Origin of the sequence: Novosphingobium piscinae, from assembly GCF_014230355.1 — a bacterium.
Taxonomy (GTDB): domain Bacteria; phylum Pseudomonadota; class Alphaproteobacteria; order Sphingomonadales; family Sphingomonadaceae; genus Novosphingobium; species Novosphingobium piscinae.
Window position 1 is genome coordinate 109,833 of the sequence record NZ_JACLAX010000003.1, and the last position, 112,423, is coordinate 222,255.

Sequence of the window (112,423 nt, forward strand, 5' to 3'; positions counted from 1 at the left end):
GCACCGTGACCCCGCCGGTCAGCGCGACATGCTGAAACAGCTCCTTCATGGCGCCCATAGGTAACCTCTCCGCTGCCTGCGGCAAACCCCTTTCGCACGCCAGCGGTTCCCACGGCCGAAGGGACAGGTGCGCCAGGGTGGCACGAGGGCCGAGGCCCGGCCGGGGCCGCTCAGAGCCCGGCGGCGCGCAGCGCCTGGTCGAGGTCCTCGATCAGGTCGGCCGGATCCTCGAGCCCGACGTTGAGCCGCAGCATGCCATCGACCACGCCCATGTCGGCGCGGCCCTCGGGTCCCATGTTGTGGTGCGTGCTGGTGGCCGGGTGGCACATCAGCGAGCGGGCGTCGCCGATGTTGTTCGAGATGTCGATCAGCTTGAGCGCATCGAGCAACGCCCAGGCCTGCTCGCGCCCGCCATCGAGGACGAAGGCGAAGATCGCGCCCGAATCCGCCATCTGCGCCTTGGCGAGCGCGTATTGCGGATGGCTGGGGAGGCCGGGATGGAGGATCACCGGCACCCGGCTTTCCAGGAAGCGGCCCACCTCGAGCGCATTCTGGCTCTGGCGGCGGACGCGCAGGTCCAGCGTCTCCAGCCCCTTGAGCACCACCCAGGCGTTGAACGGCGACAGGTTGGGCCCGGTGTTGCGCTGGAACGGCAACAGCTTGTCGTTGATGAACTCGGCCGATCCGCAGACCGCACCGGCCAGCACCCGGCCTTGCCCGTCCATCAGCTTGGTGGCCGAATAGGCCACCACGTCGGCGCCGAAGTCGAGCGGGCGCTGCAGCGCGGCGGTGCAGAAGGCGTTGTCGACCACGGTGGTGATGCCGTGGGCGCGGGCCAGCCCGTTGACGAAGGTCATGTCGACGATGTCCATCGTCGGGTTGGCCGGGGTCTCGTAGAAGAACACCTTGGTATTGGGGCGGATCGCCGCCTCCCAGGCGGAATTGTCGCGCGAATCGATGACCGTGCCTTCGATCCCGAAGCGCGGCAGCAGGCTGTCGACGAGCCAGCGGCACGAGCCGAATGCGGCCTTGGCGGCGACAATGTGGTCGCCCGCTGAAAGCTGGCACAGCAACGCGGCGGTCATCGCCGCCATGCCGGTGGCCTGGGTGCGGCAGGCCTCTGCCCCCTCGAGCAGGGCGATGCGCTCTTCCAGCATGGCCACGGTCGGGTTCTGCAGGCGGGAATAGGTCATCCCCTCCTGTTCGCCGGCGAACCGCGCCGCAACCGTCGCCGCGTCGTCGTAGGTATAGCCCGAGGAGAGGAACAGCGCCTCGCTCGTCTCGCCATGCTCGGACCGCCAGGTGCCCCCGCGCACGGCCTGGGTGGCCGGGCGCCAGGCGCGGGTGATCGAGCGGTCCTGTCCGGTGGTCTTCTTCATGGCCCCCGCCTTAGGATTTGGCGGGATCGAGGGCAAGTGCGGCGGCTGACGCTTGCGCCGCCCCGCCCCGCCCCGCTATCGCCCGCCGCGCATGTTCAAGCTGTCGCTTCCTCCCCCGTCGCAGCGCGAGCGCGATCCGCTGCCGATCTGCGCGGTGATCGCGATCGCCTTCCTCGTGCTGCTGTGGCAGCGTCTGCACCTGCCGACGCGGATCTACTTCGACGAGGTCCACTACGTGCGCGCCGCGCGCGAGATGCTGCTGATGGCCCGCCCGCGCAATCCCGAGCATCCGCTGGTCGCCAAGGAGTTCCTCGCCGCAGCGATCTGGCTGTTCGGCGATACCCCGCAGTCGTGGCGGATCTTCCCGGCGCTGTTCGGCGCAGTCGGGCTGTTTGCCTTCAGCCGCGCGCTCTGGCTGACCAGCGGGCGGGCCTTCGCCACGGTGGCCGGAACCCTGCTGCTGGCCACCGATTTCCTGTGGTTCGTGATGAGCCGCATCGCCATGCTCGACATGGTGATGGCCGGGTTCGCCATGCTGGCGATGTGGATGCTGGCCGGCGCGGTCCGCCTGCCTGGCCAGGCGCGGTTGCGGCTCGCCCTGGCCGGGGTGTTCCTCGGCCTGTCGCTGGGCGCCAAGTGGAGCGTGGTGGCCACCGCCGCGCTGCCCGGGCTGGCCTTCCTCGTGCTGCGCCTGCGCCGCCACGGCCGCCGCTTCCTGCTCGCCACGGCGGGTGCGCCCGTCCCCGGGGTCAGCCTGGCCGAGGCCGCGTTCTGGCTCGGCACCCTGCCGCTGCTGGTCTACTTCGCCACCTTCATGCCGGCGTTCTTCTATGCCGAGCGCCCGGTCGATCCGCTCCATCTGGTCGAATACCAGCGCTACATGCTCAAGCTGCAGCAGTCGGTGATCAAGCCGCACCCCTACCAGTCGGTGTGGTGGCAGTGGGTGCTCGACATCCGCGCGATCTGGTTCCTCTACGAGAACATCGATGGCGCCCAGCGCGGGGTGGTGCTGCTCGGCAATCCGCTGACCATGCTCGCCGGGCTGCCGGCAGTGGGCTGGTGCTTGTGGGCCTGGCGGCGCGAGCAGCGCGCCGACGCCCTGGCCGCGGCGTTGTTCTACCTCACCGCGATCGGACTGTGGGTGGCCAACGGCAAGCCGATCCAGTTCTTCTATCACTACCTGTTGCCCAGCACCTTCCTGATGGCCTGCCTGGCGCTGGCGCTCGACGCGCTGTGGCGGCGGCCTGATCGCTGGCGCTGGGTCGCGCCGGGCGTGCTGATCCTGTCGGTCGCGCTGTTCGCCTGGTTCTTCCCGATCCTTTCGGCGGCCAAGCTGTGCTGCGGCAAGCGTAGCTTCGAATGGTGGATGTGGCTGCCAACCTGGCGATGAGGCCGTCGGCTCAGTAGCGGCCCCAGACGAACTTCGAGCTCAGCGCGAAATTCCATACCGAGCCCAGCACGATGCCGATCAGCACCGCGGCGACGTCGTGGAAGCCCATGGCCTTCAGCGCTGCCGCCGAGCCGACGTTGGTCAGCAGCCCGAGCGAGCAGGTCAGCGCGAACTTGGCCCAGCCGCGCAGCAGCGGGGCGAAGCCGCGCAGGCGCTTGTCGGAATAGGTCAGCTCGTTGTTGAGCACGAAGTTGAAGGTCATCGCGACCACCGCGGCGACGGTGTTGGCGATGTTGAAGGTCGTCTCGTTCGACCAGTGGCCGTAGACGAAGCGCTCGCCGAAGACGAGGTGCAGCAACACCCACAGCGCCCCCAGCTGGACCCCGACACCCAGCCCGCCGACCGTGCCGAACAGGGCGAAGCGGGTGGGAATGATCCGCCCCAGCCACTTGTCGTAGAGCCCCACCAGGAACTCGAACACCACGGTCCGGTCGAGCTTGCTCTCGCCCTCGGCGCGCGCCGCGAAATTCATCGGAAACTCCTTGATCCGCAGCGGCTCGTCGACCGTGGCGAGAATGTCGAGCAGGATCTTGAAGCCCACCCCGGACAGCCGGCTGGCGTCCTTGCGCAACACTTCGGTGGGCAGCATGAAATAGCCGCTCATCGGGTCGGACAGGGTCACGCCCGTCACCTTGCGGGCCAGCCGGTTGGCCAGGCCCGAAGCCTTGACCCGGTCGGGCCGACCCCATTCCTCGGTGCTCGCCCCCTCGGCGAAGCGGCTGGCATAGGCGAGGTCATAGTGGCCGCTGCGCAGCGCCGCGAGCATGCCCGGCAACAGCGCCGGATCGTGCTGGTGATCGGCATCCATCACCGCGACCATGGGGGCGGAGGTGGCGCACATGCCCTCGATCGCGGCCGAGGACAGGCCGCGCCGGCCGATCCGCTGCAGCACCCGCACCCGCCGGTCCTCGCGCGCAACGGCGCGGGCCTCGTCGGCGGTGCCGTCCGGGCTGTTGTCGTCGACCACGATCACTTCCCAGGCGATCCCGGCCAGCGCGGCATCGAGCCGCTCGATCATCGAGCGCAGGTTGCCGCGCTCGTTGTAGGTGGGCAGGACGATGCCCAGCTCGATCGGCGCGGGCAGGATCGCGGCCGGCGCGTTCATCTCACAGCTTCCCCAGCACCGCATCGCCGATCGCGGTGGTGCCATAGCTGCCGCCGAGGTCACCGCCGAACACCCCGTCGGCCAGGGCCGCCGCTACGGCCGACTCGATCCGCGCGGCCTCGGCCTCGCGCCCGAAGGAGTGGCGCAGCAGCATGGCGGCCGAGAGGATCGTCGCCATCGGGTTGGCCTTGTCCTGCCCGGCGATATCGGGCGCGGAGCCGTGGATCGGCTCGTAGAGGCCCTTGGTGCCCTCGGCCATCGAGGCCGAGGCGAGCAGCCCGATCGAGCCGACGCACATCGAGGCCTGGTCCGACAGGATGTCGCCGAACAGGTTGCCGGTGACGACCACGTCGAACTGCCCGGGGCTCTTGACCAGCTGCATCGCGGCATTGTCGACGTACATGTGGCTCAGCTCGACGTCGGGGTATTCGGCCGCCACCGCGGTCACCACGTCGCGCCACACTTGCGAGGTCTCCAGCACGTTGGCCTTGTCGACCGAGCACAGCCGGCCCTTGCGCCCGCGCGCGGCCTTGAACCCGGCATGGGCGATGCGCCGCACCTCGCTCTCGCTGTAGGCCATCAGGTCCCAGCCCTGGCGTTCGCCATTGGCGAGCGTGCGGATGCCCTTGTCGCCAAAATAGACGTCGCCGTTGAGCTCGCGCACGATCAGCAGGTCGATCGCCCCGGCCACTTCCGGCCGCAACGCCGAATGGCCCTCCAGCCCGGGGAACACCCGCGCCGGACGCAGGTTGGCGAACAGGCCCAGTTCCTTGCGCAGGCCGAGGATCGCCTGTTCGGGGCGCAGATGCCGCTCGAGATGGTCGCAGGCGAAGTCGCCGACCGCGCCGAACAGGATCGCGTCGGCCGCGCGGGCGATCTCGAGCGTGACCTCTGGCAGCGGGTGGCCGTGCTTGCGCCAGGCCGCACCGCCGACATCGCCCTCGACCAGTTCGAGCCCCGGGAGATCGAGCGCCTGGAGCACGCGCACGGCCTGCTGCGTGACTTCCGGACCGATGCCGTCGCCGGCGAACACCGCAATCTTCATGTCTTTCCTGACCTGGCCTGACCTGGTTTGTCCCTGCCGCCGGATCAGCCGATCCGGTCCAGCCGCTCCCGCAGCACGGCGCGCGCCGCCATAACATCGCCGCCGCTTTCGGCAAGCGCATAGCGCGCGATCAGCGGACCGAGCCGGTCGAACGCGCGCAACCGCTCGGCGGTCTCGGCGGGAAGCGGCGGAGCACTCCCCCCGCCGTAGCCCAGCTCACGCAGCAGCAGGGTCTCGTAGGCGATCAGTCCGGGCAGCCAGCCGCGCGCCGAGGGGGCGAGGCAGACCGCGTCGAGCAGCGCCGCCAGCGCTCGGTAGAGCGCGGGATAAGGCTGGCGCTCGGGCAGGGCCGCGGCGGTCAGCGCGGTGCTCCAGTTGAGCGCGGCCGCCGGCAGCGGCTCGGTCAGGAACGGCGCGCGGCTGGCGGTCAGCTCGATCCGCGCGAAGGGCAGCTGGCTGTCCGAGCGGGCGCGCAGCGCGGCGGCCACGGCATTGCCCGGGATCAGCACCGGCCGCAGTTGGCGCCCCCGTCCGCCCGCGACATAGGCCGCCAGCAGCCCGTGCCGTTCGGTCAGCAGCCGCGCGATCACCGCTGTCTCGCCGTGGGCGCGGACCGCACAGACGATCGCAGGGGCGGACAGTTCCATGGATCGAGGCTGTGGCGCGGAGCGACGAGGCTGGCAAGGGGCGGTCAGCTCCCGTCCCGTCGGGCCAGCGCAGGCCGGAACCCGCCGCAACAGTGCGCTGCCCCAATCACGCGCCGCCGCCGGCGGCGGCGTGACGGACGGCTTGGCTCAGCCCAGCTTGGCCTCCAGCGCGGCGATCCGGGCCTTGAGCTCCTCAACCTCGTCGCGTGCCTTGGCGGCCATGTCCTTGACCGCGTCGAATTCCTCGCGGCTGACGAAGTCGAGCCCGCCCATCGCCTCGCGGAAGCGCTCGCGCGCGGCGTCGCGGGCCTCGCGTCCCATGCCGGCAAAGGTGCCTGCGGCGCTGTTCAGCACCTTGGCGAAATCGGAAAAGAGGGGGTTGTCGCTTTGCATGACCGATACATGGGGATCGTGCCGATCCAGTGCAAGCCTCTAGAGCTGGACCCGCGTCACCGCCGGAGCAGCAGCCGCGCCATCGGCGCCCGGGTTGAGCTGGATGAACTGCCAGTTGAGCACGCTGGCGAACAGGACCCAGGCCAGATAGGGCGCCAGCATCAGCGCCGCGGTGGGCCGCACCCGCCAGAAGGCCACGATCGTCGCGGCCAGCACCACCGCCAGCGCGACGATGATCCAGAACGCCGCGGTCATCTGGTGGAGCGCGAAGAAGGTCGGGCTCCAGGCCAGGTTGACCGCCAGCTGCAGCGCAAACAGGCCGAGCGCGAGGCTGCGCCCCGCTGCCCCGCGCGCCGTCCCGACCGAGGCCGCCGCCAGCCCCATCAGCACATAGAGCACGCTCCAGACGATGCCGAAGGTGGCCGGCGGCGGATAGATCGCCGGCTTCACCAGCGCGTCGAACCACGGGCTGCCCGGGCCGCTCTGCGCGGCCCGGCCCGACACGAAGCCGAGCAGCACGACCAGCGGGACCAGCACCAGCGCCCAGCGCAGGAACGACGCCCTGAGCTGTCCGGTCGACGCAAGCTGGTTCATGTCACCTCGCACACACACACACGATTCGGGAGAATTGCGGGCGATATTGGCGCCCGCCGCGGCGGCTGGCAACTTCAACTCGGAATGAACCGGACTTAATCCGTTTCGGTGTGGTCGCGGCTGGCCCAGACGAGAAACTCGACATTGCCCTCCGGCCCGGTGATCGGGCTCTCGACCAGCCCGCGCACGGCCCAGCCGCTGGCCGTCAGCCAGTCCGAGACCTCATCGCAGACCCGCTTGTGCAGGGCCGGATCGCGCACCACCCCGCCCTTGCCGACCTCGCCCCGGCCGACCTCGAACTGAGGTTTGATCAATGCCACCAGCGTGCAGCGCCGCGCGGCCAGACGCAGCGGCACCTCCAGCACCTTGGCCAGCCCGATGAAGCTGGCATCGCACACCACCCAGTCGCACGGCGCATCGATCAGCGCGGGGGTCAGGACCCGCGCGCTGGTCTGCTCGAGCACGGTCACGCGCGGGTCCTGGCGCAGCTTCCAGGCCAGCTGGTTGGTGCCGGAATCGACCGCGAAGACCCGCGCCGCGCCCTTGGTCAACAGCACGTCGGTGAAGCCCCCGGTCGAACTGCCGATGTCCATCGCCACCGCGCCGGCCGGGTCGAGCGCGAACTGCGCCAGCGCATGGGCCAGCTTGATCCCCCCGCGCGACACCCACGGATGATCGCGCCCACGGACCTCCAGCGGCGCATCGCCCGGCAGCGTCTGGCCCGGCTTGGCCAGCTTGGTCTGGCCCGAAAAGACCACCCCGGCCAGCACCAGTGCCTGGGCGCGTGTACGGCTCTCCGCCAGGCCGCGCTCGACCAGCAGCTGATCGACCCGCTGGCGGCCGGCCGGCCGGGCGGGCGGCGCGGGACGGGCTGGGGGGGCTGGGGGGGCTGGGGGGGCTGGCGGCTGGACCATCGCGGCGGGCTGGGAGTCCGGGGGTTGTCTCGGGAGGCCGCCTCATTCCATACCGTCCCGATGAAGGCAAACCGCGTTTCCCTCCGCCCGCTCGGCCCGCTGCTCGGGCTGGTCCTGCTGGGCGGCTGTGTCGCGCCCGCCGCGCCCCCGCCCCCGGCGCCCCCGCCAGCCGCGCCGCGCCCGGCACCGCCCCCGTCCCCTCCGCAGCCGCCGGCCCCGGCCGACTGGCGCGATGCCGCGGCAACGCCGGGCACCTGGCGCTGGAGCGCGGACGAAGGCCGCTCGGTCGCGCGCTACGGCGTCCCGGGCGCCGAGCCGGTCGCCAGCCTGTCGTGCGATGCCGCCAGCCACGCGATGATTCTGTGGACAAATCGCCCAGCCAGCGAGCCGCTACCGCTCACCGTGACCACCACGGCGACGCGGCGGCTGCTCACCGCGACCCCGCTCCCCGCCGGCGGCACCGCCGTCAGCCTGGCGGCAGGTGATCGGCTGGCTGACGCGATCGCCTTCTCGCGCGGCCGTTTCATGGTGGAAGTGGCAGGTTTTCCAGCACTTTACCTGCCTGCCTGGCCGGAGCTGGGGCGGGTTGCGGAAGACTGTCGCTGAGCGGGGACGGCGCTGCCGACGCAGGCCGGAAGCGGCGAGTGTGACAGGGAAAAACTTGAACACAAGACTTGTTGTTGCGCGCCTTGGCCATATGTTGGGTGGCAAGGACGGGGTGCGATGAAATCGCGCTCCGTCCCAGCCCCGAGAGGGGCGACTTTGGCTCAACAGCGCGAAAGGAGGTGATCCGATGTCTCATGGTTCAGCAGAGAGGTCGGTACAGTCCCGCGCGAGGCATTATCGCTGAGTTTCGATTAAGCGATAAAGGCTTCGTGGGCGGCACTTCCGGCCGCTGACCATGCGAAGGGCAGCACGCTTCGGCGTCGCTGCCCTTCTCATTTGGGGCGTTCGAGCCGTCTCGCGGCCCGCCTGGCGAGCCGCACGTAGTCACCTGCACGGTCCGTTCCGTGCTTGCTGCCGCCCTGCCACAGGCTCAGGCTGAGTACGCGGAGGGTCTGGGGAGCCGCCCGGTCCCCTTCATCCCAGCGCAGGCTGGGATCTCTCACCCCGCCGCGGACGATGCCAGCCTGGGCTGGCATGACGATGGGTTCGGGGTTGATCGGAGCATGAGCGGCAGCCCCGTCCACCCTCTGACCGTCACCCCTGACGGGATCCGGGGCCCAGCTTCCTGCCGCGGCGCTGCACGGGACAGGGCAGCCCGGGACACCGATGCTGGAGCAGGTGGACCATGGCGTTGATGGCGCTGCGCTCACCCTGTGCCACGGATCCCCACTCCCCCCGACCGGGTCGCCGCGTTCCCCGCCTGTCCTACTCGCCGTCCTTGTGGCTCAATTCCCTTGTGCTCCCACGACCCGTCCCAATCTCATCTCGCGCCGTGACACAGGCCGCCGCGGAAGGTCACACCGCAGACCGGCAACCGCTGCAATTTGGCCCTGCGATTCAGCAGCTTGCCCCATGCTGCCACACGCACCAAAAGCGCCCGCGAGTGTCACCCGCGCGTAGTACCCTTGGCCCCCCGGGCTTTTCCCCCTAGAGAGGACCGCAGAGCCTAAGCTATTCTAAAATTTCTTTTGGCTTGCCTTGTGCGTAATTTTCGTACAATGGCTCGCGAAAGACCCAGCAACGAGGACCCGTCCAATGGCCAGCGCCGCACCTGCCCTGTCATTCACGCGCATCACGCATCCGGCGCCGCTGCCGGTCGAGGCGCGGGGCAAGGTGCTGGCGGACCCGGGATTCGGCAAGCACTTTTCCGATCACATGGTCACGATCCAGTGGTCCGAGGAACGCGGCTGGCATGACGCCGTGGTCGGCCCGTTGCAGCCGCTCAGCCTCCACCCGGCCGCGTCGGTGCTGCACTATGCCCAGGAGATCTTCGAGGGGCTCAAGGCCTATCGCCTCACCGATGGGGCGATGGCCCTGTTCCGCCCGCAGGCCAATGCCGCCCGGTTCAACGCCTCGGCGCGGCGGCTCGCCATGCCCGAACTGCCCGAGGACCTGTTCGTCGCCGCCTGCCGCGAGCTGGTCGCGGTCGACCGCGACTGGTTCCCCAGCATCGAAGGCGGCTCGCTTTACCTGCGGCCGTTCATGATCGCGACCGAGGCCTTCCTCGGGGTGCGCCCGGCCAAGAGCTACAGCTTCATCGTGATCGCCAGCCCGGCCGGCAACTACTTCAAGTCGGGCGCCCCGGCGGTGTCGATCTGGGTCAGCCAGTACACCCGCGCCGCACCCGGCGGCACCGGGGCGGCCAAGTGCGGCGGCAACTATGCCGCCAGCCTGGTCCCCCAGGCCGAGGCCATGGCCCAGGGGCATGACCAGACCGTGTTCCTCGACGCCGCCGAGCACCGCTGGATCGAGGAGCTGGGGGGCATGAACCTCTACTTCGTCTTCGCCGACGGCACGCTGATCACGCCGCCGCTGGCCGGGACGATCCTGCCCGGGATCACCCGCGAGAGCCTGCTCACCCTGGCCCGCGAGGAAGGGTTGACCGTGCGCGAGGAGAAGTACGCGATCGACCAGTGGCGGGCCGATGCGGCCAGCGGCAAGCTGGTCGAGACCTTCGCCTGCGGCACCGCCGCGGTGGTAACCCCGGTCGGCCGGGTGACCGATCCAGTCGAGGGCGAATTCGTGATCGGCTCGGGCGGCCCCGGGCAGCTCACCCAGAAGCTGCGCCAGCGGCTGGTCGCGATCCAGCGCGGCGAGGCCGCCGACACCCATGGCTGGGTGATGCGGCTGGACTGAGCCGGCGGGCTTGCGGTTCCGCCAGCGACCAACCACCTTGGGGCTGTTCCCGGTGGACGGACACAGGGACGCCACCGGCCCTCTCCACGCCGGTAAAAACCACCAGATCGGCGCCAGACGCCAGGAGCCCGACCAACGATGACCGACGCCTATACCCCACCTGCCGTGTGGACCTGGAACAAGCCGAGCGGCGGGACCTTCGCCGCGATCAACCGTCCGGTCTCCGGCGCGACCCACGAGGCCGAGCTGCCGGTCGGCACCCATCCGCTGCAGCTCTACTCGCTCGCCACGCCGAACGGGCAGAAGGTCGGCATTCTGCTCGAGGAGCTGCTCGCCGCCGGCCACGCCGGGGCGGAGTACGACGCCTGGAGGATCGACATCGGCCAGGGCGCGCAATTCTCCAGCGGCTTCGTCGCGGCCAACCCGAACAGCAAGATCCCCGCGCTGGTCGACCGCAGTGCCGTTGGCGGGGACGAAGGGCCGGTGCGGGTGTTCGAATCGGGCGCGATCCTGGTCTACCTGGCCGAGAAGTTCGGAGCCTTTCTCCCCACCGACCCGGCCGCGCGGGCCGAGACCTTCTCTTGGCTGATGTGGCAGATGGGCTCCGCGCCGTTCCTCGGGGGCGGCTTCGGGCATTTCTACCACTATGCTCCGGTCAAGATCGAATATGCGATCGACCGCTATGCGATGGAGGCCAAGCGCCTGTTCCACGTCGCCGACACCCGGCTGGCGCAGAGCCGCTACCTCGCGGGCGAGGACTATACCATCGCCGATATCGCGGCCTTCCCCTGGCTGGCCGGGTTCGTCCAGGGCACGGCCTACAACGATGCCGGAACGTTCCTGTCGCTGCACGAATACCCCCACCTGGCCCGCTGGGTCGAGGAGCTGGCGGCGCGCCCGGCGGTGGCGCGCGGACGCAAGGTCAACAGCGCCGACCTGCCCGAACGTCACGCCGCGAGCGATTTCGCCGCGCTGGCCTGAGCCGCCCGCGCAACCCTCTTCCCATGACCGCACGGCGCCGCTATGCGCGCCGGACTGCTGGGGCGTCGCCAAGTGGTAAGGCACCGGTTTTTGGTACCGGCATTCGCAGGTTCGAATCCTGCCGCCCCAGCCAGCCACCCTCGATCCTCCGGCCCGCCGCGGGCCTGCGCCAGGGAGCAGGCATGTCCCCGACCGGTTCCCAGGCGCCCGCGCCCGTCACTGTCGCCGCGCTCTACCGCTTCACCCGGATCGACGATCCGGCCGGGCTGCGCGGGCCGCTCGAGCGGGCCTGCCGTGCCGCCGAAGTCCAGGGCACCCTGCTGCTGGCGCCGGAAGGGATCAACGGAACCATCGCCGGCCCGACCGCCGGGATCGAGGCCGTGCTCGCCCGGCTGCGCGCCCTGCCCGACTGCGCCGCGCTCGACGTGAAGTTGGCCCCGGCCGCGGTTTCGCCGTTCCGCCGCCTCAAGGTGCGGGTCAAGCGCGAGATCGTGACCATGGGCGAGCCGGGGATCGATCCGCGGCGCAGCGTCGGCACCTATGTCGAGCCGCGCGACTGGAACGCGCTGATCGCCGATCCCGAAACGATCGTGATCGACACCCGCAATACCTACGAGGTGGCGGTGGGCAGCTTTGCCGGGGCGATCGATCCGCAGACCGCCAGCTTCCGCGACTTTCCGGCCTGGTTCCGGGCGCGCCGCGCCGAGCTGCTCGGCCGCGGCCGCACGCCGCGCGTGGCGATGTTCTGCACCGGCGGGATCCGCTGCGAGAAATCCACCGCCTTCCTGCGCCAGGAGGGGGTCGACGAGGTCTACCACCTGCGCGGCGGGATCCTGCGGTACCTCGAGGAGATCGCCCCGGACGAGAGCCGGTGGCAGGGCGAGTGCTTCGTGTTCGACGAGCGGGTCGCGGTCGGCCACGGGCTCGCCCCCGGCACCCACGCGCTGTGCCGCGCCTGCCGCCGCCCGGTCAGTCCCGCCGACCGCGCCTCCCCGCTCTACGAGCCCGGCGCAAGCTGCCCGGCCTGCCATGCCGAGCGGACCGAGGCGCAGCGCGAGGCCTGCCGCGAGCGGCATCGCCAGGAGCAGCTCGCCGCGGCCCGCGGCGAGCGCCATGTCGGCGCGGTTCTGGCCAGCGACGATGGCTGACCGCGCGCCCGTCCCGACCCCGGCCCCGGCGCCTGTCCCGGCCATCGTCATCGCCACCGGCGGCGCGGGGCGCCGGATCGGGGGCGACAAGCCGGCGGTCCGCCTGGCCAGGCTGCGGCTGGTCGATCATGTGATCGCCTGGGCCCGCCGCCACGGCGATGCGGTGGCGCTGGCAGGGGCGGCGGACGGCCCGCCCGATCCGTCCGGCCTGCCCACCATCGTTGACCGCCACTCCGGCTGCGGCCCGATCGCCGCGCTGCACGGGGCCATGGTCCATGCGGCCGCGCTGGGCCGTCAGCACGTGCTGCTCCTCGGCTGCGACATGCCGTTCCTGCCGGACGACCTGCTGGACCGGCTGGTAGCGGCGCTGGACGGCGGCGGGGCCGGCGCCGCCCTGCCGCGCCGGGCCGGCTGGCTCCATCCGCTGGCCGGGCTGTGGCGCTGCGACCCGGCCGGGCTTGATGCGTGGATCGAGACGGGCGGGCGGGCGCTGCGCGGCTATGCCGAAACGGTCGGGCTGGCCCTGGTCGACTGGCCTGCGAACGGACCCGATCCCTTCGCCAACCTCAACACGCCCGCCGACCTTGCCGCCGCCGAGGCCAGGCTCAGAGCGCCAGAGCCGTGACCCATTCCCCCGCCCCCCGGGCCGGTGTGCCGGCGGGGCAACGGATCAGCCAGCCGGCCTGGCCCAGCGCCGCTTGCGCGCCGCTGTCCTGGTTGCCGATCGGAACGAGCCCTTCCGCCGCCCAGACCGCCCGCGTGAAGGTCTCGCGCTCGTCGGCCCCGGCCAGCGGCGCGGCCAGCGGCAAGCGCCGCCAGGGCAGGGCTGCCTCAGGGCTCTCACCCTGCAAAGCGGCCAGCAGCGGGCGCAGGAACAGGGTTGCGGTCACCAGGGCCGAGGTCGGGTTGCCGGGCAGGCCCAGCACCAGGCGGTCGCCCACCCGGCCGAACCACACCGGCTTGCCCGGCTTGATCGCCAGGCGCGAGAAGACCAGCTCGAGCCCGTGCGGCTCGAGCATGGCCTTGGCGAAATCGTAGGCCCCGACCGAGGCGCCGCCGGTCACCACCAGCAGATCAAGCCCGGGCAGCAGGGCTCCGGCCAGCCGCGTCAGGCCGGGCAGATCGTCGCCGTGGCTGCCGCGCCAGGTGATGGTCGCCCCGGCCTCGGCTGCCAGTGCCGCCACGCCCAGGGTGACGCTTTCGGGAATCGCCCAGTCCTGCGCGGCGGCCGTCCCCGGTGCGGCCAGCTCGTCGCCGGTGCCCAGCACCGCAACGCGCGGCCGGCGATGGACCGCCACAGCGGCAAGGTCGGCTCCCGCCGCGGTGACGAGCGCGCGTGCGGTCAGCCGGGTGCCGGCGGGCAACAACGTGGTCCCGGCGGCAAAGTCGCTGCCCGCGGTGCGAACATGCCAGCCCGGACCATAGCCGGGGAGAAAGCGGACCGTATCGCCGCTGCGCTGGGCCTGCTCCTGCACGATCACCCGGTCGGCCCCGACCGGGAGCGGGCCGCCGGTGAAGATGCGCACCGCCTGCCCCGGCGCAAGCGGACCGGGATGGGGCTGCCCCGGCCGCGCCTCGCCCACCACCGGCAGCGGCACGCCCGGCGCGGTCGCGGCATCGACCACGGCATAGCCATCCATGGCCGACACCGCGTGGCGCGGGGCGGCCAGCCGCGCGATGACGGGCGCGGCCAGGACCCGCCCGTGCGCCGCATCGAGCGGTACGGTCTCGGCGCCCAGCGGCCTCGCCGTTTCGGCCAGCCGCGCCAGCGCCTCGGTGAACCCGGTCAGCCCGCCCACGCGCCCGATCGCCCGCCGCTCTTGGCCGTCACCCGGATCGCGCCGATCTCCATGCCCTTGTCGACCGCCTTGAGCATGTCGAACAGGGTCAGGCAGGCGACCGAGACCGCGGTGAGCGCCTCCATCTCCACCCCGGTCTGGCCGGTGGTGCGGACCCGGGCCTGGACCGCGAAGCCGGGCAGGTTCTGATCGGGCGTGATCTCAACCACCACCTGCGACAGCGGCAGCGGATGGCACAGCGGGATCAGTGCAGCGGTCTGCTTGGCCGCCATCACCCCGGCCAGCTCGGCCGTGGCGATGACATTGCCCTTGGGCGCTGCGCCGGCCTGGACCAGCGCAAGGGTCTCGGCCGCGCAGCGCAGCACACCGGCCGCTTCGGCCTCGCGGCGGGTCACGGCCTTGTCGCCGACATCGACCATGCGTGCCCGGCCCGATTCGTCGAGGTGCGACAGCCCGGTCATGCCGCCTGCCCCCGCAGCCGCGGGATCTGGCCGGCGATCGAGCACGGCCGGTAGCGGCTGTCGAACTCATGGGCCAGCACCAGGTCCCAGCCGTCCCGGCAGGCGCCGGTGGACCCGGGCAGGCAGAAGATGAAGGTGTCCTCGGCCTGCCCGGCAAAGGCGCGCGATTGCAGGGTCGAGACGCCGATCGTGCCCATGCTGGCCTGGTGGAACACCACGCTGAACCCGTCCATCGTCCGGCGCAGCAGCGGCACGATCGCCTCGGGGGTGACGTCGCGCGGCATGAACCCGGTGCCGCCCGTGGTCAGGACGATGTCGACTGCCGGATCGGCGATCCACTGGCGCACCTGCGCCTGAATCTGCGCGACATCATCTGGGAGAATCGCGCGGGCGGCGAGCCGGTGACCGGCTGCCTGCAACCGCTCGACCAGCAGCGCGCCGGAGGTGTCAGTCTCAAGGGTGCGCGTGTCCGAGACGGTCAGGACCGCGATGTGCAGCGGGTGGAAGGTCAGGCTGGGGTCAATTCCGGGCATGTCAGTCCTGTTCGCGCGCGTGCCAGCGGGCCAGGTCGGCGGTGTCAGCGGCGGTCGGTTCGATCCACCGGGCGCCGGCCACGCTCTCCTCCCGCTTCCAGAACACAGCCTCGGACTTGAGGCGGTCCATCAGGTAGTCCGCCGCCTCGAAGGCGGCACGCCGATGGGCCGCCGCCGTGGCGACGAAGACGATCGCCTCGCCCGGCAGTATCCGCCCGGCACGGTGCAGCACGCGGCTGTGCGCGATCGCGAAGCGCGCATGGGCGGCGGCGGCGATCCCTTCCATCGAGCGCAGCGTGACCGAGCGATAGCTTTCCAGCACGAGCGCCGTGAGCGCCATGCCGTCCCGATCTTCGCTGCGGGCCAGCCCGGTGAAGCTGACGATCGCCCCGGCGCCGGCCGCGAGCGCGGTGAAGTCCGCCAGTTCGGCCGCCGGGTCGAACGGGCCGTCGAGCAGCCGGACCACGGCACTCATCCCCCCGACACCGGCGGGAACAGCGCGGCCAGGTCACCCGGACGGACCACCGTCTCATCGCGCGCCATGGTTTCGTTGAGACAGACCCGGACCTTGCCCGACGCGAGCAAGGGGGCCAAAGCGGGAAAACTGTCGCGCAGACGGACCAGCAGCTCGGCCACGGTGCACCCGGCGGCCGGCAGCGGCACGGTCACCTCGCGGCCGTGCGGTTCGGCCAGCTTGCCGCACAGTTCGACCACAAGGGCAAGTTGCTCGGCCATAGCGGCTCAGCCGCCGATCGAAGCGAGATGCGGCGTGGCCCCGCTATTGCCCTGATGCAGGCGGTGCGTCGGCGCCTTGGTCGCGGTCAGGGCGACGATCCGGGCCACCAGCTCGTCCTGCTGGTCATCGTGCTGGAGCAGCGGCCGAAGGTCGATCCCGCCATCGCCGAACAGGCACAGGTGGAAGCGCCCGTCGGCCGAGAGACGCAGGCGGTTGCAGGTGGCGCAGAAGTCCTGGGCGTAGGGCGCGATGATGCCGATCCGGCCGCGCGCGCCGGGATGGCCGTACTCAACCGCGGGGCCGGCTCCGGGAGCCCGGGCCAGCCGGCTCCAGCCCGCCGCCTCAAGCGCGGCGATCACGCTCTGCCCGGCCAGGTGCCGGTCCGCGAAGAAGGCCGGATTGTCGTTGGTGCGCATCACCTCGATGAAACGCAGCGAGAGGTCGTGCGCCTGAACGAAAGCGATCATCCCGGCGAGCTCGTCGTCGTTGATCCCGCGCATCAGCACCGCGTTGAGCTTGACCGGATCGAACCCTGCCGCCCGGGCCGCATCGACCCCGGCCAGCACCTCAGCCAGCCGGTCATGCCCGGTGATCGCGGCAAACCGGGCCGGATCGAGCGAGTCGACGCTGACATTGATCGCGCTGACGCCGGCTGCGCGCCATTCGGCGGCATGGGCCGCAAGGCGGTAGCCGTTGGTGGTCATCGCCACGCGGCGGATGCCCGGGACCGCGGCGACCCGCCGGGCGATCTCGGTGAACTCGGCGCGCAGGGTCGGCTCGCCACCGGTGAGGCGCACCTTCCACAGGCCGAGCCGGGCAAAGGCGCTGACCGCGCGGACGATCTCGTCCGGGCTGAGCTCGCTCGGCCGGTTGGCCGGCTTGCGGTAGCCGTTGGGCAGGCAATAGGTGCAGCGGAAGTTGCAGACGTCGGTCAGTGACAGCCGCAGGTACTCGAACCGGCGGCCGTGCCCATCGTGCAGCGTCGAGCCCGGCGTCATGCCCGGGCGTCCGCGCAATTGCGGGGCCGCGCGGCAGCTGTGGACGCTCTGTCGGACACGTTCGCTCTCTCTGCTCTCCGGCAGCCGGGGCCGCCTGCGACCATTGGCGCCTTAACTCCGGACAGGCAAGTGCCAGTTGGGTGCGCCGGGGCGGGCCGTCAAGTCCCACCGGCAGGGGATGCGGAGCGATCCGGCACGGCCGGAGCGCCGCCGCCCAGCGCGGCAAACAGGCCAACCGTGTCAGTCAGCCGCATGGTCCGAGCCGCAAGCAGCTGGGCGCGAGCCTGCTGCGCCGTGGCGCGGGCATTCAGAACCGTCAGCGTACCCACGCTGCCCAGCTCGAGCTGGCGGCGGACATAGCCGAGCGAGGTCTGCGCCGCTGTGTCGGCCCGGGTCGCGGCATCGAGCGCACGGGCATCGGTGGTGAGCGCGGTCAGGGCGTTGGCGACATCGGCGAAGGCTTGCAGCGCGGCCCCACGGTACTGCGCCTTGGCCGCGTCAAGCGCGGCCTCGGCCGCTTTCTGCTGATGGCGCAGAGTTCCGCCGTGGAACAGCGGCGCGGTCAGCCCGCCCAGCAGCGACCAGAAAGGATTGCCGTCGGCGAACAGCGCGCCGAAATCGCGCGCGGCGCCGCCGGCGGCGGCACTCAGCGTGATCGTCGGCAAGCGGGCGGCGATCGCAGCCCTGACGTCGGCTCCGGCGCCCTCCAGCGCCGCGGCGGCAGCCGCCACGTCGGGCCGCTGGGCGACGAGGTCGGACGGCAGGCTGAGCGGCAGATCCGCCGGCAGGGTGAGCGTGTCGAGCGCAGGCAACGGCGGCAGCGGCGCACCGGGCGCCGCGCCAAGCAGCACGCCGAGCCCGGCCAGATTGGCACGGCGGGCCCGCTCCAGCGGGGGCAGCAGGCCCTCCGACGCGGCCAGCGCGGCCTCCTGCGCGGCGACATCAGCCTGGCCGATCGCCCCCAGTGCCTGGCGTGCGCGGAGCAGGCGCAGGATCTCGCGGTTGCTGTCGACCGCCGCCTGGGCCGCCTCGAGTTGCGCCTCGAGCGCGGCGTTCTGGATCGCGGCCAGCACGACATTGCCAGCCACCATCGTCCGCACCCCGCGCAGATGCTCGGCGGTGGCCCACGCGGCCGCCCGGGCCGAGGCGACGCGGGCGCGGTTGCCGCCGAACAGGTCGAGCGAGTAGCCAACACTGAGCTGGGCGGTGTGAAGCGAGAACAGGCTGGGCACCGGATCGGCCAAGGGCGTGGCGATCGTGCCCGACAGACGCTCCCGCTCCACCGCATAGCCCGCGTCGACCTGGGGGAACAGCACCCCGCGCGCCGCCGCCGTCAGCTCCTGCGCCTGGCGCAGGTTGGCCCCGGCCACGGCCAGATCGGTATTGGCGTCCAGCGCCCGGGCGACCAGCGCGTCCAGCGCCGGGCTGGCAAAAGCGCGCCACCAGTCGGCGGCAAGGGCCATGCCGGGCCGGACCGTCTGGGGCGGACCGTGATCGGGTGCGATCGGCCCGGTCAGCACCTCGGCCGGGGCATTACCGGCGGCACTCGCGGGCAGCGACAGGCCGATCGCCGGGGTCCCGGCCGATGCCGGGGTGGCCGCGGCCAGCGGGGCCAGGGCGCAGGCCAGCATCAGCGTCAGGCGGCGGCTCATGCCGGTTCTCCCGCAGCGGCCGGAAAGGCCTCGTCCTCGGAGGGGTGCGCCTTGGCCGCGACGAGCCGGCTCGAGAAGCGCGCGATCAGCAGCGGCAGGACCAGCAGGATCAGCAGCGGCGCCATGGTCATGCCGCCGACCACGACGAGCGCGAGCGGCTTCTGCACCTGGCTGCCGATCCCGGTCGAAAGCGCCGCAGGGAGCAGCCCGATCGCCGCGACCAGACAGGTCATCACCACCGGCCGCAGCGAATTGGTGGTGGCGATCCGCAGCGCCGTTTCGGGCCCGTTGCCCTCGTCCATCGCCTGGTTGAAGTTGGTCACCACCAGGATGCCGTCCATCACCGCGATCCCGAACAGGGCGACAAAACCGATCGCCGCCGAGATCGAGAAGGCCGTTCCGGTCAGCAACAGCCCCAGCACGCCGCCGACGACGGCCATCGGGATCACGCTGAAGGACAGCAGCGTATCGCGCATGTTGCCGAAGTTGGCGTAGAGTAGACCCAGCATAAGGAGCAGGCTGATCGGCACGACGATTTCGAGCCGGGCCACGGCGTTCTGCAGGTTGGCCAGTTCTCCAGCCCATTCCAGGGTGTAGCCGGGGGGGAGCGCAACGTGCTGGGCGATGTTGCGCTGGGCCTCGGCGACCGCGCTGCCGAGATCGCGGTCGCGCACCGAGAACTTGATCGGAATGTAACGCGACTGGTGCTCACGGTAGATGAAGGCGGCGCCGCTGGTCAGCCGCACGTCGGCCAGCTCGGACAGGGGCACCTGGATGGTCGATCCGTCCGGCGCGGTGGCCCCCACCGTGATCCGCTTGACCGCCTCGAGACTGTCGCGCTGGTCGGACTTGAGGCGCACGACGATCGGGAAGTGCCGATCGGTGTGCGGCTCGTAGAGATCGCCCGGCGAGGCACCGCCGATCGCGGCCTGGACCGTCTGATTGACGTCATCCACGTTGAGCCCGAAGCGGGCGGCCTTGACCCGGTCGACATCGATCCGCACGGTCGGCTGGCCAAGCGACTGGAAGATGCCGAGATCGGCGATCCCCCGGACCCTGGCCATCTGGTCGCGGATCTTGCCCGCCAGGTCCTCCAGCGTCGCCAGATCGGGGCCGAACAGCTTGACCGAGTTGGCGCCCTTCACGCCCGAGGCCGCCTCCTCGACGTTGTCCTCGATGATCTGCGAGAACGAGAAGTCGACCCCGGGATACTTGTTCTTCAGCCGGGCCGAAAGCTGGGCCACCAGCTTCTCCTTGTCCATGCCCGCGGGCCACTGGTCGAACGGCTTCAGCGGCACGAAGTATTCCACGTTGAAGAAGCCCGTGGCATCGGTGCCGTCGTCGGGCCGGCCGTGGGCGGAGAGAACTGCCGTCACCTCCGGGTAGGTCATGATGTCGCGGCGAATGGCCTCGGCGGTGGGCTCACCCGCGTCGAGCGAGATCGAGGCCGGGAGCGAGGCGCGGATGTACATGTTGCCCTCCTCGAGGTGCGGCAGGAACTCGATCCCGAGCGAACGCACGCCAACGAAGGCGCCCAGCACCAGCAGCACACCGCCGCCGATGGCCAGGAGCTGGTTGCGGTAGGCGAAGGCGGCGGCCGGCTCGTAGACGCGGCGCAGCCGGGCGACGATCCAGGTCTCCACCTCGCTGAGCTTGTCAGGCAGCAGCATGGTCGAGAGCACCGGCGCCACAGTAAAGGTCGCGATCAGGCCGCCGACGATGGCATAGGCGTAGGTCTTGGCCATCGGCCCGAAGATGTGGCCCTCCACCCCGGTCAGGGTGAACAGCGGGAGGAAGCTGGCGATGATGATGGCCGCCGCGAAGAAGATCCCGCGGCTGACCTCGCTCGAGGCCTGCAGCACCGCGCCGATGCGGCTGGCGAAGGTGTAGTGCGCCCCGTCCTCGGGGTGGCTCTCCACGTGGTGGGACCGTTCCGACATGTGGCGGAAGATGTTTTCGACCATGATCACCGTGGCATCGACCACCAGCCCGAAATCAAGCGCGCCGACCGAGAGCAGGTTGGCGCTCTCACCCTGGAGGGTCAGGATCAGCACCGCGAAGGACAGCGCGAAGGGAATCGTCGCGGCCACGATCAGCGCCGAACGCAGGTTGCCGAGGAAGGCCCACTGCAGGATGAAGATCAGCAGCACGCCGGCGATCAGGTTCTCCATCACGGTGTGGGTGGTCACCCCGATCAGGTCCGACCGGTCGTAGATCCGTTCCAGCGAGACGCCGGGAGGCAGGACACCGGTGCTGTTGATCTTGTCGATCTCGGCCTTGACCGCCTGGATCGTCGGCATCGACTGGGCACCGCGGCGCATCAGCACGATGCCTTCCACGATGTCGTCATCAGTGTTGAGCCCGGCGATGCCGTTGCGCGGCATGTTGCCGATCTTGACTGCGGCGACGTCCTTGAGCAGCACCGGCACGGCGCCGTCGCGGGCTACGAGGGTATCCTGGATCTGATCGACCGACTGGATCAGCCCGACCCCGCGGACGATCGCGCTCTGCGCCCCGAAGTTGATCGTCTGCCCGCCGACATTGGCATTGGCATGGGCCAGCGCCGAGATCACCTGCCCGACCGTGGCGTGATGCGCGGCCAGCCTGTCGCGATCGACCACCACGTCGTAGGAACGCAGCTTGCCGCCCCAGCCGGTCACGTCGATCACCCCGGGGATCGCGCGGAAGCGGCGCTGCAGCACCCAGTCCTGCAGGGTCTTGAGATCCTCCACCGAATAGCCGGCGGGGGCCTTGATGCGGTAGCGGTAGATTTCGCCGACCGGGCTGGTGGGCGAGATCGTCGGGATCGCGCCGCCGGGCAGCTGGGGCAGCTGCGCCAGCCGGTTGATCACCTGCTGCTGGGCCTGGTCGTAACTGAAGTCGTAGGTGAACTGGATCTTCACGTCCGACAGGCCGAACAGCGAAATCGCGCGGATCGCGGTCATGTGCGGCAGGCCCGACATCTGGACCTCGATCGGCACGGTGACCCCGCGCTCCATCTCCTCGGCCGACAGGCCGCTGGACTGGGTGACGATCTCGACCATCGGAGGGACCGGATCGGGGTAGGCCTCGATGTTGAGGTTGTAGAAGGCCACGCCCCCGGCCACGATCATGGCGAGGAAGAAGCCGACGATGGTGAGGCGCTGCCGCAGCGCCAAGCGGACAAGGCCGATCATCAGTTCAGCCCCGCTTCGTTGACGAAGAGCGCACCGGCGCTGACCACCCGCTCGCCCGGCCGCAGCCCGGCCAGGATCGTGATCCGGCCATCGTGACTCTCCCCGGTCCGCACCGGACGGGCGATCACGCGGCCGCGGCCGAGGTAGACCCAGACCCGCGCGCTGTCGCCCTCGTGGATCACCGCCTCGGCCGGGACCGAGAGGACCCGCGTGGTCGCCGGAGCGGCGGGATCGGCAGCAAGCGGGCTGCGGATGGTGAAATCGGCGAACATCTGCGGCTTGAGCGCGCCATCCGGGTTGGGAATCGTCGCACGAACCGTCAGCCGGTGGGTTTCCGGGTCGATCTGCGCGGCGACGTTGTCGATCACCGCGTCGAAGGTGCGGCCGGGGTAGGCGGTGGTGGTCACCGTGAGGTGATCGCCGAGGTGGACCCGCGCGGCATCGCTTTCGGCGACCTGCGCGACCAGCCAGACCCTGGAGAGATCGGCGATGACGAACACCGGCGTGGTCCCGCCGCCTGTGACATACTGGCCCTCGGCCACGGCGCGGGTCACCACCACGCCGCCGATCGGGGCATGGAGGTTGGTGTCGGCATGGATCCCGCCGATCCCGCCGGCGCCGTCGAGACGGGCGATCTCGCCCGGGGTCTTGCCGAACACGACCAGCCGGTCCTTCGCCGCACCCACCGCCGAATCGGCAATGCGCAGCGCCGACTGGGCATTGACCAGATCGCCGCGCGCCTGCTGGACATCCTTGAGCGCGCCGCCGGCGGTGCGGTAGATCTCCTCCGCCCGCGCCGCGTTCTCCTGCGCCACCCGCAGCTGCGAGGCCGCGCTGGCGCGCTGCGCCTCGGCCGCGAACAGGGCATTGCGGGCATCGACCACGTCGCTGGTGCGGATGCGCAGCAGCACGTCGCCCTGGCGGACCCGGTCGCCGTTCTGGACGTTCACCGTCAGGACCTGGCCGGAATAGGGCAGGAACACCGGCGTGCTGCGCGTCTCGTCGACCGCGATCTGGCCGCTCGCGCCGGTCCGCTCGTAGCCGTCATCGCCCCCCGCAACCGCGATCTTCAGGCTGCTGAGCTGCTGCGGGGTAAGCTGCAACTCGCCCGCGGGCAGCACGGGGGGCGGCACCTCGGGGCGGCTCAGCGCCCAGTGCAGACCGCTCACCGCGGCGCTGACGAGGACGACCGCCAGAATGGCACAGACAAGGATCCGGACCTGCTGGTCACGGCTCAGGGCAGGAACGCGGTGTTCGAAGGTCATCGGCTCAACTTTGCTGGCGAGGCGCCCGGCGCGCCCGTTCAACCGGGTCGCGCGACGGCAAAGTTGATCCGCCACGAGCCCCGTGGCTTTCGCATCTGCGCTTTCGAACCTGTCGGGAGCCTCGCGCGCCGATTAACTTTACGTCATGGTCAGCGGCGCCCTCAGGCCGTGCCGATCGCCTGCCCCGCCGCCCAGCCGCTCGCCCAGGCCCACTGGAAGTTGTAGCCGCCCAGCCACCCGGTCACGTCGACGCACTCGCCGATTGCGTAGAGGCCCGGCACGCGCCGGGCCATCATCGTCCGCGACGAGAGATCGGCGGTAGAGATCCCGCCGGCTGTCACCTCGGCCTTGGCAAAGCCCTCGGTGCCGGTGGGCTGAAACGGCCACCGGGCGAGCCGGGCCTCTGCCGCGCGCAGCGCCTTGTCGTTCAGCGCGCCCAGCTCCCGATCCAGCTCGAGCCGCTCGGCGAGCACCTCGGCCAGCCGCGCCGGCAGGGTCGCTCCCAGCACCCGGCGCAGCCCAGCGCGCGGCTGCTGCCGCTTGTGCTCGACCAGCCAGCCCGGATCGGCCTGCGGGAGGAAATCGACCGCGATCGGGGTGCGGTGCTCCCAGTAGGACGAAATCTGGAGCATGGCGGGGCCGGACAGGCCCTTGTGGGTGAACAGCGCAGCTTCGCGGAAGCAGGTCTTGCCCCAGTGCACCGCGACCTCGGCGGCGACCCCGGACAGCGACTGGAACAGGGCATCGGCCGGCCCCAGCGTGAAAGGCACCAGCGCGGGGCGCGGCTGGACCACAGCCAGCCCGAACTGGCGCGCCACCTCGTAGGCGAAGCCGGTGGCCCCAAGCTTGGGGATCGCCGGCCCGCCGGTGGCCAGCACCAGCGCCCGCCCGGTCAGGTCCACACCGTTGCGGGTCACGTGGAACAGGCCATCGCGATGGGCGATCTGATTGACCGGTTGACCGCATAGCAGCTCCACCCCCGCCGCGGCGCATTCGCCAGCCAGGAGATCGACGATCTGCCGCGCCGACCCGTCGCAGAACAGCTGGCCCAGGGTCTTCTCGTGCCAGGCGATGCCGTGCCGCTCGACCAGGGCGAGGAAATCCTGCGCGGTGTAGCGGCCCAGCGCCGACTTGGCGAAGTGGGGGTTGGCCGAAAGGTAGCGGTCCGGGGCAGTATGGAGATTGGTGAAGTTGCAGCGTCCCCCGCCCGAGATCAGGATCTTGCGTCCCGGCGCCGGTCCATGATCGATCAGCAGCACCCGCAATCCGCGCTGTCCGGCGGTGGCGGCACACATCATGCCGGCCGCGCCGGCGCCCAGCACGATCGCGTCATAGGGTTCGGGGGCAGCGCTCATCCCGGCGCCCTAGCGCGCCGGGCGTGGTGTGACGAGAGGGCAAGAGGCTCGACGTGCCGGTCCGGCTTGGGTAACCCAGGGACATGGACCTCAGAGCTGATTTCGCCGCCGGCCTCACCGTGCTCGTCACGGGTGCCACCTCGGGCTTCGGAGCCGCCATGGTGCGGCGCGTGATCGCCGGGGGCGGGCGCGCAATCGCCACCGGCCGCCGCGCCGAGCGGCTGGCCGCGCTGGCCGCGGAGCTCCCCGGCGACCGCCTGCTGACCGTGCCGCTCGACGTCACCGAGCGGGACTGCGGTGACCGCCTGCTGGCCGCGCTCCCAGCCGGGTTCGCCGCGATCGACGTCCTGTTCAACAATGCCGGACTGGCGCTTGGCCTCGAGCCCGCGCACCGCACCGATCCCGACGACTGGGAGACGATGATCGCCACCAATGTCGCGGGGCTGACCCGGATGACCCGCGCGGTCCTGCCTGGCATGGTCGAACGCGGCCGCGGCCATGTGATCAACGTCAGCTCGGTGGCAGCCAGCTACCCCTACCCTGGCGGCAACGTTTACGGCGCGACCAAGGCCTTCGTCCGCCAGTTCTCACTCAATCTGCGGTCCGACCTGCTGGGCACACCGGTGCGGGTCACCTCGCTCGAGCCCGGCATGTGCGAGACCGAGTTCAGCGAGGTGCGTTTCGCCGGTGACAAGGACAAGGCTGCGGCGGTCTATGCCGGGGTCCACGCCCTGTCGGCGGACGACGTTATCGACGCGGTCGAGGCGGTGCTGCGCATGCCTGCACATCTCAACGTCAACACGATCGAGATCATGCCGGTCCAACAGGCCTTTGCCCCCTTTGCCGTGGCGCGCCGCGGCTGAAGGCAGCCTTCACGTCCTCAGCACTTACGAAAGCCCCGCCGATGCGCCTGACCCGCCATACCGACTATGCGCTGCGGATCCTGCTGCAGGCCGCCACCCAGCCGGGCGAACGGCTCTCGATCGCCGCTGTGGCCGAGGCGCAGGGCATAGCGCGCAACCACGCGATGAAGCTGGTCAACGAGCTGGCCAATGCGGGACTGCTGGCGACCACCCGCGGGCGCGGCGGCGGGTTCACGCTTGGCCGCGCGGCGGACAGCATCCTGATCGGCGAGGTCGTGCGGCTGACCGAGCCCGACCTGCAGCCCGCCGATTGCCCGAACTGCGCGCTGCAACCGGCCTGCGGGCTGATCCCGGTGCTGGACGGTGCAGCCGAGGCATTTCTGGCCGAGCTTGACCGCCACACCTTGGCCGACGCGGCGCGGCACACTCGCCTGTCTCCCGCGCTGCGCAACCGCACCGCAACCGAGGCCCAGGTCGCGGCCGAGACCTGAGCCGACCGCCGGACCACAGGTCCTGCTGGTCTGCGCGATCGCGTTCGGGCTGGTTCGGCTCCTTCGCGACCGGCGGGTTCGAGCCGGCCGGTCTCCGGCCGGACCCCGCACCCGAAACCGGCGCTCAGGCCGCCTGGCGCGTCCGCTCGCTGGCTTCGCGGTTGAGCTCCTCGGCCAGAAGGAAGGCCAGCTCAAGCGATTGCGCCGCATTCAGCCGGGGATCGCAGTGCGTGTGGTAGCGATCGGCCAGGCCCTCCTGGGTCAGCGCGATGGCCCCGCCGGTGCACTCGGTCACGTCGCGGCCGGTCATCTCGATATGGATCCCGCCGGCATGGGTGCCCTCGGCCCGGTGCACGGCAAAGAACCCCTTCACCTCGGTCAGGATGCGATCGAACGGGCGCGTCTTGTAGCCGTTGTCGGCCTTGATCACGTTGCCGTGCATCGGATCGCACGACCACACCACCGGATGACCTTCGCGGGCGACCGCGCGGACCAGCGGGGCAAGGCCGGCCTCGACCTTGTCGTGCCCGAAGCGGCTGATCAGCGTGATCCGGCCCGGCTTGCGCGCCGGATTGAGCGTGTCGAGCAGCTTGAGCAAAGCATCCGGGGCAAGCGACGGGCCGCACTTCATGCCCAGCGGATTGCCGACCCCGCGCAGGAACTCGACGTGCGCCGAACCCTCGAACCGGGTCCGGTCGCCGATCCACAACATGTGGGCCGAGCAGTCATACCAGTCACCGGTCAGCGAATCCTGCCGGGTCAGTGCCTCCTCATAAGGCAGCAGCAGCGCCTCGTGGCTGGTGTAGAAGCTGGTGCCCTGCAGTTGCGGCACGGTTTGCGGATCGATTCCGCAGGCCTGCATGAAATCCAGCGCTTCGCCGATCCGCGCCGAAACCTCGGCAAACTTCTGCGCCCAGGGGCTGCGGTCCATGAACTCGAGCGTCCATTGGTGGACCTGGCGCAGGTTGGCGTAGCCACCATGCGCGAAGGCGCGCAGCAGGTTCAGCGTCGCAGCCGACTGGCTGTAGGCCTTGAGCATCCGGTCAGGATCAGGGATGCGCGATTCGGGGGTGAAATCGATGCCGTTGATGTTGTCGCCAAGGTAGCTCGGCAGCTCGACCCCGCCGACCGTTTCGGTCGGCGACGAGCGTGGCTTGGCGAACTGGCCGGCCATGCGCCCGACCTTCACCACCGGCTGCTTGCTGGCGAAGGTCAGCACCACGGCCATCTGCAGCAGCACGCGGAAGGTGTCGCGGATGTTGTTGGGATGGAACTCGGCGAAGCTCTCGGCGCAGTCCCCGCCCTGCAGCAGGAAGCCGCGACCGGCGGCCACCTCGGCCAGATCGGCGGTCAGCGCCCGCGCCTCACCGGCAAAGACCAGCGGCGGGAAGCTCGTCAGGGTCTGCTCGACCGCAGCCAGCTTCGCCCCGTCCGGATAGACCGGCATGTGCTTCGCTTCCTGGGTCTGCCAACTCTTCGGGTTCCAGTTCTTCGCCACGTGTCTGCTCCTTCGGGTGGCGCGGCATAGCCCGCGTTCCGCCCCATTGCAAAAGCGGGATCGCCGATCAGCGCGATCGCCCGCCGCGTTGGACCCCGCATCCTTGTCGGAGGCCCATGCGCAAGGGGCCGGAAGGTTTCCCTCCCGGCCCCCTGGTTCGTCTGTCGCTGGATCCGGGCTTAGCCGCCGTGGACCTGCGCGACGTCGACCTTGAGGCCGGGGCCCATCGACGAGGAGAGACCGATCTTGCGCAGGTACTTGCCCTTGGCGCCCGACGGCTTCGCCTTGACGATGGCGTCCACGAAGGCGTCAAAGTTGGCGCGCAGCGCCTCGTTCGAGAACGACAGCTTGCCGATCCCGCCGTGGATGATGCCGGCCTTTTCGACGCGGAACTCGATCTGCCCGCCCTTGGCGGCCTTGACCGCTTCGGCGACGTTCGGGGTGACGGTGCCCAGCTTCGGGTTCGGCATCAGGCCCTTGGGACCCAGCACCTTGCCGAGGCGGCCGACCAGACCCATCATGTCCGGCGTGGCGATCACGCGGCCATAGTCGAGGTTGCCGGCCTGCATGTCTTCCAGCAGGTCTTCGGCACCAACCTTGTCGGCGCCGGCGGCCAGCGCGGCCTCGGCCTTGTCACCGCGCGCGAACACGGCAACCTTGACGTCCTTGCCCGTGCCCGACGGCAGGGTGACCATGCCGCGCACCATCTGGTCGGCATGGCGCGGATCGACGCCCAGGTTCAGCGAAACCTCGAGGCTCTCGTCGAACTTGGCGCTCTTCAGATCCTTGAGGAGCTGGATCGCCTCGTCCACCGCGTAGAGCTTCTGGTTGTCGCCCAGCTTCTCGGTCAGGGCCTTCTGCTTCTTGGTCTGCTTTGCCATCGGATCAGCCCTCCACAACCTGCAGGCCCATCGAACGGGCCGAGCCCTCGATGATCTTGGTGGCCTGTTCGATATCGTTCGCGTTCAGATCGGCCATCTTGGTCTGGGCGATCGCGGCGAGCTGCGAGCGCTTGATCGTGCCGGCCGACACCTTGCCCGGCTCCTTCGAGCCCGACTTGAGGTTGGCAGCCTGCTTGATCAGGAAGCTGGCAGGGGGGGTCTTGGTGATGAAGCTGAACGAGCGGTCCGAATAGACGGTGATGACCGTCGGGATCGGCATGCCCTTTTCCAGCTCCTGCGTGGCGGCATTGAACGCCTTGCAGAATTCCATGATGTTGACACCGCGCTGACCCAGCGCGGGGCCGATCGGCGGCGACGGCGTGGCGGAGCCCGCCTTCACCTGCAGCTTAATGTAACCTTCGATCTTCTTGGCCACGATGGCCTCCTTTCATCCTGTTGCCGGGCTGGCGGCCCGGCTCAGATCAAGCGGTCAGACGGCACCCGCAGGCGCCTCCCGCACGGATTCCCGAATCCGGTTGCCCGGACAGGGAGGCGCGCCTTTAGGGGAAGAGGGCGCAAAAGGGAAGAGGTAGCGTGGGCGGGAGGGCTTAACGCCAGCCCGCGCCGTAAACACCGGGCCGACGCCGCAGCGTCAGGCCCCTGCCCTCACTTCGCCAGTTCGACTTCCTCGAAGCCGAGCTCGACCGGCGTGGCGCGACCGAAGATCGAGACCGAGACCTTGACCCGCTGCTTGTCGAAGTCGAGCTCTTCCACCGTGCCGTTGAAGCTGGCGAAGGGCCCGGCGTTGACCTTGACCGAATCGCCGATCTCGTAATCGACCGAAACCTCGCGGCGCGGTTCGGCGGCAGCCTGGTCGCGGGCGCCGAAGTAGCGCGCGGCCTCGCGGTCGCTGATCGCCTGCGGCTTGCCGTTGGGGCCAAGGAAGCCGGTGACTTTCGCGGTGTTCTTGATCAGGTGGTACACGTCGTCGTTCATCGCCAGCTTGGCGAGCACGTAGCCGGGCATGGTCTTGCGCTCGGACTGCACCTTCTTGCCGCGCTTGACCTCGGTCACGGTCTCGGTCGGCACCTCGACGGCCTCGACGAGTTGTTCCAGGCCAAGCCGCTCGGCCTCGGCAATGATCGAATCCCGCACCTTGTTCTCGAAGCCGGAATAGGCGTGGATGATGTACCAGCGAGCCATGGGTTCTCTCTTCGTTGTCTCAGGCCAGCGACAGCAGGAAGCGCACGATCTCGCCGAACAGCGAATCGATCCCGAGGAAAAACACCGCGAGCATCACCATCATCAGGCCGACAAAGATCGACGTGACGTAGGTTTCCTTGGCGGTCGGCCAGACCACCTTGCGGGCCTCGGCCTTCACCTCGTTGAAAAACTGGCCGGGGTTGAACTTGGCCATGTCGCGGGCTCTTCCGTGCAAATTGCTGCCGTTTCTTCCGCCAAGGGGACAGCGCCGCCCCGGCGCCCTGGGAGGCAAACCGGGAGGGGCAGCAGGTCTCCGATGTCGGGAGTGCGGCTCAGTTAGCGATGCGCGCGCGAATTGGCAAGTCGCGCCAGCAGCGAGTGCTTACTGCGGAAGATCACCCGGGCTCCGGCGGGGAGATCGGCCGGGGCGTACTTGCCGAAGTACCACAGGTAATCCGCATCGGCGGCGGGCTTGAACTTGGCCAGCCGCACCGAGCGGCGCGCACGCGCATAGATCCGGTGCGAGGGATCGACCCATTTCCACGCCGCCGGGGTCAGCGTCAGCATATGCACCCCGGGGATCGCGAAGTGGTTGTTGACCAGCGCGTTGCGGCGCAGCGTCGCGTAGCAGCCAAGGTGGCCATAGAGCGGCTGGGCCCACAGCCCCACCTCCTCGCGCACTGCCACCGCCACCCGCGCACCGCGCGGGATCTGGTCTAGCGCCTTCATCATGTAGGCGACGTTGGCCGAATGGACCGTCCACACCGCGGAGGTGATGACGAGCCGCACCGCGAAGGGGCCGAGCGCCAACCACATCAGCGGCCAGCCCGGCCGCCAGTCGATCGCGAGCGCCAGCAGCATCAGCCCGACCGCGATGAGCCGCAGGTCGGCCAGATCGCCGCCGCCAAGGTGCCTCGGGACGATCAGCGAGAGCAGCAGGATCAGTAGCGCGCCCACTGCGAGGCGCCGGTCCAGCCGTCGGAACCACAGCGCCACCAGCGGGGCGATCAGCAGCAGCAGCGTAGTTGCATAGTCGAGATAGCGCACCCGGTCGCGCAGCGACTGCTTCCAGAACGACCACTTCACCAGCAGTGGCCGCCGGCCGTAGTTGAACGACCCCTCGGCCTGCTGGCTAGCGAGCACGGTCGGCAGGAACGGCAGCCACAGCGGCCAGGTCGCCAGCGCGGCACGCCACAGCGCGGTCCAGCGCGGAACCCCCGCCGTGGCCAGACGCGCCCATTCATAGGCAAACACCATCACCCCCAGCACGCCCCAGCCCGACTGGTGCGCCAGCCAGACCAGCGCGCCGATCGGCACGAACAGCGGGGCCCGCCAGCGGTGGCCCTCCAGCCGCACCCACAGCGCAAAGGCATAGAGTGCGCCGGCCAGGGCCAACTCGAAATTGAGGAAACCCATCAACAGGGCGGGCGACCAGACCGTCGCCAGCGCCAGCAGCGGGCCGATGCCAATTCGCCGCCGCAGCGTCCATTCGACCGCGAACAGCCCGCCGGCGACCAGCATCGGGATGGTAATGACCAGCAGGCGCCCGCCCGCCTCGAGCCCGAACACGGCGGCCAGCGGCCGGATCAACAGGTCGGCACCGAGGTTGCCAGACCAGACCCAGCGGAACGCATAATAGCGGGCCAGCTCGGGCGACCGGCCATCGTCCATCATGATGTACCACCGGGCGAGATGGGCCGGGTAATCGGTCATCTGCGGGTAGTGCGCGAGCATGCCAGGCAACCCCGCCGCACAGCAGACGAGCAGGATCAGTCCCAGTTGCAGCGGACTGAGCCGGGACTCGACAGCGGAGGCGGACGTGGGTCGGAGCATTACCGGGCTGTCAGCGATTGCGGCAGGATTGTGGCGCCCCGTCTAGGCACAGCCGGCGGCCCTTGGCAACCGCAGATCGACCGGCCGCGCGACGCGGGGCCAGCCGAAGTCGCTGATGATCAAGGGGGATGCTGGCAGGAGTGGAGGGACTCGAACCCCCGGCCCTCGGTTTTGGAGACCGATGCTCTACCAACTGAGCTACACTCCTGCGGGCGGGGTCGGCCTCTAGAGGGCGGGAAGGCGGATGGCAAGGCCGAGTTGCCCCGCCCCGCCAAGACCCGGTTTTGCAGCGCCGCCAAATCGGCTAGGCAGGCGCGGTGGAGCGTCCCGGCAAGATCATCGACCCCGACATGCTGATGCTGGCCTATCGCAGCGGGATCTTTCCCATGGCCGATAGCCGCGACGATCCCGAAGTGTTCTGGGTCGAGCCCCGACTGCGTGCGATCCTGCCGCTCGATGGCTTCCGCTGCTCGCGCTCGCTGGCCCGCACGCTGCGCCGAGGGCGGTTCAGGGTCACCTGCAACAGCGCCTTTCCCGCGGTGATGGAGGCCTGCGCCGCGCCGCGGCGCGATACGGCGGAAACGTGGATCAGCGCGCGCATCGCCGCCAGCTACCGCGCGCTGCACCGCGAGGGGCTGGCCCATTCGATCGAGTGCTGGAGCGACGATCCGGACGGCGGCGCGCCGCTCCTTGTCGGCGGGCTGTATGGCGTGGGCTTCGACCGGGTGTTCTGCGGCGAATCGATGTTCAGTGTGGTGCCCGACGCCTCGAAGGTCGCGCTGGCCTGGCTGGTGGCAGCGCTGCGCCGTTGTGGCACCGAATTGCTGGACTGCCAGTTCATGACCGACCACCTCGCCTCATTGGGGGCGGTCGAGCTGGCTCAGTCACGCTATCTCACACTGCTGCGCCACGCACAGCGGCCAGCAGCCCGGCGGCCTTACTCGGCGGCGGCCGACCCGGCGGGCGACGGCGTTATGGTGGGCGCCGAAGAGGCTGTACTGGCGCTGCCGGACGGCTTCGCAGCGCTGCTGGCGGCGGCGTATGCAGCTGGATCCTCTTCCTCGCCCGGGAACTTCATCGCGCAGTCCTTGACCCAGACGTCGTAGACCGGGTGCTCGACCACGTTGAGCGAAGGCGAATTCTTGAACAGCCAACCGGAAAAGATCTTGCGCCAGCGCAGGGGGTCGGCGGTGCTACGGCGCTCTTCCACCCAGACCTGGACGAAGGCTCCGATCTCGGGCGGGCTTTCCCACGGCAGGGTACGCTCGCAATTGGCCAGCTTGACGATCACGTTGCCGACCCGGCGCACCTCACCGGTGCGCAGGACCAGATCCTGTGCCAGATTGTTGCGCTTGTTGAGCAGACCGATCGTCGCGACCCGATCCTTGACCGGCGTGCCATAGTCGCTTTCGACCGCCCGGGCCGCCGGCTTGCCACCAGCAACGCCGGTGGGGATGGCGGTGGCAGCCTCGTCAGGACCGGCATTGTCTGACCCGCAGGCGGTCAGCCACAAGCAGGCAGCCAGCCCTGTCAGCATCCGGCGACCGGGGCGCGGCGACGGGCGCGTCGTGAGGGCCCCGGCCCGGGTCACGCGAATCAGGCGTCCGGCGACCAGGCTTCGTAATCGCCGGTGGCGCGGGCCCGCACGCCGCCCTTCTCGAGCGCACCCTGCGGCAAGTAGGCCTGGGCCGTGCCAGTGGCATTGGGCGTGTAGTCCACCTCCCAGATCCGCGGCGGCGGCAGGAAACTCTCGGGCACGCCGTCAAAGGTGCCATGCAGCCAGCCATGCCATTCGGCGGGGACCCGGCTGGCATCGTTGGCACCGTTGTAGATCACCCAGCGGCGCTCCTGGCCAGCGCGGGGGTGGCCCTTGGGATAAGGCTTACGGCCACGGTAGTAGCGATTGCCTTGCGCATCGGTGCCGACCTGCTCGCCGTGGCGGGCGCTGTCGATGAGGGTGCCGATGGTGGCGCCGTTCCACCAGGTGAAGATCTTCGCGAGGATACCCATGGCCGTCGCGCCTAGCGGATCGAAGGGGGGTGCGGCAAGAGGCGAGAGACCGGGATCGCCGCAAGGCGGCGCGGTGATCACCAGCTGACGAGATCGCCCGGCTTGATCCCCAGCGCCGCGGCCCGTCCCTCGTTGAGCTCGAGCACGGCCAGTGTCACCCCGGCCGAGGGCAGCGGGGTTTCATCATAGGGCACGCCATGGGCGATGTTGAGGATCCGGCGATCCTTGCCGATGAAGATGATGTCCAGCGGAATCACCGTGTTGCGCATCCAGAACGCGGCATGGTCGGGCGGCTGGCGGAGGAAGATCATGCCCTCGTCCGCGCCCATCTTGGTGCGGAACATCAAGCCACGCTGCTGCTCGGGTTCGGTGCTGGCTACCTCGACGCGGAAGGCATGCCGACCCACCCGCAACGGGATCACCGGCAGCCCGGATTCGGGATGGCGCGTTTCGGCCGACTGGGCCGCGGCGGCCGGCTGGCCACCCGCCTGACCGGACGAACAGGCCGCCAGCGCGGCGAAGGCGATGGCCTGAGCGGCCCGGGACCAAATCGTCATGCGTCGTTCTCCAGCTCCCCGCCCTCGGCCACCCAAGCCTCTGCCGCCTGCGGGTCGGCCGCGTCAAGCACGTCGCGGGCGTGATCCGCGCGATGGCCCGCCCGCAGCAGCGCGGCAAGCTGCTTTTCCCGCGCGGCGCGCTGGACCGCGCGGTCCATGCCGCCTGCGGCCGCGACGGCGAAGGGGCCAAGCCGCCGGCGCCGGGCGAAGGCCAGCGCTGCGGCGCGCTGGCTTGCCTCGCTCCCCGTCACGGACTGCCGCTCCTCGGCGGCGATCCCCGCAGCGTCGAGTGCCTGGCCGATCCGCCGCTCGCCATAGCCCCGGCGACGCAGCGAGCCGGCCTTCATCCGGGCATAGGCGGCATCGTCCACATAGCCCGCCTGGACAAAGCGCGCGACCAGATCGCCCACCGGCGGTTCCCCCGCGCCAGCCCAGCCGCGCTCGGCGAGCTTGCGTTTCAGATATGTTTCGAGTTTAGCCGCGCTCACCGCGAATCGGGCGACATAGGCCAGGGCCAAGTCATCAAGGCGCGCGGGGTCGAGCGGCCGGGGTGTGCGTTTCTGTCGGGAATGCGTAGTCATCCGGCCTTATTCGTGCCACAGTCGTTAAGGATTGGGGAGGCCCGGTCTGCGAACCGGGGCACAGGCCGGGGGGTCCGTGCCAATGCTGGGTTCACAAATGGGCGCCTACCGGCGCCGGATGACAGACGACCGGGCGACAACAACAAGAGACGGGTTTCTCGCATGACCGACACCGCCACCCTGCTGGTGCCGACTCCGAACCAAGATACGCTGCCACGCCGTTTTTCGGACTTCGCCACCTTCGGCGAGGCGCTGGACTATGCGGCGCGGGGGCAGCGCGGGCTCAATTTCCACGATGCCCGCGGCAACCTGGTCCGGCCATACCCTTACGCCGAGCTGCGGGACGACGCGCTGGCGGTCGCGCGGCGGCTGATCGCGCGCGGGGTCAAGCCCGAGGACCGCATCGCCCTGATCGCCGAGACCGGGCCCGAATTCGCCGCGCTGTTCTGCGGCGTGATCTATGCCGGCGCCTGGCCAGTGCCGCTCCCGCTGCCAACCAGCTTCGGCGGCAAGGACAACTATATCGAGCAGCTGGTCGTGCAGCTGCGCAGTTCCGACCCTTCGATCCTGTTCTTCCCGGCCGAGCTGGCCGAGATGTGCGGCGCTGCGGCCGCGCGGCAGGGCTGCGAGGGGCTGGGCTGGGACGCTTTTCTGGCCATGCCCGCGCCACATGGCGGGGTACTGCCCGAAGCCAGGCCGGATCAGATCTGCTATTTGCAGTACTCGTCCGGGTCGACCCGCTTTCCGCATGGCGTGGCTGTCACCCACGAGGCCCTGCTTAACAACCTTGCCGGGCATGGCCACGGCATGGCGCTGGTCCCCACCGACCGCTGCATCTCGTGGCTGCCTTGGTACCACGACATGGGGCTGGTCGGCTGCTTCCTCTCCGTCATCGCCAACCAGGTCTCGGTCGACTATCTCAAGACCGAGGACTTCGCCCGCCGTCCGCTCGCCTGGCTCGACATGATCAGCCGCAACGCGGGCACCTCGATCTCCTATTCGCCCACCTTCGGCTACGACATCTGCGCCCGCCGCATCTCCAGCCAGAGCCATGTCGCCGAGCGGTTCGACCTGTCGCGCTGGCGCATTGCCGGCAACGGGGCCGACATGATCCGGCCCGATGTGATGCAGGGCTTCGTCAACGCCTTTGCCGAAGCCGGCTTCAAGGCCGCCGCCTTCCTGCCCAGCTACGGCCTTGCCGAAGCGACCCTGGCGGTTACCATCATGCCCCCGGGCGAAGGCATCCGGGTCGAGCTGGTCGAGGAAGAGCGCCTGTCGGGCACCCCGCGCGACCTGTCGCGCCCGGCCCGTTACCGGGCGATCGTCAACTGCGGCAAGCCGGTGCGGGACATGGTCGTCGAGATCAGAGGCGAACGCGGCCAGGTCCTCGCCGACCACCACATCGGCAAGGTGTGGTGCAAGGGCACCTCGGTCATGCACTCTTATTTCCGCGATCCCGAATCGACCGAGGCCTGCCTCGTCGACGGCTGGCTCGATACGGGCGACATGGGCTACATGGCGCAGGGCTACCTGTTCATCGTCGGCCGGGCGAAGGACATGATCATCATCAACGGCAAGAACCACTGGCCGCAGGACATCGAATGGGCCGTGGAGCAGCTACCCGGCTTCCACCAGGGCGATATCGCCGCCTTCTCGGTCCAGGCGGAGAATGGCGAGGAGGTCCCCGCCGTGCTGGTCCACTGCCGCGTCTCTGATCCGGTCGAGCGCAAGAAGCTGCATGACCAGATCAAGGACAAGGTCCGCTCGATCACGGGCATGAACTGCGTGGTCGAACTGGTCCCGCCGCGGACCCTGCCGCGCACCAGCTCGGGCAAGCTGTCGCGCGCCAAGGCGCGCAACCTGTACCTCGCCGGGGAAATCCAGCCCTATCCGCTGGCTGCCTGAGCCAGGACGGCAAGGGCTCAGCCCAGCAGCGGACGGAACACCATCGCCAGCCCGACCAGGCTGGCGAGATAGACGACAGTGCGCACCAGTGGAATGCCGGCCCAGTAGAGCGGCAGGTAGACCGTCCGGGCCCCCAGCCAGATCCACCCACCCAATGCGGTCATCGGGCTGTGCCGGCCGGTGAGATGAACCAGCAGCAGACCAATGATCGCCACCGGCAGGGTCTCAAGGAAATTGGCCTGGGCACGGATCAGCCGGCCTACCACGGGATCGGGCGGCGGCAGCGCCTCGTCGCGCGCGCCAACGTTCCAGGCCGAACCGTACTGCGCGGTCTTGGCCTGTCCAGCCACCATGATGTGGACCAGCAGAAGCCCGGCCGCCCAGACCAGGATCCTCAGTTCGTCGGCCATGTCCTTGCACCCTCGTCCTGGCTGCCCTGTCACCGGGCCGGCGCTTGTGTCTTATCGCCCTAACACAGCTTGACCGGGGGCGGAAGAGCGCCCATCTCTAGCCCGGAACAACCGGAAAAGTCTGCACGCATGGCCACGATCCCAACCGACACCACGACCGCAGCCCCGCTGACCTTGACCCCGCCCGATCCGGTTCCGGTCGTCGCGCCGAGCCAGGCCGTGGGGCTCGTGCCGATCAGCGAGGAGGCCAAGTCCAAGCTGCAGCAGAAGGTCGATGCCTTTGTCGCCGATCTGGTCGCGCAGGACCCGAACAGCCCCGAATTCGGCAAGCGGATCGACCAGCTCACCAACATGGGCCGCAAGGAGATCGCCGTGGCGGCCGGCATGTCGAACCGTTTCCTCGATCGCCCGGTGCGGGCGATGGACAAGGACAGCGGCGTCGGCGCCAACCTGGCCGAACTGCGGCGCACGGTGGAGGAGCTCGATCCCGGCAAGGCCGGCGCGCTCAGCAAGCCGAAGAAGCTGCTGGGGATCATCCCCTTCGGCAACAGCCTGAAGCGCTACTTCAACTCGTACCAGTCGGCTCAGACGCACATCCAGTCGGTGCTCACCCACCTGGCCTCGGGCAAGGACGAGCTGCTGATGGACAATGCGGCGATCGACGTGGAGCGGCAGAAGCTGTGGGAGGCGATGGGCAATCTCGAACAGATGATCGAGATCAGCCGGACCATGGACGCCAAGCTGGAGGAGACCGCCGCCGACCTGGACGCGACCGAGCCGGCCAAGGCCAAGGCGATCCGCGAGAGCGCGCTGTTCTACACCCGCCAGCGCACCCAGGACCTGATGACCCAGATGGCGGTCACCGTGCAGGGCTACCTGGCGCTGGATCTGGTCAAGAAGAACAACGTCGAACTGGTCAAGGGCGTCGATCGCGCCAGCACCACCACGGTCGCCGCGCTGCGCACCGCGGTCACGGTGGCCCAGGCCATGGCGAACCAACGGCTGGTGCTCGATCAGGTCACCGCGCTCAACACCACCACGGCCAACATGATCGACAGCACCGGCCAGCTGCTCAAGACCCAGACCGCGCGCATCCACGAACAGGCCGCGAGCAGCACGATCCCGCTGGAAACGCTGCAGCGGGCGTTCCAGAACATCTATGACACCATGGATTCGATCGACACCTTCAAGCTCAAGGCGCTCGATGCGATGAAGCAGACGGTCAACACCCTCTCGACCGAGCTTGACAAGTCCAAGGGTTACATCGCCCGGGCCGAGGGCGCCGCCCAGGCGCAGCTCACCGCCGACGCGCCCTCGCCGCTCTCGCTGGAGGGCTGAACGCTTGCCCGGTGACGCGCGAGACAGCGACCGGATCCTGGCCGAGGCGCGGCGCAGCCTGGTAACCCAGCGCGCCGGCGGCCGGCGGGTGGCGACCCGTGCGTCGATCGGCCGGCGCTCGGCCCAGCTCAAGCGGGAGCATCTGCTGGCACGGCTCAAACGCGCGCTCTTCGCGATCGCCGCCGTGGTCGTGGCCACCATGGGTGCGGGACTGGTGCTCAACGGGATCGGACTGGGCGGACTGTTCCTTGCCGTACTGGCTGCGGTGGTGATCGGCGGGGTCCTGCTCAGCTATCCCCGGATGGCCGTGCCGGACCGCGAGCAGTTGGCCCAGGGATCACTCCGGGCGATCGTCGGCAACACCGAGCTGTGGCTGGAAACGCAGCGGCCGGCCCTGCCCGCTCCGGCGGTTCGGTTGGTCGACCAGATCGGCGTGCAGCTGGACGCGCTCGGTCTGCAGCTTGACCGGATCGGCCAGGATCAGCCGGGCACGGCCGAAATCCGCAAGCTCGTCGGTGAGGACCTGCCCGGGCTGGTCAGCACCTATACGTCGATCCCCGCCCACCTGCGCGCCGAACCGCGGGCCGGCGGCAGCACGCCGGACCAGGCGCTGACCGAAAGCCTCGGCCGGATCAGCGGCGAGATCGACAGCGTCACCCGCCAGCTCGCCAGCGGCCCGATCGATGCCCTGGCGATCAAGGCGCGCTATCTGGACTACAAGTACGGCGGCGCGCTGGAGGACCAGAGCGGGGATCCTGCCTCGGGCTGAGGCATGGAGGCTCACGACGACAATCGCGGTGGCCGGAACAGCCAGGCCTGCCGTCCGAACGCCAGCCCGACATCATCGTCACCCCGGGCTAGACACGGGGCCGGGCTTCCTCTTGCGGCGGCAGAACCGGCATGAAGCCTCGTCCCGGGTCTAGCCCGGGACGACGATCGACTGTCGGCGCGTCTCTCCCCCCTGCTGCACCCAGCGGATCCAACCGGGGAGAGAACGCCCACCATTACTCCACGTCGACGCTCTTGCTCACCAACACGTTGATGGAGACGCGGCGGTTCTGCGCCTTGCCTTCCTCGGTGTCGTTGCTGGCCAGCGGATCAGCCTTGGCCATGCCGGTCGGCGTCAGCATGCGGTAAGGCTTCCACTTGCAGGCCTGCTGCAGGTAGTTGATGACGGCCCCTGCCCGCTTCTCGCTGAGCACCTGGTTGTAATCGTCGCTGCCAACCGAGTCGGTATAGCCGACCACCAGCATCAGCGCATTCTCCTGGGCCTCGGCGGCCTGGGCCACACGGCAGAGATCCGCCCTGGCGGCGGGCGAGAGCGCCCACTTGCCGGTATCGAAGTAGACGTTCGACGTGCTCTTGATGTTGTATTTGTCGATATCGCCAAGCCGCCCGCGCAGCGCCTCGGTGGCTGCGGCCTGCTCCTCGAACTGCTGGGCCGTGCCGGTGCGGATCATGGCGGCGGTCTTGTAGTCGTTGTTGCGGTAGGTAACCTGGCTCGCGACCAGGGCATTGCCCGCCTGCAGCGTCTTGACCGTTACCGGCAGGCCGTTGAGCAAGGCGGACAGGTCCTGCTTGCCACGGCTGCCGAACAGGCCGCTGCTGGCCTTCACCTTGGTCGCGTCGGTCAGGGTGATGACCGAACTGGTCCCGTCTGGGGCCGTCACCTTGATGCGCTGTCCGCTCCGCGCCGAGATGATGCCCTTGACCTCGGGCCCCGGGGCCAGTGCGGCGGGGTCGTATTCGGCAGTGCCATAAACGGTGATGCTGCTGCGCCCAGCGTCCTGCTGCGTCGCTCCGGCCGTGGCGGGATCCTGCGGCTGTGCGACCACGGCGCCTGCCATGGGCAGCGCGAACGTCGCGAGCGTCAGGGAAAGCCGGCGCCTCATGGGCATGGCGTGCATGGGTTAAACTCCTTCAATCTGCCCCGTCCGGTCGCTGACTGTTGAGGGGATCCTTGCCCCTGGATGAATGGCACAACATCGGCCAGGCCAGGCCCGCCGCATAGCGCCTGACTTGCGATGAACCGAGTGTCCCGTTGCATTGGCCGCATCACTCAAATGTCCTCGCGATGAAGCTCGAGATAGTCTCGCGGGATCTTCAGCGCCGCGGCCGCAACCCGGGTCTCGTGCAGGAACAGCATCAGACCCCACATCAGCAGCGCGAGGGCAATCAGAAAAAACACCGCCGCAACCCATTCGAGCGGATAGCCCGCCATTTCTTCCACGAACAGGGTCGCCACCGTGGTGCCGATTGCCAGACCGGAGATCACCAGGTTGCGGATAGCCTTGGTAATGACGGTGATCCGCTCGTCGCAGGCGCGGATCTCGCTGACGATCATGTCATGCTCGGTGCCGAAGGTCTCGCTGTGGCGCTGCTGGAGATGGCGGGAGCGGTCAACGATCCGTCCCAGACGGGTCGACAGGATGTTCAGGATATTGCCGATCGCCACCAGCACGAAGACCGGAGCGAGCGCGAGCTGGATCGTGTGGGCTATCATGGTCTTGCCCTTCTAGCGCTGCGGCCCACCCCGCGCCAGCATCGCGGGTGGCAAACTAGAGCGGCCGCGCCAGCAAGGCCAGCGCGCCGCCACTGATGGCGATGTCGGCGATGTCGCGCGCCAATGCGCATTGGCCCACAGCGAGGGCGAGACCGTGCACCGAGATGCCCTCGCTGCGAGGGATGACCAGCAAGGGCGCACCGACATAGTGCGGCCGGAGAGTCTCGCTCACCGGTCCATCGATCCGGTCGAGCCGGAACAGCGGCCCCTCGACAAGGGTCAGCTCCCCGCGGTCAGGCAGGCGACGGCGACCAGCGGCATAGGGCTCGCCCCGCGCCACGGCCATGCCTTCGTCGAGATGAAGCGCACGCGGACGCCCGTAGTCGTAGAGCCGATAGGTGATGTCGCTGTTCTGCTGCACCTCGATCAGGCTGACCCCGGCGCCGATGGCGTGGACCGTTCCCGCCGGAATGTAGAAGAAATCCCCTGCCTGGACCGGATGCCAGGTCATCAGCTGTTCTATCGAACCATCCACCGCTGCGGCCCGCAGCGCCGCGCCATCGAGCCGGGTGTCGAAGCCGATCCCCAGCACGGCGCCGGGTTCGGCATCGATCACCAGCCAGCATTCCTCCTTGCCCTGCCGCCCCAGTCCCGCCGCCAGGGTCTGGGCATCGGAAGGGTGGACCTGGACCGATAGCGCTTCGCTCGTGAAGATGTACTTCACCAACAACGCGTCGAGGCTGGGCGGAGGCTCGAACCAGATCTCGCCGATGGTCTCGCCCGGGGGCGCGACAAAGGGAGCGGGGAGCGCGGGTTTGCCCCAGGGCTTGGCCACGGTCCGGATCGGAAGCAGGGGAGACTGGGTCATGACCGTTTACTGGTTCGCGGCGCCGTGGAGCTTGCCGACCTGCTGGGCGCCGGCGGCGGTGGTGACGAGGATTTCGCCCTTGTCGACCACGATCATCACGTGCTCGAGGCCGATCACGTTGACCCGCGGTCCGTCGCTGTCGACCAGGACGTTGCGGCAGTCGATCAGTTCGGCCGGGCCGCTGACGTGGTTGCCGTCGGCATCGCGCGGACGGGCGGCGTGGAGCGCCTCCCAATTGCCGATGTCCGACCAGCCCATGTCGGCCGGGACCATCGCCGCGCGGTCGGTGTGCTCCATCACCGCATAATCGACGCTTTCCGACCGGATCGCGGCGAAGGCGGCGGCGTCCGGGTGGAACTGCGCTCCGGCGCCCTGTCCAGCGGCTTTCTGTCCGCCGGCTTTCTGTCCGCCGGCCGCCGCCGCGCGGGCCGCGGCGGCGATGTCGGGCCGGTGCCGGGCCAGCTCGCTGAGGAAGAACCCGGCGCGGAAGGCGAAGATCCCGCCGTTCCAGGCATAGTCGCCGCTGGCAAGGAACTGCCGCGCCCGCGCAAGGTCGGGCTTCTCGACGAACTGCGCGACCCGGCTCCCCGGCCCGGCACCGATCGGCTCACCGCGCTTGAGATAGCCAAACCCCGTCTCGGGCGCGCGCGCCTCGATCCCGAAGGAGACCAGCCAGTCTTGCGCCGCCAGCTCGGCCGCCGCCGCCGCCGCCGCCACGAAGGCCGCCGGATCGGCGATGTGGTGATCGCTCGGACAGACCAGCATCACCGCCTCCTCGGGCAGGCGCAGCGCCGCCAGCGCGATTGCCGCGGCCGTGTTGCGCGGGCACGGCTCGACGATGATCTCGCCCCCGTCCGGCCCGAGCTGCGCCTCGACATGGGCCAGGTGCGCCTTACCCGTCACCACCATCGGCGCCGCAAACCGCGCCGGATCGGCGCAGCGCGCCACGGTCGCCTCGAACAGGGTATTGCTCCCCACCAGCGGCAGGAACGGCTTGGGTTTCGCCGCCCGGCTGCGCGGCCAGAGCCGCGTGCCGCTCCCGCCGCAAAGAATGACCGGGGTGACCTTCTGCATTTCGACGTGATCCGCTGTCCCGTGGTCTTTAGCGGCTAGCGGCCTCGCGCCCGGCTGGCAAGCGCGGGCACCCTCACATCGCGTGGCTCGCCAAGAACCCACCCCCCACTCCCGCACAGCCGCAGTCCGGCCATGCGGAAGCCCAGTGCGCGGCGGACATGCCGCGCCGCGCCAAGCCGATCGCCGCCCATCGTCCCGGCGTCGTGGGTGCGCACCAACTTTGTTCGCAGCCCAAGGGACTCTTCAAGGGGTGCCAGGATAGAACCAGCGCTGCCGCCAGCCATAGGTAGAGGCCACGGGCTGCCCCGCGGCGTCGGTGGCTGGACGAAAGCGAAAACGCGACTGGGCCAACCTGCAGGTGATGGCATCCGCCTCGCGGTCCCGGCTGGGCCGCACCACCCGGCAGGCGCTCACGCGGCCGTCCGTGCCGACAGTGAGCGCGACAATCACGTGATCGCCGATGCGCAGGTCACGCGAGGCGATTGGATAGTCGCGCGCCGAGTTGATCTCGCCCGCAATCTTCACTGCCGCCTGGCCGCCGCCCTGCCCCATGCCACTGCCGCCTTGGCCGGTGCCACCCCCGGCGGCTCCAGCCCCGGTGCCACTGCCCGTATCGCGGGCGCCGCTGATCTCGGCGGATCCGCTGGCGGCAACCGGGGGAGCGCTGGCTGGCCGCGGGACACGAATTCGCGGCGGAGGAGCCGCCACCGCGCGGGGGACAGCGCGGCGACCGGCTGCTCCGGCCGACCCGGCGGCCGCGACCGACCGAGGCGGCGGCCGAGGACTGGGCGACGGGGTGGCGGGTGTGGGTGCGGCCACGGCAAAGGTCGAGACAACCGCATCGACTGCACGGCCGGCCAGATCCGGCGCAAAGGCACGGATCAGGGCGACGACGGCCAGCCCATGTAGCGCGGCCACCACTAGGGCCACACCGAGGCGCACCCGGCGCGGCGCGGAGAGATCGGTCTCGCCCGTCATCGCTACCCTTGTGGCACGGACCGGCGGCTTCGCGCAAAACCCGATGCCGCCTGTTCCGCCAGACCCAGCCGGGACGCACGGTTAAGCCGCGAGTCACCACTAGACTGCATCGTTGGGTAGGCACGCTGCGCCCATAATGGCGCCATGCCCGGCCCCCGCTCCCGCCTTGCCGATTCGCCCTTTGCGGGGCTGACCGGTTTCGTGCGCCTCTGGCCGTTGCACCTGTTGCTGATCTGTGCCGTCTACGCCCTTGGCGGCCCCCTGTGGAACGCCACGCGCATGGCCTTTTCCGGAGCAGCCGAGGGCGGCGTCCAGATCGATACCTCGGGGGCCAGCGGGCGCGAGGTCGGCGGACGCTATGTGCTCGACCTGCCAGTCGACGTGATCAACCGCGGCGCAGGCATGGTCCTGGGCGTCTCACTCTGGGTCGAGACCTATGGCTGCCCGAGCGACCGGACGCCTATCGCGCAGTGCCGCCGCCTGACCGCCTTCGAGCAATACCTGCCGCTGCGGATGCACCCCGGTTCGGCTGAAAGCCATAGCCAGCGAATGGACGCCGTCGCCCCAGCTCCGGGTGAAGTCTTGCGGGTCACCCGCAAGCTCCAGGCCATCGAGGACGGGGCCCCCCGCCACGACTGACTGCGCCAGTCAGTCCTGCGCCAGCCACCAGACCAGCAACTGGTGGGCAATGGCGCGACGCGGCGGAACGAGCAGCGGTGCGGCCGGATCGCCGGCCAGAGCCAGTTCAACCTCGCGCCGCGTGAACCAGCGGGCATCTTCGAGTTCGGTGGCGTCGATCGTCAGCTGCCGCGACAGCGCCCGCGCGTGGCACCCGATCATCAGCGAAGAGGGAAAGGGCCAGGGCTGGCTGGCCACATAGCGCACCTCGGTAACGGCGATCCCGGCCTCCTCCTGCACCTCGCGCGCCACAGCCTCCTCGACCGTTTCTCCCGGCTCGACGAAACCGGCCAGCGCGGAATAGCTGCGCGGCGGGAACCGGGGCTGGCGTCCGAGCAGCAGATCGCCCTCATGCTCGACCAGCATGATGGTGACCGGATCGACCCGCGGGAAGTGGTCCGCCCGACACTCGGACGCGGCACAGGAACGCTGCCAGCCGCCCTTGGCCAGCACCGTCGGAGCGCCGCAGCGGGCACAGAAGCGGTGACGGGCATGCCAGTCCACCAGCATCCGCGCCCCGCCATAGAGCGCCAGCTCCTCGTCCGGCAGCGCCCCGATCATGCGCCACACCTCGGGCATCGGCACGGCTGCACGCCCTGCCAGCCCTGGCGCCACCGCCGCGAAGCACGCCTCGCCGTCGCGCAGACCGAGGAACACCAGCTCGGCCGCCGGATCGGCCTCTGCCAGGGTACCCCACGACAGGCCGCCACCGGCTGGCAGGACTGGCTCCAGGCCATCGAGCCGCAGCAGCCGGGCGTGGGGCTGCATCAGTTCGGCCAGCCGGGCGGGGTCCGAGCGCACGGGATCGGCACGGTCGATGCGCGCGCCGGCGAAAACGATGGGCAAGCGATGGGTCACGATCTCTCCTGAGGCCTCGGGACGGGTCATGGGCAATCACCCAGCACGCGCTCGGCGGCGCGGGCGAACAGGGTCGGCAGGCCGGCCTCGCCAAGCTGCGCCACCGGCCACCACATGCCCTCGCCCGGAGGATTGCCGGACGGCAGGTCGGCGGACCACAGCGACAGGGTCAGATCACAGTGGGTGAAGGCGTGGGTCACTGCGCCGCGTGGTTGCCAGTCGGCAGCGAAGGGGGGCACCGCCGCACCATCCGCTCGGGCCGTCCAGCCATCATCGGGCAGCGCCCGCATGCCCCCCAACATGCCCCTGGCGGCTCGGGTGACCAGCCACACCGCGCCGGCGCGTTCAATCCAGAAGGCCTGACCGCGCCGCGCCGGGCGAGCCTTGCGCGGCGGCTTGACCGGGAAGCGCTCGGGCGCTCCGTGCGCCCGGGCTGCACACCAGGCAGCCAGCGGACACAGCAGGCAGCGCGGGTTGCGCGACGTGCAAACCGTCGCGCCGAGGTCCATCATGGCCTGCGCAAAATCGCCCGCGCGCAGGGCGGGCGTGATCCGGTCGGCCGCGGCGCGGATCGCGGGCCGCGCCGCGGGCAGCGGCTCGGCGATGGCGTTCAGTCGCGCGACCACCCGCTCGACATTGGCGTCCACCACCACCGCGCGTTCCCCGAAGGCGATCGCGGCCACGGCGGCGGCGGTATAGGCGCCTAGCCCGGGCAGTGCGCGCAGTTCCGCCTCGGTCCCCGGGAAACGGCCGCCCTGCGCGGCGACCGCCTGGGCGCAGGCATGCAGATTGCGTGCCCGGGCATAGTAGCCCAGCCCGGCCCAGGCGGCCATGACCTCGTCAGGGCTGGCGGCGGCCAGATCTTCGACCCGCGGCCAGCGTGTGATGAAGGCAGCGAAATAGCCCTTTACCGCAGCCACGGTGGTCTGTTGCAGCATCACCTCGGACAGCCACACCCGGTAGGGATCGGGCGGCGGAGCGCCCGGCCCGGCGCGCCACGGGAGATCGCGCGCATGGCGGTCGTACCAGGCGAGCAGCGCCGCGGCGAGGTCATCGGTGTCAGCCTCGTCGGGCAGGCGACTGGCCCCGGCTACATCTTGGTCACTGGCGGTCACCGCGCGGCTATGGCATGGCCCGCAGCGCAATGGAACGGGAACCCCCAGCCTCATCCCCGCGTCGCATGGCGGCGCGCAAGCCGGATCGCCGGTTCGAGCGCCAGCGCGGCGGGCAGGCGCGCGCCATTGCCGACCTGATGCCCGAAATCGGCCGCACCGCTTTCCGCCGGTTCGGCTTCGTCCAGTCCAGCGTGGTGACCCGCTGGCCAGAGATCGTTGGCCCCCAGCATGCCCGGGTCTGCGCGCCCGAATCGATCCGTTTCCCTCCGGGCGAGCGCAGCGAGGGGATCCTGCAGCTGGTGGTCACCCCGGCCCATGCCCCGCTGATCCAGCACGTGATTCCCGAGATCATCGAGCGGGTGAACCGCTTCTTTGGCTATTCGGCGGTGGCCAAGGTCAAGCTGCGGCAGGGAACGGTCAGCGCCCCAGCCGCGCCGGCCCGCCCGGCCCCGCCCCCCTCGTTGCGGCCGATCCCGATGGAACTGGGCGACAGTCTGCGCGATATCGGTGATCCCGAGCTGCGCCAGGTCCTTGAATCGCTTGCCCGCAGTCTTGATGCCAGCAACCGGAAAGATTGAGCAATGCCGTTGCGTCCCCTGTTCCCCAGCCTGATCGCAGCCCTGGCCCTGACATTGACCCCCGCTCCGGGTCTCGCCGCCCCCAAGGGCCGCGCCGCGCCGAAGGGCCCCACCGCGCCGGCGGCGGGCCCGGTGCTAGTGGTGGCGACGCCGCAGGGCGGCCACGTGCTGGGCCGCGCCACCGCCCCCGTAAAGGTGGTCGAGTACGTCAGCTACACCTGCCCGCACTGCGCCGCCTTCGAGAAGGAAGGAAGCGACACGATCCTGATGATGATGGTGCGCCCGGGGCGGGTCTCGTTCGAATATCGGCCGCTCCTGCGCAACATCGTTGACGTCGCCGCCACCCTGCTGGTCAATTGCGGGACGCCCTCGCGGTTCCAGGGCAACCATGCTGCGGTGATGCTCAACCAGGCCAAGTGGATGGTCCAGCCAAGCGAGGCGCAAATGGCCCGCTGGCGCACCGGCGACCTGCCGAGCCGGCTGCGCATCGTGGCCGCGGACATGCACCTCTATCCGTTGCTCGAGGCGCGCGGCTATGCCCGGGCCGATCTCGACCGCTGCCTGGCCAACGAGGCGCTGATCAAGACGATCTCGGCAGAGAACGAGGCAGCGACCAAAGCCGGCGTCAATGGCACGCCCAGCTTCCTGATCAATGGGCAGTTGCAGGACGCGCACGACTGGGCCACGCTGCGCCCACTGCTCGAGGCTGCGATCCGCTGAGCTCGGCCGGCCTGCCCAACGGTCGCCGCGCGGCGTCGCGGTCCTGACCACCCCCGTTCCGCCCCAAGAGGATAAGACCCGATGCCCCTTTCCGCCTCCACCCCCCGTCCTGCCACCCGCGCCGCATCACGCCCGTCGGTGAGCCGCCTGGTCGGGACGGCCCTGCTCGTGCCGCTCGCGCTGGGCCTGGTGGCGTGCCAGAAGGAGGCCGGCAGTGGCGCGGGCAGCCCGGCGACCGCGGCGGCCACGCCGCTGCCCACCGTCGCGGCACCGGCCGGCAAGAGCTGGGCTGAAACAATCGTGATCACGCCCGAAGGCGGCTATCGCATGGGCAACCCCGATGCCGCGATCAAGGTGATCGAATACGGCTCGCTGACCTGCTCGCATTGCGGCGAGTTCTCGGAGAAGGGTGCCGCCACGATCCGCGACCAGTGGGTGGCAAGCGGGCGGCTCAGCTATGAGTTCCGCCATTTCGTCCGCGACGGGCTGGACCTGACCATGGGCTTGCTCACCCGCTGCGGCGGGCCAGAGACCACCCTTGCTCTGACCGACCAGGTCTTTGCCAACCAGAAGGCGATCTTCGACGGACTCAAGGGCCGCGAAACCGCGCTCAATGCGGCCATGGCCGCCGCGCCGGACCAGCGGTTCCAGGCGATTGCCCAGGCTGCCGGACTGAGCGAGTTCTTCGCCGCGCGCGGCATTTCGGCCGACCAGGCGAAGGCCTGCCTCACCAAGACCGACCTGGCCCAGCAGATGGCCCAGCAAACCACCGAGCAAGGGGACAAGCTGCAGATCGAGGGCACCCCGACCTTCCTGATCAACGGCGAGAAGATCGGCACGGCGACCTGGGAGGAGTTCAAGACCCGGATCGAAGGCTTGGGCGTCCGCTAGGCCGGGGCCCCGGAGGACCGCTCCGCCATGCAGATCCGGCGGCTGAAGCTCAGCGGTTTCAAGAGCTTCGTCGAACCCGCCGAGCTGCGCATCGAACCTGGGCTGACCGGGGTGGTCGGGCCCAACGGCTGCGGCAAGTCCAACCTGCTCGAGGCGATCCGCTGGGTCATGGGCGAAAGCTCGGCCAAATCGATGCGCGGCGGCGGGATGGAGGACGTGATCTTCGCCGGGACCACCGGCCGCCCACCCCGTGACTTCGCCGAGGTCGTGCTGCAGGGCGCCGCGGCCGACGGCGAGGAGCTGGAGGTGGTGCGCCGGATCGAGCGCGGGGCGGGCAGCGCCTACCGCGTCAACGGGCGCGACGTGCGCGCCAAGGATGTGGCGCTGGTTTTCGCCGATGCCGCAACCGGTGCCCACAGCCCGGCGCTGGTCAGCCAGGGCCGGATTGCCGCGGTCATCGCTGCACGGCCGGCGGAGCGGCGCCAGATGCTGGAGGAAGCGGCGGGGATCGCCGGGCTTCACGTCCGACGCAAGGACGCGGAGCAGAAGCTGCGCGCCACCGAGGCCAACCTCGCCCGGCTCGATGACATGCTCGCCGGGCTCGACCAGCAGATCGGCACGCTGCGGCGCCAGGCCCGCGCGGCCGAGCGCTATACCGCGCTGTCGGAACGGATCCGGGTGAGCGAGGCCCGGCAGGTCTTCGCCCGCTGGCGCGACGCCGCGACGGCGGCGCAGATGGCGCAGGCGGAGGCGGCCGCGGCCGAGCAGCAGGTGGCCGCAGCCCAGCACGCCGCCGCGCTGGCCCAGCAGGCGCAGCACGCCGCGGCCGCCACCGTGGCGGCCGCGCGCGACGAGCTGGCCGACCGGCGTGATGATGCCACGGCTACCGCGCATCGCCTCGCCACGCTCTCGGCACAGCTCGAGACCGCCGAGCAGCGGCTTGCCGATCTCGACCGGCAGCGTCGCCGGCTCGAGGCCGACCGCGGCGAGGCCGACCGGTTGACGCGCGATGCTGCGGCAGCGCTCGCCCGGCTGAGCCGCGACGTAAGCGATGGCGAGGCAGCGGTCGCCGCGGCGACGGCCGCCCTGCCCGCCCTGCAGGGCGCGGTCGAGCGCGCCGAGGCGGCCAGCCGCGCCGCCCAGCTGGCCCAGGCCGAGAGCACCGCGGCACAGGCCGGCTGCGAAGCCGAGTGGCGCATCGCCGAAGCAGCCGTGGGCGCGGCCCAAGCCCGGCTGACGCGACTGCAGGGCGAACAGGCCAGGCTGGCCGAGCAACGCGCCGCGCTGGCCCGCGAAGCCGATCCCGCGGCGGCTTGCGCCGCTGCCGAAGCCGCGCTGGCGGCAGCGCGGGCAGCGCTGGCCGCGGCGCGGGATCATCTCACCCAGCAGCAGGCCCGGCGCACCACGCTGCGGGCAGCGCAGGATGCGGCGCAGAGCACGCTTGCCGCAGCGCGGGCCGATCTGGCCGGGGTCGAGCGCGAGTTCCAGGCGCTCGACCGCGATCGCCAGGCGCGGACCCGCCAGAACTCGGGGGAGGCCGGTCCGCCGCTGCTCGACCGTCTCCGCGCCGCACCCGGCTACGAACGCGCGCTCGCCGCGGTGCTAGGGCGCGATGCCCGCGCCCCGGTCGGCCCTGCCCCGGTCGGCGATGGCCGGGTCTGGACCGGCGCGCCAGTGCCGCCGGCCGTGGCCGACAGCCTCGCCGCCCATGTTTCGGCCGCGCCGTCCGAGCTGGCCGCGCGGCTGGCATTGGTCCACATGGCCGAGACGGACGATGGCCGCGCGCTGGCGCCAGGCGAATGGCTGGTGACACGCGCTGGCCAGCTGCGCCGCTGGGACGGTTTCGTCGCCCATGGCGAGGGTGCGGCCGAAGCGGCCCGGCTCGAGGCCGACAACCGCCATGCTGCACTCGCGGCGCAGCGCCCCGCGCTGCTTGCCGCGGTCGAGATGGCGCAGGCCGATGAGACCCGGTCAACCGCCGCGCTGGCGGCGCTGCAGGTGGCCCTGGTCGCGGACGAACGCGCGGTGGCGGGAGCGGTCGAAGCCGAACGGGCCGCGCTGCGCGCGCTGGACCGGGCCGAGGCGCTACACGCCCAGCGCAGCGCGCGCAGTGCTGAGCTGGATCGCATGGCGGCCGAACTGGCCGGACGTCAGGCCGAGGCCGAGGCCGAGTTGACAGCCACCCGGGCTGCTTTGACAGCCTTGCCCGACCCCGCGATCGGCCGCGCGGCCTGCGAGGCCGCCCGGCACCGTCATGACGCCGCGCGCGAGGCCCATCTTGCCGCCGTGGCAGCGCTCTCGGCCCAGGACCAGGCCCTGGCCGCGCTGCGCGAGCGGGCCGCGGCACGCGCCGCCGACCGCCGCGGCTGGGAGGCCCGGGCCGGCGATGCGACCCGCCGCCTCGCCGAAATGGAGCAGCGCTTCGCCGAAATCGCCGAGGAACGGGCAGTCATTGCAGCCAAGCCGGCCGGACTGGAAACCGCGATCGCCGAGTGCGAGACGACCGCCCAGCGGCTGTCCGCCGAACTGGCAGCAGCCGAGGCACGCCTGGCCACGGCCGAGGCCGAGGCCCGCGCCACCGAGCAGGGGCTCAACGCGGCTGGCGAGGCCCTCGCCAACGCCCGCGAACGGCGTGCCGGTGCAGCCGCCCGCGCAACCGCCGAAGAGGACCGCCGTGCCGAACAGGCGCGCGTCTCGGGCGAACGCTTCCAGTGCCCGCCGCCGCTCCTGCCTGAGCGCTTCGGCTTCACCAGCGCGGCCGTGGGCGCCGCCGCGGACGAGGGGCGCGAGTTCGAGCGGCTGCTGGGCGAACGTGAGCGGATCGGCCCGGTCAACCTGGTTGCGGCGCAGGAGCTGGCCGAGGCGGAAGGGCGCCATGCCGGAATCCTCTCCGACCAGGCGGAGCTGGGCGAGGCCATCCACCGGCTGCGCGGTTCGATCGGCAGCCTCAATCGCGAGGGCCGGGAACGCCTGCGCGCCGCGTTCGAGGCGGTTGATGGCCATTTCCGCACCCTGTTCACCCGACTGTTCGAAGGCGGCCAGGCCCATCTCGCGCTGGTCGATTCGGACGATCCCCTCGAAGCCGGGCTCGAGATCTATGCCCAGCCGCCGGGCAAGCGGCTGCAATCGCTGACGCTGCTTTCAGGCGGCGAGCAGGCACTCACCGCGGTGGCGTTGATCTTCGCCCTGTTCCTCACCAACCCGGCCCCGATCTGCGTGCTCGACGAGGTCGATGCGCCACTCGACGATGCCAACATCGAGCGCTTCTGCAACCTGCTCGACGCCATGGCCCGCGAGACGGCGACCCGCTACCTGATCGTCACCCACAACGCCGTGACGATGAGCCGGATGCACCGCCTGTTCGGCGTGACCATGGTCGAGCGCGGGGTGTCGCGCCTGGTCAGCGTCGATCTCGGCGGGGCGGAGGCGCTGCTCGCGGCCGAGTGATCCGGGCGCACCGCCGCGCTTGGCGCGCTTGCCGCGCGGGGCCGGCTGGGGCATCCCCCCGCCATGCTTCCTGTCGAACCTGCGGCCTCGGGCCGATCGCTGCCCTGGTATCGCCACCTGTACCTGCAGGTGCTGGTGGCGATCCTTGGCGGCATCCTGCTGGGCCATTTCGCCCCGACGTCCGGCGCTGCGCTCAAGCCGCTGGGCGATGGCTTCATCGCGCTGGTCCGCATGGTGATCCCGCCGGTGATCTTCCTGACAATCGTCACCGGCATCGCCGGACTGCGCGACATGGCCGAGGTTGGCCGCATCGCCGCCATGGCGATGGGCTATTTCCTCGTCCTGTCGAGCGCGGCGCTGGTGGTCGGGCTGGTGGTCGCCAATATCGTCCGGCCGGGGGCAGGGCTGAACATCGACCCCGCCTCGCTTGATCCGGGCAAGGTGGCCGACTTTGCCGCCAAGGCCCACGATGCCACGGTCACCGACTTCCTTGGGGGGATCATCCCGGAAACGCTGGTCTCCGCCCTGACCGGCGGCAACGTGCTGCAAGTCCTGCTGGTGGCGATCCTGTTCGGCTACGCGCTGGCGCTCTCGGGCGAGCCGGGCCGCCGCCTGCTGCCGTTGTTCGAGGATCTCACCCAGGTGGTGTTCCGGATCGTCGGACTGGTCATGCAGGCCGCCCCGATCGGCGCATTCGCCGCGATGGCCTTCACCATCGGCCGGTACGGGATCGGCACGGTTGCCAATCTCGCCTGGCTGGTCGCCACCTTCTACGCCACCTCGCTGCTGTTCGTCGTGGTGGTCCTCGGCGCGGTCGCCCGGCTGGCGGGCTTTTCGCTGTTCCGCCTGGTCGCCTATCTCAAGGCCGAACTGCTGCTGGTGCTCGGCACCTCATCCTCGGAAAGCGCCCTGCCCGCGCTGATCAGCAAGCTCGAGCGCGCCGGTTGCCCACCGGGCGTGGTCGGGCTGGTCGTGCCGACCGGCTACAGCTTCAACCTCGACGGCACCAACATCTATATGACGCTGGCCGCCCTGTTCATTGCCCAGGCCTGCAACATCGAGCTCAGCCTTGGGCAACAGCTCGCCCTGCTGGGGGTGGCGATGATCTCGTCGAAGGGTGCCGCGGGCGTGACCGGGGCAGGCTTCATCACGCTCGCTGCCACGCTTTCGATCGTGCCCGAGGTTCCCGTAGCCGGCATGGCGCTGATCCTCGGGGTCGATCGCTTCATGTCCGAGTGCCGCAGCCTGACCAACTTTGTCGGTAATGCGGTCGCCACGGTGGTGGTGGCGCGGTGGGACGGGGGCCTCGATCGTGCTGCGCTGGACCGGGCACTGGGCTCGGGAGCCGCTCCGGACCCCACCGGACGACAGACGCCATAGTCACACGCCGCGCTTGGCCTTTGCCGCGCCAGCCCCTATCTGAGGGACAATGCTCTCGCTTGGCAAATCCCAGTTCTGGCGCAACGCCAGCCCCACCGGCGCGATCGCCGACTTCCGCGAGGTCTGGCGTCAGGCTGGTGTCCGGCGCTGGCCTTTCGTCGCGGCCGCGCTCGCCACCACGCTCGGGGTCTTCTACGTGATCGTGCAGGAAAGCTGGCAAGGGCCTCCGCCCAAGCCCAGGGTGACCTACATCAACTCCTGGACCATCGACAGAACCGACGCCGAGATCGAGCGCGAGATCATCGCCAACCAGAAGCTGCAGGACCGCTTGCGCGCCGAGCAGGCCGCGCGTGAGGAGAAGGTCAAGGCGATCTACCGCACGCTCGGCAAGGTGTCAGGGCTCGACACGGCCAAGATCGAGCGCGAGGCGGCCGCGCAGGCCGCGCGCGAGAAGGCCGCGCACGATCGCGCCATCGGGCTGGCGCCGCGCGCCGCGAAGACATCGGAGAGCAGCGCTGGGCGCTGACGCCGCCGACCTGCGCTGGCTCGAGGCCGCGGCCCGGCTTGCGGCGCGCGGGATGCCGTTGAGCCATCCCAACCCGGCGGTCGGCGCGATCGTCGTGCGCGACGGGCGTGTGATCGGGCGCGGCTGGACCCAGCCCGGGGGACGGCCCCATGCCGAGGCCATGGCGCTGGCCAGCGCCGGCGATGCCAGCGGGGCCACGCTGTACGTCACGCTCGAACCCTGCGCCCATGTCAGTCCGCGCGGCCCGGCCTGCGCCGATCTGGTTGCCGCGGCGGGGCTGGCGCGGGTGGTGGTGGGCCAGGGCGATCCCGATCCCCGCACCGCTGGGCAGGGCCTGGCCCGCCTCCGCGCCGCGGGTGTCGCCGCCGAGCTGGTCGCCGCACCGGCCTGCGCCGACAGCCTTGCGGGCTATCTCACGAGGACGCGGCTGGGGCGTCCGGCGGTGACGCTCAAGCTGGCGCTCTCGCTCGACGGGGCCCTGGCACTGGGCAGCGGCGAATCGCAGTGGCTCACCGGTCCGGTCGCCCGTGCCCACACCCACGCCCAGCGCGCCCGCGCTGATGCCATCTTGGTCGGTGGCGGCACCCTGCGGGCAGACCGGCCGCGGCTCGACGTGCGCCTTCCCGGGCTGGCCGAGCGAAGTCCCGCGCGCTGGGTGCTAACCCGCGGCACCGCGCCGGACGGCTGGACCGCTGTGCCCGAGCCAACCGCAATCCTTGGTCTCGGGACGGCCCAGAACCTGTTCGTCGAAGGCGGCGCGCAGACCGCGGCCGCGTTCCTGGCGGCCGATCTGGTCGACCGTCTGCTGATCTACCGTGCCCCGATCGTCATCGGCGGGGGCCGTCCCGGCGTCGCCGACCTCGGTCTCACCAGCCTCGCCGCGGCGCACGGGCGCTGGCGCGAGGTGGACCGGCGGACGCTTGGCAGCGACCGGCTCGAAGTCTACGAGCGCACCCGCAACACCTGAAAGGCCGCGCATGTTTACCGGGATCGTCACCGCCATCGGCACCATCCGCGAAACGACGCAGCAGGGCGACCTGCGCGCGGTGATCACCTGCCCCTGGGACCCTGCCGGGATCGCCATCGGCGCCTCGATCGCCTGTTCAGGCACCTGCCTGACCGTGGTGGATCGCGGCGGGAGCCCGGGCGACGCATGGTTCGCGGTCGACATCTCGGGCGAAACCGTGTCGTGCACGCCGGCCGGGCGCTGGACGACGGGCACGCCGCTGAATCTCGAGCCGGCGCTGCGGCTGGGCGACGAGCTTGGCGGGCACATCGTCACCGGTCACGTCGACGGGGTCGGCGCGGTGGTCGGCCTGGCGCGCTCGGGCGATTCGTGGCGGGTGGACATTGCCGCTCCCGCGGCGCTGGCGCCCTATATTGCCGCCAAGGGTTCGATCACGGTCGACGGCGTCTCGCTGACGGTCAACGTCGTGGCCGACCAGCCCGACGGCACCTGCCGGTTCGCGCTCAACATCATCCCGCACACCGCGGAGGTGACCACGCTGGGCGCGCTGGCCGAGGGCAGCGAGGTCAATCTCGAGATCGACGTGCTGGCGCGCTACCTGCAGCGGATGAACAGCCTGCGGGGGTGAGACCCCAAGGGGCTTCGGCAGGGAGAGCAGAACCCGCGAGCCCAAGAACGCCCCGTCATCCCCTGCTGCTGCCGTGTCGTGTGGATCGGCTTGTGCCGAGCGGTCACGCCACGCCCAGCTCCAACGCATTCGTATACCGCATGGACCCTGCTCCATCCGCACGGCAGTCTCCCGCCAAACACCGGGAGAGAGACCATGCCGCGCCTGATCGGGCTGATCGTCATGCTGGGCTTATCGCTGGGCCTGATGATGGAGCACCCTGCCCGGGCCCAGCCCGAGCCCGCGCCCGATCGGGGCCGCCTGCTCGAATACGAACGTGTCACCGCCGCCGGCCTGCCCGAACAGCGCCTGACGATCTGGCTGCCCCCCGGCTACGATGGCGCGACCCGACGCTATCCGGTGCTCTACATGCACGACGGGCACAACCTGTTTGATGTGAAGCACAGCAACTTCAACAAGATCTGGGCGGCCGACGCGGCCTTGCTGCGGGCCATGGCGACCGGTCGGGTGGCGCCCCACATCATCGTCGGGGTCTGGGCGCCGGGGACCGACCGCTACCGCCAGTACCTGCCGGCCGACATCCACCAGGCGGCCGCACCGGCCCTGCGCGCCCGGATGGATGCCGTGGCCGGGGGACCGATCGTCTCGCAGGCCTATCTCGCCTGGCTGGCCGGACCGCTCAAGCAGTGGATCGACGCGAGCTTCCGCACCTTGCCCGACCGCGATCACACCGCGATCGCCGGATCGTCGATGGGCGGCCTGATGAGCTGCTATGCCTTCCTGCGCCGCCCGGACGTCTATGGCCGCGCGGCCTGCGTCAGCTCGCACTGGCCGGCGATCGACCCGCGCGAAGTGGGCCGGACCACGGCCGACGGCGAAGCCGCCCTGGCGCGGCAGTGGGGGGACTGGTTCGCGACCGGCCTGGGCGAGCCACGCGGCCGCCGGCTGTGGCTGGATCACGGCACCGAAACGCTTGATGCCTTCTATGCCCCCTACCAGGCGGAGGTCGACGCCCGCATCGCCGGGGCGGGCTGGCGCAAGGGCAGCGACTGGGAAAGCAAGGTCTATCCCGGCGCCGAGCATGAGGAAAACGCCTGGGCGGCGCGGCTCCCCGAGATCCTGGAGTGGCTGCTACGGGAATAGGCCGCGCAGCCGGTCTCATGGCCGAAAGCGGAGGACCCGGGCCAGCGCGCAGCCGCGGCGTCTGCCGTGCCAGCCAGTCCTGCGAAGCGGCAACCCGGCAGGCAGGCGCGGAAAGAGGCCAACGTCCCGTCTTTCATCGGGGTGTCTCCCCATAACGCGCCGCCGCATCAGGCCCATGCCGATGCGCTGTCCTACATCGCCCGAAGGTGTCATGCTCGGCGCCGGCTCTTTCCCATCGTTGGTTCCAGCACGACGGCGAACTGCACTTTGCTGTGCGTCTGTGCGTGAGGTTCGTGAAGTTGGTGAAGTTGGTGAAGTTCGTCAGCACATGGCCGAACACACTATCTTCTTCAGAGTTTTAAAGACCTTGCGCTGCGGCGCGCGTGGCGCCGACGCGTGCGAGCTCTCTGGAAAACAGTGAAGATACAAGGCGAAGGCAAAGCCCGGGGTGTGCTGTTCAGGGCGCAGTCGCGGTTCAGCCCGCGGCGTTGGCGCTCAACTGGCTGTAGACGCCCAGCCGGTCGGTGATCTGCCAATGGCCGGTTAGGCGGTCGTCGGCGTCGAAGTGGTACACCGTCGCGCCCGACATGCGAATGGGCCGGCGGGTGGCGGGGAAGCCCGGCAGGTCGCCCAGATGGGTGGCCGCCCAGGTCCAGGTCATCACGACCCGGTCACCGTCGCCGAGCAGGTCGCGGAGGGTGAAGCGCTGGTCCGGGAAGGCCGCGCGCGAGCGGATGAGGCGATCGAAGAAGCCCGCTGGGTCGAGCGTCTGTCCATCCCACGGATCGCCGGGATCGTGGTGGATTGTGTAGGCCGGCGCCAGAAAGCCTTCCGCGGCCGCGGCGTTGCCCTCGTCCCACACCTCGCGGATGAAGGCGACGAGGCGTCGCTGGCGATGCGTGGTGGCCGCGGTAGACACCGGCTCAGCCGGCAGTGACGTCGGCGACGGCGGCGATGAACTTGTCGATGTTGCCCATGGTCAGCCCGGCCACGTTGATCCGGCCCGAGCCTGCCATGTAGACCCCGTGCTTCTCGCGCATCGCGAGAATCTGCTCGGCGGTCAGCGGAACGATCGAGAACAGGCCGTGCTGGCCGCCCATCGGGGTCAGATCCACGGTTCCGGCGGTGCCCGCCGCGGCCAGTCTGGCGCGCACCTGGCGCATCCGCTCGCGCATGGTATCGAGCTCGGCGAGCCAGAGCTTTACCAGCCCCTCGTCCTCGAGCACCAGCCGCACCGCAGCCGCGCCATGATCCGGCGGCATCGACCAGGCGGCGCGCGCCAGGGCGTGCCCGTTCGACAGCGCCGCGGCCACCTGATCGGCGCTCTCGGTCATCACGTAGACCGCGCCGACGCGATCACGATACAGCCCGAAGTTCTTGTCGCAACTGTAGGCGATGAGGGCTTCAGGCACTTCAGCGAGGACGCGCCGCACGCCGTAGGCATCGGCCTCCATGCCCGCGCCAAGCCCCTGGTAGGCGAGGTCGAGAATCGGCAGCAGGGCCTTGGCCTTGAGCAGCGGGGCGATCTCGTCCCACTGGGCATCACTGTAATCGATCCCGCTGGGATTGTGGCAGCAGCCGTGCAGCAGGATGGCATCGCCCGCCGCGGCCTGGTTCACCGCGAAGCGCAGCGAATCCATATCGACGAACCCGGTCTTGCTGGCGTGGACGAAGCCTTTCAGCTCAAGCCCGAGGTCGGCGATGATCTGCGCATGGTTAGGCCAGCTCGGGGTGCCCATCCAGATGCGCTTGACGCCGGCGCGCTTGGCCAGGGCCAGGGCCAGACGCACAGCCCCGGTCCCACCGGGGGTCTGCATGCCGTCGATGCGGCCGCCCATGGTCGGATCCTTGGCGCCGAACACGTAGGGCATCAGCGCATGGACGAAGCCCATGTCGCCCTCGGGGCCGAGATAGGCCTTCGAATCCTGGCTCTCGAGCAGCTTCTGCTCGGCCGCCTTGATGCAGGCAAAGACCGGCGTAGAGCCGGTGTCGGTGCGATAGACGCCCACGCCGAGGTCGATCTTGTCGGCCCGCGGGTCGGCGTTGTGGAGCTTGATCAGCGCCAGCAGCGCGTCGGCGGGCTGCTGCTGCAGATGGGCGAGCGAGGGTACGGCGTCGGTCATGGCCCGGGCCTTTAGCCCGCTGGCACGCGAGGGCAAGCCTCTTTAGGACCGCGCCCCGCTCAGAACGGGAACCACCGCGACTTGCGGGTGATCTTCATGTAGCCGGCGTTGACCCCGAGCCGCAGACCCACGCCCATCCGCACCGGGATCAGCACCACGTCCTTGCGGCGCAGGTAGGAGACATGGAAACCTCCAACCAGATAGGCCTGGCCCTCACCAGCGCCGAAGCGGTGATAGAGATCGTCGGTGTTGTAGAGGTTGTAGACCAGCACGAAGGTGTTGCCGGCGCTGGCTCCGGCATCGATCCCGATTGACGGCCCTGTCCAGTAGACCGGCTTCTGTCCCTCGACCTTGTGGTAGAGCGTGCCCGAGCCATAGCGCAACCCGACCACGACCGCCCCGCCGCCCTCGCGGCCGACGATGTAACCGTTTGGCTCGCCCTGCTTGGCGAGCAGATCCTTGATCAGGTCGGCAAGGCCCTTGGCGCCCTTGCCGAACACGCCCTCGGCCGCGCCGATCAGATCGTCCTGCTTGTAGGTACCGCCCTGCTGGCTGGCCTGGGCAGGGTTGGTTGCGGCCTGGGCAGCCGCTTTCTCGGCACTGGCCTGGGCGGCGACGGTGGCGAAGCTGGGCTCCGGCTGCCCGACCGCGGCCGGCGTGATCGCCGGCGCGGCGGTGGCGGCTCCCGGGGCCGCCTGCTGCTGCAGCGGCACCAGATCGCCGTCGATCGCCTTGTCGGGATCGACCGTACGGACTTGGGCGAAGGCCGGCGCGGCACCTGAGGCCAAGGCCAGGCCGGCCAGGGCCACCGCCCAGCCGCGGCTCATCCGTGCGGTCCAGCTGCGCATAGCATCCATTCTCTTGTCCCCGATCCGGCGGTGGTAGAATCGATGCCTCGGCCAGCCGCAATGAACCCGCGATGAGCCGAGTCGGTTTTGCGGCCGAACGAGCCCGCCGACACCGCCGGAAAGGAGGCGGCAGGAAAAACCGCGCAGCACCCTTGCCGCCCCGCCCACCCGCCGCTATAGCCCGCCTCCGCCGCTACAGCCGGAGACGTGGGTGAGTGGCTGAAACCAACGGTTTGCTAAACCGTCGTACTGGTAAATCCGGTACCGAGGGTTCGAATCCCTCCGTCTCCGCCATAATTCCATTTGTGCCAACGCATTAGCAACCTGCGCCTCGGCGCGCGTGGGGTGCTTCAAACTTGCAATTTTCTGCGCCGTGTAAGGGCCCGCATAGCCTGGGTTCTCGCTCTGCGGTCACGGTTGTGAGCTTGCATGAACATCGCTGACTAGAGTGTCATTCGTGACGGTGATCGATATCAACTTGAGACTTGCTCGCAGAGGAACTGCTCATGCGTTGCGCTTCACCGATTGCTCTCCTTCTTGCGATGCTCGCGCCAGTGACTGGCCTTGCCAAGAGCCCGGAGGCGATGACCGCCGAGGGTGCAGTTGCCGGCACTTCAGTTCATGGCATTGACGTGTTCCGCGGCATTCCGTTTGCTGCAGCACCAACCGGACCGAACCGTTGGCGCTCGCCTCAGCCCGCAGCGCCATGGAAGGGTGTCCGCGTAGCGCAAGACTTTGCGCCGGATTGCATGCAAACCCCTTCCCCGACATCTGAGGCCCCATTGCGTACGACGCCGTCGGAAGACTGCCTCTATCTCAATGTCTGGAAACCCGCGGCCGCGAAGAAGGGCGCCAAGCAGCCTGTGCTCGTCTGGATCTATGGCGGTGCTTTCATAAGGGGCGGGTCATCGCCGGCAAGCTATGATGGAACCGCCTTTGCCAGGGCCGGTATTGTCTTCGTAAGCTTCAACTATCGTGTCGGGAGGTTCGGTTTCTTCTCCCACCCTGCCTTGAGCGCCGAGGCGGGCAAACCCGTTGGCAACTTTGCCATGGAAGACCAGGTTGCCGCCCTGAAATGGGTCCGGGCAAACATCCCAAGCTTCGGCGGTGACCCTGCCAAGGTGACCATCATGGGCGAAAGTGCCGGTGGCACTGCCGTCATCAACTTGCTCACAATGCCGTCCGCGCAGGGATTGTTCCGGGGTGCAATCGCCATGTCAGGAGGCGGTCGTTCGCTGCTTCCCACTGCCACCCAGAAACGCGGCGAGCAGGTCGGGATCGACTTTGCCATGAAGCATGGCATCTCGGATACTGGAGTCGCCGGTCTTGCGGCATTGCGGGCCCTGCCCGCAGAGGCTGTGCGCGGATCGGATCTGTTCGCTGACCGATTTGCCCATCCCTCTACGTATGTGGGGGGCTACGTGGCCGAGGGTTCGGTGTTGGTGGGACAGAGCGATACGCTGATGGAAGCCGGCAAGTTCGCCAAGGTGCCGGTCATGATCGGCATGACCAGCGCTGACGGGGGGCTGACCTTTGCGCGTGACAAGGAGGCGCTCTATGCCAGTTTCGGGGAACATGGTCCAGCCTTGCGCCGGCTCTACGACCCGCAGGGCTTGGTACCGTTTGACGACCTGTCGCGTAGATTGACCGGCGACCAGTACATGGCGGAGCCAGCGCGCTTCGTGGCCCGGCACGTCGCCGCATCAGGCCAGAAGGCGTGGGTCTATCGCTTCGGCTATGTCGCAGAAAGCAAACGGGCTGAATGGCCGGCAGGCGCGCCGCATGCCACGGACATACCTTATTTTTTCAACACAGTCGAAGAACGCTATGGCTCCCTCACTACGGCGCTGGACCGAAAAGCCGCTACATTGGCGCACAGATATGTCGTGAACTTCGTTAAGTCGGGGGACCCCAATGGGCGATCCTTGCCCGCCTGGCCGACCTACAACCGCTTGAGCGAGGCTGTGCTGCAGCACAACATGGACGCAGAAGCTACGTCCACATTCGATCCATTCAGGGAGAGGCTCGATATACTTGAACAGGTGGCGAATTCTTGGGCGAACAAGTGAATTCATGATACAAGCACAGCGATACATTTGTCCCACCACCGCGCTTTGCTGATTACAGTGAGCAAAGTTCAACCTTAGCTTGTCAATCCGCGTCCAATCAGGCGCGCCTATTGGCGCATAAATGGGCACCCTTACGATTGTGGGGTTGGGCTGATGCCGGGGGGGCAGCTCACCCGATGCAAGACTGGCCTTAGCCGATCTTGCTGCTTGCGTGCCGCAAAACAACCGCCCTGCTGGACACAAGCGCCCCGTCAGATTGATGGGGTCAGCCGTAGCAATGCGCTCCCATGTGGATTGACCTTGCGTTCAAGAACGTCCTGCGCGGCCCCATCGGGCCGTTGCGCCCACAGGTCGCGCACTTGCACACGTTGATGGATACCTAGTTGCGACAGGGCGATCCGGACCGGCTTGGCTGCCTCGGTGGTGTTAAACAGCGCGACATAGAGATCATCGCCGTGCTCCACACGGGCAGACCAAATTGGTGTTCCATCAGCGACGAAATGCGGCCGATTGCCAGTGCTGGCCTGATTGACTGCCAATACCTCGCGATTGGTCAGCAGGGCCAGCGTCGGCGCATCGAGATGGCGCAGATCCCCGCCCATGATCAGTGGCGATCGCGCAATGGACCACAGCGTCATCAGCGTGCGCTGTTCGTCAGGGGTAAAGCGTGTGTCGCGCTGCCCCAAGGCAAGCCGACCCAGTGGCAGCATGTCAGCATCGGGCCAAGCACCGGGGCGGCGCCACGGGTTCCAGTTTTCCAGACGCGTGAATTGCGCCTGCAGCAAAGGCCATTCATCCCAGAAATCATCCGAAATGCGCCACATTTGCGCAAAATTGCGCACATGGCCACCCCGCACCACTGGCGTCTCGCCCGGCGACAGGCTGAGGATAATCGGCCGCTTGCATCGGCTGATGGCGGCATGGGCGGCCTCGATCTCGGGCGCGTGGGCGTCATAAGGACGGCTCATGTCGTCCATCTTGATGAAGTCCACACCCCAGGAGGCATAAAGCCGAAAGACGCTGTCATAATAGGCCTGCGCACCAGGCTTGCTCATGTCGACCCCGTACATGTCGGGGTTCCACGGACAGGTTTGCTCGACATTAGCAATGTCGCGGGCGTAGGATGAAGTGCCCCATATCGGCAGGTTACGCTCGACCGCCGCGCGCGGGATGCCACGCATCAGATGCATTCCGAATTTGAGGCCGCGCGCTTGTACCTGACGAGCCAGCGGACCGAAACCACCTCCATCCGCGCTCGAGGGGAATCGGTTGGGGGCGGGCAGAAGGCGGCCGAAGCCATCCATTGTGGGCGTGGGCTTGGCGGTATACGTGTAACTTGAAGCGTTTGGCTCGTACCATTGAATGTCGATGGTAAAGATCGAGTAGCCGAACGGCAGCAACTTCTCTGCCATGATTGTGGCGGTGTCGAGCGCCTCCGCCTCATTTATGGTCGTGGCAAAGCTGTTCCAGCTGTTCCATCCCATCGGCGGGCAGGGTGCCAACGTTGGGTGACGGTTATGCGACCTGGTGTTTGCAAGTGCCGATGAACCAGCGCCAGCCAGTGCCGCCCCGAGAAGCGATCTGCGATCAAGTTGCAAAGCTGGCCTGCCGGGTTGATGGGTTGCGGTTGGACGATAGCGCGTGAAACGGCCCTGTCATGTGCGATTCAGCCATACGCGAGCGATCGGCAGGGCGTGCTGCGCAGAGGCCACCTTAGGCTTGTCAGGCGCCTTGGTGCCGGGGGCAAAGTCGATCTGACCATCAGCGATTGGGAACGCGGCTAGTGGTGCCCCGGTGCGATTGGCGCGCAGGAAATACGGAATGGCGCGTAGCGGCGACCCGTCGGCCCACTGCCCCTCCAGCGCGATGGCGCCGCCCAGCAAGTCCCCCCGCCAGACTGCCGAGGGTGGCGCGGACAGCGGCCTATCGAGGCTCGCCTGATCGGCCTGTTCCCCCGCATAGACCAGCGGACCATAGCGCAGCGCGACCTGCCCCCGCGTCGCCTCGACCTGATCGCTGGCGCGGATCTGCTGCACCGCCATGGGCAGCATGAAGGCCACCGTGTCGCCCTTGCTCCATACGCGCTCGATCACCGCATAGCCGTTTTTGATACGCAAGGGGGCAGGTTGGCCGTTAACCGTCAATTCACTCAGCCCCTCAACCGCCGGGGTGGCGGTATAGAGAGCGCTGGTCGCCCGGTTAGGCACGCGGACATGCAGGGCAAAGCGCGTGGCCTCCGCCGGGTTTACGGTGATCGCCACGGCCCCGCTCCATGGGTAATCGGTGCGCTGCACCACCTCGACGGCGGTGCCAGCAACGTCACCGACCGCGATGCGGCTGCCCATGAACAGGTTCACGAACAACGCGTGCGGCCCCTTCACATAGGCCCAGGTCGGCGCCATCAACAGCGTGCGCGGGATGTTCGCAACACAACAGGGGCAGGAATGCCATTGCGTCCGCTCGGTATGGTCCAGCGGGTTGGTGTAGCAAAAGCTGGTGCCGTCAAGGTCGATGCTGCCCAGCAAGGCGTTGTACATCGTCTCCTCATAGAGGTCGGCATATTTGGCGTCGTGATAGGCAAGGTTCATCTTGTACTGAAAGAAAATCAGTCCGCAACTGGAGCAACTCTCGCAATAGGCGTCTTGTTTGAGCGCGTAATCCTTGCCGAAGCCCTCGGCGGTATCCCCGCTGCCCACGCCGCCGGTAACGTAGTATTTGCGGTTCACCATATTGTCCCACAGCGACATCACCGCGCTCTGGTAATCGACATCGCCGGTTTCCGCCGCAATGTCTGCCATTCCTGAATAGAAGTAGACGGCGCGCACGGCATGGCCCACAGCTTCATATTGCCGGGCGGGCGGCAGGTGACTTTGGTCATATTCCGAACCACCCTCACGCGAGTCCAGCAAGAAGCGTGCGAGGCGAATGTAGGCGTCGCCGCGCCCTTGCCCTTCCACATCGTTGACGAAGCGACCAAAGCGCACCAGTGCCTGCTCCATCTCCTGATGCCCGTCGAACCACGCCCTTTTGCCCGGCCCGATATTGGCCACCCAACAATCGGCCAACTTCCTGGCGGCATCGTACAGGCGGCGGTCGGTGCCCCCAGTCAGCGTGTAGTGATTGATGGCCGATTCTAGGAAATAGCCCGCGACATAACCTTCATGATTTGCCCGGTTGCCGGGGTTCCAGCGGGTGGGCCAGTCCTTCCGGTCGGCCAGGGTGAAAGCGGTCTGCAAATAGCCGTCTGGCTCCTGCGCGGCCAGAATGATGGGTATCCAGCGTTCCAGCGTGGCGCGCATGTGGGCCTGGGCCTGCATCATCTGCGCATCACCACGCGGATCAACCATCAGCGCAAGACAGATGGCCTCTACCGTCTGATGCACCCAGGCATTGGAAAACACGTAGCCCTGGTGGCCGCCATGGGCCTCGCCACGCAGCGCCTTGGCTGCCTCGATGAAATTGTCGAGCCCGCCTCGGCCCGTGGGCAGATCAGTGCGTTCACACTGGGCGATACAATGGGGAATCCAGTTGACGACAAGCGCCTTGTAGCGCGCATTCCACAACGGATTATCCATGGCGAAAGCCGTGGTATAGACCACATCAAGCCGCTGGGCTGGCGGCGGCGGCACTACGCGCACACTCAGGGCAGCCCTTGCCAGCTTGCCGCCATCGGAGCCCACAAGTTGCAGTTGATAGTCGCCGGCCTTCGAAAAGCGTGCCGACGTGATGGCAGAGTTCTCATCTGCGAAAGTTACATCCCCCGGACCGCTGGCCTTGAACCAGCGCAGCGCTCCGGGCTTGGCCTGCCGTAACCAATGCGCTGCACCTGACAGATAGGTCTGTCCACCCAGCACGGTTTGACGATCTACCCCCGCGATCACCACCGGTGCCAGCGCTGGCGGCTCCCCTTCACTCATCACTCGCCATCGCAGCAGACCGGCGGCCTTGCCTGCCACCGGCGTCAATTCAAGGCGCAACCGGTCCGTATGAACAGGCGGGAAATCCAGCTGGTTGAAGCGATCCCCTGTCACTCCCAGCATGGCGCTGGCGCCAACCGGAACAAAGCTCTTGCCATCCCACCAAGTTAGCCTTGCCGCCTTGGGCAGCGCCACATCCCACCCGTCCTGCGCCCAGAACACCGAGATATGCCCAGTGGTGACCGGTTCGGCCCAGCGCAGTTCGATCCAGTCAGGCTCGCGGCTGGGCCATGTGCTCCACATGCCCTGAGAGCCGTCGTTAGACGCATGTGGCGCCGGCTGCGCAAAAATCGCCTTCAGCCAACGGTCGTTGGTCGTGGCGGAGGAACTGGCGGAAGCCAGAGGCGCCAGGTCCACCGGCATCGCTTTGGCCAGTAAGCCTTGGCCCGCCCACGCCTGCGCGGCATGCAGCGACAGACCAGCCAAGCCGAGGCCGCCGAGCAAAAAATGCCGCCGTGATGCCGCCAAGCCGATGGGTGCATGTGCCTCGTCCACACAGCTGAAACCGTCCGTAAAGGTGCGACCACTACGGCATGCTGCTGAAAAACCGCGATCTGCCCTCAACATTCTCCGCACATCCTCCGCCAAGAGCCAGTCCGGTTCGGCATATGGTTCCTTTATGTCAGCGCTAACATATCCTCCTACAATTATCGGTGGCAAGTGCTATGGTTGAGGATAACGGAATGGTGGCGAACACGCCATTATGCCTTGGATTTCCTTGTCAATTGGAGGACTTTCTATCGCTGAAGACATCGAGACCTCGCCACACTGTCCAGAATACGTCCGACTATACCGACTTACCCATACCGCCCGTCAGCCGCTTGAGGTAGCGCTATCGGCGGCCAGATACAGAAAATGGGGTAGAGGTCTTGAACGCGATCGCACTGCTAGCGGCCTTGACGCTGTCGCCGCAAAATCGCCGTGCTGGCGACCTTGCCCCATAGCGCGCCACCTGCTCCCTTGAGGTCGCTGCCGCGCGCCAGCACCTGTTTGTCCTGACCGACATTGGCGGCGAGCCCGCTGACAGCCAGCCAATGGTGTGTCCGATGCGGTATGCCAGCCGGATCCATCGCGCCTGCCGACGCTGAGGCCAATTACTATGTTGCCAACGAGACCCTCGATATGGTCGCCTGAGTCAAGTGAAGCCGCCAGCGGAAAACCTGGGACAGAGTACGCTTCAATCTGAGGCCCGACCTGACTGGGGAGAGTCTTGGGGTGATTCAAAGGACGGCCGTGCCCTTAAATGACCTATAATCAATGCAGTATAGGTCAAGTCCGAATCCCTCCGTCTCCGCCAGGGCCGCGCCACCCGCCCGCTCAAGCTCGCCCGCCGCAAGCTGCTGTTGATCCTGCGGTCGGGGCTAGGCGGGGTCGATCAGGGCGAGCACGCCGCGATTGCACAGGGCACGGACGAATTCGAGGGTCGCCTCGGACCATGCGGGATCAAGTGGGGTCCGTGGGCCGGCGCAGAGCTGGCGGGCGCAGCGGGCGCGCTCGCCGGTGCAGTCCTCGGCCGAACCATCGACGAACAGGACGCAGGCATCGTCTCCGTTTGCCACGAAGGCAAGCCGGCTGGCGGGGTTGCGTTCGAGCACCAGCCCCTGGGCGCAGGCCGCGCGCAGGCGCCTGGACGACAAGGGCCGGTCCGGGCTCCAATCGACCTCAGGGTAGCGCGGCTGGGTGACATGGGCGCCGAACAGCCGGGCGAAGCCACCCGGGTCGGCAAGGCGTTCGAGCACCATGGCCTGCATTCGCGCGATCGCCGCCGGCGCGATCTCGCCCGGATTGTCCTGGACGGTCACCGCGCCGGCATCGCCGTAGCGCTCGTCCTCGCTCAGCTGCGACAGGATCTCGTCGCACCAGGCCGCGGTCAGCTCGGCCACGGAAGGGGCACGGAACCCGATCGAATAGGTCATACAATCGTCGCTGAGCGCCACGCCGTCATGGGCAAAGCCGGGCGGCAGATAGAGGATGTCGCCCGGCTCGAGCACCCAGTCGTGCTCGGCCGTGAATCCGGCGAGCAGGCGCAGATCGTCGTGCGGCTGGAGCGCGGTGGCCGCATCGCAGCGCGGCCCGACCCGCCAGCGCCGGATGCCGAGACCCTGGACGAGGAACACGTCGTACTGGTCGAAATGCGGGCCGACCCCGCCGCCGCGGGTGGCGTAGCTGACCATCACGTCGTCGATCCGCCAGTTGGGCAGGAAACGGAACGGCTCGATCAGCGCGGCCACCGCGGGCACCTGCTGGTCGACTGCCTGGACCAGCAGGGTCCAGGGCCCGGGGCCGAGCGTGGCGAAGCGGTCCGGCGAGAGCGGGCCATGCTCGACCTGCAGCGTGGGGCCCGTGATCAGCCGCGATTCGACGCCCGGCTCGCAGGCCAGTCCGGCAAGTTCGTCGGGCTCCAGCGGATTGTGCCATTCGGCCCAGGCCTGCCGCAGCAGCAGCGGCTCGCGCTGCCACGTCTGGCGCAGAAAGCCGGCGGGATCGAAGCCGCGCAGGGCCAAGGGGGCGAAGGAGGCGGTTTCAGCCATGGCCGCTGCGCCGCAGCCGGACGAGCACCTCGTCGAGCGCCGAGAGGAAGCGCGAGCGGTCGGCCTTGCCGAACGGTGGCGGTCCGCCGACCACGTCGCCGTTGGCGCGCAGGTCGGCCATGATCGCCCGCGTCGCCACCGCATGACCGATCGAGGCGGTGGTGAAGGGCTTGCCGGTTGGCGCCAGGACGGCGGCGCCGGCCTTGAGGCAGCGATCCGCCAACAGGATGTCGGCGGTCACGCAGACCATGCCCGGGGCGGCCGCGGCGGCGATCCAGTCGTCGGCGGCATCGAATCCGTCCGAGACCAAGATCCGCCGGACCAGCGGATCAGGCGGAACGCGCAGCGGACTGTTGCTGACCACCGTGACGGGCACGGCATAGCGCTGCGCCACCCGGTAGATCTCGTCCTTGACCGGGCAGGCGTCGGCATCGACGAGGATGCCGATCACGCCGCGCCGTCCTCGTCCGGCACGGTGATGGCGATCACCTCGATCGCCTCGTCGCGGCCACCGAAAGGCAGGACATCGCCCACCTCGGCATCGCCCAGCGCGCGGGCCAGCGGCGCCGAGAAGGCGACCAGCCCGGCGGCGGGATCAGCCTCGTCATCGCCCACCAGGGTGATCGTCCGGTCCTGTCCGTTGAGGCGGAAGCGCACCGTGGTGCCGAACGCCACCACGTCCCCGGCGGGAGCTGGCACAAGCTCGGCGGTAATCTCGCGGGTCTGCCAGTAGCGCAGGTCGCGGCGCAGCGCGGTCAGCGCGGCCTCGTCGCCAGCCGCCGCACCGATGGCCCGCTCCAGCCCGGCCACCCGCGCCCGGATCTGCGCCAGACCGCGCGCGGTCACGCGGTTGGGACCGGGCGGAATCGGGATCTCGAACCTGGGCTCGAGGTGTTCCTCGTCCCCGTCCCGGCGGAAGGCCACGCTCATCGCCAGCCCCCTAGACCGCGACCGCCTCGAGCGCTTCGCTCGCGGCCAGCCATTCGCCTTCCGCCGCGGCGATCCGGTCCTCGAGCTCGGCCCGGCGCTTCATCAGCTCGGTCATGGTCAGCTTCGCCAGGGCTGGCTGAGCCGCCTTGGGATCGAACATCGCCTGGTCGATCGCGCTGCGCTCGGCGGTGAGCCTTTCGAGCTGCTGCTCGGCGGCGCGAGCCTGCTTGCGCAGCTCCTGGCTCTTCTCACGCGCTTCGGCGGCAGCCTTGCGCTGGTCCTTCTTGTTGACCCCGCGGGCCGCGCCCTCGTCGCGCGCGGCGACCGGATCCTTGGCGAGAACGAAGCCGATGTAGTCCTCGATCGACCCGTCGAAGTCACGCGCAGTGCCCTGGTCGACCAGCACCAGCCGGTCGGCGGTCATCTCGAGCATGTGGCGATCGTGGCTGACGATGACCACGGCACCGGAATAGGCGTTGAGCGCCTGTACCAGCGCCTCGCGCGCATCGACATCGAGGTGGTTGGTCGGCTCGTCGAGGATCAGCAGGTGCGGCGCGTCGCGGGTGATCAGCGCCAGCGCCAGGCGGGCGCGCTCACCCCCGGACAGCTTGCCGACCTCGGTGGTCGCCTTGGGCCCGGCGAAGCCGAACCGGCCGAGCTGGGCCCGCACTGCCGCCGGACTGGCGCCCTTCATCGCCACGGTCATGTGCTGGAGCGGCGTTTCGCCCGGATCGAGCTCCTCGACCTGGTACTGGGTGAAGTAGCCCACCTTCATCCGGCTGCTGGCGGCCATGCTCCCGGCCATCGGCGTGAGCTGCGCGGCGAGCAGCCGCGCCAGCGTGGTCTTGCCGTTGCCGTTGCGGCCAAGCAGGGCAATGCGGTCATCCGGGTCGATCCGCAGGTTGAGCCGGCGCAGGATCTCGGTCTCGCCGTAGCCGGCCGAGGCGAGGTCCAGCGTGATCAGCGGGGGGCGCAGCTCGTCGGGGTTGGGGAAGTCGAAGCTCAGGCTCGGATCATCGATCAGTTCGGCGATCGGCTGGAGCTTGGCCAGCGCCTTGGCCCGCGACTGCGCCTGCTTGGCGGTCGAGGCTCGCGCCGAATTGCGGGCGATGTAGTCCTGCAGGCGCTCGCGCTCGGCCTTCTGCTTCTCGCGCGCCGAGGCGATCTGCGCCTGGCGCTCGGCCCGCTGGCGCTCGAAGGCGTCGTAGCCACCGGGATAGAGCGTGAGCTTGCCACCGGACAGGTGGAGGATGTGATCGACCACGTTGTTGAGGAAGTCGCGCTCGTGGCTGACCAGCAGGATGGTTGCCGGATAGGACCGCAGGAAGTCCTCGAGCCACAGCACCGCCTCGAGATCGAGATGGTTCGACGGTTCGTCCAGCAGCAGCAGGTCGGGCTGCGAGAACAGCAGGGCCGCCAGCGCGACGCGCATTCGCCAGCCGCCCGAGAAGCTATCGAGCGGCCGGTGCTGGGCCTCTTCGTCGAAGCCGAGTCCGACGAGGATCCGGGCTGCGCGCGAGGGCGCCGCGTGGGCCTCGATCGCGATCAGCCGGTCGTGGACTTCAGCCAGCCGCTGGGGATCGCTGCACGCCTCGCTCTCGACCATCAGCGCGGCACGCTCGGTGTCCGCGGCCAGTACGGTCTCGAATGGAGTAGCCTGCCCGGCCGGCGCCTCCTGGGCGATGTAGCCGATGCGGCTGCCGCGCGGCATGGCCGCTTCGCCGCCATCCGGCTCGAGCTGCCCGGCGACCACCCGCACCAGGGTTGACTTGCCGGCGCCATTGCGGCCGATCAGCCCGACCCGCCCGCGCGGGGGCAGCTTGGCCGTGGCCCCGTCAAGGATGGTGCGGCCACCGAGACGGACGGTGATGTCGGAAAGGTTGAGCATGCTGCGCGCCTAGCAGGAACCTGCCGATGGCAAAAGGCGGCGTGGTCAGAGCAGCCGGGGCGTCTCGCCCAGCCCTGCGGTCGGCGGGGTGCGGCCGCTGCGCCGTGCGGCCCAGGGTTCGCGGCTGCGGTCGATTTCCAGCCGGCCGGGGTAGGTGCGGCACAGCGCCAAGGCTGCGGCGGCATCACCGTCCAGCCAGGTCGCCCAATCCTCCGGGGACAGCACCAGGGGCATACGATCGTGGCTCTCCGCCACCTGCGCCGCGGCATCGACCATGACCATGCTATAGGCTGCCCCCCACTCCGCCGTGTCACGCCACAGCCCGGCGAGGGCGAATGGCCTGTCCCCCGGCAGCGCGTACCAGGTGCGGGTCATCCGCCCGGGCTCGCCCTCCGCCTCGGCCCAGGCGCTGGCGGGGATCAGGCAGCGCCGGTGGCGGAAGCTGTCGTGCCAGAATGCGCCGAGCAGCTTGTCGGACCTGGCGTTGTTGACCGGTCGGGGCTTGCGCGGCCGGCCTGAACCCCCGGCCAGGGCCAGGGGGAAACCCCAAGTCATCGCGCGAAGGTGACCGCCGCTCACGACCAGTCCCGGATAGCCCGGGTAGACCTCAGCCGGGACATTGGCCGTGACGGGCGCAACCCGGAACAGTCCGGCGACCTCGTCGGCAGGATGGCGCATCTTGTAGAGGTTGCACACCGCGCCAGTCTGACCGCCTCCGACACGGAGTCAACAGGCCCTTGCGGCGGGCCTACGCGGTCCTCCGAGGATCTCCGCAGCATGGCTTCCGAAGACAGTTAACCATGCGAATAGACAGGAATTTCAGCCTTGGGCGCTAGTCTGACAGCAGGAGAAAAGTTGCAGTGTCGTGAAAAGAATAGGCAAATCGCTGCGCAAGCTGCTTGCAACCTATCGTCTCCGCACGGACGATCGCGATCTCTTGCGCGCTCAGTTCCTCGAACTGCTGCGCCACATCCCGCTGCTGTACGCGATCCTGTCAGCCAATGTCATCGCGGTCGCCATTGCCGCCTCGCACATCGATTCCTTCTGGCTGACCCGGGTCATTCCGGTGGCCTTCTGCGCCTTCTGCCTGACCCGGGCGATCTGGTGGTGGCGTCGGCGCTTCGGCCATTTCAACGACGCCACGATCCGCCGGCTGATGGTCAGCACCAGCCTGATCGCCTCGCTGCTTGCCGCGGCAGTGGTCGGCTGGGTCATGGTGCTGTTCCCCTTCGGCAACCTGTCCGACCACAATCACCTGGTGTTCTTCGTCGCGATCACGCTGATCGCCTGCGTGTTCTTTCTCATGCCGGTGCGCTCGGCCGCGCTCAGCGTGGCCTCGATCGGGATCGTTCCCAGCATTCTCGCCTTCCTCCTTGCCGACGGCGGGCGGATGTGGGTGGAGGCCTCGATCCTGGCCTTTGTCGGGCTGGGCATGGTCCACGTGCTCAACCGCTACAATCGCTCGTTCGCCGAACTGATCTACTCGCAGCGCGACCTGCGCAACCGACAGCTCGAGACCGAGCGGCTGAGCGAGGAGAACCGCCGCATCGCCCTGACCGACGCGCTCAGCGGCCTGCCCAACCGGCGCGCGCTGATCGCCCGGCTCGAAGACATCCACCGCCGCTCGACCCAGAACGCGGTAAGCGTGGCGATCCTGTTCGTCGATCTCGACGGGTTCAAACAGATCAACGACAACTTCGGTCACGAACTGGGCGATACGATCATCCGCCGGGTCAGCGACGAGTTCGCCCGGCTCCTGCCCGAGCAGGCCGTGCTGTTCCGCATGGGTGGCGACGAATTCTCCATCCTGTTCGAGGGCCCCGGCGCAGCCACCCTGGCGATGGAGGTGGCCGGCGCGATCCTCACCTGGCTGGGCCTGCCGCTGCGGCTCGCGGCACACGAATTCCAGCTGGGTGCCAGCATCGGCATGGCCAGCAGCGAGGACGACGCGGTCGATCCCTACGAGCTGCTGCGCCGCGCCGATACCGCGATGTACCGGGCCAAGGCCGAGGGCGGCAACGGCGCCCAGGCCTATACCCCGGACATGGATCTGGGCCGCGAGTGGCGCCAGCAGGTCGAGGCCGAGATGCGCGGCGGGATCGACCGTGCGGAGTTCACCGTGCTCTACCAGCCGCTGGTCGAGGCGCGCACAGGGAAGATCATCGCGGTCGAGGCCCTGGCCCGCTGGCCGGGCCGCCGCGGCGAGGAGCTGGGCCCGGGCGATTTCATCCCGGTGGCGGAATCGAGCGGCCTGATCCACCCGCTCGGCCTGCTGGTGCTGCGGCGGGCCTGTACAGAACTGGTCGGCCACGGGCAGCTCCGGCTCAACGTCAACGTCTCGCCCGCGCAGTTCCGTCACCCCCACTTCGAAAGCGAGGTGGCCGCGGTGCTGCACGAGACCGGCTTTCCTCCGGAACGTCTGCAGATCGAGATTACCGAAGGCTATCTGATCGACCACCCGGCCCGGGCCAACCGCGCCATCGCCGCCTTCACCGACATGGGCGTGCAGGTGGTGCTCGACGATTTCGGCTCGGGCTTTGCGAGCATCGGCTACCTGCGCCAGTTTCCGTTCAGCGGGATCAAGATCGACAAATCACTGGCCGTTGGCCTGGGCCGCGATCCCAAGGCATTGTTGCTGGTCACCGGCATGGTCCACCTGGCCAACGGGCTCGAGATGTCGGTCACCGCCGAGGGCATCGAGACCGAACAGCAGGCCGCCCTGTTCCGGCTGGCGGGCTGCCATGAGCTGCAGGGCTACTACTTCGGCATGCCCGCATCGCTCGCCGCAATCGAGCATCTTCCGATCCGGAGCGCGGCCTGACCACGGCCTTGACAGGTCTGTTCCGGGTTCACGGAAGCCGTCACGATCCAAGCCCTCCAGCGCATCGGCTCAGAAATCGGCGATGATCGAACCCGTCAGCCGGCGCGGGGCGTTGGTCCTGAAACCGCCTCCCCCGGACACTCGCCAACCGAATACGTCAGTCAGGTTGGCGAGTTTCACGCGCAGGATCGCCGGGCTGGTGCCGATCTTGAAGCGATAGCGCGCCGCGAGGTCGGCGGTGAGACGCTGGGGAATGGAAAACCGGTTCAGCGCATCGGCTTCCCGTCGCCCCTCGAACAGCAGGCGCAGATCCACCGACCAGCGCTTTTGCCCGGCCGGCATCCAGTCGACGCTGGCGTCGATCAACGTCCGGGTCCGGCCAATCGGCCGGCGCCCCAGGCGGCCATCGGCCACCGCCTCGCCGGTCACCTGAGCGTCCATGAACACGGCGCCAGCTACAAAGCTCAGTCCGCTGACCGGCTTGCCCGACAGCGAAAGCTCATAACCCTGATGCTGCACTTCGCCGAGGATCTTGAAGAATCCGTCGCTCCGGTCGATCTCGAAATAGGGTTTGCGCAGGTCAAACCAGGACGCCACGAAGCGGATGCTGCGCGACAGGGCCAGGCGCAGCCCGGCTTCGAACTGCCTGGTGCGCAGGGCCGGAAGCACCTCGTTGGCGTTGACCGCGTTGAGCGGCGCGCTGCCGGTTTCTTCAAGGCCGCGGGTGGTGGCCGTGTAGAGAGTCAGGCTGCCGTTCAGCTTCAGAGCCAGCGCCCCATTCCACAGCCAGTTGCGGTCACGGCGCGAAAAACTGGGCAGGTCGGGGCTGTCGATCGCCTTGCGGTAGTCGCTGCGGGTCACCCCAAGGTTCAGTTCGCCGCGATCCTGCCAGACCAGGTCATAACCCACCGAGGCCATGGTCTGCCGCACCCGATCGTCGGTCAGGACCCCATAGACCCTGACCGGCTCGGGCACGGGATCGGGCACACCGATCTCTCCCGGCCCGATCGCGGCCAGATCGAAACCACCATAGCGGGCGTCGACGGTCCGCCCCCGAACGGAGGCGATCAGGCGATGGCGGCGCGGGCCATCGCGCCAGTCACGCGACACCCGCGCTTCGCCGGACCAGGACACATAGGACTGATCCCGCCCGGATTGGATGAAGCGCTGCCCAATCCCGTCCCGGTCAACGCGGGCAAACCAGGCCGAGGCAAAATCATCCTGGGTGAAGCTGCTGCGAAACAGGCCAGCTTCAACCTTCCAGCCGCCCCGCGTGGTCTTGGCCAGACCGCCGAAGTTCTGGCTGTGCCCGGATCGTAGAGCCCAGTCCTGCCCGAAGTAGCGGCGCCGCTTGATCTCCTTGGGCAAGTAGGGACCCGCCGTGTAGATCAGCGGGCCGGTTTCCTCGTCCCCGTAATCGTAGCGGCTGAAGAACACCGTCAGTTCTGAACGCGGCGCAGGCTGCCAGCGCAGGACGTTGCCATAGCTCACGAACCAGGCGTTGACGCCATCGGGATAGCGATCGTCGAAATAGCCGACAGCAGGATAGATCCCGAGGTTCGATGTCAGCGGAATGCCGGCCTCGAGGGTGGCGTCGACGCCGAAATAGTCCCCCGCATTGATCCGCGCAGTCACGATCGGTCGATCGCCGTTGGGACGGCGCAGGGTTGCATCGACAATGCCGGTGGGAGCCGGGAAAGGTTGCCCAAAGGCCGTCAGCCCGACCTTGATGTCGCTTTCCGCGACGAACAGGTTGCTGATCCCGCCGGATTCATCGAAGTACAGCCCCTCGATCCGCGCGTTGCCCGCGTCATTGGCGGAAAAGCCGCGAACCTCCCCACTGGCATAGATCCCCACCGATTCACTGCCGACGCTCTTGCCGAAGCCATCGTCGGCGGCCGTTGCGGCGTTCTCTGCCGCGCGCTGCGCCTTCGCTGCGCTGGATGCCAGCGCGACGACGGCTATCAGCAGGACGCGCAGGTCCCTCAGCACGGCAACGGAAAAGCCGCCTCACCGGTGCGCGACGCCTCCAGCGGGGTATCGATCACCAGCACCAGTCGGCGCTCACCCGTATCGCCAACCGGGGGAGAACGGTGGAAGCAGGGTGGGTGTCCGTCGTGGAAGAGCCTGCCCTTGAACAGGGCGATGGTACCCGCCGGCAGTCGCTTGAGGTTCGCCTCGATCGGCTCGTGGCCGTGGGGGACATAATCAGTGCCGGGCCCGAAATAGGTCGTGATCAGGCGCACGTCGGTATAGTCGGCATGGATCTTGCGGCAGGCGTTGGTGTTGATCGCCTCAAGCCGGATGCGGACCTCGGATAGCCCCAGCAGCGCCGCAAAGCGGGCGACCAGCGCGCTGATATCATCGCGCAATGCAGCGGGCAGGTCGCCCAGTGCCGCAACCGCTGCTGCCAATGGACCCTCGCCCCGCCACTCGCGCGGCGCCGCCAGCGCAAGCGGCTGCGCAAGTGCCTCCAGTTCGGCAATCGCGCGGGGTTCGATCAGGATCGGCCGGTCAGGCAGCCTGATCTCCTGCCAGCGCGCCCCTTGCGTCGAAAGCGTAGCCACGGGCATGGCTTCATCCAGCCTTGGCGCCAATGAGGCACAGCGAGCCGCTCATCGGCGGCACAGATAACGTGATGGACTGCACAACACCTCCCAGGTCCGGACCGGCTGACCGCCGTTTCGCTGGCCTGCCCTTGCGCAAGAGCGAACGGCTCGTCAATGCGATAATATAACATATCACTTCAGCCAGGGCTTGGCGGATCGCTCGGTTGCGGCGCCGGACGCCTTGGCAGGGGCGCGCCGCTGGCCTGTGCTGGCGCGTAGTGGGTCAGTCGCCCTTGGCCAGCATCCGCTGCAGCCAGCGACGGAAGCGCGCCACCAGCGGATCCGACCATCGCGCGCGACTGCACCGCAAGTAGTAGGCGCCGAGCTGCGCCGTGGCCCAGCTATCGCCGGCCGGTTCGACTGCGACCAGCGTTCCGCGGGCAAGGTCCTCGGCCACCAGGAACCGGTTGGCAAGCGCGATCCCCTGTCCCGAGCGGGCCGCCATAAGGGCCAGATGGGCCTGACCAAACCGGGCAGCAGGTGCGCGCAGTCCGTCGGCAGCCAACCCCTGCACGGCCAGCCACTGCAGCCATTCATCGCCTGCCCCCTCGTGCACCAGGGGTAGGCCCAGGATGTCGGCCCGGCGCTCGATCCCGCGCGGCAGGCCAGCCAGGAACGCCGGGGCAGCGACCGGAAACACATCCGGCCGGGCGAGCAGTTCGGTCCGGACATTGGCAGGTTGCGACTTGGCCGCACCATCGGCGAGATAGCGAATGTCGCCATCAACCTCGTCCTTGTCGAAGGCCGGTTCGGCATCGGTGGAATGAAGATCGACGAAGGCCGCCCCGGCCACTCCAGTGCGGCGCTGAAAATCAGGCAGGCGCGGCGCGAGCCAGTGCAACGAGAAACCGGCCGAGCACCAGATAGTGAGCGACCGTCCGCGTGCGCCAGTGAAGGCGGTCGTCGCGGCTTCAAGCTCGCTGATCGCTGCGGACACCTGGGCATGGTAACGACGGCCCGGCTCGGTCAGTTCACCAGTGCGGCGGTTGAACAGGGTTACCCCGAGGTGCTGCTCCAGCATGCCGAGGTGGCGACTGATGATCGCGTGGCTCAACCCCAGCTGGACGGCTGCCTTGCGAATGCCGCCGCTGCGTCCAACGACATCGAACGCACGCAGGGCGGCAAAAGGCGGCAACGGGGGCGGAGCCATACTGGTAACCTAGCGTTACCACCGCCGCCGTGCAAGGCGCCTCCCTCAGGCCGGGACAACACCATAGAAACGGAGCCTTTCAGCGACAGCGGAAGGCGCATCCGATGACCAACCAGACTTTGCTCGCACGCCGCTCCAGCGCGGTCCCTCGCGGGGTGGCCACGGCTACGCCGGTTTACGCGGCGCGCGCCGAGAATGCCGAAATCTGGGATGTCGAAGGCAAGCGCTACATCGACTTCGCCGGTGGGATCGCGGTGCTCAATGTCGGGCATCGCCATCCTCGAGTCCTGGCAGCGGTGGAAGAGCAGCTGCGTGCCTACACCCATACCGCGTTCCAGGTGATGGCCTACGAACCCTACATCGAACTGGCCGAGCGGCTGAACGCCATCGCTCCGGTGGAAGGGGCTGCCAAGACCATCTTCTTCACCACGGGCGCCGAGGCGACCGAAAATGCGGTGAAGATCGCGCGGGCGGCCACTGGTCGCCCGGGGGTCATCGCCTTTGCCGGCGGCTTCCACGGCCGCACGCTGCTGTCCTCGGCCATGACCGGCAAGGTCAATCCCTACAAGCGCGGGCTCGGGCCCTTCCCGGCAGAAATCTATCACCTGCCCCTGCCCTCGCCCTCCAACGGCGTGACGCTCGACGAGACGCTGCGGGCGATGGACTTCCTCTTTGCCGCCGACATCGAACCGGAGCGCATCGCGGCGTTCATCATCGAACCGGTCCAGGGCGAAGGCGGTTTCCACATGCCTGATCCCGAGTTGTACCAGGTGCTGGCGCGTCTGCGCGAGCAGTACGGCATCATGATCATCGCCGACGAGGTCCAGTCCGGCTTCGCCCGAACCGGCAAGATGTTCGGCATCGAACACCAGCCGGTGCGTCCCGACCTGATCACCATCGCCAAGTCCTTGGCCGGCGGTTTCCCGCTGGCCGGGGTGATTGGCCGGGCCGAGGTGATGGATGCCATCGGCCCCGGCGGGCTGGGCGGAACCTATGCAGGATCGCCGGTCGCCGTGGCGGCCGCGCTGGCCGTACTGGACGTCATCGCCGAGGAAGAGTTGATCGGGCGGGCCAACCACATTGGCGCGCGGATCCGTGCGGCGGTGGAAGCCGCGGCCGCACGCAACGACACGGTGGAGATCACCGGACTGCGTGGCCCCGGCGCGATGATCGCCTTCGACGTGCCGGACCCGGCCGGCGTGCCTGACGGTACAACCGCAAAGCGCGTCGCCGCCGCCGCCCTGGAACGCGGTCTGGTCCTGCTGACCTGCGGCACGCGCGGCCAGACGATCCGCATTCTGGTGCCGCTGACGGCCAACGACACGATCCTTGACGAAGGTCTGGCGATCATGACCGATGCGCTGGTCAGCGTGGCCGAGTTGGCATGATGGCTCCCGCCCGCGCGCCGATCGCATCTCAGCCCCTGCTGCGCGATGCGGCCTTCATCGACGGCGCATGGGTCCACGGCTCGCGCACCCTCGATGTGACGAACCCGGCCGATGGATCGGTGATAGGGCAAGTCCCGTTGATGGGGGCGAACGAGGCGCGGTTGGCGGTGGACGCCGCACACCGCGCCCAGGGCCCCTGGGCCGGGCTGAGCGGCAAGGCCCGCAGCGACATCCTGCGGCGTTGGGCCGAGCTCATGCTGGACCAGCGGGAGGCGCTGGCCCGGCTCATGACAGCCGAACAGGGCAAGCCGCTGCCCGAAGCAGCCGGTGAGGTTGCCTATGCGGCAAGCTTTCTCGAATGGTTTGCCGAGGAGGCCCGCCGCGTCACCGGGGCGCTGCTGACGCCCCATGCCACGGACCGCCGCCTGCTCGTCCGCAAGAGCCCGGTCGGGGTGGTCGCCGCGGTGACGCCGTGGAACTTTCCGCTCGCCATGATCACGCGCAAGGCCGGGCCGGCTCTCGCGGCCGGCTGTACCTTCGTGGTCAAGCCATCGGAGCTGACCCCGCTCAGCGCCCTGGCGCTGGCCCGCCTTGGCGAGGAAGCGGGCCTGCCGCCGGGCGTGTTCAACGTGATCATGGGCGATGCGCCAGCCATCGGCGACGTGCTGACCGGCGACAAGCGGGTGCGCAAGTTCACCTTCACCGGCAGCACGGCGGTCGGCAAGGAGCTGGCGGCGCGCTGTGCCGCCACGGTCAAGCGGGTGTCTCTGGAACTGGGCGGCAATGCCCCGTTCATCGTTTTCGACGATGCCGACATCGATGCCGCGATCGAGGGCGCGGTGGCGTCGAAGTTCCGCAATGCCGGACAGACCTGTGTGTGTGCCAACCGTATCCTCGTGCAGTCGGGTGTCCATGACGAGTTCGCCGCCCGTCTGGCCGGCCGGGTGCGTGCATTCCGGGTGGGCCCGGGCCTGGCGGGTCCGACCGATCAGGGTCCGCTCATCGATGCGCGCGCGCTGGCCAAGGCCCAGGTGCATGTCGAGGACGCCGTCGCGCGCGGCGGCCGGCTGCTGACAGGCGGCACGCCGCTGACCGACGGCGCGCTGGTCCGCGGCCATTTCTTCGCGCCGACCGTGATCGCCGACGTGCCAGCAGATGCCTTGCTTTGCCGCGAGGAGACATTCGGCCCGGTGGCGGGCATCGTCCGCTTCGAAACCGAAGAGGAGGCAATCCGCCTGGCCAATGACACCGATGCCGGTCTTGCCGCCTATGTCTACACCCGCGATCTCGATCGCAGTTGGCGCGTTCCCGAAGCGCTCGATTACGGGATGGTCGGGCTCAACACCGGGCTGATCTCCACCGAGGTGGCACCGTTCGGCGGGGTCAAGGAATCGGGGCTGGGGCGTGAAGGCTCGTCGTTCGGCATGGACGACTATCTCGACATCAAGCTGACCTGCGTCGGTCTGGGCGCCTGAAGCGCAGCCGGCGCCGGGACTGGGCCCGGCGCCGCAACCCGGGCCGGCCACCCCGAGCACATGGCCTGCGGCGGGCCGTGCTGAGCGGCGCGCGGCCCGCGCGCCGCCACGGACATCGGCTTCCGGCGCTATGCCGCCTCTTCGAGCATGGCGTGCAGCAGAACGTCCGCCCCGGCGGCGAGGTCAGCTGCGGTCGCCGCTTCCGCCTCGTTGTGGCTGAGCCCGCCGGCACAGGGCACGAAGATCATCGTGGTCGGAGCGAATTGCGCGGTGTGCAACGAATCATGCCCCGCCCCACTGACGATCTCCATGCAGCTGTGACCGAGGCGGCGGGCCGCCGAGACCACCCGTTCCACCAGTCTTGCGTCGAACGCGGTGGCGGGCATGTGCCAGACCTGGGCGGTCTGCCCGAAGATGCCGTGGGCGGCACACTCGCGCTCGACCAGGGCGTGCAACCCGGCCACCATGGTTTCGAGTGTAGCGGCATCGGGATGGCGGATGTCGATCGAAACGACCACCCGCGCCGGCACCGTATTGCGCGAGCCGGGCTCCACCCGGACATCGCCGATCGTGGCCCGGCCCCACGGCCCGTTGGCCCGGGCCAGGGCGAAGGCTCCGGCCATGACCGGTACCGCCGCCGACCAGGGATCGCGGCGCATCTCCATCGGCGTCGGACCGGCATGGCAGGATAGCCCTTCAAAGGTGATATCGAACCAGTAGGCGCCCTGGATACCGGTCACAGCGCCAATCGTCAGGCCTTCCTTTTCCAGGATCGGGCCCTGCTCGATATGGGCCTCGAACATGGCCGCATAGGGCCGCGGTGCGGCGGGACGGCTCCCCAGGTAGCCGATACGCTCCAGCTCGTCCCGGAAGCGCAGGCCGGCCTTGTCCTCGACGGCATAGGCGAAATCGCGGGTGTAGGTGCTGCTGACCACGCCCGAACCGAGCATGGCCGGGGCAAACCGGCAGCCCTCCTCGTTCGTCCAGACCGCCACCTCTACCGGAGCGCGGGTCACCACCGCATTCTCGTTCAGAACCCGCAGCACCTCGAGACCGGCCAACACCCCGTAGACGCCATCATACTTGCCGCCGGTTGCCTGGGTATCGAGGTGGCTGCCAGCCAGCACTGCGGGCGCATCCCGGTCGGTGCCGGGACGCTGTGCAAAGATGTTGCCGACCTCATCGATCTCGATCGTGCATCCGGCCTCACGCGCCCATCGCACGAACAGATCGCGCCCCTGCCGGTCAAGGTCGGTGAGCGCCTGCCGGTTGCAACCACCGGCCGACGTTGCGCCGATCCGGGCCATCTCTTCAAGCGCCGACCACAGGCGGTCGGAATTCACGCGCAAGGCAGCAACGTCCACGTCTGATTACTCCGGGATTGAAGGCCCAATTGGTCCGATCCCATGCCCGGGTTCAAGCCACCCCGAGAGGGTACATGCCCTTGGGTACCGATAACCCGTGGGGGGGACTTTGCCTGATCACCGTGCTCGCCCAATCAGGCACCAAGACCTGCTGCCACCGGAGCAATACAATGGCCATCCACACTGCCACCCTCGCCGATACGGTCCGCAACGACCGGCCGGAAGATCTTGCCTGGCAGGCGGACAAGAACCACTTCATCCATCCCTATACCGACTTCACCACGTTCGAGCGCGAAGGCAGTCAGGTGATCTCCGAAGCCTCCGGCGTCACCGTGACCGACACGGACGGTCGGACCTACATCGACGCCATCGCCGGACTGTGGTGCATCAACCTCGGCCACGGACGCACCGAGATTGCCGATGCCATGGGCAAGCAGGCGAGCCGACTGGCCTATTTCAACACCTTCGGACACTCTACCAACGTTCCGGCATCGCTGCTGGCGGCTAAGCTCGCCGAGCGCGCACCTGGGCCGCTCAACCACGTGTTCTATTCCACGGGTGGTTCGACCGCGAACGACACCGCCGTCCGGCTGATCCACTACTATTTCAACCGGCTGGGCAAGCACGCCAAGAAGAAGATCATCTCGCGCAACGACGGCTATCATGGCTCGACCTATTTCGCGTCCGCCCTGACCGGCATCCATGGCGTCCACCTCGGGTTTGACCGGATCTCCCAGGACATTGTCCACCACGTGTCCGCCGCCAACCTTTACCGTCGCCCCCAAGGCATGGACGAAGCGCAGTTCTGCGACTTCCTGGTCGATGAACTGCAGCAGCGCATCCATCAGCTGGGCGCCGAGAACGTTGCGGCCTTCATCGCCGAGCCGGTGATGGGGGCCGGGGGCGTGCTGGTCGCTCCGGCGGGATACCATCGGCGCGTGGCGCAGATCTGCCGCGAGAATGAGATCCTCTACATCGCCGACGAGGTCGTCACCGGGTTCGGACGGCTCGGCCACTGGTTCGCCTCGGAGGACCGGTTCGGCCATGTCCCCGATGTGATCGTCAGCGCCAAGGGGATTTCGTCAGGCTATTGCCCCCTCGGCGCCACGCTGTTCTCCGATGCGATTCACGACGTCATCGCCGTGCCCCAGGCGCCAGGGGGCCTGCTCTCCCACGGATTCACCTATTCCGGCCATCCGGTATCCTGCGCTGCGGCCCTCGCCACGATCGACATCATCGAGCGGGATAACGTGCTGGGCCATGTCCGCGAGGTCGGACCCTACCTGCAGGCCCGGCTGAAGGAACTGATGCGTCACGAGGTGGTCGGCGACGTGCGCGGCGATCACCTGATGGCGGGAATCGAGCTCGTCCGCGACCGCGCTGGCCGGGTGAATTTCGCCCCGGAGCTGGGCGCGGCGCACAAGGTCTTCACCGCCGCCCGCAAGCGTGGCGTGATTGTTCGTCCCGTGGGCAACGTGATCGTGCTGTCGCCGCCGCTGGTGCTCGGCAAGGCCGACATCGACCGCATCGTCGATACCTTGCACGAAGCCCTCGCCGAAGTCAGCCCGGCGCTGCTGGCCGGCTGATCCGCTCCTCAAGACCTCGGCGAATGACCATGTCCGCGAACATCACGCTGCAAGACGCCCCCGCCCACGCGCCTGGCCCCGAGGCTGCCGCTTTCATCGCCCGTCGCCACGGGCACTATATCGACGGGCGCTGGCACTACGGGGATGAGACCTTCGCGGTCGAGGACCCTGCCGACGGGCGTGAGATCGCGCGCGTCGCGCGGGGGCGCAGCAAGGACGTGGACATGGCGGTCCGCGCTGCCCGCCGGGCCTTCGAGCAGGGCGAATGGCCCAGCCTGACCCCGGCGGAGCGGGCCAGGCGGATCTGGCGGCTGGGCGAGCTGATCGATCGGCATGCCGACGAGCTCGCCGAGATCGAAGCCGCCGACAACGGCAAGCCGTTCAACGAGGCCCGGGCGGGTGACGTGGCCTTCTCGGCCGAGCTCTGCCGCTACATGGCGGGATGGTGCACGCGCCTGACCGGACAGTCTGTGCCGCTCTCGCAGGATGCGCCGTTCCATGCCTATACGGTGCGCGAGCCGGTGGGTGTCTGCGCGCAGATCGTACCGTGGAACTTCCCGTTCATGATGGCCATCTGGAAGGTCGCACCCGCGCTCGCGGCGGGCTGCACGATCGTGCTGAAGCCCGCGGAACAGACTCCGCTCACGGCGCTGCGGCTGGCCGAGCTGGTCGAGGAGGCCGGCGTTCCCGCGGGGGTTTTCAATGTCGTCACCGGCTTCGGCGACGAGGCCGGGGCACCTCTGGCGGCACATGGCGATGTCGACAAGGTGGCCTTCACCGGATCGACCGCCGTGGGCCGCAAGATCCTGGCCGCGGCCGAAGGGAACCTGAAGAAGGTTTCGCTCGAGCTGGGCGGCAAATCGCCGATGATCGTTCTTGCCGATGCGGATCTGGACCGGGCCATTCCCGCGATTGCGTCAGGCATCTTCTACAACGCCGGCCAGACCTGCACGGCTGGAACCCGGCTCTACCTGCACAGCTCGGTGGCCGACGAGGTCCACGAACGTCTCGTCGCAGCCGCCCGTACCATCCGGGTCGGACCCGGACTGGACCGGTCGAGCACGATGGGCCCGCTGGTCTCGGCCGAACAGATGCGCAAGGTGCTCGGCTACGTCGAGGCAGGCGTGAAGGATGGAGCGCGGCTGCTTTGCGGTGGTGGGCGCGTCGGCCAGGCCGGATACTTCGTGGCGCCGACCATCCTGGCGGGAACGACCCCCGGCATGTCGGTGGTCCGCGAGGAGATCTTCGGGCCGGTGCTGGTGACCCGGACCTTCGAGGACGAAGAGGCGCTCGTCGCCGAGGCCAACGATAGCATCTATGGCCTCGCCGCCAGCATCTTCACCCGCGACGTCAGCGCCGCCCATCGCCTCGCCCGGCGGATCAGGGCCGGAACGGTGGGTGTCAACACGCACCACGTCATCGACCCCGCCCTGCCCTTCGGCGGGTTCCGCCAATCCGGCTGGGGCCGCGAAATGGGGTGGAACGCGATCGAGCTCTACACCGAGACAAAATCGATCGCCGTAGCGCTCTGAACCCGGTCAAATCGCCTTGCGGAAGAACATCGCGAAGACCTCGCGCGCGCTGGTCGTACCGAGCTTCTTGTTGATCCGCTTGCGGTAGACCTTCACGGTTTCGGGGCTGATGCCGAGTTCCCGCCCGATCAACTTGTTCGAATAGCCACGCAGCAGACGGTCGGTCACCTCGACCTCCCGGCCAACCAGTCCGTGGACCCGGCACAGGGTCGCCAGGTTCTCGCTAGGGGTGACCGTGAGGGTCGAGAGCCCGGCCCAGTGTCGGCGGACCACCGGCAGCAGGCACGGCAAGATCATCTCGAGCTCCTCCAGGCGGCCGGGAGGGTGTTCGGGCGAGCGGATCCCGAGCATGGCGACGATGCAGATCGTGCTACTCAACCGGATGAATATGCCGCATTCGTCGCGCAGGCCCGTGGCGGCGTAGTAGTTTCGATAATAGTCGCTATCGTGGAAGCCGTCCGGCAGGTGCTCCTCATGCCGGTAAACCCCGTCGGAAACCTGTTCGCGGGCCATGTTGTACCACGGGTCCAGCAGATAGGTGTTGTCAAAGTAGGGACGCAGCGTGGTCTCTTCGTCCTCGGGCTGCAGGTTGCTGAACAACCGGACCGGGCGGCCGGATTCGGGAAAGGCCGCGATCACGGTCGTCTCGTAGGCGCCCAGTTCCTGCACCAGCCGCGCGAGGGCTCCGGCAAAATCGCTACCGCCCAGGGCCTCAAGCACCTCGGCCAGCAGCGCGAAGGCCCGGCCGTCGCGCGGCCGCGGATCGTGCTGCACCGCAGCTTCGGTTGCCGGGACACCCGGCGCACCGCCCGTGCCAGCCTCGCCGGGTTGGCCCATCTTCCCAGTTTCCCTTTGCCCGTGTCCAGCCGGCGCAGCCTAGCCAGCCACGCGGCGCGGTGCAAACCATCCCCGAGCGATTCTCGCCCGACCTGCGGTCTGCCTAGGCGAGCGCCTCGCGCGCCCGGTCGGCCACGTCATGGCCGACCAGCCCGTAGATCACGCCCGCACCCAACCATGCCAGCCCCACCGTCAAGGCCAGCGCCGACAGGTTGAACCACAGCCAAAGCGTGGCAGCAAAGCCCAGTCCGGGAACGACGGCCATGCCCACCACCCGCACAGGGGAACGATCGGGCGCGGCCAGCGCATCGAGCCGCGGCACCGCCAGGTTGACCAGAGAGAACGCGAACAGCGCGCCAAAGCTGATCAGCGACGCCAGCGTGTCGAGCGTCACGAAGAGCGCGGCGACCGACAGCAGCGCGACTACCAGGGTGGCCCGCACCGGCGTCTGGAAGCGCGGACTGAGCACCCCGAACAGCGAGGTCGGCAGTACCCTCTCGCGCCCCATCACGAACAGCACGCGCGCCACGCTGGCCTGCGCCACCAGCGCAGACGCGAGACAACCACTGACATAGGCGGCAAGGAAAAACGCCGACATGACCGGTCCGAGCGGTTGCATCAGCTCCAGACCGGCGCTGTCCGATGCCCGGATCATCCGCCAGTCGGGCAACAGACTTGCCCCGGCATAGGCCAGAGCAATGAAGATCGCGCCCCCGATCACGGTGGTGAGCATGATTGCGCGGGGCACCGTGCGGACCGGGTCACGCGCTTCCTCCGACAGCGTCGACACCGCATCGAAGCCCAGGAACGATAGGCACAGCACGGCCGCCCCGGCGAAGACGCCCGGCCAGATCGCCGGTTCGGCCACGAACGCCCCCGCAGTCAGCACTGCACCGGGGTGCGCAAAGGCAGCCACCACAAACACGGCCGCAAAGATCAGTTGGAACACGACCAGACCCACGCTGGCCCGGCGCACGAAATCGACCCCCACCACGTTCAGGGCGGTGACCAGACCGATGGCCGCGAGCGACCAGACCGCCGGTGCGACCGCTGGAAACCGGGCGCCAAGATAGATCCCGAGGATCAGATAGTTGATGGCCGGCAACAGGACGTAGTCGAGCAGCAGCGTCCAGCCGGTGATGAATCCGACCCGCCGTCCGAACGCCGCGCCGGCATAGCTGAACGCCGACCCCGCCACGGGCACCCGGCGAACCAGCCTGGCATAGCTGGCTGCCGTGAACAGCATGGCCAGGCTGGTGACCACATAGGCCAGCGGGACATGGCCCTCGGTGAGCTTGCTGACCGTTCCGAATGTCGTGAACACGGTCAGCGGGACCAGGTAGGCAAGTCCGAACATCACCAGCGACCAGGTCCCGAACACACGGCGCAGAGCCGTGGGTTCGGACCTGGTTGGGGCACCGGCGGAGGCGTCGGCCGCGACGGTGCCCACCTCAGACTCCGCGCGTTGCCACGTCGGACCCGCCACTCACTGACGCCAGCTTGCCGTGATGCCCACGGTCCGCGGACGGATCGTGGAGGCGGTGTAGACCAGTCCACCGATCTGTGCCGCCGAGCCCAGCACCGGTGCCGCGTTGGTCACGTTGTTGACGAAGATCGACACGTCCGCTTTCCCGATCAGCACGCCGGCGCGCAGGTTGACGGCCGTATAGGCCTGGTCGGGCCGCAGCAAGGGATTGTAGAGCGGTGAGGCGCGATCCGTGGCCGCCTGGGCGCGGGCCTCGCTGAAGTAGCTGGTATCGGCGCGCAGGTAGTAGTCCTTGAAATAGTACTCGCTCACAAAGGTCAGCGTCCACGGCCGGTTGGCCGCAATCGCCGAGTTTGCGGGAAAGAGCGACACATTGCCCGGGGTCACGACCGCACCGTTGTAGTCGGCCTTGTTGTAGGACACGTTCGTCCCGAGCCGCAGCCCCTCGACCGGCTCGACATTCAGCGCCAGATCGAAGCCGCGCGAGGTGGCATCGCCCAGATTGTCGACGAAGCCATAGAGGCAGTTGGGCAGGAACACCGAGTTCTGGATGTTCGACCACTTGATCAGGTAAGCGCTGGCGTCGACGGTCATCCGGCCGCCGAACAGCTTGTTCTTCGCGCCGACTTCGTAGCTCCACACCGAGTCCGACTTGTACGACACCGGCTGGGCGCTGTTGCCGTTGCCATCGACATAGCCGGTCAATGCCAGGTCTGGTCCGCAGAAGTTGGCCGGAACCTTGGCGGAGACGCCCGCTGGCCGGAACCCCTTGGAGATCGAGGCGTAGAACAGGTCATTGTTGGTCGCCTGCCACGAGATGCCGAACTTCGGAGTGAAGGCTGTCTCGCTGTTCTTCAGACCGATCGTGTCCTGATAGAGCGGCGTGAACACCCCGGTGCCCGGGGTGCAACCACCGGCCGTGGGACAAGGGAAACCCAGCGGCGGGTTGTCGTTGTTCAGCGGCCCGCGGAAGATGCCATTGTACTTCAGAACGTTGTGCGCGACACGAGCACCCAGCGTCAGGGTCAGTTCGGGAGTGGCCCGGAAATCGACCTGCGCAAAACCGGCGTACTGCTCCTCATCGATCTTGCGGTCCTCCGAATAGGAGCCGCCGCCCGGCAGCTGGGGCACACCCAGCGCATTGACGATCGCGCTGGTCCCCGGACCGAACGGGCTACCGCCGGCTGCCGCACCAAACACGACGGGCAGTCTGTCGACGAAGTTGTTGAAGATGTTCTGCTGGGCAGTCTGCTTATTGGACGAGAAGAACCCGCCAACCACCCAGCGCAACCGCGCCGAGGGATTGGATGACTGCAGGCGAACCTCCTGCACAAAGTTCTTCTGGCCCACTTCATACAGCGACGCGGACTTGTACCCGATCGGCGGCGACCGGAAGCCACCGAACTGGAAGGTATCGATCAGGGTGAAGTCCAGCCACTTGCGGTTGCTGCGGTCGAAGAACGACGTGCTGCTGATCAGATCCGCACCGCCCAGTTCCGCTTGCGCGTTCAGGGCATAGAGCACGAACTCGTCGGTGGCATTTTCCGTGTCAGGCGCAGAGATGTCGGTGAACGCCGCGTTGGTGGCCGGCGAGCCCTTGCTGAACACCACGCGATTGAAAATCTTGTTGTTGACGTCCGATGCGCCCGGCCAGAACACGTTGGCGCCGTCATTCTGGCGGGTCCGCTGATAGCTGATCGACGGCGTGAGTGACAGCCACTCGGTGGGGCGGAATTCGACCGCCAGACGGGCGTTCAACGCGTCGTCCGAGTTCGTGTCCTCTCTCACCGTGCGGGTCTGCCTGAAGTTGATCAGGTTGCCGTTAGGATACTGCGCCACCGCGCCGGCGACCGGCGTATAGGTGCCTTCAACCGCGTCGATGAAACCGCCGTTCTTGCGGAAATAGACACTGGCCCGAAACGCAAGGCGATCGGCGATCAGCGGCCCGCCAACAGCCACGCCGGCTTCGTAGGTCTCGCTGCCCTTGTCGGTGCTCGCCAGTTCGCTGCGGGCATAGACGCTCCACGCGTCCATGTTCGGTGCGGCCTGGATGAAGCGGACGGTACCACCCTGCGATCCAGCCCCGAACAGGGTCCCTTGCGGCCCGCGCAGCACCTCGATCCGCTCGAGATCGAACACTTCTGGGAAGGCCGAGCCAGCCCCGTAGCCTTCGTTGCGGACCTGGATGGGGGTTTCGTCGATGTAGATGCCCGTCACACCGGCGCCCGCACCCGACGTGATGCCGCGGATCGAAATCACGTTCGATCCGGTGATCCCACGATTGAGTGCCAGGCCGGGGGTGAAGCGAACAATGTCGTCGACCTTGCGCACGCCGTCGCGCTGGAGGGTTTCATTGTCGAACGCCGAGATGCTGATCGGCACCTTGGAAATGGCCTGCGACTGCCGGGTGGCCGTGACCGTGATCTCTTCGACCACCTCGGCTTCATCGCTGGGCGCGGCCTGGGCGTAGGCCTGGGGCGCGAGACCCAGAATAGCGACCAATGCAACGCTCGAAGCCAGGCTGCGCATGTAGACTACGTTTTTCATGAATAAAAACCCCCATGCCCGCAGTCGATCTTTTGATCGCACTGCAGACTGTCATTACGATGACATGATTGAACCCTATCCTGCGCGGTACTCAAGTAACCCCTGAGGGGTATTGGACTCAGTTATTCGAGCGAGGCCTCCCGGTCTTGGCCCAGAGGCCCTTGTCGTAAACCACGGAACCGCCCACCATCGTGAGCAGGACCTGGTTCTCCGCCAGGGTCGCCTCGGGCACCGTGAGGACATTGCGCTCAAGCACGATGAGGTCAGCCAGTTTCCCCGGTTCGAGCGAACCGATGCGGTCCTCGGCATGCAGCGCATAGGCACCGTCGATGGTGATCGAGCGGAGCGCCTGCACGCGACTGAGGCCCGGCGCGCGGTTGAGCCGACCGGCAAATTCGGCGGGCGTGTCGCGGCCACCGGCGCGGGTGATCCCGCCTTTCAGGGCAAGCCAGTAGTTCATCCGGTCAACCGGCCAATCGCTGCCATAGACCACCCGGGCGCCGGATCCGGACAGCTTGTCGAACGGCTCCATGCGCTCGAACCGCTCCGGCCCCAGTTGATTCTTCGCCCCGGTCACCGAGTTCGGGCCGGGGATGCTCCACTGGTAGGACATGACCGGAATGGCGCCGACCGACTTGAAGCGCGGCAGATCGACCGGTTCGACCAGTTCGGCGTGGGCAATCGCAGGGCGGAAGGTGGCCGGAGCCCCGGCCGCGCGGACCTGTTCCAGCGCATCGAGGGTGTACTTGACCGCACGGTCGCCAATCGCGTGGATGTGAGGATCGATCCCGGCCTGCGCGAGACCCGCCACGATATCGCGCAGCTTCGCGGTTTCCATGTAGATCGGGCCGCGATTGGTGCCTGGCCCCCACGTGATCGCGGCATGGCCGGCCGCGTCATGATCGTGGCCCAGCCCGGACTGCGGCACCCAGTACGGCTCGACCAGGGCGGCGGTCTGGGCCGGCGCCTGGATCACCCCGTCCATGACCAGCTTGACATGGTCGACCCGGATCGTGGGCAGCGTCCGCTCCGACGGCCGATCGAATGCCTGCCGCACCGCGACCGCATCGGCGACGAGCTTGGCCGGATCGCTCTCGCTGCGGGTGTCCAGCAGATAGGCCACGTGCACGCGCGCGGTCAGCTTGCCGCTGTCGAGCAGCTCGGCATAGAGCGGCAGCTTGTCGCGGGTGGCGAGCGCATCGAGGAAGGTGGTCACGCCGGCCTGCCCCATGGCCTGGAAAGCCGCGGCCAGATCGCGCCGATCGTCCTCGGGCGCTGGCGGCGGCATCACCTTGAACAGGAATCCGATCGCGGCGTCCTCGAGGATCCCGGTCGCCTTGCCCGCCTGATCCCGAATGATCGCGCCTCCGGCCGGGCTCTGCGTGGTATCGTCGATGCCCACCAGCTCCAACGCACGGCTGTTCAACAGAACCGAATGCAGATCGCGGTTGGTGACTGCAATCGGCCGGCGCGTACGGAGCTTGTCCAGCGTCCGGCGATCGGCCTCGGTTCCAGCGGGCTGCATGTACTGTCGGTACCAGCCCACCACATTGAGGATCGTATCGTCGGACGCTTGAGGTTCGGCATCAAGACAGGCCTGGATCCGCGCCAGGAACTGCGCCTCGGTCAGCGGACTGTATTCAAGGTTGCAACTGCGCAGCATGCGCCCGCCGTTGAAGGGATGGATATGGCCATCAATCAGCCCGGGCATGGCCATGCGTCCGCGCAGATCAACGACCTTGGTGGCCCGGCCTGCCAAGGCGCGGATCTCGCGGTTCGACCCCACCCTGACCACCCGACCGTCGCGGATCGCGATGGCCTGGCGGACGCTGTTGCGCGCATCGGCAGTGAAGATCGCGCCATTTACCAGAATGGTATCGGCTGGCGCCGGCCGGCTGGGGGCCGCCGCGACCTTGCCGGCCGGAAGGATCAGGCAGCCGGCCAACAGGGCAAAGGTGCTAAGGGTTCTCATTGACCAAGACCCTCGGTCTGATGGACGATCTTGCCGCCAACCATGGTCAGCAGCACGCGGTTTTCGGCGAGTTCCTCTTCCGGCATGGTCAGGAAATCGCGCTCCAGTACGATCAGGTCGGCCAGTTTGCCGGGTTCGATCGATCCGACCTCGCGCTCGGCGTGAAGTGCCCAGGCGCCGTCGATCGTGATCGAACGCAGCGCTGTCTTTCGCGCCAGACCATCGGCGGCATTCAGGCGGCCACGGAACTCCGGTACGGCATTGCGCCCACCGGCGCGGGTCACCCCGGCCTTCAGCGCCAGCCAGTAGTCCATCCGGTCTACCGGCCAGTCGCTGCCGTAGACCACGCGCGCCCCGGCGGCATCGAGCTTGTCGAACGGCTCCATGCGCTCGAACCGCTCCGGCCCGAGGTAGTTCTTGGCGCCGGTAACCGAGTTCGGCGCCGGAATGCTCCACTGATACGACATGACCGGAACGGCGTTCAGCGTCTTGAACCGTGCATAGTCGGCGGGCGCGACGAGCTCGGCATGCGCGACGGCCGGACGGATGCGGTCATCGGGCACCACCTTGCGGACGGCCTCGAACGCGTCGAGCGTCACCTTGACCGCACGATCGCCGATGGCGTGGACGTGGGGTTCGATGCCGACCCTGGCCAGCCCGACGGTGATGTCAGTCAACTGCTGGGGTTCAAGATAGATTGGACCATAGCGGTCCCCCGGACCCCAATTGGGATGATCGTGGTCCCCGTGGTTCTTCCAGTAGGGCTCGATCAGGCCAGCGGTCTGGGCCGGCGCCTGGATCACGCCGTCCATCACCAGCTTCGCGGTGTGGACACGCAGTGCGGGCACGGGGCCGGTCGCCGGAGTGTCATAGCGGTCGCGCAGGTCGCGCACGCGGGCGACAACCTGCTCGGCCGTCTCGCCCTTGCGGGGCGACGCACCGATCGCGGCGTGGACGCGCAGGGTCAGCTCGCCGCGGCGCGCCAGCTCCTGATAGACCTTCAGGCCGGGCTCGGTCATGTAGGCATCGAGAATCGAGGTTACCCCGGCCTGCGCCAGGGCCTTGAGCGCGGCGCGGCCATCGGCGACGGTGGCCGCCTCGACCCCGCCGGTCCCGGACTTCGCCGTGACCAGCCGGGCCGCCGCATCCTCCAGAATGCCGGTGGCGCGGCCTGTCGCATCCCTGGTGATGCTGCCGCCGGGCGGGTTGGGCGTGGCATTGTCGATCCCGGCCAGCTCGAGTGCGCGCGAATTGACCAGCGTGGAATGCCCGTCGCGGTTGGTCACCACGACCGGTCGCGAGGTTCTGAGCCGATCCAGCACGTCGCGGTTGGGATCGGTACCCGCCGGCTGCATGTACTGTCGATACCAGCCAACGACCGACAGCGGCTCGGTCGCCGGGGCATTCGGCTCGCGGTCGAGGCAGGCCTGGATCCGTGCGAGGAACTGCTCCGTGGTGAGTGGCAGGTACTCAAGGTTGCACAACTGCAACTGCGCACCGCCGCCCAGCGGATGGACGTGACCGTCGACGAACCCGGGCATCAGCACCCGGCCTTTGAGATCGATCACCCGGGTCTGCGCGCCCGCCATGGCCTTGGCTGCCGCATTCGTTCCGACATAGACGATCCGCCCGTCCCGGACCGCCACGGCCTCGGCGGTCCGGTCCTGCCGGTCGAAGGTGAGCACCTTGCCCGAGAGGAAGACCGCGTCGGCGGCCGCGACGGCTTCCGCCAGTGCGGAACCCGACGACAGCAAGGCGAGCCCGGCGATGACCGATTTGAGCATGATCTTCTCCTGCGACAGCATGATTGCGCGGCTCATCGCCACCAGGGCTGGCCAATTTCGCGGGTGGCATTGGTGCCGCAATGGATTTCGCCACCGATGATATGGTGGGACAGCCAGTCGTCGACGAAGGTGGTCTCTATGCCCTGCGCGGCGTAGGCCTTGGCCACGGCGGCCTCGAGGATGTCGACCCCGCCGATCAAGGGTCCCCATTGCCGCGGCGCGATGTAATGCGTCCGGTCAATCAGCAGTCCGTTCACCGGTGCCGGGAAATGGGCGATCAGTTCGCCCGGCCCGTAGGTGATGTTTTCCGGCGGCAGCAAGGCACCTTCGGGCAGCGATCCGGCAGGCGGGGCAGAAGCCTTGTGCGCCACGGTGTTGACGAAACCATGGAAGTCACTTTCCAGAAATAGCCCCGGTACCCGCACGACCTCGCTATCGCTCACCCCGGTTTCCGCCTGCAGGATCGCGAGGTTCAGGGCAATCTTGCGCCGCGCCAGCTCGTTCAGGCGAAGCCAGTCGGCGTCGCCCAGCAGCTCATCGATCGTGCGGGGCGGGACATCGGCACGCGAACTGGCGCTGACCTTGCCATGGCCTGCGGCGCTGGCCTGGCGCAGCAGCGCCAGCGCCGAATCGACGTCCTTGACCGCGATGGTCCAGCCGCGGGCATTGTTCGCGGGAATGAACTGCACGAACTCATCGACATGCCCGATCGCCAGCCATGAGGTGTCGAGAACGATCGGCGCCTGCACCTGTTGCGCAGCGAAGAACTTCACCCAATCCGCATGCGGTGCCACGCCGTCGCCCGCATCGCCGTAGACGACCCGGCCGACCGGGTAAGCCTTTCCACCCAGCTGGTAGGGCGGAGCCGTCTCAAGATTCCCAAAGGAATCAACCTGGTGATAGCCCTGCCCACCAAGCTGGACGACACCCATGCCCGGCCCGCGCAGATCGAACAGACGACGCCCGGCGGCCCGCCCTGGCTGGGACGAGCGGATGGCAATGCGGATCGTCTTCTGGCCACCGCCGGGCGCTGGCATGCTGGCGTAGCCGAACTCGACAAAGTCCTGTGCCCAATTGTCGTTGGTCTGGATGCGCGTGATCGGACGATCAAAGCCGGCCTTGCTCAGGGCCGCCTGCATGTCGGCCATGAATCTCTGATGCGGCGCATAACGGCCGCTGTCGGGCCCGAAGATATCAACCGCGCGCTGCAGGTGGTTGTGGATCACCACCGGCGCCACCCGCATGGCCACCTGATCCTTCCGGGTGGCGCCGCGATCGGTGACACGGAACTCCAGCACCACCCGGCCATCCCATTTCCCCGAATCGCGGGCGACATCCCTTGCATCGACCCCCAGTTCGAGCCCGGCGGCCAGATCGCGGGACGAAATGGTAGCCCCATGGCCGATCGACACCCAGCGCTTGCCCTGCTTCCAGAACACGCGAACCTTGTCGGCACCGGCCCCCACCGGCACGATCTGCCCGCCGGCCTTCGCCGAAAGGCCCGCGATCGGCATCGTGCGCACGGGGGCGAACAGGTCAGGCGCCCGCGGGACATCGCCTTGCGCATCGTTGCACTCTTCAAGCGCCGCATCGGACACGCTGTCGGATGCGCCAGGGCAACGCTTGGCGCTGTCACCAATGTTCGGCAGCAGAATGGCCCCGTGCGTCGCGGTCCACTCGGTTTTCCCGGCGCGGTCGGCTGCGGTGACGACACCATCGCGGTTGCTGTCAGCCAGAATCTCAACCGCAGCGTCGGTCTGCGCATGGCCCGCCGACGGAACCAGCACGGCCGTGACCGCACAGGAAGCCGCCGTCGACAGCCATCGCTTGGAGGAGTGGTGCATCGTTCTTCTCATTGCTGATGTGCGCCAGTGAGACGCGAGACATGCTGGCAGGTTAGGCAGACGCGTCCGAATGGCGAGTACCCTTGGCGGGGTACATCGGACGCTTAGCGGGCGCGGAACGGCCTGCGCCTGCTTGCAGGAAGACCCGTGGTGACGACGGGTTGCCCGCATGCCATCAAAGCGACTGATTCCACGCAGCGGCGGACTGGCTGGCCACCATCGAGGCCACCGCCGACACAGCACCGCGCGGCGGCCGCTGGCCGGGAGCTGGCGCTCTTGTCCCCGATCGCCGCGGTCCCTGCTGGTGATGCACGAACAGGGGCGCCTTGCCGATGGCGCGCTTCCAGCCCAAGCGCTGGAAGCGTTGCCCATTCAGGTCCGTGGGTATGCTGCTTGTGGTAGAATGGTGAGCCCTGCTGGGTTCGAACCAGCGACCTACTGATTAAAAGTCAGTTGCTCTACCGACTGAGCTAAGGGCCCGGACGCAAGCGTCGGAGGACCCCGCGCTTAGGCAGCGCGCGGGGGGCGGTCAAGCGGGCATGAAGGTGGCGCAGGGTCAGCCCGGTCACGGGATCGCGCCAGTCGGCGGCGACGGCGCGGGCGGGCGTGAGCACGAAGGCGCGGTCGCGAAAGTGGCGGTGCGGGATGACCAGGTGCCGGTCGGTCCAGCAACCTCCGCTCCACAGCACGATATCGAGATCGAGCACCCGCGCGGACCAGGCCTGACCCCGGCGGCGGCGGCCGAAGGCGGTCTCCACCTGCTGCAACCGCGCCAGCAGCGCCGCCGGGGCGAGCGGGCTCGCGACGCGCATCGCGCCGTTGGCATAGGTGCGCCGCGAAGGCCCGAGCGGAACGCTCGCCAGCCAGGGTGAGACCGCCTCGATTGTGAGCCCGTCTCGGACCAGCGCCTGCACCGCCGCGGCCAGGGTCCGGCGGGGAGAGCCGTGGCGAGGGTGCCAGCGGTTCGCCCCAAGGGCGATCACGTAACGGTGAAGCCTGCCCGGGCCGGTCGCGGCGGGCTCAGATGTCCTGGCAGAGCCGGCCATAGAGCTCGGGTCGGCGGTCGCGGAAAAAGCCCATGCCGGCGCGATGCCGGGCGGCGCGGGCGAGATCGAGCCGGGCGACCAGCACCCCGCTCTCTCCGGCTCCGAACGCGGCGACCAGATCGCCCCATTCATCGGCGATGAAGCTGTGCCCATAGAAGCGCTGGTCGCCTTCGGTGCCGATCCGGTTGGCAGCGACCACCGGCATGCAGTTGGACACCGCATGGCCCTGCATCGCCCGGCGCCACATCCGGCTGGTGTCAAGCCCCTCGTCATAGGGCTCCGACCCGATCGCGGTGGGGTAGAACAGCACTTCAGCGCCGTGCAGCGCCATGACCCGGGCGCACTCGGGAAACCACTGGTCCCAGCAGATCCCGACGCCGATGCGCGTGCCGAACACGTCCCAGACCTTGAACCCGTCGTTCCCCGGGCGGAAGTAAAACTTCTCCTCGTACCCCGGACCATCGGGGATATGGCTCTTGCGGTAGGTTCCCAGGATCGTCCCGTCGGCGTCGATCATCGCCAGGGTGTTGTAGTAGTGATGACCGTCACGCTCGAAGAAGCTGGTCGGGATCGCCACCCGCAGCCGCGCCGCCAGTGCCTGCATTGCCCGCACCGAGGGGTGCTCGGCAGTGGGGCGGGCCAGGGCGAACAGGCCCTCGTCCTCCTCGCGGCAGAAGTAGGGGCCGGAGAACAGCTCGGGCGGCAGGACGACCTGCGCGCCCTCTGCCGCGGCCTGCTCGATCAGGGCGGACACGGCGGCGATGTTCGTGGCCTCGTCGGACGAGCTGAGTGGCAGCTGCAGGGCGGCAACGGTCAGTGCGGTCATGCCGACCAACTACGGTGCCGGCGCGGCCGAGTCCACTGCCCGGCGCACGGGACGGCGGCGGCGCTCAGCGCCGCTTGGCGAAGATCAGCGTCATCCGGTCGCTTTCGCCGATCGCCTGGTACTTCGCGCGATCCTTGTCCTTCAGCGTCAGACTGGGCGGCAGGGTCCAGACCCCGTCAGGCCAGTTGGCGGTGTCCTTGGGGTTGGCGTTGACCTCGCTCTTGCCGACCAGACGGAAGCCATGCGCCTCGATCAGGGCGATCACGTCGGCCTCGCGCATGTAGCCCTTGGTTCCGAGCGTGTAGTCGGCCGGGGCATCGGGCTTGGCGCGATGCTCCTCGATGCCCAGCAGGCCATCGTCCTTGAGCATGGCGCGGATCGCCGCCAGATCGTTGGTCAGCAGGTTGCCGGGCCACATGTTGTGGACCTCGCGCATGATCATCACGCGGTCGACCTGGCCCTTGAGCGAGTCCGGTACAGCATCGAGCGTGAAGGCCGCGATGCGCTCGGCCGGGACGCCGGTCCAGCCGGCGGCGCTGGCCGGGAAGCGGGTGGCGAAATCACCATAGCGCTTGCGCAGACCCTCGCCGGCGCCGGCCAGGCTGGGGCCGATGCCGATGTAGCGGCCCTGTTCGCCGAGGTAAGGCACCAGGATCCGTGTGTACCAGCCACCCGAGGGCATGTAGTCGGCCACGGTCATGCCCGGCGCGATGCGGAAGAAGGCGAGGGTTTCGGCGGGGTGACGCCAGGAATCGCGTGCCCGGTCCTGATCGCGACGCGGATCGGCGAGCACAGCAGCCATGCGGGCATCGCTGCGGGCACTTGCGCCGCCCTGCGCCGTCGCCGGGGCGACGGTCAGCAGCATGGCCGGACCAAGAGCAGAGGCGGCGAGCAGCGGCAACAGCGAACGGGCAACCTTGCGCATCGTGAACTCCCGGGGTGATTCTTGCCAAGGGTGCTACCCTAGGCCGGGCGCGAGCGATGACAACCGGTCCCTTGATCCCTATCTCCCGCGACACCCAGTCGGGGCACACGGCTCCGCAGAAAGGATCGGACGAATGGCGCAGGCAATTGTGGCGGGCGGATGCTTCTGGTGCACCGAGGCGGTGTTCCGCGACGTGATCGGCGTGAGCGAAGTGGAAAGCGGCTATATCGGCGGCACGCTCGCCAACCCCACCTACAAGCAGGTCTGCTCGGGCGCCACCGGCCACGCCGAAGCCATCCGCGTCACCTTCGATGCCGAAGTCCTGTCCTATGCCGAACTGCTCGACATCTTCATGGCAACGCACGATCCGACGCAGCTCAACCGACAGGGCAACGATATCGGCACCCAGTACCGTTCGGCGATCTTCCCACTCGATGCCGACCAGCGCGCCGAGGCCGAGGCCGCCATTGTCCGCGCGCAGGAGGACCGCGCCCAGCCGGTCGTGACGACGATCGAGGGACCAGCCCCGTGGTACCCGGCCGAAGACTACCACCAGGACTACTGGGAAGGCGAAGGCCAGCGCAATCCCTACTGCCTCGCGGTGATCCCGCCCAAGCTCCAGAAGCTGCGCAAGAGCTTCGCCGCGCGGGTGAAAAGCTAGGACGCACTCGACCCCGGATGCGTCGTGCCGGCGCAGGCTGGCACGACCGGGATCGGACAATGGCTGCCGGCCTACCCTGCCTGCCAGCGCGCGACGAAGAACCCGTCCAGCCCGCCCTCGGCCGCCAGCATGCCCGGATCAGTGCGCAGCCAGCCCTGGGGCGTCGGCGCAATCCCGACGGGTAGCTCGTCGGGACGGATCGGCTCGATGGCCAGCCCCAGCCCCGCCGCGACGTCCTCACCCTCCTCGCGCTCGAGCGAGCAGACCGCGTAGACCAGCCGACCGCCGGGGGCGAGCCAGCCGGCAGCGCGGTGCAGCAGGTCGCGCTGCAGCGCGGCCATGTCAGCGATCTGGCCGCGGGTGATGCGATGCAGCACGTCGGGGTGGCGGCGGCAGGTGCCCGTCGCGGTGCAGGGCGCGTCGAGCAGGATCGCGTCATAAGGCCCCGCCGGAGCCCAGTCGCGCACGTCGGCCACCACCACGTCGGCCGAAAGTCCGCAGCGAGCGAAGTTCTCGGCCATGCGCTCGAGCCGGCGAGCGCTCGAATCGACCGCGGTGACCGTCCAGCCGGCAGCGGCGAGTTGGAGCGCCTTGCCGCCCGGGGCGGCGCAGAGGTCGAGCGCGCGGCCCGCGCCGCGCGGCGCGCCGAGCAGCCGCGCGGGCAGGCTGGCGGCGAGATCCTGGACCCACCAGCCGCCGTCGGCGAACCCGGCAAGCCGTTCGATCGCCTCGCCGCGGGGCAGCCGCAGGTGACCGGGCAGCAGCGTCTGGCCGCCCAGCCGCGCCGCCCAGTCCGCGGTCGCGGCCGCATCGCGCAGGGTCAGGTCGAGCGGCGGTGGCACGGCCAGGGCGGCGGCGATGTCCCCCGCCCGGATGCCCCACCGTGCCGCCACAGCGGCCGGGAGGCTGGGGTGCGTCGGCAACTGCGCCTCGCGCCGGCCGAGCGTGGCGAAGACCCCGTGGGCCAGCCGCTTCGGTCCGCCGCTCAGCAGCGGCAGCGCCGTCGCCACCACGGCATGGGGCGGCGTGTCGAGCCGCAGCCACTGGGCCAGCATCAGGCGCAGCACCGCCCGCGGCTTGGCGTCGTCCGGCAGGGGATCCCGCGTGGCACTGTCGATCAGGGCATCGAGGTCGGGCAGCCAGCGCAGCGCCTCGGCGGCGATGGCGCGGGCGAGCGCGCGGTCGGCCTCGCCGCTAACCCCCTGCACCGCGTTGTGCCCGGCCTGGTCCAGCGTCTCGCCCCGGCGCAACACGGCATCGAGCAGGCGCAAGGCGGCGCGGCGGGCGGGGAGACCGGGAATATCCATCGGCCTGCCTCTAGAGACGATTGCCAAGCGGCGCCAGCGCGCCCATCTGGGGTCCATGACCGAGCGTGCCACCCAGCGTCCCAAGGACTTCGTCAAGCCCGCGCACTGGAGCAGCGAGCCTGCCCCGGCACCGGTGCCCCCCAAGAACGAACCCGATCCGCGCGGCCTGTCTCCCACCCGCTACGGCGACTGGGAGCAGAACGGGATCGCGATCGACTTCTGAGGCACTCGTTGCTGGCTTGACCTCGGACGGGCCTCAGCCGGCGCCATTCGGGTCGAGTGCCAGATAGTGGCCGGTCAGGCCCGGCGCAGTCACCACATAGGCCTCGGCTGCCGCGATGCCCTGGGCCGAGTCGCCGGACAGCGCATTCACCCGCACCGGCGCCTGCTCGCGGGCCAGCGTGGCCACCGCGGCGCGACGCCAGTCCTCGTGGGCGTGGTCGGCCGGGGCGAAAACCAGGGTGAGATGATCCACTCCGCCTGCCAGTTGGGCCAGGACACGCGGCAGCACCTCAACGTGGAACTGCGAGGCTGCCAGCAGCGGTTCGTCCGGCAGCGGTCCGACAGCGAACAGCATGGCCTCAGCGCCGCTCGCGGTGAAGGGTCATGCCGATCTGCTCGCCGGCCTCGGCGATCGCGAGCTTGACGATCTTGACCGTCACCGCCTCGACCCGCGGATCGCCGACGAACACGGTTTCGCAGATGTGGTCGGCGACCGCCTCGATCAGGGTGAAATGGACCCCGGGCGGCAGTGCCTGGGTGGCCGCGAACTTGAGGTCCATGTAGTTCTTGCTCGCCGCCAGCGGCGTGTCGGGAGCGTAGTGCTCGGCCGGACCGAGCCGTGCCGTGATCGAGATCCGCAGCGGCTGCGGCTGACCGGTCTCCTCCGAATAGATGCCGGTGTGCACGTCGACCACCAGGTCGGCGACTTCAAGGATCAGCGAATCGGAGCGGGCGGGGATCATGGCGCGCCCTTAGCCGCAATTGGTCCAGCGCGCGAAGATCGCGGTCGGCAGCAGCCGGCCGATTGCCGCGCCGGCCGGATCTTCACGCACCGCGAGGTCGCCGTGCTCGATCCGCCCGGGGAGATGGGCCAGCGCCTCGGCCAGCAGTCCGGCGATCGCCAGCGAGCTCATCCGCACCGCATAGACGGTGAGGAACAGATAGCGGCTGTCGGCGTCGAGCAGCCGGCCGCAATCGGCCACGAGCCCGGGCAGATGCTCCTCAAGCCGCCACACCTCGCCCTCGGGCCCGCGCCCGAACTTGGGCGGATCGAGGATGATCCCGTCATAGCGACGCCCCCGGCGCACCTCGCGCGCCGCGAACTTGGCGGCATCGTCGACGATCCACCGAACGGGTCGGTCAGCGAGACCGGCGAGCTGGGCATTCTCGCGCGCCTGGGCGACCGACTTCTTCGAGGCATCGACATGGGTCACCGGTCCATGGGCGGACAGGGCCAGGGTGCCGACCCCGGTGTAGCCGAACAGGTTGAGCGTCTGGGCCGCCGGCTTGCCGGCCAGCTGCCCGCCCATCCAGTCCCACACCGGAGCCATGTCGGGGAAGAAGCCGAGATGACGGAACGGAGTGCAGCTGGCAGTGAAGCGCACGTCGGTCCAGGTGAGCGGCCAGCCGTCGCGCGGGACCTCGCGGTCGAAGCGCCAGCGCCCGCCGCCGTCCTCGTCCGAGCCGGGGACGAATTCGCCATGGGCATCCCAGTCGGGCAGGCGCGGGGCCCACATCGCCTGGGGTTCGGGGCGGATGAAGCGATAGCTGCCATAGCGCTCGAGCTTGCGGCCATGGCCCGAATCGACCAGCCCGTAATCGGCCCAGCCCGTGCCGACCAGCAGCCCCGGCGCCTCGCTCAGCGCGGCCATTGCCGGCCCCCTGCGCAGTGCGGGCTCACACCCGGGGCGTGGCGTGCAGCGCGACGTAGTCGGCCACGGCGGCATAGTCGCCGGGCAGCTGGACCAGCCGCTCCTCACGCTCGAACAGGTCGCCCACTCGGGTCGGCAGGCTCGGCCGCACCCCGGTCGCCTGCTCCACCGCGTCGCGGAACTTGGCCGGGTGCGCGGTGGCCAGGGTGACCACCGGAACGCGCGGATCGAGGCCCGCGGTTTGGGCGGCATGCAGCCCGATCGCGGTGTGTGGATCGATCACCTGCCCGGTTTCCACCCAGGCCCAGCGGATCGCCTTGAGCGTCTCGTCGGCATCGGCGCGGGCGCTGGTGAACAGGGTTGCCGCGCCCTCGCGCTGGGCGTTGGTGAGCTGCATCGCCTTGCTTGCCTCAAACCCGCGCATCTGCGCGGCGAGCGCCAGCCCGTCCCGCCCACCGACGTCGAACAACAGCCGCTCGAAGTTGGACGAGACCTGGATGTCCATCGAGGGCGCAGTGGTCGGGGTCACGGTGCTCTGCGAATAGTCGCCGGTCGACAGTGCGCGGTGCAGGATGTCGTTGACGTTGGTGGCCACGATCAGCCGCTCGATCGGCAGCCCCATCTGCGCCGCGACATAGCCGGCAAAGACATCGCCGAAATTGCCGGTCGGGACCGAGAATGCGACCTTGCGCGCGGGGGCGCCGAGCTGCAGCGCGGCGGCGAAGTAGTAGACGATCTGGGCCATCAGCCGCGCCCAGTTGATCGAATTGACCGCGCCGATGGCGAAGCGGTCGGTCATCGCGGCATCGTTGAACATCCGCTTCACCATCGCCTGGGCATCGTCGAACGAGCCCTCGATCGCGATGTTGTGCACGTTGGGGGCGAGCACTGTGGTCATCTGCCGGCGCTGCACGTCCGAGACGCGGCCGCGCGGGTGGAGCATGAAGATGTCGACCTTGGAGCGCCCGGCCACCGCGTCGATCGCGGCCGAGCCGGTATCGCCCGAGGTGGCCCCGACGATGGTCAGGTTGCGCTCCGATCGCCCGAGGAACTCCTCGAACAACAGGCCGAGCAACTGCAAAGCCACATCCTTGAACGCCAGCGTCGGTCCGTGGAACAGCTCGAGCAGCCACTGCTGCGCATCCAGCTGGACCAGCGGAGTGACCGCGCGGTGCGAGAAGCGGCCATAGGCTTGGGTGGTCAGCGCTAGCAAGCGTTCCGGGGTCAGGCAGTCGCCGACGAACGGCTGCATGATCCGCTGGGCCAGCTCGGCGTAGGGCAGGCCGACCATGGCTGCGATCTCGGCCTCGCTGAAGCGCGGCCAGCTGCGCGGCACGTAGAGCCCCCCGTCGGAGGCGAGCCCGGCCAGCGTGGCATCGGCAAAGTCGAGCGCGGGCGCGGCGCCGCGGGTGCTGATGTAGTCCATGGGACTGGCGCCGTAGCGGCGGGGGACCGCGTAGGCAAGGATTCGGCGTCCCGGTCCGACCGGGGGGGATCAGCCGCGCAGCCGTTTGCGCAGCGCGATGGCGTAGATCACCAGCGCCACGGCGGCGAAGGCGAACCACTGCACCGCATAGGCCAGGTGATTGTTGGGCAGGTCGCGCGGGTCGGGGCGCGCGCTGGGCTGCAGCCCGGCGAGCGGCGGATCGGCAAAGAGCACCGCCCCGCCCTCGCGGGCGACATAGGTGCCGCGTACCGGCCCGCCCGGCCAGGCGACCGGCTCGGACCGCAGCGACCAGCCCAGCACCAGCCGCAGCGGAGCGCCGCCGGGGGTGGGGCAGGACGCGACGTGGGCCCAGCCGGCCACGCCCACACCGCTGCGCCCGGCCTCGGCGCGGGTGGCCGACGCGGCCGGGCAGTCGAGCGCGACGCGGCTGTAGCTGGCCGGCGCCGCGCCGCCACGCGGCCAGGGGCGCAGTGTGCGATCCGCCTGGGCCGCGCGGTAGCCTGCGATCATCGCCTCTTTCTGGTGCAGCCGCTCGAGCTGCCAGAGCCCGAGGCGGAGCATGATGGCCGCGGCGACCAGCACAACCAGCGTGGGCAGGAGCGGGATGCGGCGCATCATTCCGGCCGGTCCGCGGGATCGACCGTCCAGTCGGCGGTGACCGCCTCGCCGGCGCGCCGGCGGTATTCGGCCTGGAGCAGCCAGGCCTTGCAGCCGCGCAGGCCGCCCAGCACGGTGCCGGCGGTGACGGGCACCCACAGGATGACGTGGACCCAGAACGGCGGCCCAGCCGCCAGCTCGAGCCACAGCGCCAGCCCGGTGACCAGCGCGCCGATGATCAGGGTGAGGAAGGCGGCGGGACCATCGCCGACGTTGAACCGGGTGAAGTCCAGACCGCACACCCGGCAGCGGTCTGCGAACTGGGCATAGCCGGCGAACAGCGTCTTCGCATGGCAACGGGGGCAACAGCCGAAAAGGGCAGCCGCGGCGGTGCCGGGCTGCCCCTTCGTGTCCGGTCGGACGGGATCGGTCATTACTCGATCACCGCACCCCAGTTGCCCCAGACATAGACCGCGACGAAGAGGAACAGCCAGACCACGTCGACGAAGTGCCAGTACCAGGCGGCGGCTTCGAAGCCGAAGTGCTGGCGCGGGGTGAAATCACCATTGTAGGCGCGCTTCAGGCAGACGATCAGGAAGATCGTGCCAACCAGCACGTGGAACCCGTGGAAGCCCGTGGCCATGTAAAAGGCCGAGCCGTAGGTGTTCTTGCCGAAGGGGAACGGCGCGTGGATGTACTCGAAGGCCTGGATCGAGGTGAACAGCAGGCCGAGCAGGATCGTCGCCCACAGGCCCTTCTTCAGGGCATCGCGGTCACCGTGAATCAGGCCGTGGTGCGCCCAGGTGACGGTGGTGCCCGAGCACAGCAGGATCAGCGTGTTGAGCAGCGGAAGGTCCCAGGCGTTGATCACCGCCTCGATCGCCTTCGGCGGCCACTGCCCACCGATCACCTCTTCGGCCAGTTCGCTGGGGAACAGCGAGAAATCGAAGAAGGCCCAGAACCAGCCGACGAAGAACATCACCTCGGAGGCGATGAACAGGATCATGCCATAGCGCTGGTGCAGCTGCACCACCGGGGTGTGATCGCCGGCGTGGGCCTCGCGCACGATCTTGCTGAACCACTGGAACATGCCGGCAAGCAGCAGGGCCAAGCCAGCCCAGGGCACAACGTGTCCGCCGGGCAGCTTGTGCATGAACAGCACCATGCCCGAGGTGAAGATCAGCGCGCCCAGCGTGGTCAGCAGTGGTACGATGTCAGGCGGAAGGATGTGGTAATCGTGGTTCTTGGCACCGGCCATGATCATTCGTCCCTATCGTCGCGCCCCCTGCGGGAGTGCGGGCTTTGGCTGATTTGCGGTTCCCTTATCGCGCGTTGGCAGGGTGGTCCAGAGGCTTCGCGTGACGTTTTGCGACAAGGGCGGCGGTTGCTTCCTTGTCCTCGTGGAAGGTGTAGCTCAGCGTGATCTGCTTGATCGCGCGGGCTTCCTCGTCTTGCAGGATCGCCGGGTCGACGTAGTAGGTCACCGGCATGCGGACCTCCTCGCCCGGCTGCAGGGTTTGCTCGGTGAAGCAGAAGCACTGGATCTTGTTGAAGTACTTCCCGGCCTCGTCGGGCGTGACGTTGAAGCTGGCCCGCCCGGTGATCGGTTGGTCCGAAAGGTTGCGGGCGCGGAAGGTGGCAAGGCTGCGCGCCCCGAGGCGGACTGTCTGGGTAACCTGCTCGGGCCGGAAGGCCCAGGGCAGGTCGCGGTCGATGTTGCCGTCGAAGCGCACCGAGATCGTCACCGGGCTGACCTGGACCCCGGCCGCCTCGACCTCGGAGGTGCGCTGGGCGGTGCCGCCGAACCCGGTCACCTGGCAGAACAGCCGATAGAGCGGAACTGAGGCATAGCCGAGGCCCAGCATGAACAGCGCGCCCAGCAGCGCATAGAGCGCGATCCGGCGGTTGCGGTCCTTGAGCGGGGGAGCCGAGGCCATGGGTGCGGTCACAGGTCCATCTTGGCGATCGTGATGGCAAAGAACAACAGGGCGAAGAAGCCCAGCACCAACCCGAGCGCGACGTTGCGCTGGCGAATCACCTTGCGGCGCTGGGCCAGGTACTCGGGCGAGCGGGGATCGGGCAGGTCGGTCATCGTGGGGTCACAGTCCCGGTGCGAGGATCCAGCGGTCGGCCACCAGGGCGGCGAACAGCGCGAACAGATAGATGATCGACCAGAAGAACAGCTGCTTCTCGGGCTTCAGCGTGTCGTCCGGGCCGGTCGGTCGGCGCAGTCCTACCCGGATCGAGAGCAACAGGAACCCGCCCGATAGGACACTGGCCGCGAGGCCGTAGATCCATCCGGCCCCGCCCTGGGCGAAGGGGATCAGGCAGGGCACCAGCGAGAGCGGCAGGAGCAGCGCCGCATAGACCAGGATCTGCCGCCGGGTCGACGCCTCGCCCGCGACCACCGGCATCATCGGGATCCCGACCTTGGCGTAGTCGGTCTGGACGAACAGGGCGAGCGCCCAGAAATGCGGCGGGGTCCACATGAAGATGATCGAGAACAGCACGATCGGCATCAGCGTGACGTCGCCGGTCACCGCGACCCAGCCGATCAGCGGCGGGAAGGCCCCGGCGCCGCCGCCGATGACGATGTTCTGCGGGGTGCGCGGCTTGAGCCAGATCGTGTAGATCACCGCATAGTAGACGATCGAAAAGGCCAGCAACGCGGCGGCGAGCCAGCCGATCGCCAGCCCCATCACCAGCACCGAGCCGACCGACAGGCCGATCCCGAAATCGCGTGCCGCGGTGCGCTCCATCCGTCCCGAGGGAATCGGGCGCGACTGGGTGCGGCGCATGCCGGCGTCGATATCGGCCTCCCACCAGTGGTTCAGCGCGGCAGCGCCGCCGGCGCCCACGGCGATGCAGAGCACCGCGGTGAAACCGAGCACGGGGTTGATCGAGCCGGGCGCCGCCAGCAGCGCGCAGAGCCCGGTGAAGATGACGAGCGTCATCACCCGGGGCTTGGTCAGCTGGTAGAAGTCGCGCCAGTCGGCGGGGAGCGGGAGTGTTGCGGCCTGAGTCACGGCCGCGCCTATAGGCGAGGGCGCGGCAAAGGGAAAGCGCGCTGCGATGAAGGGATCGCCGGGCCGCGCAAGGCCATGGCTGGACAAGCGCGCAAACCGCGGTAGGCTAATCTCAATTCAGGAGGTAGAGTTTTATGCCGGTTTGTCTGCGCCCTTCCCTTGCCGCCCAGCTTGCGGCCACGCTGGCGGCCGCCGCGGCGCTCACCCTTGCCATGCCCGTGGCGGCCCGGCCGGGACCACGCATGACGATTGCCAGCTTCGAGGACCTGCCCAAGCCGCTGCCGCTGCCCTATGCGGAGGGCGCCCCGGCCGATGTGGAGGTGGCCCGCGCGATCGTCCGCGCGAAGCGCACCGGCAAACTGGTGCTGATCGATCTGGGGGGCAACTGGTGTCTCGACTGCCGGCTGCTGGCGGGAACGATGCGGCAGGCGCCGCTCAAGGCGTGGCTGGCGCGCCATTATGAGGAGGTCACGGTCGACGTCGGGCGGTTCGACCGCAACCTCCAGATCCCCGCGCGCTTTGGCATCACCGGCCGGCTGGCCGGGGTGCCGGCGATCCTGATCGTCGATCCGAAAACCGGCCGGCTGGTCAACGACGGCAAGATCACCGCCCTGGCCGATGCCCGCAGCATGACCCCGCAGGGGCTGGCCGATTGGCTGGCGAGCTGGGTGAAGTAGACCGCCGGTTGACACGGTTGACACGGTCCTGAGGACAAATGGTGGCGGGCGCGCGGTCCGCCGCCCGGCCGGCGTGCACGAAACCGCGGCGCCGTGTTGACAGCGGGAACAGCGGGGCAGGCGCGGGCACGGCACGAAGGGTCAGGCATCGCGCCACGATGCCCCACGCGGGCCGGGTAGGACAGGCCGGTTGTCACCCCTCGCCCGGCCGTGTCCCGGTCAGGCAGAACCGCTGTTCACGAACGAAAAGGCCCCGGAGTGTCCTCCGGGGCCCTTCGTGGTCACCCTTGCGGGCGATCAGTGGTGCGCGTCCTCGATCACCGGGAGCGTCTCGAACTGGTGGAACGGCGGCGGGCTGGACAGGGTCCACTCCAGCGTGGTCGCACCCTCGCCCCAGTAGTTCGGCGCCGCCTTCTTCCCCGCCACGAAGGCATAGAGGATGTTGACGAAGAAGATCAGGATCGAGACGGCCATGATCTTGTAGCCGAGCGTGGCCCACTGGTTCCAGTACTCGTAGGCCGCCGGGTAGTCCGGATAGCGGCGCGGCATGCCCTGGAGCCCGAGGAAGTGCATCGGGAAGAAGATCAGGTTCACGCCGACGAAGAACACCCAGAAGTGCGTGTGGGCGAGGAACTCGGAGTACATCTTCCCGCTCATCTTCGGGAACCAGTAGTAGAACCCGGCGAACAGCGAGGTCACCGCGCCCAGCGACAGGACGTAGTGGAAGTGCGCCACCACGTAGTAGGTGTCCTGCAGGTTGTCGTCGATGCCACCGTTGGAGAGGACCACGCCGGTCACGCCACCAACGGTAAACAGGAAGATGAAGCCGATCGCCCAGACCATCGGCGCCTTGAACTCGAGGCTGCCGCCCCACATCGTCGCGATCCACGAGAAGATCTTGATGCCGGTGGGGACCGCGATGACCATGGTGGCTGCGGTGAAGTACATCTTGGTGTTCACCGAAAGACCGGTGGTGTACATGTGGTGGGCCCAGACGATGAACCCGACCACACCGATCGCGACCATGGCGTAGGCCATGCCGAGGTAGCCGAACACCGGCTTGCGCGAGAAGGTGCTGATGATCTGGCTGATGATGCCGAAGCCCGGCAGGATCATGATGTACACTTCGGGGTGACCGAAGAACCAGAACAGGTGCTGGTAGAGCACCGGATCGCCACCGCCCGAGGGATCGAAGAAGGTGGTGCCGAAGTTGCGGTCGGTCAGTAGCATGGTGATCGCCGCGGCCAGGACCGGCAGCGAAAGCAGCAGCAGGAACGCGGTGACCAGCACCGACCACACGAACAGCGGCATCTTGTGCAGGGTCATGCCCGGCGCACGCATGTTGAAGATGGTGGTGATGAAGTTGATCGCGCCCATGATCGAGCCGGCACCGGCGAGGTGCAGCGAGAAGATCGCGAAATCGACCGCGGGACCCGACGAGCCGTAGGTCGACAGCGGGGCATAGGCGGTCCAGCCGATGCCGGCGCCGTTGCCGGTGGTGTCACCCGGGACGAAGGCCGAGAGCATCAGCGAGACGAAGCCAGCCACGGTCAGCCAGAACGAGATGTTGTTCATCCGCGGGAAGGCCATGTCCGGCGCGCCGATCATGATCGGAACGAACCAGTTGCCGAAGCCGCCGATGATCGCCGGCATCACCATGAAGAACACCATGATCAGGCCGTGCGCGGTGATCAGCACGTTCCACAGGTGGAGCGCGCTGTTCATCTCGGCGGCCTTGCCCTCGGCCATGCTGGCCCAGAGGGTCAGGTACTGGATGCCGGGCTGTTCCAGCTCAAGCCGCATCAGGCCCGAGATCGCGCCGCCGATGATCCCCGCGAAGATCGCGAAGATCAGGTAGAGCGTGCCGATGTCCTTGTGGTTCGTGGACATGAACCAGCGGGCGAAGAAGCCCGGCTTGTGATCGTGGTCGTGCGCATGATCGTGCGCGTCGCCGTGAGCCTGGAAGGTCTCAGCAGTGGTAGCCATGATGAGCGAACCTTGTCTTTCTGGGCGAGATCAGGCGGCGGGAGCCGCGGATGCGGGGGCTTCGGGCGCGGCTTCAGCTGCGGCCGGAGCGGGAGCGGCCGGGGCCGCCGCGGCGCTGGCCGGGGTGACCGTGCCACCCTGCGCCACCACCCAGGCGTTGAACTTGTCGCGCGGCAGAGCCTCGACCGCGATCGGCATGTAGCCGTGGCGGGCGCCGCACAGCTCCGAACACTGGCCGTAGTAGACGCCGGGCTTCTCGATGAAGAGCACCTTTTCGTTCACGCGGCCGGGTACGGCATCGAGCTTGAACCACAGCGAGGGCACCGCGAAGGCGTGGATCACGTCCGCCCCGGTCGTCTGCAGGCGGATCGGCTCGCCGACCGGCAGGACCAGACGGTTGTCGACGCCCAGCTTCGCCGGCTCGCCGCGGCGCACCGCCTCGTCGTCGGGCAGCATGTTCGAGATCACCTCGATGCCGCCGTTGTCCGGGTAGGAGTAGGTCCAGTACCACTGGTTGCCGGTGGCCTTGACGGTCAGGGCCTTTTCCGGTGCCGGCTTGTACTGGCGGGCCAGCAGGGTGATCGAGGGGATCGCGATGCCGACGAGGATCAGCACCGGCAGGCCGGTCCAGATCACTTCAAGCAGGGTGTTGTGGCTGGTCCGCGAGGCGACCGGGTTGGCCTTGCGGTTGTAGCGCGCGGCAACCCAGACGAGCAGACCGAGCACGAACAGGCTGATGATCGTAATCACCGGCATCAGGATCGCATCATGCATCCACAGCGCATAGTGCCCGTTGGGCGAAAACTGCTGCTGGAAGCCGAGGGCGCCATCAACCGGCTGGCCGATCCCGGGCACGGGTTTCATCGGGACGTAGGCAGGAGCCGCTTCGGCTGCCGCGGCGGTCGCCTCGGCGGCCTGGGCCAGCACGGCTTGCGGCAGGGCCGCCAGAGACACTCCGATGGCCAGAGCGGCCGATCCCGCACGGTGGGCCTGTACGCCGAATTTCATCATTCTCGCGCCTTTGTTACCAATTTTCCCGGCGAGATTCCCGCACGAAACGGCCATTTCTCGCCCTTTTGGGGTCCAACAACCGCGGCCTATACGCGCGCTTGCGGGGCACCTCAAGCGCCTCTAGGGGATATTTTTGACGCAGCGCAAGAGTGCGATGGGGCAGGTTCATGCCCCTTGGTTCAGGCCCGTGATTTCAGGAGATTGGTCCCCCATGCAGCAAGACGAGGTGCTCGCCGAGTTCCGCGCCAGCGAAGCCCTGCTCGAAGGGCACTTCCTGCTCTCGTCGGGGCGGCACAGCGGGCACTACCTGCAGTGCGCGCGGGTACTGATGAACCCGGCGCGCGCCGCCCGGCTCGCCGGGGCCCTGGCCGCCGCGCTGCCCGCCGACCTGCGCGCCCGGCTGACCCGGGTGGTCTCGCCGGCAATGGGCGGGGTGATCATCGGCCACGAGATGGGCCGCGCGCTGAACCTCGATGCCATGTTCGTCGAGCGCCCGACCGGCACTTTCGAACTGCGCCGCGGCTTCGCCCTCTCCCCGGGCGACCAGGTGCTGATGGTCGAGGACGTGGTCACCACCGGCCTGTCCAGCCGCGAGGCGATCAAGGCGATCGAAGCGGCCGGCGGAGAAGTCATCGCCGCGGCGGCGCTGGTCGACCGCTCGGGCGGTACGGTCGACCTCGGTGTGCCGTTCACCGCGCTGATCGCGCTCGACTTCCCGACCTATGCCGCGGACGAGGTGCCGCCCCACCTGCAGGCCATCCCGGCCATCAAGCCGGGGAGTCGCGCTCAGCCATGACCCTCGCTGGGACCGCCCCGGCCCGCCTCCGGCTGGGCGTCAACATCGATCATGTCGCCACGGTGCGCAATGCGCGCGGCGGCGATCATCCCGACCCGGTGCGCGCCGCTGAGATCGTCGCGGCGGTCGGCGGCGACGGGATCACCGCGCACCTGCGCGAGGATCGCCGCCACATCCGCGACGAGGACATCGCGCGGATCCAGGCCTGCACCGACCTGCCACTCAACTTCGAGATGGCGGCGACCGAGGAGATGGTCGCCTTCGCGCTGCGCCACCGCCCCCACGCTGCCTGCATTGTGCCCGAACGGCGCGAGGAGCGGACCACCGAGGGCGGGCTCGATGCCGCCGGCCAGCACAACCGGCTGGCACCGATCGTTGCGCGGCTGGCCGACGCCGGCATCCGCGTGAGCCTGTTCATCGCCCCCGAGCCGCGTCAGATCGAGGCCGCCATGCAGCTGCGCGCGCCGGTGGTCGAACTGCACACCGGCGAATATGCCCATGCCGAGGGCGAGGCCCGTGCGCACGAACTGCGGCGCATCGCCGACATGGCCGCGTTGGCTGCCCGCAACGGGATCGAGCCGCACGCCGGTCACGGCCTGACCTATGACAACGTCCAGCCGATCGCGGCGATTCCGCAATTGGCCGAGCTCAATATCGGGCACTATCTGATCGGGGAGGCGATCTTCACCGGCCTGGGGCCAGCAGTGCTGAAGATGCGCGAGCTGATGGATGCGGCCCGGTGATCATCGCGATCGGATCGGACCTGTGCAACATCGAGCGGATCGCCCAGTCGCTCGACCGTTATGGCGACCGTTTCCTGCAGCGCGTGTTCACCGCGGCCGAGCAGGCCAAGGCGGCCAAGCGCCCCTTTACCCGGGCCGGAACCCTGGCCAAGCGCTTCGCCGCGAAGGAGGCCTTCTCCAAGGCGGTCGGCACCGGGTTCAAGGCCGGGGTGTTCATGAAGGACATCGGCGTGGTCAACGCCCCGTCCGGCGCCCCGACCCTCGCCCTGACCGGCGGCGCGGCCGAGCGGCTGCGCGCCATCACTCCGCCCGGGCACGAGGCTGTGGTCCACCTCACCCTGACCGACGATCATCCCTGGGCCCAGGCCTTCGTGGTGATCGAA

The 112,423-nt window shown here is 68.7% G+C and carries 105 protein-coding genes, 4 tRNA genes and 1 pseudogene (2 of these 110 only partly in view); 36 read left to right on the forward strand and 74 right to left on the reverse strand.

What is annotated here, in order from left to right; translation table 11 throughout:
- Together apaG and H7F53_RS04255 are read right to left on the reverse strand one after the other, a co-directional pair.
- Nucleotides 1-49, reverse strand: the start of a protein-coding gene (gene apaG, locus H7F53_RS04250) for a Co2+/Mg2+ efflux protein ApaG (RefSeq protein WP_185678244.1). It extends 350 nt beyond the left edge of the window; only the first 49 of its 399 coding nucleotides appear in the window; it begins with the start codon at nt 47-49; its stop codon lies beyond the left edge, outside the window.
- Between the two features lie 121 nt (nt 50-170).
- A complete protein-coding gene (locus H7F53_RS04255) occupies nt 171-1,379 on the reverse strand; it encodes a trans-sulfuration enzyme family protein (RefSeq protein ID WP_185678245.1) in 1,209 nt (402 codons plus the stop codon).
- Nucleotides 1,380-1,470: 91 nt separating this feature from the next.
- On the opposite strand from H7F53_RS04255, the gene H7F53_RS04260 reads away from it, so the two are divergent.
- Nucleotides 1,471-2,769, forward strand: coding sequence for a phospholipid carrier-dependent glycosyltransferase (locus H7F53_RS04260; protein WP_185678246.1), 1,299 nt, complete (start codon nt 1,471-1,473; stop codon nt 2,767-2,769).
- 10 nt (nt 2,770-2,779) lie between these two features.
- Here the strand turns inward: H7F53_RS04260 and H7F53_RS04265 are convergent, their stop codons facing one another.
- From H7F53_RS04265 to H7F53_RS04290, 6 genes are all read right to left on the reverse strand, one after another.
- Complete coding sequence (locus H7F53_RS04265) at nt 2,780-3,934, reverse strand: glycosyltransferase (RefSeq protein WP_185678247.1); 1,155 nt, start codon at nt 3,932-3,934, stop codon at nt 2,780-2,782.
- A 1-nt stretch (nt 3,935) separates the two neighbouring features.
- Nucleotides 3,936-4,979, reverse strand: coding sequence for a 3-isopropylmalate dehydrogenase (gene leuB / locus H7F53_RS04270; protein WP_185678248.1), 1,044 nt, complete (start codon nt 4,977-4,979; stop codon nt 3,936-3,938).
- Nucleotides 4,980-5,023: 44 nt separating this feature from the next.
- On the reverse strand, nt 5,024-5,626 hold the full coding sequence (recO, locus tag H7F53_RS04275; RefSeq protein ID WP_185678249.1) for a DNA repair protein RecO: 603 nt from the start codon (nt 5,624-5,626) through the stop codon (nt 5,024-5,026).
- 147 nt (nt 5,627-5,773) lie between these two features.
- Nucleotides 5,774-6,019, reverse strand: a complete 246-nt coding sequence (locus tag H7F53_RS04280) for an accessory factor UbiK family protein (RefSeq protein WP_185678250.1) — start codon at nt 6,017-6,019, stop codon at nt 5,774-5,776.
- A 39-nt stretch (nt 6,020-6,058) separates the two neighbouring features.
- A complete protein-coding gene (locus H7F53_RS04285; RefSeq protein ID WP_185678251.1) occupies nt 6,059-6,613 on the reverse strand; it encodes a TspO/MBR family protein in 555 nt (184 codons plus the stop codon).
- Nucleotides 6,614-6,708: 95 nt separating this feature from the next.
- On the reverse strand, nt 6,709-7,527 hold the full coding sequence (locus H7F53_RS04290) for a TlyA family RNA methyltransferase (RefSeq protein WP_185678252.1): 819 nt from the start codon (nt 7,525-7,527) through the stop codon (nt 6,709-6,711).
- 60 nt (nt 7,528-7,587) lie between these two features.
- Between H7F53_RS04290 and H7F53_RS04295 the strand changes: the two genes are divergently transcribed.
- From H7F53_RS04295 to H7F53_RS04320, 6 genes are all read left to right on the forward strand, one after another.
- Entirely contained in the window at nt 7,588-8,133 is a 546-nt protein-coding gene (locus H7F53_RS04295; protein ID WP_185678253.1) for a hypothetical protein, read from the forward strand.
- Nucleotides 8,134-9,228: 1,095 nt separating this feature from the next.
- Nucleotides 9,229-10,329, forward strand: a complete 1,101-nt coding sequence (locus H7F53_RS04300) for a branched-chain amino acid aminotransferase (protein ID WP_185678254.1) — start codon at nt 9,229-9,231, stop codon at nt 10,327-10,329.
- Between the two features lie 138 nt (nt 10,330-10,467).
- A complete protein-coding gene (gene yghU, locus H7F53_RS04305; protein ID WP_185678255.1) occupies nt 10,468-11,310 on the forward strand; it encodes a glutathione-dependent disulfide-bond oxidoreductase in 843 nt (280 codons plus the stop codon).
- Nucleotides 11,311-11,368: 58 nt separating this feature from the next.
- A tRNA-Gln gene (locus tag H7F53_RS04310) sits at nt 11,369-11,443 on the forward strand.
- Between the two features lie 49 nt (nt 11,444-11,492).
- Nucleotides 11,493-12,458, forward strand: a complete 966-nt coding sequence (gene trhO, locus H7F53_RS04315; RefSeq protein WP_185678256.1) for an oxygen-dependent tRNA uridine(34) hydroxylase TrhO — start codon at nt 11,493-11,495, stop codon at nt 12,456-12,458.
- Nucleotides 12,451-13,083, forward strand: a complete 633-nt coding sequence (locus tag H7F53_RS04320; RefSeq protein ID WP_185678257.1) for a molybdenum cofactor guanylyltransferase — start codon at nt 12,451-12,453, stop codon at nt 13,081-13,083. The genes trhO and H7F53_RS04320 overlap by 8 nt, the downstream gene beginning before the upstream one ends.
- Here H7F53_RS04320 and H7F53_RS04325 read toward each other — a convergent pair.
- The 10 genes from H7F53_RS04325 to H7F53_RS04370 form a co-directional block, all read right to left on the reverse strand.
- Entirely contained in the window at nt 13,064-14,257 is a 1,194-nt protein-coding gene (locus tag H7F53_RS04325; protein WP_343061906.1) for a molybdopterin molybdotransferase MoeA, read from the reverse strand. The two genes, H7F53_RS04320 and H7F53_RS04325, sit on opposite strands and share 20 nt — an antisense overlap.
- On the reverse strand, nt 14,245-14,718 hold the full coding sequence (gene moaC, locus H7F53_RS04330) for a cyclic pyranopterin monophosphate synthase MoaC (RefSeq protein WP_185678258.1): 474 nt from the start codon (nt 14,716-14,718) through the stop codon (nt 14,245-14,247). The genes H7F53_RS04325 and moaC overlap by 13 nt, the downstream gene beginning before the upstream one ends.
- A complete protein-coding gene (moaB, locus tag H7F53_RS04335; protein WP_185678259.1) occupies nt 14,715-15,251 on the reverse strand; it encodes a molybdenum cofactor biosynthesis protein B in 537 nt (178 codons plus the stop codon). Before moaB ends, moaC begins: the two co-directional genes overlap by 4 nt.
- Before the next feature lies 1 nt (nt 15,252).
- Entirely contained in the window at nt 15,253-15,726 is a 474-nt protein-coding gene (locus tag H7F53_RS04340; protein ID WP_185678260.1) for a molybdenum cofactor biosynthesis protein MoaE, read from the reverse strand.
- Nucleotides 15,723-15,986: a MoaD/ThiS family protein gene (locus H7F53_RS04345; protein WP_185678261.1), complete on the reverse strand. Its 264-nt coding sequence runs from the start codon at nt 15,984-15,986 to the stop codon at nt 15,723-15,725. The genes H7F53_RS04340 and H7F53_RS04345 overlap by 4 nt, the downstream gene beginning before the upstream one ends.
- 6 nt (nt 15,987-15,992) lie before the next feature.
- Nucleotides 15,993-16,985, reverse strand: a complete 993-nt coding sequence (moaA, locus tag H7F53_RS04350; RefSeq protein ID WP_185678262.1) for a GTP 3',8-cyclase MoaA — start codon at nt 16,983-16,985, stop codon at nt 15,993-15,995.
- Between the two features lie 158 nt (nt 16,986-17,143).
- A complete protein-coding gene (locus tag H7F53_RS04355; RefSeq protein WP_185678263.1) occupies nt 17,144-18,637 on the reverse strand; it encodes an efflux transporter outer membrane subunit in 1,494 nt (497 codons plus the stop codon).
- Nucleotides 18,634-21,813 carry an efflux RND transporter permease subunit gene (locus tag H7F53_RS04360; protein WP_185678264.1) on the reverse strand — a complete coding sequence of 1,060 codons (3,180 nt, stop codon included), beginning with the start codon at nt 21,811-21,813 and terminating at the stop codon, nt 18,634-18,636. The genes H7F53_RS04355 and H7F53_RS04360 overlap by 4 nt, the downstream gene beginning before the upstream one ends.
- Entirely contained in the window at nt 21,813-23,078 is a 1,266-nt protein-coding gene (locus H7F53_RS04365) for an efflux RND transporter periplasmic adaptor subunit (RefSeq protein ID WP_185678265.1), read from the reverse strand. The genes H7F53_RS04360 and H7F53_RS04365 overlap by 1 nt, the downstream gene beginning before the upstream one ends.
- Before the next feature lie 161 nt (nt 23,079-23,239).
- Nucleotides 23,240-24,433, reverse strand: a complete 1,194-nt coding sequence (locus H7F53_RS04370; protein ID WP_185678266.1) for a BaiN/RdsA family NAD(P)/FAD-dependent oxidoreductase — start codon at nt 24,431-24,433, stop codon at nt 23,240-23,242.
- Between the two features lie 83 nt (nt 24,434-24,516).
- On the opposite strand from H7F53_RS04370, the gene H7F53_RS04375 reads away from it, so the two are divergent.
- Together H7F53_RS04375 and H7F53_RS04380 are read left to right on the forward strand one after the other, a co-directional pair.
- A complete protein-coding gene (locus H7F53_RS04375) occupies nt 24,517-25,296 on the forward strand; it encodes an SDR family NAD(P)-dependent oxidoreductase (protein WP_185678267.1) in 780 nt (259 codons plus the stop codon).
- A 41-nt stretch (nt 25,297-25,337) separates the two neighbouring features.
- A complete protein-coding gene (locus H7F53_RS04380; RefSeq protein WP_185678268.1) occupies nt 25,338-25,787 on the forward strand; it encodes an Rrf2 family transcriptional regulator in 450 nt (149 codons plus the stop codon).
- 124 nt (nt 25,788-25,911) lie between these two features.
- Here H7F53_RS04380 and H7F53_RS04385 read toward each other — a convergent pair whose 3' ends face one another.
- The 7 genes from H7F53_RS04385 to H7F53_RS04415 form a co-directional block, all read right to left on the reverse strand.
- Nucleotides 25,912-27,285, reverse strand: a complete 1,374-nt coding sequence (locus H7F53_RS04385; RefSeq protein ID WP_185678269.1) for a class II 3-deoxy-7-phosphoheptulonate synthase — start codon at nt 27,283-27,285, stop codon at nt 25,912-25,914.
- Nucleotides 27,286-27,464: 179 nt separating this feature from the next.
- On the reverse strand, nt 27,465-28,166 hold the full coding sequence (gene rplA / locus H7F53_RS04390; protein WP_185678270.1) for a 50S ribosomal protein L1: 702 nt from the start codon (nt 28,164-28,166) through the stop codon (nt 27,465-27,467).
- A gap of 4 nt (nt 28,167-28,170) precedes the next feature.
- Complete coding sequence (rplK, locus tag H7F53_RS04395; protein WP_185678271.1) at nt 28,171-28,602, reverse strand: 50S ribosomal protein L11; 432 nt, start codon at nt 28,600-28,602, stop codon at nt 28,171-28,173.
- 230 nt (nt 28,603-28,832) lie between these two features.
- A complete protein-coding gene (gene nusG, locus H7F53_RS04400; protein ID WP_185678272.1) occupies nt 28,833-29,369 on the reverse strand; it encodes a transcription termination/antitermination protein NusG in 537 nt (178 codons plus the stop codon).
- Between the two features lie 19 nt (nt 29,370-29,388).
- Complete coding sequence (secE, locus tag H7F53_RS04405) at nt 29,389-29,583, reverse strand: preprotein translocase subunit SecE (protein ID WP_185678273.1); 195 nt, start codon at nt 29,581-29,583, stop codon at nt 29,389-29,391.
- Between the two features lie 122 nt (nt 29,584-29,705).
- Complete coding sequence (locus tag H7F53_RS04410; RefSeq protein WP_185678274.1) at nt 29,706-31,103, reverse strand: hypothetical protein; 1,398 nt, start codon at nt 31,101-31,103, stop codon at nt 29,706-29,708.
- Nucleotides 31,104-31,334: 231 nt separating this feature from the next.
- Nucleotides 31,335-31,410 (reverse strand) — tRNA-Trp (locus tag H7F53_RS04415).
- Between the two features lie 142 nt (nt 31,411-31,552).
- Between H7F53_RS04415 and aat the strand changes: the two genes are divergently transcribed.
- A complete protein-coding gene (gene aat, locus H7F53_RS04420) occupies nt 31,553-32,308 on the forward strand; it encodes a leucyl/phenylalanyl-tRNA--protein transferase (RefSeq protein WP_185678411.1) in 756 nt (251 codons plus the stop codon).
- Between the two features lie 35 nt (nt 32,309-32,343).
- Here the strand turns inward: aat and H7F53_RS04425 are convergent.
- From H7F53_RS04425 to H7F53_RS04440, 4 genes and pseudogenes are all read right to left on the reverse strand, one after another.
- Nucleotides 32,344-32,739 (reverse strand): annotated as a pseudogene (locus H7F53_RS04425) (DUF2155 domain-containing protein); the annotation flags it as partial.
- A 59-nt stretch (nt 32,740-32,798) separates the two neighbouring features.
- Nucleotides 32,799-33,212, reverse strand: coding sequence for an NADH:ubiquinone oxidoreductase subunit NDUFA12 (locus tag H7F53_RS04430; RefSeq protein ID WP_185678275.1), 414 nt, complete (start codon nt 33,210-33,212; stop codon nt 32,799-32,801).
- A gap of 77 nt (nt 33,213-33,289) precedes the next feature.
- Nucleotides 33,290-33,769, reverse strand: coding sequence for a DUF192 domain-containing protein (locus H7F53_RS04435; protein WP_185678276.1), 480 nt, complete (start codon nt 33,767-33,769; stop codon nt 33,290-33,292).
- Nucleotides 33,766-34,257, reverse strand: a complete 492-nt coding sequence (locus H7F53_RS04440) for a RecX family transcriptional regulator (RefSeq protein WP_343061907.1) — start codon at nt 34,255-34,257, stop codon at nt 33,766-33,768. The genes H7F53_RS04435 and H7F53_RS04440 overlap by 4 nt, the downstream gene beginning before the upstream one ends.
- 255 nt (nt 34,258-34,512) lie before the next feature.
- Between H7F53_RS04440 and H7F53_RS04445 the strand changes: the two genes are divergently transcribed.
- The gene (locus H7F53_RS04445; RefSeq protein ID WP_185678278.1) at nt 34,513-36,255 is read left to right on the forward strand and encodes a fatty acyl-AMP ligase; all 1,743 of its coding nucleotides are present in this window, start codon (nt 34,513-34,515) and stop codon (nt 36,253-36,255) included.
- Nucleotides 36,256-36,272: 17 nt separating this feature from the next.
- Here H7F53_RS04445 and H7F53_RS04450 read toward each other — a convergent pair whose 3' ends face one another.
- Nucleotides 36,273-36,665, reverse strand: coding sequence for an MAPEG family protein (locus H7F53_RS04450; protein ID WP_185678279.1), 393 nt, complete (start codon nt 36,663-36,665; stop codon nt 36,273-36,275).
- 129 nt (nt 36,666-36,794) lie between these two features.
- Between H7F53_RS04450 and H7F53_RS04455 the strand changes: the two genes are divergently transcribed.
- Both H7F53_RS04455 and H7F53_RS04460 read left to right on the forward strand, forming a co-directional pair.
- A complete protein-coding gene (locus H7F53_RS04455; RefSeq protein ID WP_185678280.1) occupies nt 36,795-38,003 on the forward strand; it encodes a toxic anion resistance protein in 1,209 nt (402 codons plus the stop codon).
- A 4-nt stretch (nt 38,004-38,007) separates the two neighbouring features.
- Complete coding sequence (locus H7F53_RS04460; RefSeq protein WP_185678281.1) at nt 38,008-38,772, forward strand: hypothetical protein; 765 nt, start codon at nt 38,008-38,010, stop codon at nt 38,770-38,772.
- A 235-nt stretch (nt 38,773-39,007) separates the two neighbouring features.
- Here H7F53_RS04460 and H7F53_RS04465 read toward each other — a convergent pair whose 3' ends face one another.
- From H7F53_RS04465 to H7F53_RS04485, 5 genes are all read right to left on the reverse strand, one after another.
- On the reverse strand, nt 39,008-39,910 hold the full coding sequence (locus H7F53_RS04465; RefSeq protein WP_246438484.1) for an OmpA family protein: 903 nt from the start codon (nt 39,908-39,910) through the stop codon (nt 39,008-39,010).
- A gap of 152 nt (nt 39,911-40,062) precedes the next feature.
- Nucleotides 40,063-40,506, reverse strand: a complete 444-nt coding sequence (locus H7F53_RS04470; RefSeq protein ID WP_185678282.1) for a DUF2721 domain-containing protein — start codon at nt 40,504-40,506, stop codon at nt 40,063-40,065.
- Nucleotides 40,507-40,561: 55 nt separating this feature from the next.
- The gene (locus H7F53_RS04475) at nt 40,562-41,374 is read right to left on the reverse strand and encodes a class I mannose-6-phosphate isomerase (RefSeq protein WP_185678283.1); all 813 of its coding nucleotides are present in this window, start codon (nt 41,372-41,374) and stop codon (nt 40,562-40,564) included.
- A 6-nt stretch (nt 41,375-41,380) separates the two neighbouring features.
- Nucleotides 41,381-42,448, reverse strand: coding sequence for a mannose-1-phosphate guanylyltransferase (locus H7F53_RS04480; RefSeq protein ID WP_185678284.1), 1,068 nt, complete (start codon nt 42,446-42,448; stop codon nt 41,381-41,383).
- 243 nt (nt 42,449-42,691) lie between these two features.
- Entirely contained in the window at nt 42,692-43,426 is a 735-nt protein-coding gene (locus H7F53_RS04485; RefSeq protein ID WP_185678285.1) for a TonB family protein, read from the reverse strand.
- 201 nt (nt 43,427-43,627) lie between these two features.
- On the opposite strand from H7F53_RS04485, the gene H7F53_RS04490 reads away from it, so the two are divergent.
- On the forward strand, nt 43,628-44,065 hold the full coding sequence (locus tag H7F53_RS04490; RefSeq protein ID WP_185678286.1) for a hypothetical protein: 438 nt from the start codon (nt 43,628-43,630) through the stop codon (nt 44,063-44,065).
- Nucleotides 44,066-44,074: 9 nt separating this feature from the next.
- Here H7F53_RS04490 and nudC read toward each other — a convergent pair whose 3' ends face one another.
- Nucleotides 44,075-44,992, reverse strand: coding sequence for an NAD(+) diphosphatase (gene nudC / locus H7F53_RS04495; RefSeq protein WP_185678287.1), 918 nt, complete (start codon nt 44,990-44,992; stop codon nt 44,075-44,077).
- Complete coding sequence (locus H7F53_RS04500; protein ID WP_246438530.1) at nt 44,989-46,038, reverse strand: A/G-specific adenine glycosylase; 1,050 nt, start codon at nt 46,036-46,038, stop codon at nt 44,989-44,991. The genes nudC and H7F53_RS04500 overlap by 4 nt, the downstream gene beginning before the upstream one ends.
- A 104-nt stretch (nt 46,039-46,142) precedes the next feature.
- On the opposite strand from H7F53_RS04500, the gene H7F53_RS04505 reads away from it, so the two are divergent.
- The 9 genes from H7F53_RS04505 to H7F53_RS04545 all read left to right on the forward strand — a co-directional run bounded on the left by H7F53_RS04505 (nt 46,143) and on the right by H7F53_RS04545 (nt 56,357).
- A complete protein-coding gene (locus H7F53_RS04505; RefSeq protein WP_246438487.1) occupies nt 46,143-46,655 on the forward strand; it encodes a DUF721 domain-containing protein in 513 nt (170 codons plus the stop codon).
- Between the two features lie 3 nt (nt 46,656-46,658).
- Nucleotides 46,659-47,375, forward strand: coding sequence for a DsbA family protein (locus H7F53_RS04510; RefSeq protein ID WP_185678290.1), 717 nt, complete (start codon nt 46,659-46,661; stop codon nt 47,373-47,375).
- Between the two features lie 81 nt (nt 47,376-47,456).
- Entirely contained in the window at nt 47,457-48,266 is an 810-nt protein-coding gene (locus H7F53_RS04515) for a thioredoxin domain-containing protein (protein ID WP_185678291.1), read from the forward strand.
- A 27-nt stretch (nt 48,267-48,293) separates the two neighbouring features.
- Nucleotides 48,294-51,713, forward strand: coding sequence for a chromosome segregation SMC family protein (locus H7F53_RS04520; RefSeq protein ID WP_185678292.1), 3,420 nt, complete (start codon nt 48,294-48,296; stop codon nt 51,711-51,713).
- A gap of 63 nt (nt 51,714-51,776) precedes the next feature.
- Nucleotides 51,777-53,093, forward strand: a complete 1,317-nt coding sequence (locus H7F53_RS04525; protein ID WP_185678293.1) for a dicarboxylate/amino acid:cation symporter — start codon at nt 51,777-51,779, stop codon at nt 53,091-53,093.
- 49 nt (nt 53,094-53,142) lie between these two features.
- Nucleotides 53,143-53,619 carry a hypothetical protein gene (locus H7F53_RS04530; protein ID WP_185678294.1) on the forward strand — a complete coding sequence of 159 codons (477 nt, stop codon included), beginning with the start codon at nt 53,143-53,145 and terminating at the stop codon, nt 53,617-53,619.
- Complete coding sequence (gene ribD / locus H7F53_RS04535) at nt 53,609-54,586, forward strand: bifunctional diaminohydroxyphosphoribosylaminopyrimidine deaminase/5-amino-6-(5-phosphoribosylamino)uracil reductase RibD (protein ID WP_185678413.1); 978 nt, start codon at nt 53,609-53,611, stop codon at nt 54,584-54,586. The genes H7F53_RS04530 and ribD overlap by 11 nt, the downstream gene beginning before the upstream one ends.
- Nucleotides 54,587-54,596: 10 nt before the next feature.
- Entirely contained in the window at nt 54,597-55,214 is a 618-nt protein-coding gene (locus H7F53_RS04540; protein ID WP_185678295.1) for a riboflavin synthase, read from the forward strand.
- Between the two features lie 195 nt (nt 55,215-55,409).
- Nucleotides 55,410-56,357 carry an alpha/beta hydrolase gene (locus H7F53_RS04545; protein ID WP_246438493.1) on the forward strand — a complete coding sequence of 316 codons (948 nt, stop codon included), beginning with the start codon at nt 55,410-55,412 and terminating at the stop codon, nt 56,355-56,357.
- A 475-nt stretch (nt 56,358-56,832) separates the two neighbouring features.
- On the opposite strand, the gene H7F53_RS04550 is transcribed toward H7F53_RS04545, so the two are convergent.
- From H7F53_RS04550 to H7F53_RS04560, 3 genes are read right to left on the reverse strand one after another with little or no spacing between them, the layout of a single operon-like run.
- The gene (locus tag H7F53_RS04550; RefSeq protein ID WP_185678296.1) at nt 56,833-57,276 is read right to left on the reverse strand and encodes an ester cyclase; all 444 of its coding nucleotides are present in this window, start codon (nt 57,274-57,276) and stop codon (nt 56,833-56,835) included.
- 4 nt (nt 57,277-57,280) lie between these two features.
- Nucleotides 57,281-58,480 carry an amino acid aminotransferase gene (locus H7F53_RS04555; RefSeq protein ID WP_185678297.1) on the reverse strand — a complete coding sequence of 400 codons (1,200 nt, stop codon included), beginning with the start codon at nt 58,478-58,480 and terminating at the stop codon, nt 57,281-57,283.
- A gap of 59 nt (nt 58,481-58,539) precedes the next feature.
- A complete protein-coding gene (locus H7F53_RS04560; RefSeq protein ID WP_246438533.1) occupies nt 58,540-59,328 on the reverse strand; it encodes a DUF1134 domain-containing protein in 789 nt (262 codons plus the stop codon).
- A gap of 201 nt (nt 59,329-59,529) precedes the next feature.
- On the opposite strand from H7F53_RS04560, the gene H7F53_RS04565 reads away from it, so the two are divergent.
- Nucleotides 59,530-59,622, forward strand: a tRNA-Ser gene (locus H7F53_RS04565).
- Nucleotides 59,623-59,882: 260 nt separating this feature from the next.
- Entirely contained in the window at nt 59,883-61,397 is a 1,515-nt protein-coding gene (locus H7F53_RS04570; protein ID WP_221773566.1) for a carboxylesterase/lipase family protein, read from the forward strand.
- Between the two features lie 251 nt (nt 61,398-61,648).
- Here H7F53_RS04570 and H7F53_RS04575 read toward each other — a convergent pair whose 3' ends face one another.
- The 7 genes from H7F53_RS04575 to H7F53_RS04605 all read right to left on the reverse strand — a co-directional run bounded on the left by H7F53_RS04575 (nt 61,649) and on the right by H7F53_RS04605 (nt 71,419).
- Entirely contained in the window at nt 61,649-62,899 is a 1,251-nt protein-coding gene (locus H7F53_RS04575; RefSeq protein ID WP_425498154.1) for a glycoside hydrolase family 27 protein, read from the reverse strand.
- Nucleotides 62,900-63,052: 153 nt separating this feature from the next.
- Nucleotides 63,053-65,869: a glycoside hydrolase family 127 protein gene (locus tag H7F53_RS04580; RefSeq protein ID WP_221773567.1), complete on the reverse strand. Its 2,817-nt coding sequence runs from the start codon at nt 65,867-65,869 to the stop codon at nt 63,053-63,055.
- A gap of 866 nt (nt 65,870-66,735) precedes the next feature.
- Nucleotides 66,736-67,905, reverse strand: a complete 1,170-nt coding sequence (locus H7F53_RS04585) for a cupin domain-containing protein (RefSeq protein WP_185678301.1) — start codon at nt 67,903-67,905, stop codon at nt 66,736-66,738.
- Nucleotides 67,898-68,353 (reverse strand): YaiI/YqxD family protein, encoded by a 456-nt coding sequence (locus H7F53_RS04590; protein WP_185678416.1) that lies wholly within the window; start codon nt 68,351-68,353, stop codon nt 67,898-67,900. Before H7F53_RS04590 ends, H7F53_RS04585 begins: the two co-directional genes overlap by 8 nt.
- Nucleotides 68,353-68,835, reverse strand: coding sequence for a GreA/GreB family elongation factor (locus tag H7F53_RS04595; protein WP_185678302.1), 483 nt, complete (start codon nt 68,833-68,835; stop codon nt 68,353-68,355). Before H7F53_RS04595 ends, H7F53_RS04590 begins: the two co-directional genes overlap by 1 nt.
- Before the next feature lie 10 nt (nt 68,836-68,845).
- The gene (locus H7F53_RS04600) at nt 68,846-70,723 is read right to left on the reverse strand and encodes an ABC-F family ATP-binding cassette domain-containing protein (protein ID WP_185678303.1); all 1,878 of its coding nucleotides are present in this window, start codon (nt 70,721-70,723) and stop codon (nt 68,846-68,848) included.
- Nucleotides 70,724-70,768: 45 nt separating this feature from the next.
- Complete coding sequence (locus H7F53_RS04605; protein WP_185678304.1) at nt 70,769-71,419, reverse strand: SOS response-associated peptidase family protein; 651 nt, start codon at nt 71,417-71,419, stop codon at nt 70,769-70,771.
- 241 nt (nt 71,420-71,660) lie between these two features.
- Between H7F53_RS04605 and H7F53_RS04610 the strand changes: the two genes are divergently transcribed.
- On the forward strand, nt 71,661-73,544 hold the full coding sequence (locus H7F53_RS04610) for a putative bifunctional diguanylate cyclase/phosphodiesterase (RefSeq protein WP_185678305.1): 1,884 nt from the start codon (nt 71,661-71,663) through the stop codon (nt 73,542-73,544).
- Nucleotides 73,545-73,613: 69 nt separating this feature from the next.
- Here H7F53_RS04610 and H7F53_RS04615 read toward each other — a convergent pair whose 3' ends face one another.
- The 3 genes from H7F53_RS04615 to H7F53_RS04625 all read right to left on the reverse strand — a co-directional run bounded on the left by H7F53_RS04615 (nt 73,614) and on the right by H7F53_RS04625 (nt 77,303).
- Nucleotides 73,614-75,536: a TonB-dependent receptor gene (locus tag H7F53_RS04615; protein ID WP_185678306.1), complete on the reverse strand. Its 1,923-nt coding sequence runs from the start codon at nt 75,534-75,536 to the stop codon at nt 73,614-73,616.
- The gene (locus tag H7F53_RS04620) at nt 75,530-76,117 is read right to left on the reverse strand and encodes a DUF1826 domain-containing protein (RefSeq protein WP_185678307.1); all 588 of its coding nucleotides are present in this window, start codon (nt 76,115-76,117) and stop codon (nt 75,530-75,532) included. The genes H7F53_RS04615 and H7F53_RS04620 overlap by 7 nt, the downstream gene beginning before the upstream one ends.
- Before the next feature lie 259 nt (nt 76,118-76,376).
- Nucleotides 76,377-77,303 (reverse strand): LysR substrate-binding domain-containing protein, encoded by a 927-nt coding sequence (locus H7F53_RS04625; protein ID WP_185678308.1) that lies wholly within the window; start codon nt 77,301-77,303, stop codon nt 76,377-76,379.
- 104 nt (nt 77,304-77,407) lie between these two features.
- Here H7F53_RS04625 and gabT point away from each other — a divergent pair, with 104 nt between their 5' ends.
- Nucleotides 77,408-78,691 carry a 4-aminobutyrate--2-oxoglutarate transaminase gene (gabT, locus tag H7F53_RS04630; RefSeq protein WP_185678309.1) on the forward strand — a complete coding sequence of 428 codons (1,284 nt, stop codon included), beginning with the start codon at nt 77,408-77,410 and terminating at the stop codon, nt 78,689-78,691.
- Entirely contained in the window at nt 78,691-80,166 is a 1,476-nt protein-coding gene (locus tag H7F53_RS04635) for an NAD-dependent succinate-semialdehyde dehydrogenase (RefSeq protein WP_185678417.1), read from the forward strand. The genes gabT and H7F53_RS04635 overlap by 1 nt, the downstream gene beginning before the upstream one ends.
- A gap of 128 nt (nt 80,167-80,294) precedes the next feature.
- On the opposite strand, the gene H7F53_RS04640 is transcribed toward H7F53_RS04635, so the two are convergent.
- Nucleotides 80,295-81,530 (reverse strand): Zn-dependent hydrolase, encoded by a 1,236-nt coding sequence (locus H7F53_RS04640; RefSeq protein ID WP_343061909.1) that lies wholly within the window; start codon nt 81,528-81,530, stop codon nt 80,295-80,297.
- A gap of 170 nt (nt 81,531-81,700) precedes the next feature.
- Here H7F53_RS04640 and H7F53_RS04645 point away from each other — a divergent pair, with 170 nt between their 5' ends.
- Both H7F53_RS04645 and H7F53_RS04650 read left to right on the forward strand, forming a co-directional pair.
- A complete protein-coding gene (locus tag H7F53_RS04645) occupies nt 81,701-83,116 on the forward strand; it encodes an aminotransferase (protein ID WP_185678310.1) in 1,416 nt (471 codons plus the stop codon).
- Between the two features lie 23 nt (nt 83,117-83,139).
- Nucleotides 83,140-84,648 (forward strand): aldehyde dehydrogenase family protein, encoded by a 1,509-nt coding sequence (locus tag H7F53_RS04650; RefSeq protein ID WP_246438495.1) that lies wholly within the window; start codon nt 83,140-83,142, stop codon nt 84,646-84,648.
- Nucleotides 84,649-84,654: 6 nt separating this feature from the next.
- Here H7F53_RS04650 and H7F53_RS04655 read toward each other — a convergent pair whose 3' ends face one another.
- The 10 genes from H7F53_RS04655 to H7F53_RS04700 form a co-directional block, all read right to left on the reverse strand.
- Nucleotides 84,655-85,485 carry a helix-turn-helix transcriptional regulator gene (locus H7F53_RS04655; protein ID WP_185678311.1) on the reverse strand — a complete coding sequence of 277 codons (831 nt, stop codon included), beginning with the start codon at nt 85,483-85,485 and terminating at the stop codon, nt 84,655-84,657.
- 103 nt (nt 85,486-85,588) lie between these two features.
- Nucleotides 85,589-86,971: an APC family permease gene (locus tag H7F53_RS04660; protein WP_343061910.1), complete on the reverse strand. Its 1,383-nt coding sequence runs from the start codon at nt 86,969-86,971 to the stop codon at nt 85,589-85,591.
- Nucleotides 86,972-89,518, reverse strand: coding sequence for a TonB-dependent receptor (locus H7F53_RS04665; RefSeq protein WP_185678313.1), 2,547 nt, complete (start codon nt 89,516-89,518; stop codon nt 86,972-86,974).
- Between the two features lie 118 nt (nt 89,519-89,636).
- Nucleotides 89,637-91,490 carry an amidohydrolase gene (locus H7F53_RS04670; RefSeq protein ID WP_185678314.1) on the reverse strand — a complete coding sequence of 618 codons (1,854 nt, stop codon included), beginning with the start codon at nt 91,488-91,490 and terminating at the stop codon, nt 89,637-89,639.
- Nucleotides 91,487-93,310: an amidohydrolase gene (locus tag H7F53_RS04675; protein ID WP_221773569.1), complete on the reverse strand. Its 1,824-nt coding sequence runs from the start codon at nt 93,308-93,310 to the stop codon at nt 91,487-91,489. Before H7F53_RS04675 ends, H7F53_RS04670 begins: the two co-directional genes overlap by 4 nt.
- Nucleotides 93,307-95,118, reverse strand: coding sequence for a protein-arginine deiminase family protein (locus H7F53_RS04680; RefSeq protein ID WP_185678315.1), 1,812 nt, complete (start codon nt 95,116-95,118; stop codon nt 93,307-93,309). The genes H7F53_RS04675 and H7F53_RS04680 overlap by 4 nt, the downstream gene beginning before the upstream one ends.
- A 404-nt stretch (nt 95,119-95,522) precedes the next feature.
- Nucleotides 95,523-95,598, reverse strand: a tRNA-Lys gene (locus tag H7F53_RS04685).
- Nucleotides 95,589-96,164 (reverse strand): 2-amino-4-hydroxy-6-hydroxymethyldihydropteridine diphosphokinase, encoded by a 576-nt coding sequence (folK, locus tag H7F53_RS04690; RefSeq protein ID WP_185678316.1) that lies wholly within the window; start codon nt 96,162-96,164, stop codon nt 95,589-95,591. The genes H7F53_RS04685 and folK overlap by 10 nt, the downstream gene beginning before the upstream one ends.
- Nucleotides 96,139-96,990 carry an N-carbamoylputrescine amidase gene (gene aguB, locus H7F53_RS04695; protein WP_185678317.1) on the reverse strand — a complete coding sequence of 284 codons (852 nt, stop codon included), beginning with the start codon at nt 96,988-96,990 and terminating at the stop codon, nt 96,139-96,141. Before aguB ends, folK begins: the two co-directional genes overlap by 26 nt.
- Before the next feature lie 64 nt (nt 96,991-97,054).
- Entirely contained in the window at nt 97,055-97,915 is an 861-nt protein-coding gene (locus H7F53_RS04700; protein WP_185678318.1) for a class I SAM-dependent methyltransferase, read from the reverse strand.
- Nucleotides 97,916-98,048: 133 nt separating this feature from the next.
- Between H7F53_RS04700 and msrA the strand changes: the two genes are divergently transcribed.
- Nucleotides 98,049-98,576 (forward strand): peptide-methionine (S)-S-oxide reductase MsrA, encoded by a 528-nt coding sequence (gene msrA, locus H7F53_RS04705; RefSeq protein WP_185678319.1) that lies wholly within the window; start codon nt 98,049-98,051, stop codon nt 98,574-98,576.
- 71 nt (nt 98,577-98,647) lie between these two features.
- Here msrA and H7F53_RS04710 read toward each other — a convergent pair whose 3' ends face one another.
- A complete protein-coding gene (locus H7F53_RS04710) occupies nt 98,648-99,883 on the reverse strand; it encodes an RsmB/NOP family class I SAM-dependent RNA methyltransferase (RefSeq protein WP_185678320.1) in 1,236 nt (411 codons plus the stop codon).
- 55 nt (nt 99,884-99,938) lie between these two features.
- On the opposite strand from H7F53_RS04710, the gene H7F53_RS04715 reads away from it, so the two are divergent.
- On the forward strand, nt 99,939-100,106 hold the full coding sequence (locus H7F53_RS04715) for a DUF1674 domain-containing protein (protein WP_185678321.1): 168 nt from the start codon (nt 99,939-99,941) through the stop codon (nt 100,104-100,106).
- Nucleotides 100,107-100,139: 33 nt separating this feature from the next.
- Here the strand turns inward: H7F53_RS04715 and H7F53_RS04720 are convergent, their stop codons facing one another.
- The 10 genes from H7F53_RS04720 to H7F53_RS04765 all read right to left on the reverse strand — a co-directional run bounded on the left by H7F53_RS04720 (nt 100,140) and on the right by H7F53_RS04765 (nt 106,755).
- Nucleotides 100,140-100,460: a Rossmann fold domain-containing protein gene (locus tag H7F53_RS04720; RefSeq protein WP_185678322.1), complete on the reverse strand. Its 321-nt coding sequence runs from the start codon at nt 100,458-100,460 to the stop codon at nt 100,140-100,142.
- Between the two features lie 4 nt (nt 100,461-100,464).
- A complete protein-coding gene (locus H7F53_RS04725) occupies nt 100,465-100,848 on the reverse strand; it encodes a dihydroneopterin aldolase (protein WP_185678323.1) in 384 nt (127 codons plus the stop codon).
- A 9-nt stretch (nt 100,849-100,857) separates the two neighbouring features.
- Nucleotides 100,858-101,757, reverse strand: coding sequence for a class I SAM-dependent methyltransferase (locus H7F53_RS04730; RefSeq protein WP_185678324.1), 900 nt, complete (start codon nt 101,755-101,757; stop codon nt 100,858-100,860).
- Between the two features lie 25 nt (nt 101,758-101,782).
- Complete coding sequence (thrC, locus tag H7F53_RS04735) at nt 101,783-103,183, reverse strand: threonine synthase (protein ID WP_185678325.1); 1,401 nt, start codon at nt 103,181-103,183, stop codon at nt 101,783-101,785.
- Between the two features lie 69 nt (nt 103,184-103,252).
- Nucleotides 103,253-103,822: an SURF1 family cytochrome oxidase biogenesis protein gene (locus H7F53_RS04740; RefSeq protein WP_246438504.1), complete on the reverse strand. Its 570-nt coding sequence runs from the start codon at nt 103,820-103,822 to the stop codon at nt 103,253-103,255.
- Complete coding sequence (locus tag H7F53_RS04745; protein ID WP_185678326.1) at nt 103,819-104,235, reverse strand: DUF983 domain-containing protein; 417 nt, start codon at nt 104,233-104,235, stop codon at nt 103,819-103,821. Before H7F53_RS04745 ends, H7F53_RS04740 begins: the two co-directional genes overlap by 4 nt.
- Nucleotides 104,235-105,059 carry a cytochrome c oxidase subunit 3 gene (locus tag H7F53_RS04750; RefSeq protein ID WP_185678327.1) on the reverse strand — a complete coding sequence of 275 codons (825 nt, stop codon included), beginning with the start codon at nt 105,057-105,059 and terminating at the stop codon, nt 104,235-104,237. Before H7F53_RS04750 ends, H7F53_RS04745 begins: the two co-directional genes overlap by 1 nt.
- 64 nt (nt 105,060-105,123) lie before the next feature.
- A complete protein-coding gene (locus H7F53_RS04755) occupies nt 105,124-105,738 on the reverse strand; it encodes a cytochrome c oxidase assembly protein (protein ID WP_185678422.1) in 615 nt (204 codons plus the stop codon).
- A gap of 8 nt (nt 105,739-105,746) precedes the next feature.
- Nucleotides 105,747-105,893 carry a hypothetical protein gene (locus H7F53_RS04760; RefSeq protein WP_185678328.1) on the reverse strand — a complete coding sequence of 49 codons (147 nt, stop codon included), beginning with the start codon at nt 105,891-105,893 and terminating at the stop codon, nt 105,747-105,749.
- Between the two features lie 7 nt (nt 105,894-105,900).
- Nucleotides 105,901-106,755 carry a heme o synthase gene (locus H7F53_RS04765; protein ID WP_246438549.1) on the reverse strand — a complete coding sequence of 285 codons (855 nt, stop codon included), beginning with the start codon at nt 106,753-106,755 and terminating at the stop codon, nt 105,901-105,903.
- A gap of 314 nt (nt 106,756-107,069) precedes the next feature.
- On the opposite strand from H7F53_RS04765, the gene H7F53_RS04770 reads away from it, so the two are divergent.
- A complete protein-coding gene (locus H7F53_RS04770) occupies nt 107,070-107,504 on the forward strand; it encodes a thioredoxin family protein (protein WP_379542796.1) in 435 nt (144 codons plus the stop codon).
- A 297-nt stretch (nt 107,505-107,801) separates the two neighbouring features.
- On the opposite strand, the gene ctaD is transcribed toward H7F53_RS04770, so the two are convergent.
- Nucleotides 107,802-109,490 carry a cytochrome c oxidase subunit I gene (gene ctaD, locus H7F53_RS04775; RefSeq protein WP_185678331.1) on the reverse strand — a complete coding sequence of 563 codons (1,689 nt, stop codon included), beginning with the start codon at nt 109,488-109,490 and terminating at the stop codon, nt 107,802-107,804.
- 30 nt (nt 109,491-109,520) lie between these two features.
- A complete protein-coding gene (gene coxB, locus H7F53_RS04780) occupies nt 109,521-110,498 on the reverse strand; it encodes a cytochrome c oxidase subunit II (RefSeq protein WP_185678332.1) in 978 nt (325 codons plus the stop codon).
- 214 nt (nt 110,499-110,712) lie between these two features.
- On the opposite strand from coxB, the gene pyrE reads away from it, so the two are divergent.
- The 3 genes in view from pyrE to acpS are tightly spaced (each overlapping or abutting the next) and all read left to right on the forward strand, a layout consistent with a single transcriptional unit that may run on beyond the window.
- Nucleotides 110,713-111,297: an orotate phosphoribosyltransferase gene (gene pyrE, locus H7F53_RS04785; RefSeq protein WP_185678333.1), complete on the forward strand. Its 585-nt coding sequence runs from the start codon at nt 110,713-110,715 to the stop codon at nt 111,295-111,297.
- Nucleotides 111,294-112,040, forward strand: a complete 747-nt coding sequence (locus H7F53_RS04790; RefSeq protein WP_185678334.1) for a pyridoxine 5'-phosphate synthase — start codon at nt 111,294-111,296, stop codon at nt 112,038-112,040. Before pyrE ends, H7F53_RS04790 begins: the two co-directional genes overlap by 4 nt.
- Nucleotides 112,037-112,423, forward strand: the 5' portion of a protein-coding gene (acpS, locus tag H7F53_RS04795) for a holo-ACP synthase (protein ID WP_185678335.1). The gene runs 15 nt beyond the window's last position; 387 of the gene's 402 nt are visible here — the first part of the coding sequence; the start codon lies at nt 112,037-112,039; its stop codon lies off the right edge, out of view. The genes H7F53_RS04790 and acpS overlap by 4 nt, the downstream gene beginning before the upstream one ends.

Excerpts from the sequence above, each read along its gene's own strand:
- H7F53_RS04300 (WP_185678254.1), top strand. The coding sequence starts at position 9,229 with ATGGCCAGCGCCGCACCTGCCCTGTCATTCACGCGCATCACGCATCCG.
- H7F53_RS04650 (WP_246438495.1), top strand. The coding sequence starts at position 83,140 with ATGACCATGTCCGCGAACATCACGCTGCAAGACGCCCCCGCCCACGCG.
- H7F53_RS04480 (WP_185678284.1), bottom strand. The coding sequence starts at position 42,448 with ATGCAGAAGGTCACCCCGGTCATTCTTTGCGGCGGGAGCGGCACGCGG.
- H7F53_RS04670 (WP_185678314.1), bottom strand. The coding sequence starts at position 91,490 with ATGAGAACCCTTAGCACCTTTGCCCTGTTGGCCGGCTGCCTGATCCTT.
- H7F53_RS04505 (WP_246438487.1), top strand. The coding sequence starts at position 46,143 with ATGGCGGCGCGCAAGCCGGATCGCCGGTTCGAGCGCCAGCGCGGCGGG.
- H7F53_RS04375 (WP_185678267.1), top strand. The coding sequence starts at position 24,517 with ATGGACCTCAGAGCTGATTTCGCCGCCGGCCTCACCGTGCTCGTCACG.
- H7F53_RS04730 (WP_185678324.1), bottom strand. The coding sequence starts at position 101,757 with ATGGCCGCGCTGAGCGAGGCGCCGGGGCTGCTGGTCGGCACGGGCTGG.
- moaB (WP_185678259.1), bottom strand. The coding sequence starts at position 15,251 with ATGCCCGGAATTGACCCCAGCCTGACCTTCCACCCGCTGCACATCGCG.
- gabT (WP_185678309.1), top strand. The coding sequence starts at position 77,408 with ATGACCAACCAGACTTTGCTCGCACGCCGCTCCAGCGCGGTCCCTCGC.
- H7F53_RS04290 (WP_185678252.1), bottom strand. The coding sequence starts at position 7,527 with ATGGTCCAGCCGCCAGCCCCCCCAGCCCCCCCAGCCCCCCCAGCCCGT.
- H7F53_RS04475 (WP_185678283.1), bottom strand. The coding sequence starts at position 41,374 with ATGACCCAGTCTCCCCTGCTTCCGATCCGGACCGTGGCCAAGCCCTGG.
- coxB (WP_185678332.1), bottom strand. The coding sequence starts at position 110,498 with ATGAAATTCGGCGTACAGGCCCACCGTGCGGGATCGGCCGCTCTGGCC.
- H7F53_RS04530 (WP_185678294.1), top strand. The coding sequence starts at position 53,143 with ATGCTCTCGCTTGGCAAATCCCAGTTCTGGCGCAACGCCAGCCCCACC.
- H7F53_RS04555 (WP_185678297.1), bottom strand. The coding sequence starts at position 58,480 with ATGACCGACGCCGTACCCTCGCTCGCCCATCTGCAGCAGCAGCCCGCC.
- H7F53_RS04445 (WP_185678278.1), top strand. The coding sequence starts at position 34,513 with ATGACCGACACCGCCACCCTGCTGGTGCCGACTCCGAACCAAGATACG.
- aguB (WP_185678317.1), bottom strand. The coding sequence starts at position 96,990 with ATGACCGCACTGACCGTTGCCGCCCTGCAGCTGCCACTCAGCTCGTCC.
- H7F53_RS04355 (WP_185678263.1), bottom strand. The coding sequence starts at position 18,637 with ATGAGCCGCCGCCTGACGCTGATGCTGGCCTGCGCCCTGGCCCCGCTG.
- H7F53_RS04665 (WP_185678313.1), bottom strand. The coding sequence starts at position 89,518 with ATGAAAAACGTAGTCTACATGCGCAGCCTGGCTTCGAGCGTTGCATTG.
- leuB (WP_185678248.1), bottom strand. The coding sequence starts at position 4,979 with ATGAAGATTGCGGTGTTCGCCGGCGACGGCATCGGTCCGGAAGTCACG.
- msrA (WP_185678319.1), top strand. The coding sequence starts at position 98,049 with ATGGCGCAGGCAATTGTGGCGGGCGGATGCTTCTGGTGCACCGAGGCG.
- H7F53_RS04540 (WP_185678295.1), top strand. The coding sequence starts at position 54,597 with ATGTTTACCGGGATCGTCACCGCCATCGGCACCATCCGCGAAACGACG.
- H7F53_RS04525 (WP_185678293.1), top strand. The coding sequence starts at position 51,777 with ATGCTTCCTGTCGAACCTGCGGCCTCGGGCCGATCGCTGCCCTGGTAT.
- H7F53_RS04725 (WP_185678323.1), bottom strand. The coding sequence starts at position 100,848 with ATGATCCCCGCCCGCTCCGATTCGCTGATCCTTGAAGTCGCCGACCTG.
- ctaD (WP_185678331.1), bottom strand. The coding sequence starts at position 109,490 with ATGGCTACCACTGCTGAGACCTTCCAGGCTCACGGCGACGCGCACGAT.
- H7F53_RS04645 (WP_185678310.1), top strand. The coding sequence starts at position 81,701 with ATGGCCATCCACACTGCCACCCTCGCCGATACGGTCCGCAACGACCGG.
- H7F53_RS04720 (WP_185678322.1), bottom strand. The coding sequence starts at position 100,460 with ATGCTGTTCGCTGTCGGACCGCTGCCGGACGAACCGCTGCTGGCAGCC.
- H7F53_RS04485 (WP_185678285.1), bottom strand. The coding sequence starts at position 43,426 with ATGACGGGCGAGACCGATCTCTCCGCGCCGCGCCGGGTGCGCCTCGGT.
- H7F53_RS04360 (WP_185678264.1), bottom strand. The coding sequence starts at position 21,813 with ATGATCGGCCTTGTCCGCTTGGCGCTGCGGCAGCGCCTCACCATCGTC.
- H7F53_RS04285 (WP_185678251.1), bottom strand. The coding sequence starts at position 6,613 with ATGAACCAGCTTGCGTCGACCGGACAGCTCAGGGCGTCGTTCCTGCGC.
- H7F53_RS04595 (WP_185678302.1), bottom strand. The coding sequence starts at position 68,835 with ATGAGCGTGGCCTTCCGCCGGGACGGGGACGAGGAACACCTCGAGCCC.
- H7F53_RS04450 (WP_185678279.1), bottom strand. The coding sequence starts at position 36,665 with ATGGCCGACGAACTGAGGATCCTGGTCTGGGCGGCCGGGCTTCTGCTG.
- H7F53_RS04675 (WP_221773569.1), bottom strand. The coding sequence starts at position 93,310 with ATGAGCCGCGCAATCATGCTGTCGCAGGAGAAGATCATGCTCAAATCG.
- secE (WP_185678273.1), bottom strand. The coding sequence starts at position 29,583 with ATGGCCAAGTTCAACCCCGGCCAGTTTTTCAACGAGGTGAAGGCCGAG.
- H7F53_RS04520 (WP_185678292.1), top strand. The coding sequence starts at position 48,294 with ATGCAGATCCGGCGGCTGAAGCTCAGCGGTTTCAAGAGCTTCGTCGAA.
- moaA (WP_185678262.1), bottom strand. The coding sequence starts at position 16,985 with ATGACGCCGGGCTCGACGCTGCACGATGGGCACGGCCGCCGGTTCGAG.
- H7F53_RS04635 (WP_185678417.1), top strand. The coding sequence starts at position 78,691 with ATGGCTCCCGCCCGCGCGCCGATCGCATCTCAGCCCCTGCTGCGCGAT.
- H7F53_RS04255 (WP_185678245.1), bottom strand. The coding sequence starts at position 1,379 with ATGAAGAAGACCACCGGACAGGACCGCTCGATCACCCGCGCCTGGCGC.
- H7F53_RS04265 (WP_185678247.1), bottom strand. The coding sequence starts at position 3,934 with ATGAACGCGCCGGCCGCGATCCTGCCCGCGCCGATCGAGCTGGGCATC.
- recO (WP_185678249.1), bottom strand. The coding sequence starts at position 5,626 with ATGGAACTGTCCGCCCCTGCGATCGTCTGTGCGGTCCGCGCCCACGGC.
- moaC (WP_185678258.1), bottom strand. The coding sequence starts at position 14,718 with ATGACCGGGCTGTCGCACCTCGACGAATCGGGCCGGGCACGCATGGTC.
- H7F53_RS04700 (WP_185678318.1), bottom strand. The coding sequence starts at position 97,915 with ATGCGCAAGGTTGCCCGTTCGCTGTTGCCGCTGCTCGCCGCCTCTGCT.
- yghU (WP_185678255.1), top strand. The coding sequence starts at position 10,468 with ATGACCGACGCCTATACCCCACCTGCCGTGTGGACCTGGAACAAGCCG.
- aat (WP_185678411.1), top strand. The coding sequence starts at position 31,553 with ATGCTGATGCTGGCCTATCGCAGCGGGATCTTTCCCATGGCCGATAGC.
- folK (WP_185678316.1), bottom strand. The coding sequence starts at position 96,164 with ATGGCCGGCTCTGCCAGGACATCTGAGCCCGCCGCGACCGGCCCGGGC.
- H7F53_RS04380 (WP_185678268.1), top strand. The coding sequence starts at position 25,338 with ATGCGCCTGACCCGCCATACCGACTATGCGCTGCGGATCCTGCTGCAG.
- H7F53_RS04585 (WP_185678301.1), bottom strand. The coding sequence starts at position 67,905 with ATGGCTGAAACCGCCTCCTTCGCCCCCTTGGCCCTGCGCGGCTTCGAT.
- H7F53_RS04515 (WP_185678291.1), top strand. The coding sequence starts at position 47,457 with ATGCCCCTTTCCGCCTCCACCCCCCGTCCTGCCACCCGCGCCGCATCA.
- H7F53_RS04510 (WP_185678290.1), top strand. The coding sequence starts at position 46,659 with ATGCCGTTGCGTCCCCTGTTCCCCAGCCTGATCGCAGCCCTGGCCCTG.
- H7F53_RS04345 (WP_185678261.1), bottom strand. The coding sequence starts at position 15,986 with ATGGCCGAGCAACTTGCCCTTGTGGTCGAACTGTGCGGCAAGCTGGCC.
- H7F53_RS04370 (WP_185678266.1), bottom strand. The coding sequence starts at position 24,433 with ATGAGCGCTGCCCCCGAACCCTATGACGCGATCGTGCTGGGCGCCGGC.
- H7F53_RS04755 (WP_185678422.1), bottom strand. The coding sequence starts at position 105,738 with ATGGCCTCGGCTCCCCCGCTCAAGGACCGCAACCGCCGGATCGCGCTC.
- H7F53_RS04715 (WP_185678321.1), top strand. The coding sequence starts at position 99,939 with ATGACCGAGCGTGCCACCCAGCGTCCCAAGGACTTCGTCAAGCCCGCG.
- H7F53_RS04465 (WP_246438484.1), bottom strand. The coding sequence starts at position 39,910 with ATGCACGCCATGCCCATGAGGCGCCGGCTTTCCCTGACGCTCGCGACG.
- H7F53_RS04770 (WP_379542796.1), top strand. The coding sequence starts at position 107,070 with ATGACGATTGCCAGCTTCGAGGACCTGCCCAAGCCGCTGCCGCTGCCC.
- H7F53_RS04745 (WP_185678326.1), bottom strand. The coding sequence starts at position 104,235 with ATGACCGATCCCGTCCGACCGGACACGAAGGGGCAGCCCGGCACCGCC.
- H7F53_RS04710 (WP_185678320.1), bottom strand. The coding sequence starts at position 99,883 with ATGGATATTCCCGGTCTCCCCGCCCGCCGCGCCGCCTTGCGCCTGCTC.
- rplA (WP_185678270.1), bottom strand. The coding sequence starts at position 28,166 with ATGGCAAAGCAGACCAAGAAGCAGAAGGCCCTGACCGAGAAGCTGGGC.
- H7F53_RS04430 (WP_185678275.1), bottom strand. The coding sequence starts at position 33,212 with ATGGGTATCCTCGCGAAGATCTTCACCTGGTGGAACGGCGCCACCATC.
- H7F53_RS04760 (WP_185678328.1), bottom strand. The coding sequence starts at position 105,893 with ATGACCGACCTGCCCGATCCCCGCTCGCCCGAGTACCTGGCCCAGCGC.
- H7F53_RS04435 (WP_185678276.1), bottom strand. The coding sequence starts at position 33,769 with ATGACGATTTGGTCCCGGGCCGCTCAGGCCATCGCCTTCGCCGCGCTG.
- H7F53_RS04600 (WP_185678303.1), bottom strand. The coding sequence starts at position 70,723 with ATGCTCAACCTTTCCGACATCACCGTCCGTCTCGGTGGCCGCACCATC.
- H7F53_RS04260 (WP_185678246.1), top strand. The coding sequence starts at position 1,471 with ATGTTCAAGCTGTCGCTTCCTCCCCCGTCGCAGCGCGAGCGCGATCCG.
- thrC (WP_185678325.1), bottom strand. The coding sequence starts at position 103,183 with ATGGACTACATCAGCACCCGCGGCGCCGCGCCCGCGCTCGACTTTGCC.
- H7F53_RS04455 (WP_185678280.1), top strand. The coding sequence starts at position 36,795 with ATGGCCACGATCCCAACCGACACCACGACCGCAGCCCCGCTGACCTTG.
- pyrE (WP_185678333.1), top strand. The coding sequence starts at position 110,713 with ATGCAGCAAGACGAGGTGCTCGCCGAGTTCCGCGCCAGCGAAGCCCTG.
- H7F53_RS04320 (WP_185678257.1), top strand. The coding sequence starts at position 12,451 with ATGGCTGACCGCGCGCCCGTCCCGACCCCGGCCCCGGCGCCTGTCCCG.
- H7F53_RS04340 (WP_185678260.1), bottom strand. The coding sequence starts at position 15,726 with ATGAGTGCCGTGGTCCGGCTGCTCGACGGCCCGTTCGACCCGGCGGCC.
- H7F53_RS04365 (WP_185678265.1), bottom strand. The coding sequence starts at position 23,078 with ATGACCTTCGAACACCGCGTTCCTGCCCTGAGCCGTGACCAGCAGGTC.
- trhO (WP_185678256.1), top strand. The coding sequence starts at position 11,493 with ATGTCCCCGACCGGTTCCCAGGCGCCCGCGCCCGTCACTGTCGCCGCG.
- H7F53_RS04410 (WP_185678274.1), bottom strand. The coding sequence starts at position 31,103 with ATGCTCGCGCACTACCCGCAGATGACCGATTACCCGGCCCATCTCGCC.
- H7F53_RS04560 (WP_246438533.1), bottom strand. The coding sequence starts at position 59,328 with ATGCGCAGCTGGACCGCACGGATGAGCCGCGGCTGGGCGGTGGCCCTG.
- H7F53_RS04790 (WP_185678334.1), top strand. The coding sequence starts at position 111,294 with ATGACCCTCGCTGGGACCGCCCCGGCCCGCCTCCGGCTGGGCGTCAAC.
- H7F53_RS04470 (WP_185678282.1), bottom strand. The coding sequence starts at position 40,506 with ATGATAGCCCACACGATCCAGCTCGCGCTCGCTCCGGTCTTCGTGCTG.
- H7F53_RS04625 (WP_185678308.1), bottom strand. The coding sequence starts at position 77,303 with ATGGCTCCGCCCCCGTTGCCGCCTTTTGCCGCCCTGCGTGCGTTCGAT.
- H7F53_RS04295 (WP_185678253.1), top strand. The coding sequence starts at position 7,588 with ATGAAGGCAAACCGCGTTTCCCTCCGCCCGCTCGGCCCGCTGCTCGGG.
- H7F53_RS04680 (WP_185678315.1), bottom strand. The coding sequence starts at position 95,118 with ATGCACCACTCCTCCAAGCGATGGCTGTCGACGGCGGCTTCCTGTGCG.
- nudC (WP_185678287.1), bottom strand. The coding sequence starts at position 44,992 with ATGACCCGTCCCGAGGCCTCAGGAGAGATCGTGACCCATCGCTTGCCC.
- H7F53_RS04620 (WP_185678307.1), bottom strand. The coding sequence starts at position 76,117 with ATGCCCGTGGCTACGCTTTCGACGCAAGGGGCGCGCTGGCAGGAGATC.
- H7F53_RS04545 (WP_246438493.1), top strand. The coding sequence starts at position 55,410 with ATGCCGCGCCTGATCGGGCTGATCGTCATGCTGGGCTTATCGCTGGGC.
- H7F53_RS04655 (WP_185678311.1), bottom strand. The coding sequence starts at position 85,485 with ATGGGCCAACCCGGCGAGGCTGGCACGGGCGGTGCGCCGGGTGTCCCG.
- H7F53_RS04765 (WP_246438549.1), bottom strand. The coding sequence starts at position 106,755 with ATGACGCTCGTCATCTTCACCGGGCTCTGCGCGCTGCTGGCGGCGCCC.
- H7F53_RS04280 (WP_185678250.1), bottom strand. The coding sequence starts at position 6,019 with ATGCAAAGCGACAACCCCCTCTTTTCCGATTTCGCCAAGGTGCTGAAC.
- nusG (WP_185678272.1), bottom strand. The coding sequence starts at position 29,369 with ATGGCTCGCTGGTACATCATCCACGCCTATTCCGGCTTCGAGAACAAG.
- H7F53_RS04740 (WP_246438504.1), bottom strand. The coding sequence starts at position 103,822 with ATGATGCGCCGCATCCCGCTCCTGCCCACGCTGGTTGTGCTGGTCGCC.
- H7F53_RS04750 (WP_185678327.1), bottom strand. The coding sequence starts at position 105,059 with ATGGCCGGTGCCAAGAACCACGATTACCACATCCTTCCGCCTGACATC.